Below are 109,913 nucleotides of genomic sequence, written 5' to 3'. Positions count from 1 at the left end.
CAATCTCTTCGGGCTTCGGTCGCTTGTTTGCCATTCGTGGTCCTCCGTTCCCTAAACATAACGGTGGACCAGATCAGTTGGGGAGGCTCAGAACCATGGAACAACGGCACTAGCGCTACGAAAGTCAGGTCTTCTGCCTCTTGCCTGCGAGGAAGATGATGAACGGAGAACCTTGCCCGCCGAGCTCGCTGAACCTCTCATTGAAAAGCTGATCCGGGCCATTCCGGTCGCCAAGATTCCGCATCATATCGGATGTTCCCGCCCTCAGGCCGCCCTATTGCTAAAGAGCGGTATTCTAACATCGGTCATTCAAGATGATGGCGACGCCAGTGGGCGCCACAAGGGCGTCGACGTGAATGACCTTAGTAAACTAATCGCAGCGATGCGCCGGTCTGGTCGCTCAGTCGCTAAACCAAGCGAAGGAATGTCAAACATTGGTGATACAGCAGGCGCTCTGAAAGCACCCACTATGGAAGTCTTGTCTTTGCTACTAGATGGACACCTTCAAAAAGTAGAGCTTCTACCAGAGCAGCTCAAGTTTCAATCAGTACTCGTCAACCTCGAAGAAGTCGCTCTCTTGATTGGGGCAAAGTCCGGGCGGGCGGGGCTTACCGTCTCTCAGGCTGCGCTAAAGCTAGGGGTCATCGCGGATACCGTACGGTTCTTATTGCAATCAAAGGATCCGGATGGCCAGCTCGCCTTGGAAGCCTGTGGACAAGTTCGCCATATGGGGGTCATGCGCGAACTGGTAGACTACAAAAGCCTGCGCAAGTTTGAGAGCCGCTTCCGAAAACTCTCAACAATTGACGGATATTGGAATCGTGAGCCCGAACGCCTACGCAACAAATTGGCCGCCAAGGGTCTTAGACCTGTTTGGGACCCAGAGATTGCTGGTGCCGAGTTCTATCGAATCTCCGACCTCTGACGACAAAACCTACAGATTTTCGACCTAGACCGCTCTTTTGAGCGGTCTTTTTTGTGGCAAGTGACTTATTTCGGTGGGCGGAAATGACCTTGTCGTATGGGTGATTTGGCCGCCGATACTTTTAATACGGCAAGAATTTCCCGTTATTTTCAGAGAAACACCCGTGTGTCCTGGGTTCCAATGGGTTGGCGCTTCAAATCAATCAAAGTCGGCTATCTTCGCGGACTTCGGATCGAAGCGAACTTAGCGCGGTGCGCCAGACGTTCACCAACATTCGACGAAAAGTTTCAATATGAGGCTGTTCTTTAGCAACATTTTCGTGATTGCTACATTTCGGTCTCTTTTCCGCCCATTTTTTCGTTGATACACAAGCACAGTTACTTGTGGGATGAGTAAAAGTGCGGGCGGACAGATGAGAACCGGTTATAACGGTCGGATAGCAATATTTTGGACACAGACGGAAGTTGACGGGCTTGAGGCGGCGCCTTTGGCCCACTTGCGCGTTGGTAGCTCTTGGTCCTGGAGGGGGCGAGGGGTCCAACTCGCCGCAAGTGCTGAACAAGTTGCGCTGCACGCAGACTCCACCGGTCTTGGATCTATATTGGCGGCCAGAGCCAGTTTCACCAACCCCGGCGAGATCAACGAAAGTGCCAAGATCGAGTTGTCAAACGGCGCTCAGACTTTCGTTGCCGAGCTGGTGCGTGAGGTGAACGAAGCGTCTCTGGTGCTTGTGTTTGAGGATGGATACCCTGAGCCTGATCAAGATTTCTGGGTCAGTTCGGCAGCTTCGCATATTGAACCTGTTGAGATTGACAGCGGTTATGACGACAAGGTTGTCGTGTTCCCGGCGGCTCGTGCAAATGCAAGTTCAGTGCCGGTAAATCTATCAAATACTGCCGGTTGGGCCGCTGAATAACGGATACTTCTCAGAAAGATTCCAACTCTAAGCAGAAATCCTACCCTTTGCTTGCTGTGGCGTGTTGACTCTGGCCGAAGCAGGGATATAAGCGCGGCTTCATTGGTGTTGGTGGCCCCCGCGAGGGGATGCCTGTCATGGGGGAAACCTCAAGAGGACAACGCCCTTCATAGTGGCCCATCGGGGCCTCAATCTAAAGAAGGAGATCAGCCGTGACCAAACGCACGTCTGCCAAGTACAAAATCGACCGCCGGATGGGCGAAAACATCTGGGGTCGTCCGAAATCCCCGGTTAATCGTCGTGAATACGGCCCCGGCCAGCATGGCCAGCGCCGCAAGGGTAAACTGTCTGACTTCGGTCTGCAGCTGCGTGCCAAGCAGAAGCTGAAAGGCTACTACGGCGACCTGACCGAGAAGCAGTTCCGCCGCATCTATGCAGAAGCTGAGCGTGTCAAAGGCGACACCGGTGAAAACCTGATCGGTCTGCTGGAGCGTCGTCTGGACGCCGTTGTTTACCGCGCCAAGTTTGTTCCGACCGTGTTCGCCGCACGTCAGTTCGTGAACCACGGCCACGTTAAAGTGAACGGCAAGCGGGTCAACATCCCGTCCTACCGCGTCAAAGAAGGCGACGTTATCGAAGTGCGTGACAAGTCCAAGCAATTGGCCGTTGTCCTGGAAGCTGTCGGCTTGGCCGAACGTGATGTGCCTGACTACATCGACGCCGACCACTCGAAAATGACCGCGACCTTCGTGCGTGCACCGGGCCTGAGCGATGTGCCTTACCCGGTTATGATGGAACCGAACCTGGTCGTTGAATTCTACGCGAAGAACTAATCTTCGCCGACCTGTTGAGTTTAAGGGCCGCGCTTTCAGCGCGGTCTTTTTTGTTTTGATGGGGCTCTGCCCCAGTCGCTGCGCGACTCCCCCGAGATATATTTGGCCAGATGAAGAGGCGGATCAGATAGGAAGCGGGCGACTTTCGGCAATGGCCTCCATTGCGAAATAGGAGGTGACGCTGTCCAGTTCGATCTTATCGATGAGGCGTTGATAGACTTTGTCGTAAGAGGCCATATCTTCTGTAACGACCTTGAGTTGATAGTCATAGTCGCCGCCAATGCGATGGAAATCGACCACTTCAGGAATGGTCAGGACATGACTGCGAAAGGCCTGCAACCATTGGGCAGAGTGGTGGCGCGTGCGTAGCATGACGAAAACCACCAGATTCAGCCCAAGCTTTTCACGCGCGATGCGCGCCGTAGAACCTTGCAGGACACCTGCGTCGTTCAAGGCCTTTATTCTTCGCCAGCAGGCATTTTGGGACAGGCCGACCCTATCTGCCAATTCTCGCTGGGAAAGTGTTGCGTCTTTTTGCAGTTCCTTCAGAAGACGCGTGTCAATTTGATCTAATTTTTTCTCCATATAAACTCATATGACACAAAACTCGGACATATAAAGCATAAAATTGTGAGGTTTCCACAGGATGGATCAATCATATTGGAGTTAGCAATATGGAGCCTGTGTTATGACCTTGTCCAACTTTCGCGCAGAAATTCAATCTGCTGCTCACGGAAATACTCTGCGTGATGGGCTGATCGGTGAGGGGGTACTCATCCCGGGTCTGCATGGGGACGTGCCGCTTGTGTATGCGGACTACGTTGCCTCGGGTCGCGCGTTGCGACAGGTCGAAAATTTCGTGGCTGAGCATGTGTTGCCGTTCTATGCCAACAGCCACACCGAAGCCTCCTATTGCGGTTCCTATATAACCCGTTTGCGCCGCGAGGCGCGGGCCGAGATCGCCCGCATAGTTGGCGCCAAGGAAGAGGACGCGGTGATCTTTACCGGGTCTGGCGCTACAGCGGGTCTCAACCGGCTGGTTAGTCTGCTGGGAGTGCAAGAGGCTAATCAGCCGGTCGTTTTGATCGGTCCGTATGAGCATCATTCGAACATTCTGCCGTGGCGTGAAAGCAAGGCGCGGGTGATCGAGATTCCAGAAGCCGTTGACGGCGGTCCCGATATGCGAGCGCTAAAGGCAGTGCTGATCGAACACGCAGATTCCGATCTTGTGATTGGGTCATTCTCAGCGGCGTCAAACGTCACAGGCATCATCACCGACCCTGATCCTGTGACGCGGTTACTGAAAGAACATGGTGCGCTTGCGGTATGGGACTATGCGGGTGGTGGACCTTATTTGCCAATGGACATGGGGCCGGAAGATGCGCGGAAGGACGCGATTGTTGTCTCTCCGCATAAGTTTCCGGGCGGGCCGGGGGCGTCGGGTGTTCTGGTCGTTAACCAATGCGCTGTGAAGCGGACGTGTCCGAGTTGGCCCGGCGGTGGGACTGTCAGCTTTGTCTCGCCTTGGCGGCACGACTACAGCGCCGATCTCGCGACACGGGAAGAGGCGGGTACACCAAATGTGATCGGAGACATTCGTGCGGCCTTGGCCTTCATCGTGAAAGATGCGGTTGGAGCGGATGAGATCGCGCAGCGTGAAGCGCAGTGTAACCACATGGCGTTGGATGGGTGGTCCGACAACCCACATCTGACATTGCTAGGTGCCGAGAATGCACACCGCCTGCCGATATTCTCGTTCCTCGTGTGTGATCGGAATGGGCAGCCGGTGCATCAGCAGCTGTTTACCCGGATGCTCAGCGATATCTACGGCATCCAGGCACGTGGCGGCTGTGCCTGTGCCGGACCCTATGCGCATCGTCTGCTGGGCATTGATCGGGCAACATCGGAAGAATTGCATGCGGCCCTGTCGGAGGGTGAGGAAATGAAGAAACCGGGTTGGGTGCGGTTGAATTTCTCTTACCTCATGAGCGAAGAGACCGTTCAGTTCATTATCGACAGCGTTAACGAGCTGTCGCGCCGGACCGAGGAGTTCGTCCCATTCTACAATGCCGATCCGGCGACGGCGCGCTTCAAAGCGGCGTAAGATAATTGCCGCTTTTCTCAACCCGTTGAGAAAGGTATGAGGGGCCAAGCTAGTGGAGCCCCTCATGAACCAGATCACACCTCAACCCGGCATAATGGACATCGCGCTGTATCAGGGCGGACAGTCGCATGTTGACGGTGTTGCGGATGTCATCAAGCTGAGTTCCAACGAAAACCCGTTTGGGCCAAGTCCCAAGGCGATCGAAGCGGTGCGCGAAAGTGCCGTTTCGCTGCATCGTTATCCCAGCACCGATCATGCCAGCCTGCGCGCCGCAATTTCTGAACGGCACGGACTGGATGCCAATCGGGTCATCTGCGGTGTCGGCAGTGATGAAGTGTTGCAGTTCGTAGCGCAGGCCTATGCTGGTCCGGGTGATGAGGTGATTTATACCGAGCATGGATTCTCCATGTATCCGATCATCGCGCGAATGGCGGGCGCGACCCCGGTCATGGTGCCCGAGAGGGATCGCCGTGTAGACGTAGATAGCATCCTTGCCGCGGTCACTGGGCAGACACGGATTGTCTTTGTGACCAATCCGGGAAATCCTACTTCAACCATGGTCTCTGACGCCGAATTGCAGAGGTTGGCGGATGCATTGCCAGCCAATTGCCTGATGGTGCTGGATGGTGCGTATGCCGAATTTGTCGATGGTTTCGATGGAGGCGCAGGGCTGGTGGACCGGTTTAGCAATGTCATCATGACCCGGACGTTTTCGAAAGTGTACGGTCTAGGTGGGATGCGCGTTGGCTGGGGCTATGCGGCGAAAGAGATTATTGATGTGCTGAACCGCGTTCGTCAGCCGTTCAACCTATCGCTGACGGCTCTCGCGGCGGCCGAGGCCGCCGTGCGGGATGAGGAATATCTGCGGTTCTGCCTGTCTGAAAATGCACGCCTCCGGATTTGGTTGTCTGATGAACTGGCGAAGGTCGGCGTTTCATCCGATGTGTCATGCACGAATTTCATCCTCGCCCGTTTTGCTGACAGGGCCGAGGCGGAAGCCTGCGATGACTATTTGAAAACGCAGGGTTTGATCGTGCGGCGGGTCGCGGGCTACAACCTGCCAAACGCGCTGCGGATCACCGTAGGCGACGAAATCGCCTGCGGTCGCGTGGTTGCAGCGATTACTGCGTTCAAAGGGGGCGCTGTATGAGCCAGATTTACGACCGTGTTGCGCTGATCGGGTTGGGCCTGATTGCATCGTCCATGTTCTGGGCGATCAAACGGGCTGGGCTTGCGGGGGAAGTGACGGGCTATGCGCGATCCGAGGCAACCCGCGAGACGGCGCGCCAGATCGGCCTTTGTGACCGGGTTTGCGAGACCGCGGAAGAGGCGGTCGAAGGTGCTGATCTAGTGGTTTTGTGTGTCCCCGTTGGTGCAATGGGACCTGTGGCGCAGCAGATTGCGCCGGTTCTGAAATCCGGTGCCACCGTTTCAGACGTGGGGTCGGTAAAGCGTCACGTGATTGACGCCGTCTCACCCCACATACCCGATAGCGTTCATTTCATTCCGGCACACCCTCTGGCCGGGACCGAGCATTCCGGGCCTGAATCGGGATTCGCCGAACTGTTCGACAACCGTTGGTGCCTGTTGGTGCCGGTCGAAGATTCCGACCCGGATGCAATCGCTCGCCTGCGGGCTTTGTGGGAGGGTCTGGGATCGAATGTCGATGAGATGGACGCCGCGCATCATGATTTGGTGCTGGCGGTCACCTCGCACGCACCTCACCTGATTGCCTATACGATGGTGGGAGTTGCGGATGATCTCCGGCGGGTTACAGACACCGAAGTCATCAAGTATTCGGCAGCTGGTTTCCGCGATTTCACTCGCATCGCGGCTTCGGACCCGACGATGTGGCGTGATGTGTTTCTGACCAACAAAGACGCAACGCTGGAGATTCTGGGCCGGTTTACGGAAGAGCTCTTTGCGCTGCAGCGGGCCATCCGAACAGGTGACGGAGAGCAATTGTTCGACTACTTTACGCGCACACGGGCGATCCGCCGCGGCATCATTGATGCGGGCCAGGATACGGATGCGCCAGATTTTGGGCGGGGAAAAACATCGACATGAGAAAGATCGGTTGCAGCCATTTGATTTTCTGCGTTGCTTTGGCGGCAACGACTGCAAATGCGGCGGCGCCTGAAACTTCTATTGTGCCGTTGACGCGCCCGGAAACCACCCAAGCGATGGTGGCAATCGTCACCCCCAACATCCGGCCTGTGCTACGGCCCGCTTCGCCGCAGGTAACGGCCGCTGCAGCCCGTCCCGCTGAATTACCATTGCTCGGGCCCGAGAATTCGATCCGCCCGTTTGTGCGCCCGGAAGAATTGGAACAACGCGTCTTTCTTAAGAAACGCAAGCTGCGTAAGGGTTCAGTCTGTGGCGATATCGATATTCAGGGTAAGCCGGTTGGACGTGTGAAGGGCAAGATCAAAGCCTGCGGGATTAAGGATGCAGTGCAAATCACCTCAGTATCGGGGGTCAGGCTGAGCCGCCCGGCGACGATGGATTGCGGCACTGCACAGGCGCTGAACAATTGGGTCGACAAAACTGTAAAGCCCACGTTCAAACGCCGAGGTCCGGTGGTCGAGCTACAGGTCGCCGCGCATTACGCCTGCAGAACACGTAACAACCGTAAAGGGGCGCGGATTTCTGAGCATGGTAAAGGGCGCGCCATCGACATTTCGGGCTTCAAGATGGCCGATGGTGAGGTGGTGACGGTTCTGAATGGCTGGCGCAAAAATCCGTCCAAGAAGCAACTGACCAAGGTATGGCGCGGCGCGTGTGGGCCATTTGGCACGGTTCTCGGACCAAACTCTGATCGCTACCATCGGGATCATTTCCACCTAGACACCGCGCGCTACCGCAGCGGCACCTATTGCCGTTAACGCAGTACCAGTCTCGGGGCAGGACCAAGGGGCAACGGACCCAAGGCGACGAACCCATCTCTGAAATTCAGCTGTAAATCCAGCGCATTTGGGTTGCCACCCAGTCCAGCCATGAAGCCCAATGCGCGGGTCACAGGATCGACTGCCTGATCCGGCAGCGCACCTGCGGCGTTTGCCATCGCGATCATGTCGCGCCAGTTTTCGGCTTTCATCGCAATTTCACCCGTTGGAATGCCCTGTTCGTCAACTTCCAGTTCGCCGGTGGCGAACAGACGCAGCTCACCCCATTTCATTTCTGCCAAACGCAGATCAATCGCAACGGGTTGGGGGCGACGCTGCTCAAGTGCGGTGCGGTCCCAGGGTTTGTCGAAAGTGACAAACATATCCATTTCCAGCGTTTCGAACGATTGCGGCAGGGTCGATGCTGAACGCATCAGGCGTCTCAGATCATCGCCGGGGGTAAATCCGTCGATCTTCGCAGTAATCCCATAGCTTTCGGGCGCTCCAGATTGCTCCATCACAAGGCTCAGCGACTGGCCTCCGGCTTGCGGATCACCTTCGGTTGTCAGCAGCCAGCGCTTTGAGGTCAGCGCCATTTTCTCGAGCACCAGCGCGACACCGGGTTGGAGCTGCAATTCGGCTTGTAGCGCTTCGGCCTGAACGGTCGTGGTCTGGTCGAAATAGGAAAGGCGCTGCGGCGTACTGGCAAAGCGCAGCATCTGGCGGCCGGGCCAGATTGCTGGGCTTTGGAACTCGACCCAGTCCGCACTCCACGCCGTTCCGTTGACCGGATCGGCCAAAGCGGGATTATTCAGGCGTGTGATGTGCTGAAATGGATATCCTGCCGTCGACACGTCCGAGAATTCGGCCTGCCAGCCCAGTTCTTGCTGCCGGTCAAACCAACCGGTCAGGGCGTTTCGCAGACCATAACCGGCGACAAACCAGTAGGCGCTCCACGCGAGGGCGATAAATACGAAAACGCGTATCAGACGGCGCATGATGAATGGCCCTTTTTCCTGCCTCGGATTTGATGTTTATAGGGCCAAACGGGCAAGGACCAGTGCAATGACGATGTGGGTATTCGGATATGGATCGCTGCTGTGGAACCCGGGCTTTCCGGTGGCACGCAGCGAACGCGCTAAGTTGCACGGATATGCGCGGTCTTTTTGCATGCGCTCTATCCACCATCGCGGCACGGAAGAAGACCCCGGTTTGGTATTGGCGCTGGACGAACAGCCAGACGCGCATTGCACTGGATTGGCGCTTGCTGTCGAGACAGGTCACGAAGAGCGCACTTTGGCTGAATTGCGTGAGCGTGAGCTGATCTCGTCAGCCTATCTAGAGCGGATGCTGGACGTGCATCTGGACTGCGGGCAGATCGTAAATGCAGTGACTTACATCATCGATGCTCACCACGTTCAGTATTGCGGCGGTCTTCCATTGGAAGAGCAGGCTCAGATCATCGCCCACGCGGTTGGCGGACGTGGGCCAAATACCGAATATCTCTACAATACTGCCTCGCACTTGACCGAGATCGGACTGCACGACCCTGATCTTGAGTGGTTGTCGCAACGGGTGCGGACAATCAGCGCATAAACTCTTGGCGTCACGGGGCGAACTTCGATAGGTTCAGCCCAGAGCAGACAATACCAGGAGCCACGCGCATGGCGCAGGCACGACAGGGCGTGAGACCACATTTCTCACAACCGATCCGTCAGATTTTGATGATGCTAATCGCAATAGGGCTGTCAGGACTTGGCGTGTTCATGGCGTTGCCATATGTGCTGCCGGTTATTCAGGCCAATCTGTATCTTAACGGGTTCATTTTGCTGGTTTTTGTCATCGGTGTCGCTGCCTGTTTTCTGCAAGTCACACAGCTTATCGGATCGGTTCGTTGGATCGAAGCCTTTGCCGGAGGGGTCGAACGTGACGATGTGCGCCCGCCGCAACTGCTTGCCCCACTGGCGTCGTTGTTGAGGGAACGCGGGGCGCGGTCTCAGATCAGCTCTAGCTCTACCCGATCGATCCTCGATTCCGTCGCCGAACGGGTCGAAGAAGAGCGCGAGATCACCCGCTACATCACCAACGTGCTGATCTACCTTGGCCTACTGGGGACATTTTTTGGTTTGGCCACCACTGTCCCCGCCATCGTTGATACGATCCGCAGCCTGAATCCGCAGGAAGGTGAAGAAGGTCTGGCCGTCTTCAACCGTCTGATGACAGGATTGGAAGCGCAGCTGCAGGGCATGGGCGTTGCTTTTGGGTCGTCATTGCTGGGTCTGGCCGGTTCATTGATCGTCGGCCTGCTGGAACTGTTCGCGGGCCATGGTCAGAACCGGTTCTATCGCGAATTGGAGGAATGGTTGTCCTCGATCACCCGCGTTGGCTTTGCAGCAGGCGATGAGGGCGGCGCGGAACTGGCCGTGCTGACCCCAGTACTGGACGCCATGTCCGAGCAGATGGATGCGCTGCAGGATATGTTCTCGGCGCAAGAAGCTGATCGGACGGACGTATCAGCCAAGCTGGGGCAATTGGTCGATGTCATCGGGGAAATGAACCAGCGTCAGGCCCAGACCGAAGGTGTTACGGCTGCGCTTGAGCGTGTGGCGCTGGGGCAGGACGCGTTGCTTGATCACATGCGCGAACATGGCGCGGGCGAGGGGATCGATGCGGAAAGCCGCATGCGCCTGCGGTCGATGGATGTGCAGTTGCTGCGTATCCTCGAAGAGATTTCCGCCGGTCGCCAGGACAGCATGAACGAGCTGCGCAAGGATTTTGAGCTACTGGTCAAAGCATTGACCTTGCCACGGGGCGCCGTACGTACGCCGCCAGAAGGAGAGTAACTCATGGCGCTGTCCCGCCGCACAGGTCAACGATTCTCGGGCTCGGTCTGGCCCGGCTTCGTGGATGCGATGACGGGATTGTTGATGGTGCTGACCTTTGTGCTGACCATCTTCATGGTCGTGCAATTTGTGCTGCGCGAAACGATTTCGGGGCAAGAGGATGAACTGACTGCGCTGTCCGACGAAATCGCCGCTCTGGCCGGGGCGCTGGGGCTGGAAGAGCGGGAAAACAGCCGTCTTCAAGCGCGTCTTGGGAACTTGAATGCAACGCTTAATCAGGTCGAAGACGATCTAGCGCAGGCACAAACCCGCATAACCGACTTTGAAGCACAGGTCGCGGCTTTGCTGGCTGATCAGGCGCGTGCGCAGGGGGATATCGCCGCGCTAGAAACGCAACGCGATGAGTTGCTAAATGAACAAGATGCCTTGAATTTGGCACTTGCTCAAAGCAGACAAGAAATCGACGCACAGGCCGAAGCCGCCCGCCTTGCCGCGGCTCGACGCGAAGCACTTGAAGCTCTCGTCGCCGAACTTGAAACCAGCGAAGATGCACAGGCAGCTCAGATATCCGAGCTGGAACAGCAACTGACCGAGGAAGAGGCCGCGCGTCTGGCCGAAGCCGCCGCTGCTGAGGCGTTGCGTGATCGATTGCAGAATGCAGATGCTGAACTGACAGCGATGACCTTGGCGCTGGAAGCGCAGCGAAAGGAAGCCGAGGATACCCTGACTTTGCTAGCTGCGGCACAGGCTGCCAAGGCAGAGCTTGAGCGTCAGTTCGGTGAGATCAATGCCGAAGAAGTGAGGGAACAACTGCAGGCGGCGCTGGATGCCCAAACCCGAGCACAAGCAAATGAAGCTGAACAAAGGTCACTGGCCGAGGAGCGCGCGGCGCTGCTGGCGCTCGCCCGAGAGGCGCTTGCATCGGAACAGGAAATCTCGACCGAAGCGCAACGTCAGACCGCGCTGCTTAATCAGCAGATGGCAGCCCTGCGCAGCCAGTTGGGATCGCTGCAGGCTTTGTTAGACGATTACGAAGAACGTAATACCGCCGCCGAGATCCAGATACAGACGCTGGGCCAGGATCTGAATGCCGCTCTAGCGCGCGCAGCCTCGGAAGAACGCCGTCGCCGACTGCTGGAAGAGGCTGAACGTATTCGGCTGGAAGCCGAGGCCGAGAAACTGGCGGGCCAGAATCAGGAGCTTGCCGCGCAGGCCGAGGATTTGCAGCGCTATCGCTCGGAATTCTTCGGGCGGTTGCGCGATGTGCTGGGTGATCAGGATGGCGTGCGCATTGAAGGTGACCGCTTCGTGTTCTCGTCTGAGGTGTTGTTTGCCACCGGGTCCGCAATCCTGTCTGCGGAAGGTCGTCAGGAGGTTGCCAAAGTTGCCAATATCCTGCGAAGCGTTGCCGCAGAAATACCCGAAGGGTTGAACTGGGTCATCCGTGTCGATGGTCACACCGACAATGTGCCACTTGCAGGAAGCGGACGATATCGCGACAACTGGGAGCTCAGCCAGGGTCGTGCCCTTTCTGTGGTGCGCTACATGGTTGATGCGCTGGGCATTCCACCTGATCGTTTGGCGGCAAACGGGTTCGGAGAATTCCAGCCCGTTAATCCCGCCGACACACCCGAGGCGCGCGCCCAAAACCGTCGGATCGAGTTGAAGCTGACAGAGCGGTAAGGCTGGTTCGAACCGCTGTGGATTACCTGCCAAACAAGAAAAACGCCCACCGAAAAGGCGGGCGTTTTTCGTTATAGAAGCCGTGGGTTAGTCCGCTGTCAAAAGCGGGGGCTTGTCGCCCGGAATGCGGGGTTGATCGGGGCCCAGGATTTCCAGGTTCAGCTCGCCCTTCTTCATCGAGACACGGACCACGCCGCCTTTGGCCAGTTTGCCGAATAGCAGTTCCTCGGCGAGAGGTTTCTTGATGTGCTCCTGAATGACACGGCCTAGAGGACGCGCACCCATCTTGTCATCATAGCCCTTGTCGGCCAGCCATTCGGCGGCACGCGGTGTCAGATCGATGGTCACGCCACGATCCAGCAACTGTGCTTCCAGCTGCAGGACAAACTTCTCAACGACCTGCAAAATGACCTCTTTCGGCAGCGGCGCGAATGAGATCACGGCGTCCAGGCGGTTGCGGAACTCCGGCGTGAACATACGTTCGATCGCTGCGGTATCCTCACCTTCGCGCCGGTCGCGGCCAAAGCCAATGGCAGCCTTAGCCTGTTCCTGTGCACCCGCGTTTGAGGTCATGATCAGGACCACGTTGCGGAAATTCACCGTCCGGCCATTGTGGTCGGTCAATTCGCCGTGATCCATCACCTGCAACAGGATATTGAACACGTCAGGGTGCGCTTTTTCGATCTCATCAAGCAACAAGACGCAATGTGGGTGCTGGTCGACACCGTCGGTCAGCAAACCACCCTGATCAAACCCGACATAACCCGGAGGCGCACCGATCAGACGGCTGACCGCGTGCTTCTCCATGTATTCCGACATGTCGAAGCGCAGCAGTTCAACACCAAGCGTGTCAGCCAACTGTTTCGCCACCTCTGTTTTGCCAACACCGGTGGGGCCAGCGAACAGATAGTTGCCGATGGGTTTTTCGGGCTCACGCAGACCGGCGCGCGCCAGTTTGATCGCACTGGACAGCGCTTCGATCGCTTCATCTTGACCAAACACCACGCGTTTCAGCGAGGTTTCGAGATCTTTGAGAACCTCGGCATCATCCTTGGTGACGTTCTTGGGTGGGATACGCGCAATCTTGGCAACCACCGCCTCGATCTCTTTGACGCCGATGGTCTTGCGACGTTTGCTTTCGGCCAGCAGGTGTTGCGCTGCCCCGGCCTCATCGATCACGTCGATGGCCTTGTCGGGCAGTTTGCGGTCGTTGATATAGCGCGCCGACAATTCGACAGCTGTCTTGATCGCGTCGGCAGTATATTTGATCGAGTGATGCTCTTCGAAATACGGTTTCAGACCGCGCAGTATTTTGACACTGTCCTCGACCGACGGCTCGTTCACGTCGATTTTCTGGAATCGGCGGCTCAGCGCGCGGTCTTTTTCGAAATGCTGACGGAACTCTTTATACGTGGTCGAGCCCATGGTGCGCAGTTTGCCACCCTGAAGCGCTGGCTTCAGCAGGTTCGACGCATCCATTGCACCGCCCGAGGTTGCACCCGCTCCGATCACAGTGTGAATCTCGTCGATGAAGAGAACTGCATCAGGGTGCTCTTCCAATTCGGTCACAACCGCTTTCAGACGCTCTTCGAAATCGCCGCGATAGCGAGTTCCTGCAAGCAGGGCGCCCATATCAAGCGAGTAGATGGTGGTTTCCGACAACACGTCCGGGGCCTCGCCCGCAACGATCTTATGCGCCAGACCTTCGGCGATGGCGGTTTTGCCGACACCGGGGTCACCTACCAGCAACGGGTTGTTCTTGCGTCGGCGACACAGCACCTGAATACAGCGTTCAACCTCGTCCGAGCGTCCGATCAGCGGATCTACATCACCGGCGCGTGATTTGGCGTTCAGATCAACGCAATATTTGCCAAGCGCGCTTTCTTTCTGCTCAGCGTCACCAGAGGTCGTCTGAGCCTCTTCTTCAGCTTCATCAGCACCCGTTACAGGACGATTCTCTCCATAGGCCGGGTCTTTGGCCACACCATGTGCGATGAAGTTTACCGCGTCATAACGGGTCATGTCCTGCTCTTGCAGGAAATAGGCTGCGTTGCTTTCACGTTCGGCGAAGATGGCCACCAATACATTGGCCCCGGTCACCTCTGTGCGGCCAGAGCTTTGAACGTGGATCGCGGCGCGCTGAATGACACGCTGGAAGGCTGCCGTGGGCACGGCTTCGGACCCGTCGATATCAGTGACGAGGTTTGACAGATCTTCGTCGATGAATTCGACCAAGGTGCTGCGTAACTCGTCCAGATCGACGCTGCACGCTTTCATGACGCGCACCGCATCGGGTTCTTCCAACAGCGCCAGCAGCAGATGCTCTAGCGTTGCGAATTCATGTCGCCGTTCATTCGCCGCCGCAAGGGCCGCGTGGATGGCTTGTTCAAGTGTGCTCGAGAATGAAGGCACGCGGGTGCTCCTCTGTATTGGGCCGGAAGGGGGCGGGCTGCAGGCCGGATCCCCATCCCAACCATGTCCTCATACTATTAGAGTTTGGTTGATCCCGCCCCGGCTTCAAGGGTTTTCTTTCACTTGACAGTCACATTTGTTGTGACCGTGGCCGTGATTGGGGCTTGAAACGGGTTAAAAGCTGTCTTTTTGGGCTCGAATTTCGGCGAATACGGACACGGGATCAGAGTTTTCCATGCCCAGATGGGCCTGAATCGCCGGATCAGTGGCCCTTAGAAACGGATTTGTCGCCTTTTCCAGGCCCAAAAGCGAGGGCACAGTGGGTTCTCCGGCAGCGCGGGCGCGATTAATATCGGCCACGCGGTCAAGCAAGGCTGGGTTGTCGGGATCGATGGTCAGGGCGAACTTGGCGTTTGCCTGTGTGTATTCGTGGCCTGAGCACACGATTGTTTCATCGGGCAGGGCCGCCAACTTGCTGAGAGAGGCCCACATTTGCGCAGGCGTGCCCTCGAACAATCGTCCACATCCCAGCGCCATCAGGCTGTCAGCGCTGAATACAACGCCAGTTTGGGGCATGTAGAATGCAATGTGCCCAATTGTATGACCGGACACATCAAGAACCTCGACCGGCTCACCGCCGATATAAAAAGTGTCACCTTCAACCACCGCCTGATCGAGTTTTGGCAACCGATGCTCATCTGCTTTTGCGCCGATCACACGCGCGGGCTGTTTCGCCAGAATGTCGCCCAGCCCGTCCACATGATCCCAATGATGATGGGTCAGCAACACATGGCTTAGCTGCCAGCCGCGCGAATCCAGTTCGGCCAGAATCGGAGCTGCCTCTGGCGCATCGATCAAGGCAGTCTCACCGCTGGCCGGATCATGGGCTAGAAAGGCGTAATTATCGCTGAGGCAAGGAATGGTGACGATCTCAAGAGGCATGGCCTTTTGCCCTTTCATTGCTAGACTGCGCCCAGCTAAGCCGATTGACCGGGTGTCCGCAATGCATCTTGATGTGCAGGATCTGAGGAATTTCTACTATCGCAGCACCCTGGGTCGCGCGGCCCAGGCAGCGATCCGTGGTCGGTTGGTGGATCTTTGGCCCGAAGCCAAAGGGCAAACTGTGGTCGGATTTGGTTTTGCCGTACCTTTATTGCGGCCTTACCTCAAAGATGCGCGCCGTGTGATTGGTCTTATGCCTGGTCCGCAGGGTGTAATGCCATGGCCTGCGGGGATGCCCAATGTTTCCGTTCTGACCGAAGAGACGATGTGGCCAATCGAAACTGGCCATGTGGATAAACTGGTGGTGATGCATGGTTTGGAAACTTCAAACCGACCCAGCCAATTGCTGGAAGAATGCTGGCGCGTTCTGGGGCCCGGAGGGCGTGTGCTATTTGTCGTGCCGAACCGGGCCGGGCTTTGGTCGCGCTCAGACCGGACGCCGTTTGGCTTTGGGCAGCCCTATTCAACAACCCAGTTGGAAAACCAATTGCGCGCGCACCACTTCGTCCCTGAAAACCATTGCTCGGCGCTTTACCTGCCGCCTTCGTTCCGTCGGTTCTGGCTAAAATCAGGTAGCCTGATCGAGAAGACTGGACAACGCATCCCAACCGTCATGGCCGGAGGCGTGCTTATGGTTGAGGCCAGTAAACTCATTCGCCCGCCTAGCGGGAGCGTTACTAAAGACACAGCGAAGCGCCCGATCAAAGCGTTGGATGGTTTGTTAAAGCCTGCGTGACAGTCCGGCGCATTTTGAACGGAAAAAATGCGGGAAAAAGGTCACAGGAATCGCAAAAACCTGCATATTCGTAACATTTTTCAACTGCCCCAATCGGTCCAAAGGGTCGCAGTTGGGTTAAGTGTATGAAAAATAATAATTTGTGGATAAAACTGTTACCGCTATAGCGTATTGCTTGGTTGGAACACCTCTGCTACATCCCCGGTGATTTTGATCCCCGCCCTAAATGGACGGGGTTTCCTCACGCCCCAAGGTAGCGGCCGCTACTCAAAATCGGGGCCTCAAATATCGGAAGGGTGGACGTGTCCGAACCAGCTTCGATTTCCACTGGCATCGCCGAGCGCTATGCCACCGCGATCTTCGAGATCGCTAAAGAGAATAATGACCTTGCAGGTCTGGAAACCGGAATCAACGATCTGGCAGCCGCATTGGGTGATAGCGCAGAATTGCGCGACCTGATCGCATCGCCTTTGGTTTCGCGCGCCGAACAGGAAAGCGCAATCACCGCTGTTGCGGACAAGATGGGCCTGCATGCCATCCTGCGCAATACGCTGGGTCTGATGGCGCAGAAACGTCGTCTGTTCGTTGTACCGCAACTGGTGCAGGTTCTGCGCGACATGCTGGCTGACGAGCGTGGCGAGGTGACCGCCGATGTCGCCTCGGCCAAGGCGCTGACCAAGACCCAAATGGATAAACTGTCCAAGACGCTGTCCGAGCGTGTGGGCAAGACCGTGACAATCAATGCGACCGTTGATGAAAGCCTCATCGGCGGTCTTGTCGTTAAAGTGGGCTCGAAAATGATCGATAGCTCGATCCGTTCGAAGCTGAACTCCCTACAGAATGCAATGAAAGAGGTCGGATAAATGGGAATCCAAGCTGCAGAGATTTCTGCAATCCTGAAGGACCAGATCAAGAATTTTGGTCAGGAAGCCGAAGTGGCCGAGATCGGCCGCGTGCTGAGCGTCGGTGACGGGATTGCCCGTGTATACGGCCTGGACAATGTGCAAGCCGGTGAGATGGTCGAATTCCCCGGCGGCATCATGGGTATGGCGCTGAACCTGGAAAGCGACAACGTCGGTGTTGTTATCTTCGGTTCCGACCGTGACATCAAAGAAGGTGACACTGTTAAGCGCACCAACTCGATCGTGGACGTTCCGATCGGTGACGAGCTGCTGGGCCGCGTTGTTGACGGTCTGGGCAACCCGCTGGACGGCAAAGGCCCGATCAACGCGACCAAGCGTGGCGTTGCAGACGTTAAAGCGCCGGGCATCATTCCGCGTAAATCGGTTCACGAGCCGATGGCAACCGGACTGAAATCGGTTGACGCAATGATCCCAATCGGCCGTGGCCAGCGTGAGCTGATCATTGGTGACCGTCAGACCGGTAAAACCGCCGTTGCTCTGGACGCGATCCTGAACCAGAAAGTTTACAACGACGCAGCAGGCGACGACGAGTCGAAGAAGCTGTACTGCGTGTACGTTGCGATCGGTCAAAAGCGTTCGACCGTTGCTCAGCTGGTGAAGAAACTGGAAGAGTCCGGCGCGATCGACTACTCGATCGTTGTGGCGGCAACCGCGTCCGACCCGGCACCGATGCAGTTCCTTGCACCTTACGCCGCAACCGCGATGGCCGAATACTTCCGTGACAACGGCCGCCACGCGCTGATCATCTATGATGACCTGTCGAAGCAGGCTGTGTCCTATCGTCAGATGTCGCTGCTGCTGCGTCGCCCGCCCGGACGTGAGGCCTATCCTGGCGACGTTTTCTACCTCCACTCCCGTCTGCTGGAACGTTCGGCGAAGCTGAACGAAGATTTCGGTGCAGGGTCGCTGACTGCTCTGCCGGTTATTGAAACTCAGGGTGGTGACGTTTCGGCGTTTATTCCGACCAACGTGATTTCGATCACCGACGGTCAGATCTTCCTGGAAACCGAACTGTTTTACCAAGGTATCCGTCCTGCTGTGAACACCGGTCTGTCGGTTTCGCGTGTGGGCTCGTCGGCTCAGACCGATGCGATGAAATCCGTTGCTGGTCCGGTTAAACTGGAACTGGCTCAGTACCGCGAAATGGCGGCCTTTGCGCAGTTTGGTTCGGACCTCGACGCCGCAACTCAGCAGCTGCTGAACCGTGGTGCGCGCCTGACCGAGCTGATGAAGCAGCCGCAGTACTCGCCGCTGACCAACGCGGAAATCGTCTGTGTGATCTTCGCAGGCACCAACGGTTACCTCGACAAAATCGAAGTTTCTGACGTTGGCCGCTATGAGGCCGGTCTGCTGTCACACCTGCGCGGTAAGCACGCTGACCTGCTGAAGTGGATCACCGACGAAGATCCGAAGATCAAAGGTGAAGCCGCAGACAAACTTAAGGCAGCGATCGACGAATACGCCGCGACCTTCGCTTGATAGGGGGTTCCGATGCCTAGTCTGAAGGACCTTAAAAACAGGATCGAGTCGGTCAAATCGACCCGCAAGATCACCAAGGCCATGCAGATGGTCGCGGCTGCAAAACTGCGCCGCGCCCAGGAATCTGCCGAAGCCTCGCGCCCCTATGCTGAACGGTTCAATGCCGTGATGGCGGGGCTGGCGGCGTCGGTCGGGGGCAGCGACAGCGCCCCCAAGCTGCTCCGTGGTACGGGCAGTGATGATGTCCATCTGCTGGTTGTCATGACAGCTGAACGCGGCCTGTGTGGTGGCTTCAACGCGAACATCGCCAAGCTGGCCCGCGCCAAAGCGGACGAGCTGCGCGGCAAGGGCAAGACGGTCAAGGTTTTGACCGTTGGTAAAAAGGGTCGCGACGCACTCAAGCGCGACTTTGCCGATCTGTTCGTTGGACATATTGACCTGAGCGAGGTCAAGCGTCTGGGCTATTCCAACGCGCAAGACATCGCCAAGGACGTCCTGTCTCGTTTCGACGGGGGTGAGTTCGATGTTGCCACGATCTTCTACTCGAAGTTCGTCAACGTTGTGACCCAGATCCCGACGGCACAGCAGGTCATCCCCGCATCGTTCGAAGACGAAGCGACGGGTGACGATAGCGGTGCGGTATTCGACTACGAGCCCAGCGAAGAGGCCATCCTGGCCGACCTGCTGCCCAAGGGGGTTGCGACTGCGATCTTCTCGGCTCTGCTCGAAAACGGAGCGTCTGAACAGGGCGCACGGATGTCCGCAATGGACAACGCGACACGCAACGCGGGTGAGATGATCGACAAGCTGACGATCCAGTTCAACCGCTCGCGTCAGGCCGTGATCACCAACGAGCTGATTGAAATTATTTCCGGCGCCGAAGCGCTGTAGAGACATACCGGAGACGAAACATGGCGAATGCAAAAGGCAAAGTCACACAGATCATCGGGGCCGTCGTCGACGTGCACTTCGAAGATCAGCTGCCTGAAATTCTGAACGCGCTGGAAACCACCAACAACGGCAAGCGCCTGGTGTTGGAAGTTGCTCAGCACCTGGGTGAAAACACCGTCCGCACCATCGCGATGGACGCGACCGAAGGTCTGGTTCGTGGCGAAGCCGTCACCGACACCGGCGCACCGATCTCGGTTCCGGTTGGCAACGCCACCCTGGGCCGCATCCTGAACGTGGTTGGTGAGCCGATCGACGAAAAAGGCCCGGTTGAAGCAACCGAAGCCCGTGCGATCCACCAGCCCGCGCCTACTTTTGATGAACAGTCGACCGAGTCGGAAGTTCTGGTGACCGGCATCAAGGTTGTTGACCTGCTGGCCCCCTACGCCAAAGGCGGTAAAATTGGTCTCTTCGGCGGTGCCGGCGTTGGTAAAACCGTTCTGATCATGGAACTGATCAACAACATCGCAAAAGTGCACTCGGGCTTCTCGGTGTTCGCGGGTGTTGGTGAACGGACCCGTGAAGGGAACGACCTGTACCACGAGATGATCGAATCGAACGTTATTAAACCGGACAACCTGTCGGAATCGCAGGTGGCCCTGGTTTACGGTCAGATGAACGAACCTCCGGGTGCGCGTGCGCGTGTTGCTCTGACCGGACTGACCCTGGCCGAGCAGTTCCGCGACCAGTCCGGTACTGACGTTCTGTTCTTCGTCGACAACATCTTCCGCTTCACGCAGGCGGGTTCCGAGGTTTCGGCTCTGCTGGGTCGTATTCCTTCGGCGGTGGGCTACCAGCCGACCCTGGCCACCGACATGGGTGCCCTGCAGGAACGCATCACCTCGACCAAGTCGGGCTCGATCACCTCGGTTCAGGCGATCTACGTGCCTGCGGACGACCTTACCGACCCTGCGCCGGCAACCTCGTTTGCTCACTTGGACGCGACCACCGTTCTTAACCGCGCGATCTCGGAAAAGGGTATCTACCCTGCGGTTGACCCGCTCGACTCGACCTCGCGTCTGCTCGACCCGGCCATCGTTGGTGAAGAGCACTACAAGGTTGCGACCGACGTTCAGCAAATCCTTCAGCGCTACAAGTCGCTGCAGGACATCATCGCCATCCTCGGCATGGACGAACTGTCGGAAGAAGACAAACTGACCGTTGCCCGTGCCCGTAAGATCGAGCGCTTCCTGTCGCAGCCGTTCGACGTGGCCGAAGTCTTTACCGGTTCGCCGGGCGTTCAGGTTCCTCTGGATGTGACCATCGCGTCGTTCAAAGCGGTTGTCGCTGGCGAATACGATCACTTGCCCGAAGCGGCCTTCCTGATGGTTGGCGGCATCGAAGAAGTGATCGCCAAAGCCGAGAAGATGGCAGCAGAAGCCGCCTAAGGAGTATCCCTGATGGCAAACACGATGCAATTCGACCTCGTCAGCCCTGAGCGGAGCCTTGCTTCGCTTAGCGCGACGGCGGTCCAGATTCCCGGCGCGGACGGGGACATGACGGCAATGCCCGATCATGCCCCCACTATCACCACGCTGCGCCCGGGCATCCTGAAGGTCGAGGCACCTGCAGGAGCCAGCGAATACCTGGTCACCGGTGGGTTTGCTCAGATCAATGGTGATGGCCTGTCGGTTCTGGCCGAAAAAGCCATCCCAGTTGCCGAAGTAACACGTTCGCATCTGGACGATCTGATCGCCGAGGCCCGCGCTTCGCACGAGGCGGCCAAGGCCGGTGAAGATCAGACGATCGTCGACGATGCTGCCAAGTTGCTGGCTGACATGGAAGCCCTAGGAACGCATATGAGCCTGTAAGGGTTCATGACATTCTGATCACTTGGAACGGCCCCGTATCCGCGGGGCCGTTTTTTTGTCGTGATTTTGCCATTCGCTGAAGTTAAGCTGCAGGAATTGAACAATAAAAGACGATAGATGAAAAAGTTTCAAACCCATCCCATCGGCATTGATCAGGGCGAGGAGGTCTTGTTTTCCGATTTCGCCGATGGTGGCGTGATGTGGACTGGTGAGGGCCCGCGTGAGCGTCGCGTAAGCGTCCGTTTTTCAGAAGTGTTCCGCTCTGTGCCAATCGTCCAGATAGGCGTGGTGCTTTGGGATGTGGATACGTCTTCCGCTTTACGCGCTGAAGTTCAGGCCGAAGATATAACGCCGGAAGGATTCAATGCGGTGTTTCGCACCTGGTCTGATACGCGTATCGCCAGAATTCGGGTGAATTGGACCGCAATTGGAGATGTTTCGCATGAAGACGATTGGGACATCTCGTGAAGCAGGCCTGTTCGTGACATAAGATTGCGCACCTTCGCGCGTCGTCCCATAAAGAAGACTGGCCACCCCAAATAGCGGCTAACGCAACCGGAGGATCTTACAGGTGTTTGCAAGAGATCATATCGAATACGAAGCCTTGGACCTTCCGGATCGTATGGACTTGTCTGATGAAGAAATGCTGGCCGAAGCGCGAGCGTTCTACGACAAGATGAAACGCCGCCATACCGTGCGTGACTATTCGGACCGGCCCGTCGAGCGCACGGTCATCGAAGAGTGCATTCGCGCAGCCGGAACAGCGCCCTCAGGGGCCAATCATCAGCCCTGGCACTTTGTGGCCATCTCGAACCCTGAGATGAAACGCCGTATTCGGGAAGAGGCAGAAGCTGAGGAGCGCAGGTTTTATGAAGGCGGTGCCGGAGATGAATGGCTGAAGGCGCTTGAACCAATCGGGACTAACGATCAGAAGCCGCATCTGGAAGACGCACCGTGGCTGATAGTGATTTTCGCCCAACGTTGGGGTCATTTCGATGATGGAGATCGGTTCAAAAACTACTACGTGCCTGAAAGCACGGGCATTGCCACGGGCTTTTTGTTGACTGCGTTGCACCATGCAGGGCTGGTTTCACTGACCCACACACCCAACCCGATGAAATTCCTGAATAAACTGCTAAACCGCCCTGATCATGAAAAGCCTATTATGATCGTAGCTGTAGGCCACCCGCAAGACGACGCGAAGGTGCCAAAAGTTGCAAAGATGAAAAAACCGTTGGAAGAAATCATGACGGTCGCCGAATAGGCAGGCCGTCATGAATTCAGACATTATCTATGGTAGTCAGCAGTTTTTCGATCAATCCATATGATAAAGTGACTCGTAGATCGGCGTCAGTGTCTTGTCTTCGAACAGCGATGATACGCTGGTGCCATTCCAAATGTTCAGGATCGCCTGCGTAAAGATCGGCGCGGTGGGCACGATGCGGATATTGGCGGCCTTGTTGATCTCAGCCGTAGGCTGGATCGTGTCCGATAGGACCAGAGATTTCATCACCGAATTGGTCACACGTTCAACCGCCGGTCCACTCATGACACCGTGGGTGATGTAAGAGTGCACTTCCTTGGCACCGTTATCCATCAGCACCTGAGCAGCTTTGCACAGAGTGCCAGCGGTATCGCAAATGTCATCGACGATCAGGCAGATTTTGTCTTTCACGTCACCAATGACAGTCATCTCAGCCACTTCGCCTGCCTTTTCGCGGCGCTTGTCGACGATCGAAAGGGGCGCATTGATGCGTTTGGCCAATTCACGGGCACGTGCAACACCGCCGACATCCGGCGAGACCACCATCAGGTCGTCCATCTGATCCTTGAATTGTTTCTTCACATCCAGGGCAAAGATCGGAGAGGCATAAAGGTTGTCCACCGGCATGTCGAAAAAGCCCTGAATCTGGGCTGCGTGCAGATCCATGGTTAGAATCCGTTCGATACCCGCACCAGTCAGCATGTTTGCCACCAGCTTGGCGCTGATTGGTGTGCGCGCCTTGGTGCGGCGGTCCTGACGGGCGTACCCGAAATACGGAATGACAGCGGTGATCCGGGCTGCGGATGAACGGCGCAGGGCATCTGCGATGATCAGCAGCTCCATCAGATTGTCATTGGCGGGGTTCGAAGTCGGCTGGATAATGAACATATCCTCGCCGCGTACGTTCTCGAACACCTCGACGAAAATCTCGCCGTCGTTGAACCGTTCGACCCGCGCATCGACCAATCCCTGGTCAACGCCGCGATGCAGGCTCATGCGGCGTGCAATGGTTTCGGCAAGCGGAAGATTGGCGTTCCCAGCGATAAGCTTGGGTTCGTGAAGTGTCGGCATCGGCTGATTTTCCCCGGGCAGCAGTGGCAATGTGACAGATTCGTGATGTTGACACCGCTTAGCATGGGTCTACCGTCCCGCAAAGATAACGCAGCGGAGAAAGTGAACATGGCCCAGATTGACTACTTTTTTGCGACACTCTCGCCCTATTCCTATCTGGCGGGAATGCGACTTGAAGAGATCGCGGCAAAACACAGTGCGACGATCAATTACAAACCGCTGGATATCATCGCTTTGTTCGGCCGAACCGGTGGAGTGCCGCCAAAAGACCGACACATCTCCCGCATCGAGTACCGCGCGCAGGAACTGGTGCGCCAATCGCGTAATCTGGATATGCCGTTGAACTTGCAGCCTGCGCACTGGCCGACGAACATGGCGCCGTCCTCATATGCTGTGATTGCGGCCATTCAGGATGGATCAGGGGATGTCGGAATGCTGTGCCATTCTTTCCTACGAGCGTGTTGGGCAGAAGAAAAAGATATCGCCGATGATGGCGTTATCCGCGATTGTCTGGAGCAGGCCGGGTTTAATCCAAATCTTGCTGACAGCGGCCTGTTGGTAGGTGCTGAAACCTACGCCGCCAATCTCGAAGAAGCCGTGGATCGAGGTGTTTTTGGTGCGCCGTTCTATATCACCCCGGACGGTCAAAGGTTCTGGGGTCAGGATCGTCTTGACGACCTAGACAAGCATTTGGCCGAGATGAAATAGCCGAGCAGAGGAGCACGGTTAAAGAAGGCTTAGAAACCGATTGATCTGGTCGGTTCCGATGGACCAGTCACAGACAAGGCGGCAGGCCAGCATCTCGTCTTCGTCGTCACCATCCAACGTGTCACCCCACAGATGATACACGGCGCCTGCCTCGTGCAGGCGCTTGTGTTGGCCGCGGGGAAAGCTTGCGAAAATCATATTCGCGTGGGGTTCATGTAAGAATTCTGCCCCGACCGTGCGCAGCCCATCTGCCAGACGCGCGCAATTGTCATTGGCCTTACGTGCCGATTTAAGCCAGAGATCGTCCTGCAGGTAGGCGGCCATCTGGGCCGACAGGTAACGGTGCTTGGAAAACAGGTGCGCACCGCGCTTGCGCCGCAATTCGAATTCCCAGGCTTTGCTTTCATCAAAGAAGATGACGGCTTCGACTCCCATCAGACCGTTTTTAGTGCCGCCAAAGCTGACGGCGTCAATACCGGCTTTCCATGTCATTTCTGCCGGTGAGCAATTCAAAGAGACAAGGGCATTAGTGAAGCGCGCGCCGTCCATATGCACCGGCAACCCATATTTCTTGGCAACGCCACACAAGGCGTGCAGTTCGGCCAGCGAGTAAACCGAGCCGCGCTCGGTCACTTGAGTGATTGAGACAGGCCCACGTTGAGGACCATGCACGCCGCGGGTTTCTTCCCCCTCAATGGACTTGGTCAACGCTTCGGGGGTCATCTTGTCGCCACCGGGAACCAGCGTCAGCTTTGCACCGGTGTAGAATTCGGGCGCGTTGCACTCATCCTCGTGGATATGAGCAACGGGTGAGCAGAACACGGTTTCCCACGGGTTGCTTAGTGTCGCCAACGCCAGTGAATTCGCCGCTGTTCCCGTAGCGACCAGATAAACCGCTGCACCCGGAGCTTCAAAAATGCCGCGGATCTGATCGCGCACTTCGTTCATCAAGGTGTCTGCACCATACGCCATCTGGTAGCTCTGATTTGCCTCGGTCAGCGCGGCCAGAACTTCAGGATGGACAGGTCCGGAATTGTCAGAAGCAAAATGCATCAGTTCGGTTCCTCGATGATGTAATCTTCCCATTCTTCCATGGGTGTTTCGAATTCGGATACGGTGCGCCTCTGCACCGAAACCCCGGCGGCATGCACACTTTCTGGCGTACCAGACAACAACGGGTGCCAGTCGTAAAGCGGTTTGCCTTCCCACAGCAACCGATAGGCGCAGGTCTGCGGCAGCCAATAGGCATGATCGTCGATATTGTCGGGTGTCATGACGATGCATTCGGGCACGAACCGGTGACGGATATCATATTGCATGCACCGGCAAGTTTCGTCGTCCAGCAAGCGGCAGGCAACACATGTCAGGGCGACCTCGCCGGTATCTTCGTCTTCCAGCTTATTCAGGCAGCATTTGCCGCAGCCATCACACAGGGCCTCCCACTCGCGCTGGTTCATCTTGCGCAGCGGCTTTCGTTCCCAGAATCGGAGCGCGAGGCCAGCTCGATCAATTGGATCCGTGGTCATGGGTTGGCCAGAAGCTCTCGGGCGCGCGCGCAGTCGGCATCCATCTGCGAGATCAACCCGTCAAGGCCGTCGAATGTCATTTCGGGCCGCAGATAGTCGACCAGACCAACGGACAGCGTCGCGCCGTAAAGATCGCCTGAGAAATCGAACAGGAATGTTTCGATGTTGGGAACCTCACCTTGGAACATGGGCCGGGTCCCGACCGATGCCGCCCCGTGATAGCTGCCCTGATGCGGGCCATCCAAAACGTCGACCAAAACTGCATAAACGCCGAATCTCGGAGGGTGCAGCCCTTCGATCGACATATTGGCCGTCGGGTATCCCAAGTCTCGTCCGCGTTGCTCGCCTCCGACGACCTCACCCTCAATCCGGTGCCAGTGCCCCAACATTGTTGCCGCATCGCGCGGGCGCCCCTCTGACAGAGCTGTCCGGATCGCAGTCGACGAAACCACATTCTCGGTGCGCTCCAACAGGGGCGCGATGGTCACACCGAACCCCATCTCTTCGCCAAAGCGAACCAGGTCCTGAGGGTTACCGCTGCGCCCTTTGCCAAAACAAAAATCGGCACCCACGACAACATGAGAAAGCCCCAGACCATCGCATATGACATTCCTCGCAAAAGCTTCGGGCGTCATACCCGCGAGCGTTGAATTAAAAGGCAGTTCATAAAGCTTCTGCACGCCGAGTTTTTCCAGCCGGTGCGCGCGTGCATTGCCGCGCATCAGACGAAAGGGCGGTGCCTCTGGGGAAAAATACTCTCGTGGATGCGGCTCAAATGTCATGACCCCCAGCGGCGCGTTCAATTCAGCATTGCGCGCCAACTCGATGACGGATTGATGGCCAAGATGAACACCGTCAAAGTTCCCGATGGCGACACTTGCGCCTCGGTCTTCTGGTTCAACAAACTGGAAGTCCCGGATGATATGCATGCGGCTTGCCTAGCGGGACTGCCCGTCAGGTTCAAGCCGCAGTTCGGTTAAGGTGGATTATCAGTCGAACTTGCGGCTCGGAGCCAGCACCATGGCCTCACCCACCAACACTTTCTCTCCGTCAACTGCGCAGTGGCAATCCAGTTTCACCCGACGTTTGGCAAAATCGATGTCAATCACCTTTACCTCGGCATAGACCATGTCGCCCGGACGTACCGGAGCAAGGAACTTGAGCGATTGTCCCATGTACACGGTTCCATGTCCGGGCAGCTGCTCTCCGATAACCGCAGAGATCAGGCCAGCGGTCAGCATGCCATGGGCAATACGTCCTTCGAAAATCGTATCGCGGGCATAGTCATCATCCAGATGAACCGGATTCCGGTCGGTCGATACTTGAGCGAACATCTCGATATCTTCATCGGTCACCACTTTGCGCAAGTGCCGTGACATGCCCATTTCGATGTCTTCGATGCAAATCGTTCCGCGCGGAAGGTTGTCCAACATGCTGCCCTCATTCGAGATCGAAAGAGCAACAAAAGACCATCATTTGCCGCTCGTCGGCAACTTTATTACTTCGCAGTTGCAGAAAATCAAGTCTTTTTTGCTATCTCAGGCGACCAATCGAATAGGTTGGATTGATCTGTTCCTTCTCGTTATGGGCTTTCAACGCGTCTTCGTCTGGATGATGTGATGTTTTGGTTTCTGCAGCTGCCAAACCGCCGGTGATGAAGAGGGTATCAATGCCTTCCCCCATTCCTCCAGCGATATCTGTTTGCGGCCCGTCCCCAATGGCAAGTATTTCAGAATCCGACACATCAACCCCAATCGCCTGCAATCTGCGCCGGGCCAGATCGTAGATCGGCGGGTGTGGCTTACCGAAATATAGGCTTTCACCACCCATCTCGGTATAAAGTCGGGCCAAAGCACCTGCGCACCATTCGCGCGTTTCGCCTCGGTCCACCACGATGTCTGGATTGGCGCAGAGCAGTTTCATCCCTTTCTGCTTGGCATAAAGAAAGTCGGGCCGGTTCACATCCGGGTCCGCCATCGGGTCGAACGGGCCGCAACACACGATGCCTTCGGCCGCGTCCAGCGGAACGCGTTCAATGTGGATCGGATGATCCAGCAGTTTCAGGGGTTCAAAAAAACCGGCATCCCGCTGCCATTCCCCCATGAAGTAGACTTTTTCGCCAATCGCCCCGCGAAACATCGCTGAACGCGCCGAATCACCGCTGGTTGCAATCGTGTCATAGGCATCCGCTGGCACATTAAACTGCGAAAGCTGCTCTGCAACGCCAGCACGAGGCTTGGGAGAGTTGGTTACAAGAACCACTGTGCCTCCGGCTTTGCGATAAGCTTGCAGTGCCGCGACGGCCTCTGGGTAGGCAGTTATCCCATTATGAACGCAACCCCACAAATCAACAAACAGCGCTTTGTAGCGGTCAGAGATTTCAGCGAGTGAAGAAACGATCTGGGTCATGGCGCGCCTCGTGCAGCAGTGAATGCGAGATGTCAAAGCCTATGGCAGAGCGTGGCGCAATTGGCCAGAGGTGCAGCCCAAGGCGGAGCGGCCGAAATCAACCCCCCTTGTTCATCTGGCCAAAAATATCTCGGAGCGCGAGGCAGAGCCTCGCAAAAAAAAATGCGCCCGGTTTCGGGCGCCTTTGATGATCTAAATTCAAACCTTGAGGTTCGGAATGATCTGCTTTTTCCGGCTCATCACGCCGGGCAACACAACCGCGTCACCGTCCACGGTTGCGCCAAAGCTCTTCTCAGCGACACCTTTGACCAGATCATTTGGAACCAGCAGCGTTGCCTCTTCGTTCAGAATGTCGACCACGAACAGCAACACCTGATCAACGCCGTCTTCCTTGGCCACATCAGCCATCGAGCTTACGATGCTGTCCTTGCGATCCAGCACGACACCGGGGGCTGTGGTTTCCAGAACCGAGACCCGGAACTTGGTGCCGTCTACTTCGTATTCTTTGCTGTCCATGCGGATCAGTTCGGCGTCCGAGAATGACGATACATCCGATTTTGCTGCAAACATGTCGGCGGCGTAGGCCGAGACATCCAGACCAAGTTCAGCCGCCAGTTTCTCAGCCACGGCGCGGTCGTGCTCGGTGGTTGTGGGTGAGCGGAATTCCAGTGTGTCCGACAGGATGCAGGTCAGCGCGGCACCTTTGATCGCGTCGGGCATCTTGGCGGCGTCGTCACCCATCAGGTCGACCATGATGGTTGCCGTGCAGGCCAGCGGGCGCACAGTGATGTCGATGGGGCCTTTGGTTTCAAGCCCGCCAACCAGTTTGTGGTGGTCGATTATGGCGCGGATATCGGCGCTGTTGATGCTGGCGGGCAGCTCGGCCGGATTGTTGGTGTCGACGATGACAACCGGTGCATCCTCGGCCACGTCCTCGATGATATGCGGCTTGGGCAGATCCCAACGCTCAAGCATAAAGGCGGCTTCGGTGTTGGGTTCGCCTAGCAAAACGGGCTGTGCCTGTTCACCTTTTACTTCGTTCAGATACCATGACCACAGGATCGGAGAGCCGGTGGAATCGGTGTCGGGAGATTTGTGGCCAAAAACTAGCGTTGTCATGTCTCGTGTCCTGAAGAATATGGATTTGCGCGCCTTATAGGGTGGTCAAACACGGTTGTCACCCGGAAGCAAACTTGCTGCGACCCTTGGTCTGAAAACCTAGAATTCAGCGCGTTCCAGTGTATATCCGGCTTGCTGTAGCTGGTTCAGTAAGCCGTAGTCGTTGCTAAGATGTCCGGCCCCGACAGCGATCACCGCGGTCTGATCCTTCAGGTCCAGAATCTTTTCCATCCAGTTGGCGTTGCGTTGCACCAGAAGCTGATCCTCGAACCCTTTCCATTCGGCGTTAAACTCTTCTGGTGTCATCCCTGAAGCTTCAAGTCCCTGAATTTTCGCAAGCTCAATGATCGCGGCGTGCTGCTCTTCGATATAGGCGTTCGCCATCGTGATCATTTGGTCGTCCCCGGCCTGCAGCGCCCCGGCCAGCCTGGTCAGTGACGCCACTTGTTCCTCCAGAGGATGGCTGTCGAACATGGCGATCAGATCCTCGATCCGCTCCAGCGAATACTGGGGTATCCCGTGTTGTTCGGCCAGTTCCGTCAGGCGCGTGTCCATGCCGCGATCAAAGTCTGGGGTATTCATCAGGCAAGGCGGAATGCCCAACATCATGCTTAGAAACCAAGGGCGCATCTTGGCGGCCATCCAGGCGGGAATACCACGCTCGGCCAGAGTCGCGGACAGCGCTGTCCAATCTTCTTCCGACATCAGGTCAATCAAAGTGGGGCCGGACGTAATCAGGACCGGGCTGAAATCATCGGCCAGATCTTTTTCGAACGCGTCCATTTCGTCCTGTGTGACCTCGAAGAAAAACGCGTCGGCCTGACTCAGAACTGGCTCCAAGCGCTCGACCACGGGTGCCATGCGGGGGTCGCTGGTGTGGAGGGTGCCGATCAGGTGCAAGACGGTCCCGTCTTTTGTCGCGATCCAATGGTTGCCCTCCGGAAACGGAATGTCACTGATTGTCTTCTCGAGATCAGCTTGACTTTCGGCCGACAGGTCAAGCCTAAGATCTCTCCCTTCGCAGGCCGCATGGGCGGTAATCGGAAGCAAAAGGCCGAGACAAAAGCTGAGCAAGCGCATATGGAACCTTCCGGAAATGGCGAATATGACCAAGACGTACTCCTGCCTTCTTGTAAGTTGCAATGCAGTTTGTCTTCAAACCGTGGCTGGCAATCCGCGCGAAACTACATAGCATAGCGTTATGAAGCTCGAGCAGGATCTCTATCCACCCATCAAAGCCTTGTTGGAACGTCAGGGATATACCGTGAAAGGTGAGGTTGGCGCCGCCGATATTGTTGCTCTGCGGGATGGGCAGGAGCCGGTGATCGTGGAACTCAAGCTGCGCTTCAGTCTCGCGCTGTTTCATCAGGCCATCACACGACTGAAAATAACCGATCAGGTCTATATTGGGGTCTGTAGACCAAAAGGCCGGGCAGCGAGACGGGCGTTGAAGGATAATCTGGCGCTGTGCCGCCGCCTGGGATTGGGCCTGATCACCGTGCGCTCTGATGGAGCGGTCGAGGTTCAATGCGATCCCGGCCCCTATGCGCCGCGCAAGGATAAGGTCAGGGCTAAGCGATTGCTGCGCGAGTTTGAAAGGTTGCAGGGCGATCCCAATGCGGGCGGTGCCACGCGTCATGGGATAGTAACGGCTTACCGACAGGATGCGCTAAAATGCGCGGCCCATCTGGCAGAGAACGGAGCGGGCAAGGGGGCCGATGTCGCAAAGGCCACTGGCGTAAGTGCGGCGACACGTTTGATGTACGACAATCATTACGGCTGGTTCGAAAAAGTGGAAAAGGGCGTCTACGCGCTGTCTGAGGCAGGGCAAGAAGGTCTGAAACACTGGGCGTACAGCTGGGATCAGCCAGACTAGGTGCCTTGTTCTTGCCTGCTTATCGCGCCAGGCAAAAAAATCTTTCACATATTGTTGACTCGCTTCCTGCAACTCCCTAGCTATGCGTCGTTATCACTCATGAGACCCGAGTGCTAACGCCTCGTCAGTCGGCGAGGGGAGGATAACAAACTTTGAGCCCAAGGAGCTGCAAAGATGGCATTGAAACCGCTTCATGACCGTGTGCTGGTTCGTCGCGTAGAAAGCGAAGAGAAAACCGCAGGCGGACTGATCATTCCCGACAGCGCAAAAGAAAAGCCCAGCGAAGGCGAAGTCGTTGCAACCGGCGAAGGCGCGCGCAAGGACAGCGGCGAACTGATCGCGATGGCTGTAAAAGCTGGCGACAAGATCCTGTTCGGCAAATGGTCGGGCACCGAGGTTCAGGTCAACGGCGAAGAGCTGCTGATGATGAAAGAAAGCGACATCATGGGGATCATCGAGTAAGCGCACCCGCTTTCTCTGATCTTCATTTCAACAGATATTCTCAAGGAGAGACAACATGTCTGCAAAGGACGTCAAGTTTGACACCGATGCCCGTAACCGCATGCTGGCCGGTGTAAATGTTCTGGCCGATGCTGTTAAAGTGACCCTGGGCCCGAAAGGCCGCAACGTGGTTCTGGACAAATCCTTTGGCGCGCCGCGCATCACCAAAGACGGTGTTTCGGTTGCCAAGGAAATCGAACTGGAAGACAAGTTCGAAAACATGGGCGCGCAGATGGTGAAAGAAGTCGCCAGCCGCACCAATGACGAAGCCGGCGACGGCACCACCACCGCAACCGTTCTAGCCCAAGCCATCGTTCGCGAAGGTCTGAAGCAGGTTGCTGCTGGCCTGAACCCGATGGACCTGAAGCGCGGCATCGACCTGGCAACTGCCAAGGTTGTCGAAGGCATCAAAGACGCTTCGCGTGAAGTCAAAGACTCGGCAGAAGTTGCTCAGGTTGGCACCATCTCGGCCAACGGCGAAGCCGAAATCGGCCAGCAGATCGCAGACGCGATGCAGAAAGTTGGCAACGAAGGCGTTATCACCGTCGAAGAAAACAAAGGTCTGGAAACCGAGACCGATGTTGTCGAAGGTATGCAGTTCGACCGTGGCTACCTGTCGCCTTACTTCGTCACCAACGCAGACAAGATGATCGCAGAACTCGACGACTGCATGATCCTGCTGCACGAAAAGAAACTGTCCTCGCTGCAGCCGATGGTTCCGCTGCTCGAGCAGGTGATCCAGTCGCAAAAGCCGCTGCTGATCATTGCTGAGGATGTTGAAGGCGAAGCGCTGGCAACTCTGGTGGTCAACAAACTGCGCGGCGGCCTGAAAATTGCTGCTGTCAAAGCACCGGGCTTCGGCGATCGCCGCAAGGCCATGCTGCAGGACATCGCGATCCTGACCGGTGGTCAGGTCATCAGCGAAGATCTTGGCATGAAGCTCGAGTCCGTCACCATGGACATGCTGGGCACCGCCAAGAAAATCGAAATCACCAAAGACGAAACCACCATCGTCGACGGTGCTGGCGAGAAAGCCGAGATCGAGGCACGTGTTGCTCAGATCCGCACTCAGATCGAAGAAACTTCGTCGGACTACGACCGTGAGAAGCTGCAAGAGCGCGTTGCCAAACTGGCAGGCGGTGTTGCCGTTATCCGCGTCGGCGGCATGACCGAAGTTGAAGTGAAAGAGCGTAAGGACCGTGTCGACGATGCTCTGAACGCGACCCGCGCTGCCGTTCAGGAAGGCGTTGTTGTCGGCGGTGGTGTTGCTCTGGTTCAGGCCGGTAAAGCACTGGAAACTCTGGAAGGTGCAAACGCTGACCAGAACGCAGGTATCAACATCGTTCGTAAGGCAATCGAAGCGCCTTTGCGCCAGATCGCCGAGAACGCTGGTGTCGACGGTGCGGTTGTTGCTGGCAAAGTTCGCGAAAGCGACGACGCAGCATTCGGCTTCAACGCTCAGACCGAAGAATATGGCGACATGTTCTCGTTCGGCGTCATCGACCCGGCCAAAGTTGTCCGTACCGCTCTGGAAGATGCGGCATCGGTTGCTGGCCTGCTGGTCACCACCGAAGCAATGGTTGCCGACAAGCCCGCCAAAGAAGGCGCGGCACCTGCCGGCGGCATGCCCGACATGGGCGGCATGGGCGGCATGATGTAAGCTGCTTAAGCCTTAGTGCTTAATAGCGGGGTCGCCTTTGGGCGGCCCCGGTTTTGTTTGGAATGTCTGTTGTGCATTCGTATCATTGGCGCTGGTAGGCTCTGGTCCGAGGAGGGTCGGGATTGGCTCGGCAATCGGGAATGTGAGTGTGCAAATCCCTTTGAAACGGCTATGCGGTTGATATGCGACTGTTTCTTCTGACCGCTTTAACCATGTGCGCTTTCGCCGCGAATTCGATCTTGAACCGCCTTGCTATCGACAGTGGCGCAAGTGATCCGGCGGGATTTGCCATCATCCGGGTTTTGGCTGGTGCCTTGGTTTTGACGGTATTGGTGGCGCTTCGGGGCGGCTCGATCCCTGTTTTTGATCGTCGACGTGTTGTTGGGGCCGGATCACTGTCGCTTTATATGATCGGGTTTTCAGTAGCGTATCTGACGCTTGATGCCGGGCTTGGTGCGCTGATCCTGTTCGGGGTTGTGCAAATTACCATGTTTGCGATTGGTGCAATGACCGGTTCTGCACCCACTTTGAGACAGATATTGGGTGCCGGTATTGCGCTTGGTGGACTGGCTTTTGTTCTTTGGCCTGCTGGGACGGTTCAGGTCGACCCGACAGGGGCCGGCTTAATGACGGCTGCCGGGGTCGGGTGGGCCATATATTCCATCGCGGGCCGGTCCGAACCAGATGCATTGTCGGGAACTGCAGCAAATTTCATCATGGCGTTGCCCGTCACGGGATTTGCCCTGTTCCTGCTGGTAAGCAATTGGCAAATGTCTCCGCTTGGCTATGGGCTGGCTGCGCTTTCCGGAGGCGTCACGTCCGGTCTCGGCTATGCGCTATGGTACCGTGTCGTGCCACAGCTTTCACCGGCGGTGGCCGCGATCGTGCAACTCAGCGTTCCAGTTATCGCAATTGCTGCCGGGGTCATCCTGTTAGCCGAGATGGCAAGTCTAAGGCTTCTACTCGGCGCCGGATTTGTACTCGGCGGCATCGCACTGGCGGTGCTGCGCCGGAACCGTGGCTAGGGGTTCCCTCGGCCTGGGTTAGGCCTTATCTGGCGTGTATGAAATTTCTTGCTGTTCTCCTCTTGTGCCTTATGCCTGCGGTGGCCAATGCGAAATGCGTGGTTCTTCTGCATGGCCTCGCGCGCACAGAGGCCTCGTTTACCGTCATGGAACAGCTTTTTCATGCGCATGGTTACACTGTGGTTCGTCCAGGTTACCCTTCGACAGACCTACCAATACCAGACCTCGCCAACCAGACTTTACCAGCTGCGTTCGCCGCCTGCGGGGAGGATACGGTTAACGTTGTAGCGCATTCGATGGGGGGCATTCTGCTGCGCTATTGGTTGCAGGACAACGACCCCGAGAATCTGGGACGCGTTGTCATGCTCGGACCTCCTAATCAGGGCAGCCAACTGGTAGACGAGCTTGGCGCCTGGGAGGTTTTCGGCTTTCTGAATGGCCCTGCAGGGCTTGCGTTGGGAACCGGACCAGAGGGTATTCCACGCCGCCTGCCGCCCGTGGACTTCGATTTGGGGGTGATTGCAGGCGAGAACTCATTGAACCCATTGTTCTCGTCTCTGATCGATGGTCCAGATGACGGCAAGGTATCGATAGAGACCACAAAGGTTGAGGGTATGGCTGATCACATCGTCTTGCCGGTGACGCATACGTTCATGATGAACAACCCGCGGGTCATGGCGCAGACCCTGCATTTCATCGAATTCGGACAGTTCGATCCACAAATCACCTGGCTTGACGGGGTGATGGATATCATCGACCAGATCTGTCTTGGGGAAGATTGCTCGGAACCGGACTCGGAGCCCACTCAATGAACTCATTGGAACTGACATTGACCGGCGCGAATGTTCTGTTGCCCGGCGAAGGGGTGTCGCGTGCTGAACTGACGATCGCCGAAGGTACCATTCAATCCGATAGGGCAGGGCGGCAGATTGATTTGTCAGGATACCTCATCCTGCCTGGCATCATTGATTTGCATGGCGACGGTTTTGAACGTCACATCGCGCCCCGGCGCGGTGCCATGAAGCAGATGGCAGAGGGCATTTTATCGGTCGAGGCGGAACTGGCCGCGAATGGAATAACCACAGCTGTTCTGGCGCAGTTCCACAGTTGGGAAGGCGGCGTGCGCGGGCCCGAGTTTGCTGGTCAGGTTTTTGACGCCATCGCTGCGGTTCGGGATGATGTTGTAACCCAACTGATCCCTCAACTGCGCTTCGAAACCCATATGCTGGACGACTATGACGGGCTGCCCGAACGTATCGCGGATTGGCAGGTGCCTTATGTGGTTCTGAATGATCATCTACCTCATGACCGGCTGGCTGAGGGGCGAAAACCACCCCGCTTGACGGGGCAGGCACTGAAGGCGGGACGGAATCCCGAAGTGCATTTTGAGATGCTGAAGGCAATGCACAACCGCAGCGCCGAGGTGCCAGCAGCACTGGACAGCCTTTGCACTGTCCTTGCGAACCGAGGAATTCGGCTCGGCAGCCATGATGATACAACGCCGCAGGATCGTGCTGAGTGGCGCGAGCGCGGGGTGATGATCTCGGAATTTCCGGAAACGCTGGAAGCCGCCGAATGTGCCCGGGCGGGCGGAGATCACATCATCCTCGGCTCACCCAATGTTGTGCGGGGCGGCTCACATAAGGGAAATGCCAGCGCGGTGGATCTGATCTCGATGGGTTTGTGTGATGCATTGGCATCGGATTACCACTACCCCAGCCCGCGCCGCGCTGCGCTGATGGTGGTAAAATCTGGCCTGCTGGATATTGCGAGCGCCTGGGCGCTTGTCTCGTCCGGTCCCGCGCGGGTTTTAGGCCTGAAGGATCGCGGAACGTTACAGCCCGGATATCGTGCTGATCTGGTGATACTTGATGCGACAACCCACAAAGTCGCCGCCACACTATCAGGCGGGTGTGTCAGCTATATGTCCGGTAGTATCGCAACACGTTTCTTGAGCTGATCCCGGCTTCATCTGGCTAAAAATACCTCCGCCGGAGGCATCGCGCTTAAGCGCGATTACCTCATCGCGAAATCCGGTTGAAATGCCCCATCTTGCGGCCGGCCTTGACCTCGGCCTTGCCATAGAGATGCAGTGCTACGTCCCGTTCGCGTGAAAGCTCGGGTACGCGGTCCATGTCATGCCCGATCAAATTCTCCATCACGACGTCCGAGTGGCGCTGACCGTCGCCCAAAGGCCAACCGGCCACGGCGCGAATATGTTGTTCAAACTGATCCACGGCGCAGCCGTTCTGGGTCCAGTGACCCGAGTTATGAACGCGCGGCGCGATTTCATTCACGATCAATCCTTGTGGCGTCACAAACAATTCGACACCCATGACGCCGACATAATCCAGCGCGTTGAGAATGTTGGCGGCCAGCAATACCGCATCTGTCCGCTGCGCCGGAGACAGGCGTGCCGGTATTGTGGTCGTGTGCAGGATGCCATCGCGATGGACATTCTCTCCAGGATCGAAACAGGCAACTTGCCCGTCCAGACCGCGTGCTGCGATGACCGAAACCTCGTGGCTGAAGTCCACAAACCCTTCCAGTATGGACGGCGCGCCCGCCATATCGGCCAGTGCCGCCCCGGCATCTTCGGGTGCGCGCAGCCGGGCCTGACCTTTACCGTCATAGCCGAAGCGGCGGGTTTTCAGGATGGCGGGGGTGCCAATGTCATCAATTGCGGCGCGCAAGCTGTCCAAATCGGAGATGTCTGCAAAGGGCGCGGTTTGCAGGCCTAAGCCTTGTAGAAATGTCTTTTCGGTCAAGCGGTCCTGACTGACCCGCAACGCCTCTCGACCCGGGTGAATGGGGCGGTGTGCCTCAAGCAGATCCAGCGCCTGGGTGGGGATGTTTTCAAACTCGTAGGTGATCACGTCCACCGACTCCGCAAAGGCCTTCAATGCGTCGGCGTCATCATAGGCGGCGGTCGTGACCTGATTTGCAACTTGACCGGCCGGAGGATTTGCGCCCGGCTCGAATATGTGGGACTTGAACCCCAACCGTGCAGCCGCGATCGAGAGCATCCTGCCCAGCTGACCGCCCCCCAATATCCCGATTGTCGCACCGGGCGTAAGCATATCTGACATCGTCATGTCTCCAATCTCTTGCCAATCGCACTCAGTGCAGCACGCAAGGCATCATGCGCGCCCTCGGATTGCAAAATATCCGTCATCTGAAGGCTCAGTGTGCCCTCGGTCGCAAGCGCGTCACGCTCGGCTGCCAGTTGGCCCGCATGCTCTTTTTGCATTGATGTCAGAAACCCTGACACAAGCTGCGTAGTGTAGAATTCGGCCCGGTCTTTGTCGCCGGTCTGATCAGCCAACCATTCGGTGCCTGTTGCCATAAGGTCCAGGATACCTGGCACCATGGCGCAGATGGCGAAGTGGGCGTTCAACGCGGCCTCATTGGCAACCTTGACCACAGGATTTTCGGGCTCGAACAAATCTGCCAAGAGGCGATCGTTGCCGTAAGCGGCCAACGGGCAACCTCCTGTCTGAAGGAAACCCAGCGGAATCGTTTGCACAAAATCCGATGCCGGCGCGCACAGGCAGGATAGCTGCTCCTCAGAGACGGCGGCCATCACTGAAACGATTTGCTGATCTGCGCGAAAGCTTAGTGGGGTTAGAACGACTTCGGCCACATGGGGTCGCAGGCAGAGAAACACGATCTCGGACGCATCAATTACGTCTTGGGGAGTGCCAACACTAGCCCCAAGCTCGGCCTGCAGAGCCGAGGAGACTTGGGCATTGCGCTCGGTGACATAAAGATCATGACCTTTTGCAGCCATCAGCCGCGCGATTGGCGCAGCGATGTGGCCTGTGCCGATGAAACCGATACGGCTCATTGCTGAGGCTCTTCCGGGATCGAAGCAGAGAGGGCCTCGCGCCACGCATCCAGCCGTTCCGCAAGCGCGGCATCCTGCAGCGCCAGAATGCCCGCGGCCATCAGGCCCGCATTGGCCCCGCCGGCGGAACCGATAGCCATGGTTGCAACCGGAAAACCTTTGGGCATCTGCACGATGGAATAGAGCGAATCCACACCCGACAACGCGCGGGTCTGCACCGGAACGCCAACTACCGGCACGCGGGTTTTCGAAGCCATCATGCCCGGCAAATGCGCCGCGCCACCCGCGCCCGCGATAATGACCTGCAAGCCGCGCGACACGGCGGTTTTACCATAATCCCAGAGGCGATCCGGCGTGCGGTGGGCCGAGACGATCCGCGCCTCATAAGCGATGCCCAGCTCATCCAGAATATCGGCGGCCTCTTTCATCGTAGGCCAGTCCGATTGGCTGCCCATGATGATCCCTACTTTCACATCGCTCATCCGCTTACGCCCCTGCCATCGGAAAGAGCGCGCACTATAGCCAAATCCGCATATGTGGCAATGCGGTACGCGCGTCTCAGGCGATGATATCGGGGGTCAATCTGTCTTCGATCAGACGGATGATGTCTTTCAGGCGCAGTTTCTGCTTTTTTAGCCGCTTGATCGTCAATTGGTCCGAGGTCCCCTTGGCCTGCAAGGCCTCGATCGCTTCGTCCAAATCACGGTGCTGGCGTCGAAAGACCTCTAATTCCACCCGCAGGACTTCATCGGTTTTCATCGAAAGATCGGTGGGTGCGTTCATGGACGACTCAGTGTTTCAAGTGGTGCTTCTAACACAAGATAGTGTGTCAGGGTTTATCCGGCCAGACCTTGTGGACATCCCTGTATCTTCCCATATTCTATATCACGCGGTTGCCGACATCGGGACCGCAGAATACGTCGCTTTGACAATGAAGGACGAAAATACGTGTCGAAACTTACCTTAGGCTCATACCCGCATCTTTTGGGGTTCGAGCAGTTGGAACGCCTTCTGGAACGGTCTGCAAAGGCCGGAAATGAAGGATACCCGCCCTATAATATCGAGCAGACCTCGGATTTTTCCTATCGCATCACCTTGGCGGTGGCCGGGTTCGCGGAAGAGGACCTGTCGATTACCATCGAGGATCGCCAGTTGGTGATCCGGGGCCGTCAGCGCGACGACAGCGAGGGGCGCATATTCCTGCACCGTGGCATCGCGGCGCGTCAATTCCAGCGCATGTTTGTGCTGGCTGACGGGGTCGAGGTGGGCGAGGCGATCATGGAAAACGGTCTGCTGCATGTGGACCTGACCCGCGCCGTGCCTGAAACCGTGGTTCAGACAATCAACATCAAGAAGGGGTAAGAGCAATGAATACACCGATTGAGATCAACGCCGAAGGCAATCGGATTGTCTATGTAAAGGCCGTTGATGTGGCAGACCTTCCGCAGGATCTGCGAGAGCAGGCAGGCGATCTGGATCAGCTGTATGCTGTCCACGATTCCGATGGGCAGCAATTGGCACTGGTTGCCGACCGCAAGCTGGCCTTTGTACTGGCACGCGAACATGACCTGTCCCCGGTGGCCGTTCACTAGGCCACCAAACATTCCGCCGAATTGACGTGACATTTTCTGCCTCAGCGGTGATCGTGCCGCTGATTGAAACGCAGGAGTGCGCGATGAGCTGGTATGATTTCGATTGGGTGGATGCGTTCAGCGATCAGGCCTTTGGTGGCAACGGCTGCGCAGTTGTGCATGAGGGTGCAGGGCTGTCGGACGCGGTTTGCATGGCATATGTGCGCGAGACTTCTCTGGTTGAATGCACTTTTACCGGGCCATCCGATATCGCTGATATCCGGGTCCGGTACTTCCTGGCCAGCCGGGAAATCCCATTTGCCGGGCACCCGACCATAGCAACCGTTGCAGCGATGCGATCACGGGGGTTGGTTCAGGGTGATGCTCTGACGCTTGAGACCGGAGCAGGGATTGTATCGATCAAACTGAATGGTGATGACATCGAAATGACGCAGGTCGCCCCGCAATTCGGCGATCATGTGCCCGCAGATCTGGTTGCCGCCGCCATCAGCCTGCCGGAAGAGGTGGTAATTTCTCCACCGCAGTTCGTTTCAACCGGTCTGCCCTTTTGCATTACGGTCCTGCGCGATCACGAGGCGCTGCGCGCTGCCAAGCTGGATGTTGCTTTGCTCAGTCATATTACCGAAAAGGCCGGTTTCTCGGGGTCGGACATGGCTGAACCGTTTCTTGTAACACTGAAAGGCGCAACGACTACGGGCGACACATTCTCGCGCCTGATGATGGCGCCCCCCAGCCCGCCCGAGGACCCGTTCACCGGATCGGCCACCGGTGCGATGGCGGCCTATCTCTGGAAACACGGACTGATGGACAAAGAGACATTCATCGCCGAACAGGGCCATGACATGGGCCGCCCCGGTCAGGCGACCGTGACACGCGTTGGACCTTCGGATGCGATGACGGGGATCAAAGTTGCCGGGCGCGGCCATGTCCTGATGCGCGGGCAGGTGAATTTGCCCGACTGAACCAGACCCGCACCTGCGAAAAAGGCCCTCAGAAATCTGAGGGCCTTTGATGTATTTTTTCGTCTTAAGTGATCAGGATGCTGCAATCAGCCCCATGCTTTCCAGCTTAAGCAGAACCTGATGTGCGCAGTTGTCAACCTCGACATTCTCGGTCTCGACGCGCAGCTCTGGGTCTTCAGGGGCGTCGTAAGGGTCGGAAATCCCCGTGAACTCTTTGATCTTGCCCTCACGTGCCAGTTTGTACAGACCCTTGCGGTCTCGGCGCTCGCATTCTTCAATGCTGGTCGCGACATGCACCTCGCAAAATGCACCGAATTGTTCGATCTCTTCACGCACAGCACGACGGGTAGTTGCGTAAGGCGCGATAGGAGCACAGATGGCAATACCGCCGTTCTTGGTTATCTCAGACGCGACATAACCGATGCGGCGGATGTTCAGATCGCGATGTTCCTTCGAAAAGCCCAGTTCCGAAGACAGGTTCTTACGCACGATATCCCCGTCCAGCAGGGTAACCGGACGATCCCCGGTCTCCATCAGCTTGACCATCAAGGCGTTGGCAATGGTGGATTTGCCCGAGCCTGAAAAACCGGTGAAAAACACGGTGAATCCCTGTTGCGAGCGCGGCGGGAAGCGGTTGCGCAGTTCCTGAACAACTTCGGGGAACGAAAACCATTCCGGAATCTCCAGCCCTTCGCGCAGACGGCGGCGCAGTTCAGTGCCCGAGATGTTGAGGATCGTGACGTTGTCCTTGTCCAGAATCTCGTCATTCGGCTCGTATTGCGCGCGTTCCTGCACGTAGACCATATGTTTGAAATCGACCATCTCGACGCCGATCTCGTCCTGATATTTTCGGAACAAGTCTTGCGCATCATAGGGGCCGTAGAAATCCTCACCGGCAGAGTTTTTGCCTGGACCTGCGTGGTCACGACCGACGATGAAATGGGTGCAGCCGTGGTTTGCGCGGATCAAACCGTGCCAGACTGCCTCGCGCGGGCCAGCCATGCGCATCGCAAGGTTCAGCAGCGACATCGACGTAGTCGAGGCCGGATATTTATCCAACACGGCTTCGTAGCAACGCACGCGGGTGAAATGATCCACATCGCCCGGTTTGGTCATGCCAACCACGGGATGGATCAGCAAGTTGGCCTGTGCTTCTTTTGCGGCACGGAAGGTCAATTCCTGATGCGCACGGTGCAAAGGGTTACGGGTCTGGAACGCAACGATCCGGCGCCAGCCCACTTTGCGGAAATAGGCGCGCAGCTCGTTCGGCGTGTCGCGGCGGGCTTTGAAATCGTAATGCACGGGCTGCTGGATGCCAGTGACCGGGCCGCCCAGATAAACTTTGCCCGCTACATTGTGCAGGTAATTCACAGCCGGGTGCGCATCATCATCAGCGCCAAAGACCTTTTCCGCCTCACGCGCCTTGTCTGGTGTCCAGCGGTCGGTCACGGTCATGGTGCCGAGGATCACGCCTTCCTGATCGCGCAGGGCAATATCCTGGCCCAGCTCGATCGATGCGGCAAAATCTTCGTCAACATCCAGGGTGATCGGCATTGGCCACAGCGTCCCGTCGGCGAGGCGCATGTTTTCGACCACGTTGTCATAGTCCGCTTCGCTCAGGAAACCCTTGAGCGGATTGAACCCGCCGTTCATAAGCAGTTCCAGATCGCAAATCTGCCGGGGCTTAAGATCCCAGCTGGTCAGATCAGCGGCTTCTATCTTCAATTTCTGTGCAGACTCGTAGGAAACATACAGTTCAGAGATAGGGGCCAGATTGCTTAACATCGTCATCGGAAAACTCTTATCGCAGTTCTGTTGGCATTTGTTTCAAGGGTGTTTGCAGGGCATGTGCCTCGGCCTGAGGGTGAAGTCCATAGACTTGCAAAAACTAAGGATGAAATGCGTGGTTTTTTCTCGAATTGGAACGGTTTTCTGTTTTTTGTTTCATGTTATTGAAAAAATCCCGCCGCTCAGGCTCAATAGGCGCATTCTCAGGCAATCTGTTCCAGCGGTGAGGTTCGCGACTCAAGGTCGGCTGCGTGCCTTACGGGCAGGGCGGGGACGGGTTCAGAGACACCGCGCAGGCTGAATTCCCGCAGATCGCGGGGATCACATTGTAACCCAGCCGCGTCCAAAACCTTGTCCGATACAAGGAGTTCGACCCCCAACGCTTTGGTTTCAGCCTCCAAACGGCTTGCAACATTTACAGCGTCTCCGATGATGGTGCGTGGCGCGTGTTTCGCCGCTCCGATTTCGCCCAACACAAGATCACCAAGATGTAGACCCATACCAATGCGCACGAGTTGGCTGCCTTCTGCTTGAAGCTGCTGGTTGAAACGCTCCAATGCGTGTCCGATCCCGGCCGCCGCCCTCAGACCGGCACTTGCCGAACTTGCGGCGTTGGCTGTTTCAAACATCGCCAGCAACCCATCGCCCATGTATTTGTCGACAACCCCGCCTTGCGCCGTGATTGCTGGGACAATTGCGTCGAAGAAACGATTCAACAGAAACACGATATCATACGGCAATTGCCCGGTTGTGCGGGCGGTGAACCCGCGCATGTCCAGAAACAGAACCGCCAGTTGCCGTTCTTGCCCTTGGCTCGCATGCGCACGATCACGCGCGCCGTCGGGGCGGAAAACACGAAACACCGTGAGCGGATCGGACGGCCGCATCTGGCAGGCCAGGCGGGTTCCTTCTGGCGCGCTGATCGCTTTCAGACTGCGGGCCTCAACTTCGGTTGGCGGGTGCAACTGATCGGCACCATCTTCAACCACTACGCGACAGGTCGTGCAGCGCCCCTTGCCACCACACAGCGCGGTATGTGGGATGCCATTTGCGCGTGACATCTCCAAAAGGGTCATGCCTTTCTCCGACACAACTTCTGGACCGTTGACATAGCGCACCCGCACCGAATGCCGCCGCCGCCAAAGCTTGCGCCCGAGATAGACCAAGCCTGTTAGTGCAAGCGCGGCCCAGAAAACCCACTGCGTATAGTCTGTGACGGAAAACAAGGACTGAAACTCTTCTTGCGAAGGCCAGTTATAGTAATCGACATACTGTTCTCGCAGATCGGGGTCGGCAAAATCGGCCCAGATTCGCCGCCCCTCGGTCAGAAGGCCTGCGAAGGCGAAGCCCGGTACAAAGACGGCGAGACCGATCAGATATGGAACCATCGCGCGCCACCATGTGGTCAACCGTAACCACATATGTAGCCCTATACATCCGTGGACCCACACCAACAGAAGCAATAGACTTTGAAACCAGATCGCGGTGCTGGGCCACATCAGAATGATGATGTAACCCATTTCATCATTCACCCCGAAAATCTCATGCGCGTATCGGGTCTGAACCAGATGTGAGATAAGCTGCAGCGGGATCAACAATCCAAGAATAACCTGAAGCGCGACGCTGAAAGGCATTCTGAGCGTGCGGCGCTGCGCGAGTGAGACAAGCGCCAGTCCCATGTGCAGCAGCAATGCGCCATATATCACGACGCTGCCGATCTCATTACGGCTGACGGCTTTACGTCCGCCCTGCATCCCGTGCAGCAAATCAGTGTGAAACAGACCAAGGCCGATATTGATGAAATGAAAGAACGCAAAGACAAACAGCACGAGGCCGCTTGCGATTCTGAGCCGGCTCATCCATCCGCCGCGCCAAAGAACGTTTTCCAAAAGCTCACCTGTTCTTCGCGTTACTATGGTTGATCCTGATACGGTGCCGGGTGCCGGTCAAGATAGGCGCGGTCACCTTTCGTGGAACCAGTCGCAGGGGGCGCTTGCGGTTTGTATCATCTGGTGTTCTGCGTTGAACAACACTAGATGGCTCAGTTCAGGACGCGAGCGCGAACTGTATAGCAGCCCATCCGCGCCGTATGTGCGGGCCTTGTCCGAAAATCGCCATGTTGGAGAGGGTATGCCGGTTGCCCGCATGTCTTGCCAGACGATCGAGGCAGAAGGTTGCCCCCGCAAATCCAATACTTGCGCCTTGGATATTTTCAAGCGATGGATCGTCCGTGGAGGGTCGCACTGCGAGACATAGCGCCGAATGGCGATCCCGGCACCTTCAGCGCTAAGCGACGCATAAAGCGCGAATTGGCCAGAATGATGAAACCGTCCTTCGGGGGCACGGGCCGATGAGAGCGGGTCACCCGATTGGGTGCGAAACAGAATTCTCCAGACGAGGCCGGAGAATTCTGTGATCATCTCAGTCGTTCTCCGCCAAGAATCGTTCTGCATCCAGCGCGGCCATGCAGCCCATACCGGCGCTTGTCACAGCCTGACGGTATACGTGGTCGGTCAGGTCTCCGGCAGCAAAAACTCCCGGAACCGAAGTTTGCGTCGTGCCCGGCTTGGTCACGACGTAGCCACCCATGTGGGTTTCCAGCGTATCTTTGACCAGCTCATTTGCCGGGGCGTGGCCGATAGCGACAAATACGCCTTTGCACGGAATCTCTGTGATTTCGCCGGTCTTTACATTCTTGACCTTGACGCCTTCCACACCCAGTGGGGCATCGGTTCCGATCACCTCATCCAGTTCGTGAAACCAAAGCGGCTCGATCTTTTCGTTCTTGAACAGCCGATCCTGAAGGATCTTTTCAGCTCGCAACTCATCGCGGCGGTGGATCAGAGTGACTTTGCTTGCGAAGTTGGTCAGGAACAGCGCTTCTTCTACGGCAGTATTTCCGCCGCCGATCACAACGATTTCCTGACCGCGATAGAAGAAGCCGTCACAGGTGGCACAGGCTGATACGCCAAACCCTTTAAATTTCTCTTCCGAGGGAATGCCTAACCACTTGGCTCGTGCGCCCGTTGCCAGAATCACCGCGTCGGCGGTGTAGACGGTGCCACTGTCGCCTTTGGCTGTGAAGGGACGCTGGCTTAGATCGAGATCGCTGATGATATCGCCGATCACTTCGCATCCCATTGCCTTGGCGTGATCCTGCATCCGAACCATCAGGTCTGGCCCCTGAACCTCGGTGTCACCCGGCCAGTTTTCCACCTCGGTTGTGGTGGTCAGTTGTCCACCGGGTTCGATACCCTGCACCAGGATCGGTTCCAACATGGCCCGGCTTGCATAAACGCCCGCGGTGTATCCTGCAGGTCCCGACCCGATGATCAGAACCTTGGTGTGTCGTGTTTCGGCCATGGTATCCTCACTCAAACTGCCTCGGCGGACATGTTGTCCGGTGCGGATCGATATAGCGACCGCAGGGCAGGGCTTAAAGCCCCTTCATATTGCAGGTCCGTGATGTGCCTAATGATTGGCATTGCGGCCAATTATGTATCTGAAATAACGAAAATTGCGTGGCTGTGAAATATTATTGCGCCTCCCGGGGCTGCTGATATAACAACTGAAAAACTCAGGAGCATTCGATGGTCACGACCCGGTTGGATGAAATCGACCGCAAAATCCTTGCGGAGCTGCAGGCCGATGGCCGTATGACCAATGTTGAGCTTGCCAAGCGCGTGGGAATATCCGCTCCGCCCTGCCTGCGGCGGGTGCGGACGCTGGAAGATTCGGGGTACATCCACGGCTATCATGCCGACGTGAACGCCCGCGAACTGGGGTTCGAAGTGCAGGTCTTTGCCATGGTCGGACTTGAAAGCCAGGCCGAATCCGAACTCAGCGCCTTTGAAGACCGGTGCCGGGAATGGCCACTGGTCCGCGAATGCCACATGCTGAACGGCGAGGTTGATTTCATCCTGAAATGCGTTGCACCGGATCTCAGCAGTTTTCAGCAATTTCTGACAGGCGAGTTGCTGACCACGCCAAACGTGGCCAGCGTCAAAACTTCGCTTGTTATCCGAGGCGCAAAAGACGAGCCAGGCGTACCATTTGACGTGCTGGAAGACCGGATGAACCGGACGGCCTGAACCTACCTTTTGTTTGATCCACAGGACAGGGTGGCAGCATCGCCGCCAGTGCCAGGGTTAAAACCCAACTCAGTAAAATCTGCATAATGCCCCACGCTTGCAGTACAGTAATAGTTAACCAGTTCACGCTGTCATAGCGTCAATTTCACCATCTCCGGCTCTTGGCAAGAGCAACGGACCGAAATCATTCAACGATTCGATATGTGAGAATAGATTCAAATAGATCGAACGCAAAGAGTGACTGATCATTCGGACCGCATTGATGCCCGGATGATAGGTTTCGAACTGCAAGCCATCGACCCGAATCACCGAATGCCGCGCGACGCAGATATGAAACAGCTCAACCGGAGTCGGTGGCAGCGTTTCAATGACGCCCATTCCATCCTGAAACTCACTGACGGGTGTCAGCATGGGCTGCCCGCCGTTCAGATGACGCATATGCGTGGGCGTACCCAGCAGACGTGCGGCGGGGCCTGTGATGACGCCCGACATCGGTTTTTGCATTCCGAACGTGTCGGCCATGATCCGCGTCAGCGGCCGGGTTCGTCCGCGCGTATCCTCGCGTCCGGGAATCAGCGTGACGGACCCTTTCCAAAGCACGGTTTCCGATGATCCGTCCTGAGTGAGTACATCATCACCCGGCAGCAGATCTTCGATGGCCATCTGGCCTTGCGGTGTCTCAACCAACGATCCGCGTGTGAACGCACAGAACGCATCTTCAAACATCGGCAAGGCTGGTGCGATATGGCGCGTCTGTGAAATATCCCCGTTTTTCAACAGACTGCACACTTCATAACGTCGAAGCTGTGCCTTTTGCTTCGTTCCCGGACGAGGCGCTTCGCGCAACAGCGCTGACGTCTCGACCGCGTTTCTGGCAGCGCGGGCCAGAGAATTTGGAATAGTCATGGTATTCCGTCCCCTCTAAATTCCGTCCGACGGCTTGAACCCCCGTGCAACATCGCCGGACGACCTTGTTCTTTGTCTGTAATCAGATGGGTAAACACAGGCTGGTCGCCGCGAATGCACAGCGCCGTAGCAGAATACACCAGTGTTTTGGTCAAGTTCTTGACCCCCCAGACAAACTCGTAAACCGCAGGCTGCAATTGCCTGCACACACACGCTCCGAAACCTGGCCGCAATCTTGACTGCGACCCCACATACCGAACCGGAGCATCATCCGGTATGCGTTTGCCCGTTGAGACCGGCAGCTGGTCCCATGGGGTTGCTGTGTCAGCGTCGTGCCGCCAGACGGCGCGCAACTCTGACAGAGTGACTTGAAACCCGCTTCCAGGGCATTTCCGGTTCTTGATCCCTGACAGCCGCAAAAACGGCGCTGAGAAAGCGTGATTTCGATTTCATATCCATTGTCCTGCTTCGATAGGGCGGATCGCCCCGTTCCCGTTTATGAAGCCAATGTGACGCTGATTTGCGGCGCCTATAAGGCTGATCCGGGATGAATTGAGGACAAATTAAAGGTTTCAGGTACCTCTTTGTTAATTCCGCCCATGCAATGAGGTCCCGAGCCGGGATAACCGTCTGTGCATTGGCGAAAATTTGAGACGATTCTGACTCTGATAAACACAAGAAATGTGGCAGAAACTGGGCAAAGCTGCCTTATTTCGGGCCAGATTTACAGCCGGATCGCGGAAATCAACCTGCCGTAGTCGGCCTCATTGGCATGGGTCGAGCGCCGGTAGGAATAAAACCTGTCAGGGTCGGAATAGGTGCAGTGGCGGACCCACTCGGCCTGGCCGATACCCGCTTCGCGCAGGCGGTGCAGGCCAAAGGCGGGCAGGTCGAATTGCATTCGATCACCTTTGCCATTTGCAAAGAAACGCGCGTTCTCGGGCGTGTCGGCAAGGAAGTCGTCCAGAAACTCGGCGCCGACCTCGTAAGCGCTTTGTGAAATCGTCGGGCCGATTACGGCAACTGTGTTGTCCCGGCTGGCCCCCAGCGCTTCCATTGCGTCCAAAGTTGCCTCCAGCACACCGTCCAACGCCCCGCGCCAGCCGGCATGTGCGGCCCCGATCACATTTGCGTCAGGATCGGAAAACAGCACCGGCTGGCAATCGGCGGTTAAGATCGTAAGCGCCAGACCCGGCGTTGATGTGACCACTGCGTCAGCTTTGGGTTTGTCGCCCGTCATCGGCCCATCGACTGTAATCACGGTCGGAGAATGCACCTGATGCACGCCGATCATCGCCTCGGGGGCTACTTCCATCGCTTCGGCGACGCGCCGACGGTTCAAAGCTACGGCCTCGGTCAAATCTGTCGACCCGGTTCCGCAGTTGAGCCCCTGGAAGATGCCCGAGGATGCGCCACCGCGGCGGCTGAAAAACCCGTGTCGCACAGGGGACAGCATGTCTGAGGTAATGATTTCCAATGTCATGGTTCAAGTCCCGGTGGCGGCGCGGCAGTTGGCGGATAAAGGCCCAGTACTTTGAACAGGTTTCCCATTTCGTCGGGGTGCGTCAACCGTCGATGTGCGGTGACCATCGCCTCAAGCTGTGACCCGCTGAGTGGGGCGGCAAGCGATTGCGCGCGCGCCGTGATCCCGAGCCGTTCAAGAAACACGCCTTGCGGGGTCAGTTTTGTATAGGCGCAACCGGCGGCACGAGCCGTCATCGCCAGGGCCTCAAAATCGACATGCGCGGTTAGATCTGCCTGACCGGGCTGATCCAGGGGATCGACACGTTCATGCGCTTGCAACGCCTGCAATGTGTCGCCAAGCGAGCGCCAGTCACCATAATCGATGATCAGCGCGGCTCCGCCGTTGCGAGCGATCTGCCCGGCAACAGAGTACATAATGGAACTGGCAGCAGCGCACAGTTCTACCAGATTTCCGTCCTGCGTATCCTCGACACGTTCGCTGAGCGCAGCTTGTGCCGATTGCGCACCAAGACCGAACGCAAGCGATGCACCATTTTTGCCAACTAACCTCTCGCGCCAACCTTCGCCTTCGCGCAGGAACTGGCGGATGGGCAGGGCATCAAAGAACTCGTTTGCCACCAGAAACAGAGGAAGATCTTCAAAATCAGAAATTGCCTCGATCCACTGAGGTTCATACCCTTGCAGTGCCTTGGCTTGTACGTCGCGCAAAACAGGTGAAGCTTCGAGCAACACGATCTCGGCCGCTTTGTGAAAGCCAGGCACCCTCTGAGTGGCGCGCAGGATGTCTGCCATCAGGGTGCCACGACCAGGGCCAAGCTCGGCCAGAACAATCCGTTCAGGTTTGCCTTGCTCCAGCCAGGATTGCGCCAAACACAACCCGATAAGCTCCCCGAACATCTGACTGATTTCAGGCGCTGTAATGAAATCGCCTTGAGCGCCCAGCGGATCGCGGGTTGTGTAGTATCCATGTTCCGGATGCATCAGACACTCGGTCATGTAGTCAGCGATGGTCATAGGGCCATCATTCTGGATGCGCAGGAGCAGACGATCCTTCAGGTTCATGATCTGCGTTTTGCCCGAATTGCGAACCAAAGGCCAAGTGCAATCATTGGTAGCGACAAGAGTTGCCCCATCGTCAATCCATAACCGCCAACATGCCACGCCAGCCCTAGCGGATTACCGGGCGATACAAATTGCGCATCGGGTTGACGGAAGAATTCGACAAAAAACCGCGATGCGCCGTAGCCAGCCAGAAATACGCCCATAACCAGACCTGGTTTTCGAAACGCGCCGCGCCGGTAGGCCAGCCATATCAGAATCGCCCCGAGGACCAGACCCTCGAGTGCTGCCTCATACAGTTGCGAAGGGTGGCGAGCGCACATCCCGGCAACAACGCCGGGACAATCTTGGGCCGTGGTTCCGGGAAAGATCACCGCCCATGGCAATTCGCTGGGTCGACCCCAAAGCTCGGCATTGGTGAAATTCGCCAATCGTCCCAGCAACAACCCGGGCGGCACTGTGTAGGCAACCAGATCACCCAGCGAAAGAATCGGTATAGCGTGGCGCCTGCCGAACAGATACGTGGCGATCACCACGCCCAACAGGCCGCCATGGAATGCCATGCCACCCTGCCAAACCATCAGAATTTCCAGTGGATACGCAAAATAATATGCGGGTTGATAGAAAAGGACGAACCCCAATCGACCACCAAGAATTACACCCAGTATGATCCAGGTGACCAAATCCTCAAGCTGATCGGGTTGCATCGGTGGTGTGTCATCAGCCCAAAGCACAGGCCGCCTAAGCGCCATCAGTGCCATGCGCCAAGCACTCAGGATGCCGACGATATAGGCCAGCGCGTACCACCTGAGCGCAAACTCCATCCCGAACAGAGAGATCGAGAAAATTTCGGGTGACAGATCGGGGAAATTCAAAACAGCCTGCATGTGCGTCTCATTGCCCGGGGTTTGCGTGGCAAGTCAACCTTGAGCCCGGGCCAATCTTTACCCATATAGAGAGCAATCGCGAAATCGGAGAAAGCCCATGCAAACCCGTAACAAGATTCTGGACGATATGTCTCAACTGATGACCAATGCCATGGGTGTGGCGCAGGGGGCACGAGAAGAGGCCGAGAATGCGATGAAATCCATGATGGACCGCTGGCTGGCCGACCGGGATTTCGTAACCCGTGAAGAATTTGATGCTGTGCGTGCCATGGCGCAGAAAGCGCGCGAAGAGAACGGTGCACTTGAACAGCGAATTGCCGCGCTCGAGGCGAAGCTGGACAAGTAACGTCCGCAGGAATTTAAGATTTTGGGTAAAAGCATCCGCCGCGCAATCCGAACTTGGATTGTGCGGTGTTGTGCATTTTGCCGCTCTGCAGAAATTTATCAAGACAAAGCTGCATCCAACGCCAATATTTTGATCGGCGTTGCCAACTGTCCACAACTTATTGCTGTTATCCCCAATAAATAGGGTTGCCAGAGCTGTGCTCACATCGCACCATATTTAGTACAGGCAGACTGGGGAAGCCCGGCTTGTAGAGCAGGCAACTAGCGCTGGGGCGCTGCCAGCCCCAAAATGCTAGAGATTAGTGAGGTGGCATTATGGCCCTTTCCGAGCAGTATCTCGAAGAAGACCTTCATCCGATCGACATTGTTGAACATCTTGCAGAACATCACGACTGGGATTTTGACCGGATCGGGGATGATCAGATTGCCATGGCTGTCGAAGGACAGTGGCGCACATATTCGATAACTTTGGCCTGGTCGAATTACGATGAAACGCTCCGCATGGTGTGTTCCTTTGAGATGGAGCCTCCGGCCGAGCGCGAAACCGAGCTTTATGAGCTACTGAACAAGATGAATGATCAGTGTTGGGCCGGGGCGTTTACCTACTGGGCCAACCAGAAATTGATGGTCTATCGCTATGGCTTGGTGCTGGCCGGTGGTCAGACGGCCAGCCCAGAACAGATCGATACCATGATCACCGCAGCGGTACTGAGCGCCGAGCGCTATTACCCCGCGATCCAACTGGTGACCTGGGGAAACCGAGACCCCGAAGAGGCGATGCAAGTCGCCATTGCAGAGGCCTACGGCCGCGCGTAAAGCTTTGCCCCGAACCATAGGGGAGGGGCAATCATGGATATCTCGCGCGTCGTCGAACAGGGGTTGGTGCTTCTGGGATGCGGCAAGATGGGTTCAGCAATGCTTGCGGGTTGGTTGGAACATGGCCTGCCCGCAGCATCTGTTTGGGTGATTGATCCTTACCCCTCGGATTGGCTGAAGGCGCAGGGCGTCAACATCAACACTCCTCTCCCCGAGGCACCCGCAGCTGTACTCGTAGCGGTCAAACCACAGATGATGGGCGAAGCCCTGCCAGCCATTCAAGCGCTGGGCAATGGTGACAGTCTTTTCATATCGGTCGCAGCGGGTACATCGCTGGCCACTTTCGAGAACGTCATTGGGGCAGATACGCCGATCATCCGTGCGATGCCAAATACGCCTGCGGCGGTTCGGCAGGGGATCACGGCGCTGATTGGGAATGCCAACACCTCGGACGCGGATATCCTACTGGCTGAAGACCTGCTTTCGGCCATTGGTGAGACGGTTCGATTGGATGATGAGACACAGATGGATGCCGTCACCGGGGTCAGCGGTTCGGGCCCGGCCTATGTATTCCACCTGATCGAAACACTGGCGCAAGCTGGCGAAGCGCATGGTCTGCCACCGGAACTGGCGATGAAGTTGGCCAAATCAACCGTCGCCGGGGCAGGGGTGCTGGCGATGGCCGCTGACGAACACCCCTCGCAATTGCGAGTTAACGTCACCTCTCCCAACGGCACCACTCAGGCCGCACTGGAGGTGTTGATGCATGAAGAAGAGGGTTTCCCAGGCCTGCTACATCGTGCCGTCAAAGCTGCAACCGACCGATCCAAGGAGCTGTCTCGTGAGTGAGATTTCATTCGACGAATTTCTCAAAGTCGACATTCGTGTAGGTGAGGTGATACGCGCCGAGCCGTACCCGGAGGCCCGCAAGCCCGCGATCAAGCTGTGGGTCGATTTTGGCGATGAGATCGGTGAGCGCAAAACTTCAGCCCAGATCACCGCGCACTACGATCCGGCGACGCTGGTGGGCAAGCAGGTGATGGCCGTGGTCAACTTTCCCCCGCGCCAAATCGGTAAATTCATGTCCGAGGTTTTGGTGTTGGGTCTTCCTGACGAAAACGGTGAGATCGTGTTGATAGGCCCCGATGGCGCTGTGCCCATCGGTGGAAGGATGCATTGATGAAACTGCTGATTGCCCGACCGATGACTTCGGCTGTCCAAGTGCGCGCCCGTGCCGAATTCGATGTGGAATTCCGCAGTGAAACCACGCCTATGACGCATGAAGAAATGTTGCGGGCGCTGACTGAGTTTGACGTTGTGGTCCCAACGTTGGGCGATCAGTTTTCGGCAGAGATCTTTGCTAAGGTGCCAGAGCCTCGCTGTAAACTGCTGGCAAATTTCGGCGTTGGTTACAATCATATCGACGTGGACGCCGCACATGCTGCCGGAGTCGCGGTTACCAACACGCCGGGTGCCGTCACCGATGCCACCGCCGATATTGCCATGACACTTTTGCTCACTACGGCCCGCCGTTCAGGTGAGGGGGAAAGGTTGGTCAGGTCAGGCCAGTGGCAGGGGTGGCATCCTACACAGATGCTGGGCCACCACGTGACCGGCAAAAAGGTGGGCATCGTTGGAATGGGCCGCATAGGACAGGCTATTGCTCGGAGGTGTCATTTCGGATTTGAAATGGCCGTCGCCTATCAATCACGCGGTCCAAAACAGCTGGACTTCCAAGCAGAGTACATCCCTGAACTCAATGCATTGGCTGCGGCAGTGGATTTTCTTGTCATAGCCGTCCCCGGAGGAGTTAAAACACGACACTTGGTCAACGCGCAGATTTTGGCTTCGATGAAGCCCTCGGGCATTGTGATAAACATTGCGCGCGGTGAAGTTGTGGACGAAGCCGCCTTAATCCAAGCGCTTCATGCGGGTCAGATTGCTGGCGCTGGGCTGGATGTCTACGAGTTCGAGCCCAAGGTGCCGCAGGCCTTGTGTGACATGGAAAATGTGACTCTGCTGCCCCACCTCGGCACCGCGACCGAAGAGGTACGCACCGATATGGGTCACATGGCGTTGGACAATGTCGCGGCGTTCGTGGCCGGGCGAACGTTACCCAACCCGGTTTAGGAACCCACCGCGTCGCGCCAGTGTTTGCGGCAGAGCGAGACATAAGTCTCGTTCCCGCCAATCTGGACCTGCGCCCCTTCGGTGATGGTGTTTCCGTTTTCATCCTGACGAATCACCATCGTCGCCTTGCGCCCGCATTCGCAGATGGTGCGTACTTCGCGCATCTCATCGGCCAGAGCCAACAATGCTGCCGACCCGGGGAATAGTTTACCCTGAAAATCCACCCGCAACCCGTAGGTCAACACTGGGACCTTCAGATCATCTACGGCGCGCGCAAGTTGCCAGACCTGCTCTTCCGAAAGAAACTGGGCTTCATCAATGAATACGCAGGCGATGCCCCCTTGTGTCAGGCGGTTTTCGATCATGGCAAACACATTGTCGTCGGGACGAAACCTGTCCGCTCGTTCCGAGATTCCGATTCTTGATGCGATCCGCCCCTCACCGGCGCGTCCGTCAATGGCGGCTGTCATCAGGTAGGTATCCATGCCGCGTTCGCGATAGTTATGCGAGGCCTGCAGCAACACGGTCGATTTGCCCGCGTTCATAGTCGAATAGTTGAAATAGAGCTTTGCCATGCCGTGGGTCTAATTCGCATGTGCTGCCTGGGCAAGCCGTCTCATGGGGGTAAATCGACGCCACCATCGCTACAGCTGAGGTTGAGCAAATGCTCTTGGGGATGGATTACCTCGCCTTCGCGACAGTGGCGTCGTCGGCCTACAAGTGGCCTATACAATGCAAGGCTAAAATCCTGCCCCGCATACACTCTTTACCGGCTCGAACGGCCGCCACTCACTCACAAAATCCCTGCATATCTGAGGGATAGTCAATTATTGCCATTTCAATTATGAATCGAATATGGGAAATTTCCCTACCCTTTCCCCCAGCATGGACAGGCAGAGGGGGCAGGGCGCAGGTAACAAGGGTAGCAAAATGGCAGATATCGGGGCCTATCTGAAAAAGCATACCGAAGCATTGGTTAAGGATGTCGGAATCGAAGCAGCGTGCGAGATCACCGGGAAATCCAAAGCCACGCTTGGCAGGTACTATTCAGACAACGCAGAACATTCTGACCGGTTCATGCCGGTGGATGCTGTTGCCCGGTTGGAAAACGCGGCTGCCTATCCGCACGTGACTGCGGCATTGGCGGATTTGAAGAATATCACGCTTTCTTACGATGGACGAAACTCGGATAGCCCACGTACGGGCGGGGTAAATTCCGATGTCATTGCGCTGAGCCAGCGGTTTGCCATGCTGATGACGGAATATCAGTCGGCGATAGAAGATGGCATCATCACGGTGAACGAGGCGAAGCGACTGTTGAAAGAAACCAGTATGCTGCAGCAGGTGCTGATTGAGATGAAGCTACACCTGGAAGAAGAAAGCGTTAGCTGAATGTCCCGCACAGGGCAAATAGGTGAGCGCTATCTCGGTACGTCGTCCCCATTCGTGACCAATAATGGGACCTGAGCCACTCACGCGGCACAGATCCTTTCATTTCTGTCTTGCTTTCGGGTTACTTTTTACCCTTTCCCCCACCTTTGCCGGGCTTGTCACCTCCCTTGCCACCGCCTTTTCCGGGCTTGTCACCCCCGTGGTGACCACCTTTGCCACCGCCTTTACCGGGTTTGTCACCTCCGCCGTGACCGCCTTTGCCGCCCCCTTTACCGGGTTTGTCGCCGCCGCCGTGGCCACCTTTGCCTCCACCGTCGCCTGGACTGTTTCCGCCATCACCCGGATCACTACTGTCGCCAGAGTTTCCTCCGCTGTTGCCTGGGCTACCTCCACTGTTGTCCGAACTTCCGCTTCCGTTTGCGTCACCCGAGTTGGAGGATGGATCGCTGCTGCGATCTTCCCCGGCATTCGTGTCAGAGATCGACGCTGTGGGCAGATCGCTCAACAACTGAGTCAGACCGAGGCATTGCGCCGAAGTGTTCTGCAGGATCGAATCAAAATCAGATCGTGTTTGCAGATGTGATACAAATCCTCGCGTTACCTGCGAACAGCCGCAGAGCGTGTCAAAATCGCCTTCATTGGCGGCAACACGCGCGGTGTTGACCGTGCAGGTTTGCGGTTCTGCGATTGCCGCGCCGGTCGCCATGACCCCAATGAAAGGTGCGGCGACCAAGGCGGCCAGTCCAACGCGAGTATTATTTCCCATAACAGCGGGCTCCCATAACTACATCACTCGGATGCACAGGGCATCCGGATCTTGATGTGTCGGTCAGAGATGAAGGAGCGGTTGAGCCCGTCTGAATAATTCTTGAGAAAGCGGTTTGGTCTTGCAGCGATTCCAGCAGCGCAGTTAAGGCGCGCGCTTATTGATGCCGTTTGACGATCACAGAACCCACCGAATACCCGGCTCCGAACGAGCAAATCAGGCCCACATCGCCCGCATCCAGATCATCGGAATGCTTTGAAAAGGCGATAATCGACCCGGCGGATGAGGTATTGGCGTAGTCTTGCAGAATGTTGGGTTGCTCACCCGGTTCTGGCTCACGCCCCAGAACCTTCTTACCGATGAAGTCGTTCATCGTCTTGTTGGCCTGATGCAGCCAGAGGCGTTTTAGATCATCACTACTGATGCCCTCTGCCTCCATATGGTCACTGATATGTTTACTGACCATGGGCAGGACCTCTTTGAACACCTTGCGACCATTCTGCATGAACTGCATGTCGCGGCGATCCACCAGACCATCGGGGCGCGATCGGCGGAGGAAGCCGTTATTGTTGCGGATATTGTTGGAAAACGCAGTTGCGCACCGGGTCGAGACAATCTCGAAATGTGGGCCTTGGGCGTCTTCGATCCGCTCGATCAGCGTCGCGGTCGCGACATCGCCAAATATGAAATGGCAATCCCGGTCGCGCCACTCGAGATGACCCGAGCAGATCTCGGGGTTGACGACCAGCGCCGCCCGGACCGAGCCCGAGCGCACCATATCCGCCGCCGCCTGAATGCCGAATGTGGCCGAGGAACAGGCCACGTTCATGTCAAACCCGAATCCGCTGATCCCCAATGCCTGCTGAATCTCGATCGCAATTGCAGGATAAGCACGTTCATGGTTCGAAGCGGCGCAGATCACCAAATCGACATCCTCGGCGCTGCGCCCCGCTTGTGCTAGCGCCTTAAGGCACGCATCCACCGCCATCTCGGTCATGATCCCAGGCTCGTCGTCGCTACGCTGGCGCAGCGCGGGATGCATGATCTCGGGGTTCAAAACACCGGTCTTGTCCATCACATACCGGTTCTCGATCCCTGAGGCCTTCAGGATGAACTCTTCCGAGGAATGCTGCATCGGTTCCATGTCGCCCGCTGCAATCGCATCCGCGTTTTCGACGTTCATCCGGTCGGCATAGGCATTGAACGCTTCCACCAGTTCAGCGTTGGTGATTATGTTTTCTGGTGTATAGACACCGGTCCCGGTGATGGCAGGAGTGTACATGGCTGGCCCTGAGTTCATGATCTGCACAAAATGCAGTCCCTATTCGTATTGATCAAGACGTGTTGACCTAAGGGAATGCACCGCCTCTCGCTTCATAACTTGAATAGTTCAAAATTCGAAGTATATTTCGCCGCGACTCGCACGGAAAAGATTCATGTCAGACGATATCAGCATGCGGTTAGGACGCCTCAGCCCTGAGATTCAGGCGATGATGGGGGTCTACGCGCTTTATTGGAAACTGGAAGAGAGCTTTGACAGCATCGAAACAGACCTGAGCCATCAGGAATGCCACATGCTAATCAAGCTCGATGTGCCCAAACGTATGGGAGTGCTGGCCGCAGATATGTTGACAGTGCCGTCAACGATTACGGCGACCGCCGATGCACTTGAACTGGCGGGGCACCTGACCCGACAGCGTGATCCCGAAGACCGTCGCGCCTGGCTTTTGGTGCTGACCGAACAGGGCGAAGAGGCCCGCAATATGCTGGTGGCCGTGGCGGGTGAGCTTTTCCACAGCGCATCGGGTCTGAACACCGAAGAAACCGCCGAGTTCGCACGGCTGGCTCACAAAATCCGTGACAACATTCTGAAAACCGGAATTCCCGAGGGATTGACGAAATGAAACTCCTGACCTCTGTTTGCCTCGCACTGTCCTTGTTGACTGCGCCTGCCATAGCGCAAGAGCCTGCCAAGCCTGTGAAACTGATGCAGGTAAGCGAAACCTCTCCCGGCTTTTCGCGCCAATTCTTTGGTCGGATCGCCGCTCGTCAGACCGTTGATCTGGCGTTTCAGGTCGCAGGGCAGATCGTTGAGATGCCTGTGACCGAAGGCTTTGTAATCCCAAAGGGTGAGTTGATTGCCCGCCTCGATCAGGAACCGTTCGAACTGCAGCGCGACCGGACGCGCTTGCAAAAAGATCAGGCGGATCGAACACTTGCCCGCCTGTCGCGTCTGCGTGGAACCGCAGCCAGCCAGGTTGCCGTCGATGATGCCGAAACAGCTGCGCAACTGGCTGCGATTGCGGTTCGAGATGCAGAATATGAGTTGGAACATGCGACGCTGACCGCTCCGTTCGACGCGCTGGTTTCAAGCCGTGCAGTTGAGGCGTTTACAACTGTTTCTGCGGGTACTCCGATCGTGCGGATTCACGATATGTCTGAACTGCGTATCGAGGTGGATGTGCCCGAAATCCTATTTCAGCGGTCCGGACAGCAGGACGACATCACGATTACTGCCAAGTTCCCTGTCAGCGACGAGATCTTTCCGCTGGAAATAAGGGAATTCGATGCTGAATCTTCAAGCGTGGGCCAGACCTTTCGCATCCAGTTCGGTTTGACACCGCCCGAGGGATTGCAGATTCTTCCCGGTTCATCCGTGACCGTCACCGTGCAGGTGCAGGATGAACGCACCGGGATCATCATCCCGCCAACGGCTGTAGTTGCTGATGCCAGCGGCGCGCTGGGCGTTCTGGTCTTCTCGCCGGCTGGCGCCAACGAAGGCACCGTCCGCCGGGTTCCCGTGACTGTAGAACCTACGCAGAGCGGCGATGTCCGCGTGCTGACCGGCCTGACCGATGGCGAAGAAATCGTCGTCGCGGGTGGGGGTGCATTGACCGATGGTCAAACCGTCCGCCGCTTTGTCGGCTTTTCAAACTGAGGGCAGTTTCATGAGCATCGCACGCGCTTCGATCGACCGGCCTCTCTATACGTGGCTGTTCATCCTGATTGCCCTGTTCGGCGGCATTTGGGGTTTCACGTCGCTAGGTCGCCTTGAAGACCCGGCCTTCACCATCAAACAGGCGGTGATCGCCACGCAATACCCCGGTGCGACTGCCGAACAGGTGGCGCTGGAGGTGTCAGAACCGTTGGAATCTGCCATTCAGCAGATGGGCGAGGTGGATGTCATCACCTCGGTCAACCAGCCGGGACAGTCGCTAATCGAGGTTGAGATTAAATCCACCTATGACGGCAGTGAGTTGCCCGACATCTGGACCCGTCTGCGCGCCAAGGTGCGCGATGCAGCACGCGGTCTGCCTTCGGGCGTGGGTACGCCTTATGTAAATGACGGGTTCGGGGATGTGTTTGGCCTGTTCTATGCCGTTACGGCAGAAGGGTTTTCTGACGCCGAGAAGCACGAACTGGCGACCTTCCTTCGCCGCGAATTGCTGACGGTAAGCGGTGTTGCTGATGTCGAGGTTCAGGGCTTGCCGGATGAGGCGATCTTTATTGAGCCGGACCTGTCGATCTCGGTCAATCAGAACGTTCCGCTGCAGGCGATCAACGAAGCTATCGCAAACGCGGACTCGGTCAACGCTTCGGGTTCGCTGCGATCCAATAGTGACCGCACCACGATCTTGACGGCCGAGGGCTCGGACAGCGTGTCGGCGATCGCCGGCCTGTCGGTTGGATCGCAGGGGCAGGTGATCAATCTGTTTGATATGTCAGATGTCTATCGCGGGCGGCAGAATGATCCCGATATCATGATCCGATTCAACGGCGCTGAAGCTTTCACGCTGGGTATCGCTGGGCAGGCCACTGAAAACATCGTCGAAGTCGGGCAGCGTGCAGATGCCAAACTGGCCGAACTGGATTCCGAAATCCCCTTTGGTGTCGAAATCCTTCCCATCTATCAGCAGCATGTTGTTGTCGATGAGGCCTCGAACGCCTTCCTGCTGAACCTCGCCATGTCAGTCAGCATCGTGGTCGCGGTTCTGGGCATTTTCATGGGCTGGCGCGCCGCAATTGTCGTTGGGTCCACCTTGTTGCTGACCGTTGTGGGTACTTTGCTCTTCATGTCGATGTTCTCGATCGAGATGGAACGGATCTCGCTGGGCGCTCTGATCATCGCCATGGGGATGCTGGTCGACAACGCCATCGTGGTGGCCGAAGGAATGCAGATTTCGATGTTGCGGGGAAAACCCTCGCGCGATGCTGCGGAAGAGGTTGCGTCAAAAACGCAGATCCCACTTCTGGGCGCGACGGTGATCGGGATCATGGCTTTTGCCGGGATCGGGCTCAGCCCTGACGCGACCGGGGAGTTCCTGTTCTCGTTATTTGCCGTGATCGGCATTTCACTACTGCTGAGCTGGGTTCTGGCCATCACGGTGACACCTTTGCTTGGGCACTATTTCTTCAAGCAGGGCAAAGAGGGTGAGGTGGATGCCTATGGCGGCACCCTGTTCCGCGTCTACGGTGCAATCCTGAACTGGGCGCTTCGGTTCCGATGGCTGGTAGTGGCCGGGTTGATCGGGGTCACAGTCGTCTGTTTTGCGGGCTTTGGACTGATGAAACAGCAATTCTTCCCAAACTCGAACACGCCGTTGTTCTTCGTGCACTACAAGCTGCCACAAGGCACGCCGATCGCTCGCACGGCGGAAGATATGGCCGTATTCGAGGACTGGCTGGCCGAACGTGATGACGTCGTCTCGGTTGCCACATTCGTCGGGCAGGGTGCCACGCGGTTCATGTTGACCTACGCTGCCGAGAAGCCAAACCCAAGCTATGGACATATGATCATCCGCACCGAGGCTTTGGACGACATTCCTGCCTTGCAAGCCGATCTTGAGGAGTTCGGTTCAGCCCAGTTCCCCGAAGGCGAGTTCCGCACCAAACGCCTGATTTTTGGTCCCGGTGGCGGCGATCCAATCCAGGCTCGGTTCTCGGGTAGTGATCCGGTTGTTCTGCGTCAACTGGCCGAAGAAGCGGTACAGCGCATGTCAGCCGCATCTCCGAATGCGCTACATGTGCATCACGACTGGCGTGAGCAGGAATTGGCCGTGCAGCCGATCTATGCCACGGAGCGCGCCCAAACAGCAGGCGTATCGCGCGAAGACATTGCAGCTACGTTGCAGTTTTCGACCGATGGCATCACGGGCGGCGTTTTGCGCGAGCGCGACCGCCAGATCCCGATCATCTTGCGCCGCCCGGCGGATGGAGACTATTCGATCGTCGATCAGGTAGTTTACTCCGATCAGTCGGAACGTTTCGTTCCAATCGAGCAGATGGTGGACGGCTTCGACTACAAGGCGCTCAATACGCTGGTTCATCGCCGTGACCGGGTTTTGACCATCACCGTTGGCGCGGACATCCCCCCTGACATGACCGCCGCGCAGGTCCACTCCGAAGTACGCAGTGCCATTGAAGCGATGGAACTGCCGATCGGCTATCGTATGGAATGGGGGGGGGAGTTCGAGGATTCAGGCGACGCGCAGGCCAGCCTTGGGCGGCAGTTGCCGCTGAGCTTGCTGATTATGGTGTTGATTTCCGTATTGCTGTTCAATGCAATCCGGCAACCGGTCATTATCTGGCTACTGGTCCCGATGTCCGTAAATGGCGTAGTTATCGGTCTGCTTGGAACAGGCCTGCCCTTCACCTTCACAGCGCTATTGGGGCTGTTAAGTCTGTCAGGGATGCTGATCAAGAACGGCATCGTACTGGTCGAAGAAATCGATCTGGTCCGCGCTACTGGTAAAGCCCTGCGTCCTGCGATTGTTGAAGCCTCTGTCTCGCGTCTGCGCCCGGTAATGTTGGCGGCGATCACGACGATTCTGGGGATGGCACCGCTTCTGACGGATGCGTTCTTTGTGTCCATGGCAGTCACAATCATGGGCGGTCTGGCCTTTGCCACGATCCTGACCATGGTTGCCGCACCTGTCTTCTACATGTTGTTTTTCAACCGTGAAGAAAAGCGACGTCTGGCTGCTGGTTGATCATCCGCCCGAATCCTCCTTTGGATCATAATGGTAGTAAAAACAGGATAGCTTGTTGCCATCGGGGTCGCGCAGATAGGCCACATAGAATCCGGGCTCGTAATGGGGGCGGACACCAGGTTTGCCTTCATCTGCACCGCCGTTTTTCAAACCCGTGGCATGGAAACGCCGGACCTGATCGGCACTTCTGGCGGGAAAGGCGATCATCGTGCCATTGCCGGTACTGGCGGGGGCTCCATCAAAAGGTTTGCAGATCCAAAACCCGGTGCCGCTGTCGGGGTCGGAACCCCATCCGGCCCAGCCATCAATCCAACCGGGCAGGCGCGGCTGGCCAAGAACCGCGAAGATCGCATCATAAAAGCGGATGGCCCTAGGCAGGTCGTTGCTTCCGTATGTGGTGTAGAGGTCCATGAGCACTCCTTCCCCGCCCATCATGTGGGCGATGGGCAAGGAGGGGAAGAAAAAAACCCCGGCCGAGGCCGGGGTCCATTCATTCATACCGTTGCCGGGGCTTAGCCCTGCAGCGATTTCACCTCAACATCGCCTTCGGCCTGCGCCTTGATCGCCAGCGCGGCGGCATAGCTTGCTGCGGCTGTGGTGTAATAGGGGATCTTGTCATACAGCGCGATCGACCGGATTGATCGGCTGTCTTCCACCGCCTGTGCGCCTTCGGTCGAGTTCATGACCAGCTGCACGCCGCCGTCCTTCATCAGGTCGGTCACATCCGGGCGGCCTTCGTACACTTTGTTGACCACGCCGCACGGCACACTTTCTTCAGTCAGCCAGGATTGTGTGCCGCGGGTCGCAACAAGCTCAAAGCCTTGCTCAACCAGAACACGCGCTGCTTCGAGCATATCCGGCCCTTTGTCCGCATCCTTGATCGAGATAAACGCACGACCTGCGCTGGGCAGCACCATACCGGCCCCCATTTGTGCTTTCAGGAAAGCGCGCGGGAAGTCGCGATCCCAGCCCATGACCTCTCCGGTCGAACGCATTTCAGGGCCCAGGATGGTGTCAACGCCGGGGAAGCGGGCGAAAGGCAAAACGGCTTCTTTTACCGAGAACCACGGCATGTCGGGGTCGGCCAGCGTCATCTGGTCGGCGATTTTGGTGTCATCGACCGTTTTGTAAGGGGGGCGTTTCGGGAAGTTCGCCAGTTTCTCACCGGCCATTACACGCGCAGCGATAGAGGCAATGGCGCTGTCAGTGGCTTTAGCCACAAAAGGCACGGTGCGGCTGGCACGAGGGTTGACCTCAATCAGGTAAATCTCGTCATCCTTGATGGCGAACTGCACGTTCATCAGGCCGACGACATTCAGCGCCTTGGCCAGCTTGAACGCCTGATCCTTAATCTGTTCGATGATCTCTTTCGACAGCGAATAAGGCGGCAGCGAACAGGCCGAGTCGCCCGAGTGCACGCCGGCCTCTTCGATGTGCTGCATGATGCCTGCAACATGCACGTCGTTACCGTCGCACAGCGCGTCCACGTCCAGTTCGACCGCACCGGCCAGATAGCTGTCCAGAAGAACCGGGCTGTCGCCGGATACCACTACGGCCTCATTGATGTAGCGGCGTAGCTGATCCATATCGCGCACGATTTCCATCGCGCGGCCGCCCAGAACATAGGAGGGGCGGATGACCAGCGGGAAGCCGATATCTTCGGCAATCTCCAGCGCCTTTTCGTCGGTCGAGGCGATGCCGTTCTTGGGCTGCTTCAGGCCCAGTTCATTGACCAGCGCCTGGAAACGCTCACGATCTTCGGCGAGGTCGATCGCGTCGGGCGTGGTACCGAGGATCGGGATACCTTCAGCCTCCAACGCATTGGCCAGTTTCAGCGGAGTCTGCCCGCCAAACTGAACGATCACTCCATGCAGCGTGCCGGCTTCCTGTTCCTTCGTAAGGATTTCCATGACGTGTTCGAAGGTCAGCGGCTCGAAATACAAACGGTCCGAGGTGTCATAGTCGGTCGAGACCGTCTCGGGGTTGCAGTTGACCATGATCGTTTCATAGCCCGCCTCGGTCAGCGCGAAACAGGCGTGACAGCAGCAGTAGTCGAATTCGATGCCTTGACCGATCCGGTTCGGGCCACCGCCCAGGATGACGACCTTTTTGCGGTCGCTTGGACGCGCCTCGCATTCGACCTCACCCATCATCGGGGCTTCGTAGGTCGAGTACATATAGGGGGTCTGCGCCTCGAACTCAGCCGCACAGGTGTCGATGCGTTTGAAGACGGCGTTCACACCCAGATTGCGGCGGGCGCGACGGACGTTGTCTTCGTCACGGCCGGTCAGATTGCCCAGACGCGCGTCGGTGAATCCAAGCATTTTCAGTTTGCGGATACCGTCCTCGGTAACCGGCAGACCATCTTTGCGCACCTGACGCTCGGCCTCGATGATCTCGCGAATGCGGGCCAGGAACCACGGGTCGAACTTGGTGACGCCGAAAATCTCATCGTCGGTCAGGCCGTGACGCATGGCCTGCGCGATTGTGCGCAGACGATCGGGGGTCTGCTGGCTGATCGCCTTGATCACGGCGGCCTTGTCGTCGGCTTCTTCCCAGACTCCGACGTTCAGACCGGGGATTTCGATCTCATCAAAGCCTGTCAGGCCCGACTCCATCGAGGCCAGAGCCTTTTGCATCGATTCGTGAATGGTGCGGCCGATGGACATGGCCTCACCCACCGACTTCATCGCGGTGGTCAGGTAGGGTTCCGAGCCGGGGAATTTCTCAAAGGCAAATTTCGGGATCTTGGTGACAACATAGTCGATGGTCGGCTCGAACGAGGCCGGGGTGACCTTGGTGATGTCATTGTCTAGCTCGTCCAGCGTGTACCCAACGGCCAGTTTTGCGGCGATCTTGGCAATCGGGAAACCGGTCGCCTTCGAAGCCAGCGCAGAAGAGCGGGACACACGCGGGTTCATCTCGATCACGACCATGCGGCCATCAACCGGGTTGATCGCCCACTGCACATTTGACCCGCCGGTTTCGACGCCGATTTCGCGCAACACGGCAATCGAGTGATTGCGCATGATCTGGTATTCTTTGTCGGTCAGCGTCAGGGCAGGGGCCACGGTGATCGAGTCACCGGTATGCACGCCCATCGGGTCGACGTTTTCGATGGAACACACGATGATGGCGTTGTCAGCGGTGTCGCGCACCACCTCCATCTCGTATTCTTTCCACCCCAGAAGACTTTCATCGATCAGGATCTGACCGACGGGGGACGCATCCATACCCGAGCGGCAAATATGGATATAATCCTCGCGGTTATATGCGACACCGCCGCCGGTGCCGCCCAGCGTAAAGGCGGGGCGGATGATGGCGGGCAAACCAACTGTTTCGAGGGTTTCAAGCGCCAGTGCCACACCGGCGTCGAGATCTTTCTTGCCGTTCTCATCCTTGGGGGCCGTCACGATCTCGGCCTTGGGGTTTTCGATGCCCAACCTATCCATCGCCTCGCGGAACAGGGCGCGGTCTTCGGCCATTTCGATCGCGTCTCGCTTGGCGCCGATCATCTCGACGTTGAACTTATCCAGCACGCCCATCTCTTCCAGCGCCAGCGAGGTGTTCAGGCCGGTCTGTCCGCCCATAGTGGGCAGTAGGGCATCGGGGCGTTCTTTTTCGATGATCTTGGCGACAACTTCGGGCGTGATCGGCTCGATATAGGTCGCATCGGCTAGCCCCGGGTCGGTCATGATCGTTGCAGGGTTCGAGTTCACCAGAATGACCCGATAGCCCTCCTCGCGCAGCGCCTTACATGCCTGAGCGCCGGAATAGTCGAACTCGCAGGCCTGACCGATAACAATGGGGCCTGCCCCGATGATCATGATCGACTGGATGTCGGTTCTTCTCGGCATGGCTTGGCCCCTTCAATTGTCCGCGAGTCAGGGCACCGCCCCAGCGCCCAAATTGTCCTGCGTTATAGGGACCGCGCGAAAAGGTGCAAGAGGTATCGGAATCGGGTTTGAAATTGCCGCTTTCCCCTCTTTCCCTTGGCGCGCTATTCTCTATACCGCGCAGCACGGCAAATGAGGATGCAATTGCGTATTCGTTTCGATCAAGGACCAGCTGGGCGCGGAACCCGGTTTGAGCGTCCGTCCCGGATTATTCGCGCGGATAACGCGGCGGAGGTGCCCCAGGCTCTGGCGGCGCTGGATCAGGCGCGCGCGGATGGGGCCTGGCTGGCAGGGTACGCAAGTTATGAGCTGGGCTACGTGCTAGAACCACGTCTGGCAGACCGGCTGCCAGAAGGACGACGCCTGCCACTACTGTGTTTCGGTGTGTTTGACGCACCGGATCGCGTTGGACTGCCAAAGGCGTCGGGCAGTGTCACTGCGTTTCAGCCCCGCTGGGACGAGGCGCGATATACGCAGGCCTTTCGTACAGTGCATGAGGCGATTGGTGCGGGTGACATTTATCAGGCAAATCTGACCTTCCCAATTGATCTCGATGTAACCGGAGACAGCGTCGCGCTTTATGCGGCGCTTGCGGCTGGTCAACCCGTCGGCCACGGCGCCTTGGTTGAGCAGGAGGGGCTGCCTGATCTGCTGAGCCGTTCGCCGGAACTTTTTTTCCGAACCGACGCCGAGGGCCGGATCGAAACGCGCCCGATGAAGGGAACTCAACCGCGCAGTGAGGACCCGGTCGAAGACGAGCGTCGACGCGCTTTTCTGTCTTCGGATGAAAAGAACCGGGCCGAAAATCTGATGATCGTCGATCTGCTGCGCAACGATATTAGCCGGGTCGCGCTGGCCGGATCGGTGAAAGTACCCGAGCTGTTCAAGGTTGAGACCTATGCGACTGTCCATCAGATGGTCTCGCTTGTGCAGGCGCAGTTACACCTTGGCGTAGGCCTTTCTGATATTCTGGCCGCCCTGTTCCCGTGCGGATCAATCACCGGAGCGCCAAAGATTCGCGCGATGGAGATCCTGTTCGAACTGGAACCTTGGCCTCGCGAAGTTTATTGCGGAACCATCGGTTGGGCGGCCCCGGACGGTCGGTCGGAATTCAACGTGGCCATCCGGACCCTCATGGTTGAAGGTGGCAAGGCGACCCTTAACGTAGGCGGCGGGCTGGTCTGGGACAGCACCGCGCCATCGGAATATGAGGAGGCGCTATGGAAAGCCCGCTTCGCCCACCAACTGAGCCTGATTTCCGTCTGATCGAAACTTTGGCCTACAGGCCGGGGCAGGGGTTCGTCAGGCTTGATCGTCATTTGGCCCGCATGGCGCACACAGCACAGAAGTTCGGCATTGATTTTGACCGAACCGCCGCTTGGACGATTTTGGATGCGAGTTTGGGTGAGATTGCATTGCGCTGCCGTTTGACCTTGGACGCGGATGGCAAATTTGAACTGACGTCCGGAGAATTGACTGCCAATCCGCCCGTCTGGCGTGTGGATTTGGCCAAACAGAGACTATCATCATCGGATATCTGGCTGGGTTACAAAACGACCCGACGGGCCGTCTATGACATGGCGCGGGCAGGCTTGCCGCTAAGAGTTGATGAGCTTTTGTTTTTGAACGAACGGGATGAGCTTTGCGAGGGCACTATCACGAACCTGTTCCTGACCATGCCCGACGGCAGACGACTTACGCCCTCACTGCGATGCGGATTGCTTCCCGGGGTTTTGCGCGAGGAATTGTTGGATAATAAAGAAGTTACCGAATCCGTTCTGACCTTGACCGATCTAAAAAACGCGCAATCTATCCACTGTGGAAATTCCCTTCGGGGGCTGATCCGTGCGGAGCTTGTGGCACCTTGAGCAAAAATACCGAATGGGTGGAGACCCCTGTTACCAACTCACGCCTCAGGATTGAGTTTGTGCTCTTCTTTGTGGCGTTTCCCATAGCCATCGCGACATTGTTCCCGCCAAACTGGATGTTCCCCTCGCTTTTTGCGTTTACCGGACTGGGCATACTGCTGCTGCAGGATACGCCCGGTTTTTCCTGGGCGGAGCTTCGGTATGGCTGGCGAAACTGGTCGTGGACCGAAGTCTTTGCATTTACCCTGTTCATGGCTGCCTTCTGTTCCGCCCTGGTGCTGTGGGCGCGACCGGATGCAGCCTTTGTTTTGCTGCTGCATCGGCCAGAGATGTTGATATTCATCTGTATCGGCTACCCGTTGTTGTCCGCTCTGCCACAAGAGCTGCTTTTCCGCTCTCTCTTTTTCCGACGCTATCACGCGATCCTACCTGAAGGGCGGGCCGCATACCTTTTGAACGCTGGCCTGTTTTCGCTTGCGCACCTCATGTACTGGAGCTGGGTCGTAGCCATCATGACTTTCTTCGGAGGCCTCCTGTTCACCTGGGCCTACCGCAAGCGCGGATCATTCTTTTATGCAGTTCTTCTGCACGCAATTGCTGGTAATATTATCTTTGCGGCAGGGCTGGGCGTCTATTTCTACTCGGGCAACGTGCAAAGGCCGTTTTGACGGCGCGACCCGCCTTGACTTTCCATGCCTGACGGGGTGTATCGGCGCGACGAATTCTGCGCCCGAAGGGATATGATCCATGCACGCCTATCGCAGCCACACCTGCGCCGCTCTGACCGCCGCCAATGTCGGTGAAACCGTCCGCCTGTCCGGTTGGGTGCATCGTGTCCGAGATCACGGCGGCGTACTGTTCATCGACCTGCGCGACCATTTCGGTGTGACCCAGGTTTTGTGCGACGGCGATAGTGCGGCATTTGCTGAACTGGAAAAGGTACGGTCCGAGTGGTGCATCCGCATCGACGGCACTGTAAAAGCCCGCGACGCTGATCTCATTAACCCGAAACTGCCGACAGGCGAGATCGAGGTTTATGTGCGTGAGCTGGAGGTTCTTGGTGCTGCCGACGAATTGCCGTTGATGGTGTTCGGCGATCAGGAATACCCCGAGGAAACACGTCTGCGCTATCGCTACCTCGACCTAAGACGCGAGGCGATGCAGCAAAACATGACCCTTCGCTCGGACGTTGTCGCATCTATGCGCCGCCGGATGTGGGATCAGGGATTCCGTGAATATCAGACACCGATCATTACCGCATCGTCGCCCGAAGGCGCACGCGACTTTCTGGTCCCCTCGCGACTACATCCGGGCAAGTTCTACGCCCTACCGCAGGCCCCGCAGCAATTCAAACAGCTGATCATGGTGTCGGGCTTCGACAAGTATTTCCAGATTGCACCCTGCTTCCGCGATGAAGACCCGCGTGCAGACCGATCGCCCACCGATTTCTATCAACTCGATCTAGAGATGTCGTTTGTCGAGCAGCAGGATGTGTTCGACACCATCCAGCCCGTGCTGACCGGTGTGTTCGAAGAGTTCGGGGGCGGGCGCAAGGTCGATCAGGAGTGGCCGCAGATTTCCTACAAGGACTCAGCCCTGTGGTACGGCACCGACAAGCCTGACCTGCGGAACCCCATTAAGATGCAAGTGGTCTCTGACCACTTCCGCGGTTCTGGCTTCGCGATTTTCGCGAAACTGTTGGAGCAGGAAGGCACCGAAATCCGCGCCATCCCAGCACCGACCGGCGGTAGCCGCAAATTCTGTGACCGTATGAACGCCTTTGCCCAGAAAGAAGGCCTACCCGGCATGGGCTACATCTTCTGGCGCGATCAGGGCGAAGGCATGGAGGCGGCTGGACCGTTGGCGAAGAACATCGGCCCCGAGCGCACGGAGGCGATCCGTCAGCAACTGGGTATGGGTGTCGGGGATGCCGCGTTCTTCCTGGGTGGTAAGCCAAAAGCCTTCGAAAAGGTCGCTGGTAAAGCGCGTGATGTGATCGGCGAAGAACTTGGCCTCACCGAGAAAGACCGCTTTGCCTTTGCCTGGATCGTCGATTTCCCGATCTACGAGCAGGACGAAGAAACCGGTGCGATTGATTTCGAACACAACCCCTTCTCGATGCCGCAGGGGGGAATGGAGGCGCTGCAGGGCAATCCTCTGGACGTACGTGGGTATCAGTATGACCTGGCCTGCAACGGCTACGAGCTGGTGTCAGGTGCGATCCGGAATCATAAGCCTGAGATTATGTTGAAGGCCTTTGAACTGGCAGGGTACGGCGAAGACGAAGTCAAATCCCGCTTTGGCGCACTGTTCAATGCCTTCCACTACGGCGCCCCGCCGCACGGCGGCTGTGCCGCAGGTATCGACCGGATCGTGATGCTGCTGGCGGATGAGGCCAACATCCGCGAGGTCATGATGTTCCCGATGAACCAGCGCGCCGAAGACCTGATGATGGATGCGCCATCCGATCCGACCTCGGATCAGTTGATGGAACTGGGTCTCAGGATCATCCCGCAAGACTAAATCTAGCCGCCCGCCCTGAGCGGGCGGTTTACGTTTGGGGCAGTGCAATACAATCGGTGTATTTGCCGCGCCACGCAAATCTGAGTTGCGTGGTGGTCTCAAAACAAGCTCAACTCAATCCAGTGGATTTGCGGCATCCCGACGATTGCGGATGCTCTTGGCCGTCTGTCGTGTCAGGCGGTAGACCCAGATGCAAAGGATCGATGCGGTAATAAAGTAAGCGGTCAGCATCTCAGATCGCCTCTTGCCGTTCGAGCCGATCCTGAACCAGACCCGCAATCCGTGCGGCCTGGGCGGTGACCGGTGTCCCCCGCGCACGAGATTGGGCAAGGTCCCGGGCTGCTTCGGCAAGCACAGTATCTTCGGCGTCTCGCGCAACGCTTTGCAGGAATTGTACCGCATAATCCAATGTGCGCTGATCAGTGGGGCCGGTAAGCACGTCGGCGATATGGGCCATGTCGTCCCGATAGGCCAGCGGATCGGGCTGAACGATGTTATCCCTGACGGAATCCAGACCTCCTGGGCGGCGATCTTCGGGCAGAAGTTCAAGTATCGAGGTCTGGAAACAAGCGACCGAGGTCAGGGGTTTGGCCAGAAACCCATCTGCACCTGCGCGTCTGGCGATAACCTGCATGCTGTCATCGCCAGACAGCCCGAGAATGACACCGATGCGGGGTACAGCGTGGGTCATTTCGGCTATCAGGTCAGCGCCGGACCCGTCTGGAAGACCCATATCGACGATCAGGACCGAGGGACGATAGATTTGCAGATGGCGCCGCGCTGATTTCAGACAATCCGCACGACGGATACGCGCACCGCTATGCAAGCACATCAATCGTATTGCATCGCATGCATAGCGGCTGTCTTCGACCACAAGGATTGTTTGGCCCAGCAGCGGTCGCATCTTGGTGGCCAGCGCTGGAGAGGCGAAAGGTCCCGAATCGTCCATGGCAGAACTCCTGTTTAGCAGATGCCTCACGCTAGGAACTTCTGGCTAATACAGGGTTAACGACGATTTGGCGCACTTGTCCTTTGGGTATACTGCCCCCATAACCGCTGCAACGCAGAAGGAAGGAGAGTCCCATGATTGGTCGCCTGAACCACGTAGCCATTGCTGTTCCCGACCTGGAGGCCGCATCGGCCCAGTATCGCAATGCGCTTGGCGCCAAAGTCGGCGCTCCACAGGATGAGCCGGATCATGGGGTCACCGTGGTCTTTATTGAACTACCCAACACCAAGATCGAATTGCTGTATCCGCTGGGTGAGAACAGCCCCATCAACGGGTTTCTGGAAAAGAACCCATCAGGCGGCATCCACCATGTCTGCTATGAGGTCGAGGATATCATCGCGGCCCGCGATCATCTGAAAGAGACCGGTGCGCGCGTTCTGGGATCGGGTGAACCCAAGATCGGAGCGCATGGCAAACCGGTGTTGTTCCTGCACCCGAAGGATTTCAACGGATGCCTCGTTGAGCTGGAGCAGGTCTGAAGTCGATGACCATTACCGCCGCTCTGGTTCTTTTCGCTGTAATTTGGTTTCTGACCTTGCTGATTGTACTGCCTGTGCGCATCAAAACGCAGGGGGATCTGGGGGATATTGTTCCGGGCACTCATGCGGGTGCGCCGGAAGTCCATCACATGAAGAAGAAGCTGTGGATTACCACCGGGATATCGGTGGTGCTGTGGGCGATCATTGCAGGTATCATTATCTCTGGCGTAATCAGCGTGCGCGATTTCGATTGGCTAAACCAACTGGAGCCGCGCGAGTAGCTCAGGTTCGGCTACCCGACAGACCGTGATAAATGTGTGTGAAGGTCGCCGCTCCTAGGATCGGGATCAACAGGTTGACCAATGGCACAGAGAGCGGGACCGCCATAAGAATACCGGCGACCCAAATGGTTGTCGCGTGCTTTGCGCGCAGCTTTCGCGCCCCCTCGCGCCCCAGTCGGCGCATCGCAGCCAGGGTGAAATATTCTCTCCCCAGAAGAAACCCGTTCATACCCCAAAAGATAAACAACGCGAATGGCGTGAAGAGTGCATAGAGGATCAATGCCAACAGGTTGGCAACGATCAGTACTCCCAGAAAACTGAGCGTATCCCGTAGCGCATCGCCAAAGGGGATGTGCTGAGCCGGCGGCAGACCAGGGTAATGCTTATCCTCAACCGCCTGTGCGACCTCATCCAGAAACATCGAGGTGATGGCTGACGCAACGGGGACCATCAGAAACACCGACAGCACCATCATCAGCAGGAATGATGACACGCTGAGCAGGTCGTTCAGCCATGTCACCTCACCCAGTATTGGCAAGGTGGCCTGATCGCCGACCAGCGCGTTGATCAGCCACAAAAAGCCGGCATAGGCAGCCACCAACAACGCGAATGTCAGGCCAACACCCAACAGAAGTACCTTGCGGAATCTTGGGTCGCCGATCTGTCCCAGCGCCTGTAGAAACGACTGGATGATGATCATTCGGAAACCCATTGGGTTAGTGCCGCCACATTGGGGCGCGGTCGTTCGGGCGGGGTCGTACCTTCGGTTGCGATATGGATAAAGCCTGCAATCTTCTCGTTTTCGGCCAAGCCAAGCCCCTGTTCGCAAAACTCGCGATCATGCGATTGCCAGCCGGACAACCAATTGGCCCCCCAACCTGCGGCCAGCGCTGCGTTCAGCAGAGCCAGACATACCGCACCCGCTGAATAGGTCTGTTCAATTGCCGGTATCTTGTCAGAAGGTTTCTGCACCTCAATAACAGCAACCGCCAAATGGCCCATTTCGAATTGGCTGCGCGCCTTGGCGATATCTTCGGGCGATTTTCCCAAGGCGAGACCACAAGTTTCTGTAAGATCTGCAAGGCGTTGCATGGCCCCATGCTCGACAACAACAAAACGCCAGGGTTCCAGCTTTCCATGGTCCGGGCTGCGCGCTGCAGCAGTCAGCAGCGGCCTCAGCTCTTCCCGGGTCGGGGCCGGGGATACTAGCGTTTTGGCCGGACGAGACCGGCGCGCGTGCAGAAAATCCAGCGCAGCTTGGTTCTTCAGGGTCATATGTTAACTTCCTTCACATGGCAGTCTGTATGTCGGAGGCATACTGTTCTCTTTCAAGGGCAAACTGCTCATCAAAAGGCGACAAATTCAATCTGAATTGCTGCTTGTGATCAGACGCAAGATCCAAAAGGAACCACTAGTCTTTGGTGCTCTCGGACTCACGTATCTGATAAACGCCCTCGGGCAAATCCAGCGCAGCGGCCAGATCGCGTACCTGCTCTGGTGACAGGGTAATCTTCTGAATCTGATCGGTCCGCGGGTCCAACTGCTCGAGCGTGACGCATTCAGCGAAGTTGTTGATGACGACATCCTCTTGCAAAGGCTTTGCGCCTTCGTCCACCAGCGTAATCACCGTCGAGTCGAATTCGTGTTCAATTGAAAACATATGTGCAGAGTGCAGGGCATAAGATCGCAATGCAACCCGTTGCAAGCTGTAATCGGCTGTGGCCCGGCCTTAAATGCCGCGCTATGCTTGTCTGCCGACAGAGTGACCGAAAGGAATGTGAATGCGCCGTCTTGCCCTGTTGCTGGTGATGCTGTTGGCGGCTTGCGATATGTCGCCTGTTATCGCGATCCCGGCCGATCAATGGCAGCCATCGTCATCAGAACAAAAGGACAGGGCGCGCGTATTCGAGCAGGTCAGCCGGGCTGTAGGAACGACCGCAAGCCGGGAATGCCGCCGCCAATCGAGGACTGCCAATTGTGATTTTGTGATTTTGGTTGATCTCTCGTCAAAGGCCCCAGCGAATGCGTTTCAGACCTTGGACAAGGATGGGCGGCCGCTAGTCGTTTTTACACAGCCGATGATCGATGCAACGCAGAACGCGGACGAGATGGCCTTTGTCATGAGCCATGAGGCCGCCCACCATATTTTGGGTCACATCGCCCGGCAGGCGCAGAACGCCAAAGAGAGCGCGCGGATATTCGGTGAACTCGCGCGCAATCAGGGCGCGGACGATGCAGGGATTGAGCGCGCACAGGCGCTGGGTGCTGAGGTCGGGGTGCAGAACTACACGCGTGAGTTCGAATTGGAAGCGGATCGTCTGGGGACACAGATCACTTACGCGGCGGGGTATAACCCGCTGGCCGGGATGGCTTTCTTCCAACGCATTCCTGATCCGGGTGATCGTTTCCTTGCCACGCACCCTCCCAATGCCCAGCGGGTCGAAGTTGTGTTGCAAACGGCGCGGGAACTGGGATTACGGTAATGGTCAACTTAACCCGATTGGGTGTCGTTCTCAGTGATCGCGGGTCGAAATATGCTGTGACCGGCGCGGGGGTCACCAGTCGTGCTGATGTCGATGCGGTACTGGCGGAACTGAAATCCGACAAAGCATATGCGAAGGCAACTCACAACACGTGGGCAGCCATCTTGCCAAACGGTGCGCTCAAGGCCGATGACGGAGAGTCTGGCGCGGCAATGGTCATTTTGCGGATGATGGAGCGGGCCGAGCTGACGGATCACGTAATCATCGTGACACGCTGGTACGGTGGCAAGAAGCTGGGCGGGGACCGCTTTCGCCGCGTGCAGGACGCCACGCGGGCCTATCTGGACCAGCTGGCAACCGGGCATTGACCTGAGTCAAGGGCACTGTGCGGGGCATGCGTTACCCTTTCCATAGAGTGAATGGAAAAGGAAACCGCATGTCTGATCGTGAAACGCTGCGACGTCACGCCGACCTTGTAGATCGGATGGCCACGACGCTGGGCGTAGATTTGCAAGAAGTTGCCATCGAAGGGGCCTTACAGTTCGACGAAATCTCGGACGCGGTATTGCGGTGTACGGAATGCCCGAATCCGGGCCATTGCAAGGCGTTTCTGGCCAAGAACCTGACAGCGCCCGACACACCTGAATACTGCCGCAATCACGAGCTGCTGAACAGGCTCAAGCCGTAACGCCAAAGGGGGGTACCGTGCCACGACTTGGACGGATCATGACCCATTTTCGCCTTGTATTGCGAATGGCACAGGCGACGGGAGCCGACCTTGCCACCGCACATCGCGACGGGCACCTGAGCCAACAGGAATGGGCAGATATGGTTCAGCTCTGCCGCGGGTGCGAATGGGCGCGGGCATGCCCAGACTGGTTGAACGAGAACGAAACGGCGGAAAGCGCGCCCTGCACCTGCCCAAACCGGCACAGGTTCGCCACCTTGAGGGTCAGCAAACAAAGGTGATCAAATGGACCGAACATCACTGGGCGAGATCGAAAAACACTTTTGGCTGACACGCTCGGTCGCGCGATCCTTAGGGATTTCTCTGACCGAAGCAATGGCCGAAGGGAAACTGACACCTGCCGACTACGCTCAGATGGTGACCCGATGCCGGGGCGCAATATGCGACGAACGTTGTCAGATATGGCTTGCCACACAACAAGGAATGGCTGAGAAAGCACCTGATTTTTGTGCCAATGCTCAGGTTTTGAACGACTTGACCTGACTTTCAGAGCTTATTGTGCGTTCCGTCGCACAACGGCGGATTGGCGCAGTGCTTGCAGCCACAGAAGAAGACCTTCTTGCTGGCATCAGCAGTATATTTTACGGGTTCAAACGACGTATCTTTGTGCGAACCATCGCAAAACGGTTGCCGCTTGGATTTGCCACAGGCGCACCAGAAATAGGTTTTTCCTTCGGTCACTTCGACCGGATAGGGCGATTTCTGGGCGATGATCGGGGCGTCTGACATGTGGCTACTCCGTCTTTGGCTGATGTCGAAGTCAAAGTTTAGGGCTCTTTGTCAAAAAAGGTAGACTGCGAATGAAAACTCGCTTTCCAGCGTGGTTTCGCCTTTATTCACGAATGCGTTATCGATTCGGTTGCCATATGAAATTCTTGGTCCTATTCTGATACCGGCCCCGAAAAACTGGGCAATATCAGAAAAGTAATAGAGGATTGATGGACATGAAACTGAAATTTGCTGCTATCTGCGCCACGGCCGTTGTATTGACTGCGTGCTCGCAGCAAGAGGAACCGACCCCGGTTTACATCCAGCCCGACTATGACAAGTTTGGTACACCCAGTTGCTCGGCAGGCTATGAACTGGCCACAACCGAAGCAGGCCAGACCGTGTGTAACCCGGTCACCCAATAAGTATTAAGCAGGCGGTTCTGATCGCAGGGCCGCCTGCACACCTCTAAAAAGAACACCGCCCTCGAGGCGGTTTTTTCTTGCCTTTCTGCCGTGGGTCGCGGACGTCTTCTTGCAGGACGACTGATCGGAAACCCAATGCGCAAGTTCTTTGACCACCTAAAGGATCGTACCCGCTGGAGCTGGCAGGGCCTGGCTGCAACCTGGCGGCAAGAGTATTCGTTTCGTGGGTGGGTTTGGGCCAACCTGATTTCTGCTTTATTGGCGCTTGCACTCCCCCTAGGTACGGCGGAACGGGCGCTTATCCTTGCTCTGGGCATTCTGGTCTTGGTGGCCGAGCTATTTAATACGGCCATCGAGCGTGCCGTCGATCACACCTCGACCGAGCACCACGCGTTGGCGGGGCAAGCCAAGGATGCAGCAAGTGCAGCGGTGGCGTTGTCTGCAATCGCTGCCGGAGTGGCGTGGATCGTGATTTTGATCGGCCTGCTCTAGGGACAGACGCCTTTTGTCACGCCAAGGGGTGCAAACGCCCCCACAAGTCGTATTCTCCGGCGTCATCCACCTCGACCGTGACGATATCCCCGGGTTTCAGGCCTTCGAAGCCTTCGTCGATAAACAAGTTGCCATCGATTTCTGGAGCATCGGCCTTAGTGCGGCAGGTCGCGGCCTCTTCATCCACCTCGTCTACGATGACATCGAGTTTTTGGCCAACCTTTGCTGCCAGCTTGGCCTCAGAAATGGCCTGAGCTTTCTCCATGAAACGCTCCCATCGCTCTTGCTTGACCTCGGCCGGGACGTGATCCGGCAGGTCGTTCGAGCGGGCGCCATCGACATTTTCGTACTGGAAACAGCCGACACGATCCAACTGCGCTTCGTCCATCCAGTCCAGAAGCGTCTGGAACTCTGACTCGGTTTCTCCGGGGTAGCCGACGATGAACGTGGACCGCAAAGTGATATCCGGACAAATAGCGCGCCAGTTGGCAATCTCGTCCAGAGTTTTTGCCCCGGCGGCAGGGCGGGCCATACGTTTCAGAACATCGGGATGCGCATGTTGGAATGGAATGTCGAGATACGGCAGCACATTGCTACCCGCATCTGCCATCAGCGGGATCAAATCGCGCACATGGGGGTAGGGATAGACATAATGCAGCCTGACCCACGCATCGATCTGGCCCAGTTCACGCGCCAGATCGGTGATATGGCTGCGCACTTCCCGATCTTTCCATGGGTTCACGTCATACTTACGATCCAGCCCATAGGCCGAGGTATCCTGTGAGATCACAAGCAGTTCGCGCACACCGCTGTCGACAAGTTTCTCAGCCTCGCGCAGCACTGCATGGGCCGGGCGGCTTGCGAGTTTACCGCGCATGTCGGGGATGATGCAAAACTTGCACTTATGATTACAGCCCTCGGAAATCTTGAGATAGCTATAGTGGCGCGGGGTAAGTTTGACGCCCGAAGCGGGCAGCAGATCGACATAAGGGTTTGGGTCGGGCGGCACGGCTGCATGTACTGCGTCCAGCACCTGTTCGTACTGATGCGGTCCTGTAACCGCCAGAATCCGCGGATGGTGTTCCCGGATATAGTCAGGCTCAGCCCCTAAACAGCCAGTCACAATGACCTTGCCGTTTTCAACCAATGCCTCGCCAATTGCGTCCAGAGACTCGGCCTTGGCGCTGTCCAGAAACCCGCAGGTATTCACAATAACGGCATCAGCACCCGTGTAGTCCGGCGAAATACCGTACCCCTCGGCCCGCAACCGGGTCAGGATACGTTCGCTGTCAACCAGCGCTTTTGGACAACCCAGCGACACCATTCCAAGGGTCGGTTGGCCACGGCGGGGCGTCTCGGCGATCCGGGCCTCTGGGGCCAGATCAGGGCGAAGGTTCGGTGGGTTCGTGCTCATGGCCGGGCATATAGAGGGGAAAGCTTCCCCTTGCAAATCCCGCCCGCTCGGGGCTGACTTGAAACAGAGCAGAAAGGCCGGAAAGGCAGACCCATGAAGTGGCTCATTCGTTTTCTATTTCTCATAGTTGCAGCCTTCGGGCTGGTCATTGGTGCCTTGCTGCTGATGCCAGGCGAAAAACTGGCGACAATACTTGCAGAACAAGTCAAGGCGCAAACAGGCCGCGATCTCGCGTTGACCGGTGACGTCAAACTGTCATTTTGGCCGGTATTGGGGATGGAAACCGGCCCTGTGACATTTGGCAATGCGCCTTGGGCCGGGCCGGAACCGATGCTTAGCGCCCAAAGCCTCGCGGTTGGGGTCGATGCCTCGGCGTTGTTGTCTGGGAATATCCGGATCAAACGGGTGTTGGCCGATAGCCCGGTTCTACGCCTTGAACGCGCCGATGGGCGCGGCAACTGGGAGCTGCATCAGCCAGGTAACTCCTCGCAAACGGGCGCTACGGCGCAAGCCGTTGAAAGCCGACCCATCACGCTCGAGCGGTTGGAACTTACCAATGCGCGCCTAATCTATCTTGAGAATGGCGCGGTTAGTATGGATTTTGCCGATGTCGATCTTTCGGCCCGCTGGCCTGACGTAACGGCCCCAATGGAAATGCAAGCCAGTATGTCCGTCCCCGGAGGCAGCGTCGCAGTGGACCTTACCATCCCCGACTTGCCCGCATTTTCCAGCGGCGCTGTCACGCCGTTGCAGCTGAGCCTAACCGCGCCTGGCGGAGATATTCAGTTCTCGGGCCGGGTGAATCTGGCCGGCGAAATGGATGGCAAGACGACGGTCACGGCCAAGGACACCCAAAGGATGCTGGCCGCGTTTGGTCACGGAGGAGTCACCGTTCCGGAGGGACTAGGACAGGTCGCGAGCGTATCCGGGCAGATGACCTATACCCGGGACGGGCGGATTTCATTGCGCAACATGATCGCGGTTCTGGATCAAAACCGGCTTGAGGGCGAAGCTGATATCCAGATTTCAAATCCGCCCCAGATGACTGCGCGTCTGAACGCAGGTGATCTCGACTTATCGAAGGTAAGCGGAGGCAACTCTTCTGACGGCACCTCAGATACGGAAGGGTGGTCAAAAGCCCCAATTGATGCGTCGTTTCTGGCGCTGGCAAATGGCAAGATCCGCTTGCAAGCCACCTCGATTGCGGTTCCGGGTATGACCTTTGGGAAAAGTGATCTGACACTCAGCCTTGATCGGTCGCGGGCTGTATTGCAGATGCACCCGGCCTCGCTGTTCTCGGGGCAATTGAACGGCCAGGTGGTCGCCAATAATCGCAACGGTCTGTCGGTTGGTGGAAATCTGAAAGCCGCCAATATCGATATCAACGAAGCGCTCGAAACGCTTGGGGATATCAAACGGCTTTCGGGCACCGGTTCAGGCAATCTTGAATTTCTGGGCGTCGGACAGAGCGAAGATCAGATCATGCGATCGCTCAGCGGCAAAGGAGATATCGAGGTCGGGCGGGGCGTTATCTCGGGGCTGGATCTTGACCGCCTTATGGGGCGGGGAAAGGGATCGGGTGGTACGACCGTATTCAACAGCCTTACGGCCAGCTTTACGATGAAGAATGGCGACTTGACCAACAAGGACCTGTTGATGCAGCTGGATAATTTCCGGGCGGACGGTACGGGCCGCATTGGCTTAGGAGCTCGCGATATCGATTATCTGTTCACACCAGTCGCCCTGCGCGCCAACTCAGGGCAGGGGATATCGGTACCCGTCCGAATTAAAGGTCCGTGGAGCGACCCGTCGATCAAGCCGGACCTTACCAAAGTCATTGAGGCGGCAGCCGAAGGCAAAGTTAAAGAACTGGAAGACGACGCAAAGAAGAAGGTTTTGGAAAAGGTTGGTAAAGAACTGGATACCACGGTGACGGATTCCGGTCACATCGAAGACGCGCTGAAGAACAAGCTTGAGGATGAGGCCAAGAAAGGCCTGCTCAAGCTGTTTGGCGGGGATTGATCTGAGCGCGATAACAAAGGGCGCCGAAATGGGCGCCCTTCATAGTGTCATTTAGATTGTCTGATCGTATTCGCCCACGCCGGGTTCAGTTCGAATGACGGCGTCGATATCTGCGAAGATCGCGCGCATTTCATCCTCGCTTTCGCTGCTTTCGCAGACGACGACCAGATTGGGTGTATTGGATGATGCGCGAACGAGGCCCCAACTGCCATTGTCCAGAATGACCCGGGCTCCATTGACGGTCACGACCTCTTTGATAGCCCGCCCTGCGAAGTGTTCGCCGGCGTCGGCCTTGGCAACCAATTTGCTGACCAGGCGCTGCAGAATATCGTATTTTTCTGTATCCGCTGCGTACGGAGACATGGTGGGTGTCGACCATGTCCTTGGTAGTGCTTTCCGAAGGTCTGACATGCTTTTGTCCGGGTTGCGGTCCATCAGTTTGCAGATTTCCACCGCCACGCGCATTCCGCAGTCGTATCCGCGCCCGACCGGTTCCGCCAAGAAATAGTGTCCCGATTTCTCAAACCCAGCCAGCGCACCGATTTCCTTGACCCGGCGCTTCATATGGCTATGGCCAGTTTTCCAGTAGTCGGCTTTGACCCCAAGCGCTTGCAACTCGGGATCGCTGGCGAACAGCCCAGTGGATTTCACATCGGCTACAAAGGTCGAACCTGGATGCAGCTTGGCCAGATCACGGGCCATGATGACGCCGACCTTATCGGCAAATATCTCTTCGCCTTCGTCATCCACAACACCGCAACGATCGCCATCACCATCAAACCCTAGCGCCAGGTCCGCGCCGCTGGATTTGACTGTGTCGGACATGTCATGCAGCATTTCCATGGCTTCCGGGTTCGGGTTGTAATTGGGGAATGTGTAATCCAGCCGTGTGTGGCTGGGCACAACCTCAACCCCGATCCTTTCGAAAATCTCGGGCGCGAAGGCGGCGGCGGTGCCGTTTCCGGTGGCGCAGACCACTTTCAGCGGACGTGACATTCTGAAGTCACCGACCAGATCGTCGATGTAGGCTTCTTTCACACCGTCGACGAATTCATATGACCCGCCCGGGCGCGCGACGCCTTCCCCATTCAAGACGATGTCGCGCAGTTCCGACATTTCGTCAGGGCCGTGGGTCAATGGGCGGTCAAAGCCCATTTTGACGCCGGTCCAACCGTTCGGGTTATGGCTTGCCGTGACAATCGCAACCGCCGGTACGTCCAGATGGAATTGCGCGAAATACGCCATCGGGCTGAGCGCTGGGCCGATATCTTTCACCTGAATACCCGCCTGCATAAGTCCAACGATCAGAGCGTTTTTGATCGACAGGGAATAATCGCGATAGTCATTTCCCACTGCAATCACGGGTTCGATCCCGCGTTTGAGCATCTGTGTGCCCAGACCCAAACCCAAGGCCGTCATGCCTGGCAGATTGATCTCATTGGGGTATTTCCACCGCGCGTCATATTCGCGAAAGCCCGTGGGCTTGATCATCGGATCGCGCAGAAAGCTCCAGGTGTTTGGGGTCACCTCAGGCAAAGGCTTGGTCATCACAAATCTCAATCGTTAAATCTGAATTGGGTTTTCTTTGGCCAGCGCATCAAATCGCATCAATGTGTCAACCAGATGGCCCATTTGATCCAGAGGGATCATGTTCGGCCCATCTGAGGGGGCGGTGTCGGGATCCTGATGGGTTTCTATGAATACGGCTCCGACGCCCAGAGATACAGCGGCGCGCGCCATCACCGGCGCAAACTCACGCTGTCCACCCGAGGAACCACCTTGGCCGCCGGGCTGTTGCACCGAGTGGGTCGCGTCCATGACGACCGGATATCCGGTTTGCGCCATCTGCGGCAGCGATCGCATGTCCGCGACCAGCGTATTGTAGCCAAACGAAGTTCCACGCTCGGTCAGCAGGATGTTCTGATTGCCAGTGCTTTCGATCTTTGTGACGATATTCGGCATTTCCCACGGGGCAAGAAACTGCCCTTTTTTTACGTTGACCGCTTTGCCGGTATTGCCCGCCGCCAGCAGCATGTCCGTCTGACGACACAGAAACGCAGGGATTTGCAGAATATCGACGGCCCCAGCCGCAATCGCGCATTGCGCTTCGGTATGGACATCGGTCAGTACCGGTATGCCCATGGTCTTGCGGATATCTTCCAGCACCTGCAGCCCGGAATCAATGCCCATGCCGCGCTTGCCGGACAGCGAGGTCCGGTTAGCTTTGTCATACGAGGCCTTGAACACATATTGCGCACCTGCGGCGTCGCATGCCTCTTTCATGGTGCCGGCGATCATTTGGGCGTGATCGGCGGTTTCAAGCTGGCAAGGGCCGGCAATGATGGTCAGCGGAAGGTCGTTGCCAACCGTCAGGTCGGCTATTTTTACATGTTTCATGAGTCTTACGAGGATACCTGTTCACGAAGGACCGACGCGGTAAGCGAGATCATCAGGTAGATACCAGCAAATAACAGGAATGCCAAAATCGTATTTTCGAACTTGCGCGGATAGCTGGGCTCCTGGCTGGCGACCGGGTTCACCGAGACGGTCAGATACCGCACTTTTCGATTGGCCTCGGTCCGCGTAGCTTCCATTTGCTGCATTGCCGTTTGCAGCATCATGTCACGCGCCGCCAGATCGGCCTGAGCCATCTGGATTCGCACGCTCAAACGCGCCAGCGAATTTTCGCCCGCCGACACATCCAGCATCTCGGCATTCAACTCATCAAGGACCGCTTGCAGCCGCGCGATATCCGCCCGTGTACCATCCACCTTGGCCTGGTTGGGGCGCGTATTATCGAGAAGCGCGGCCAATTGTAGTTCTTTGTCCTGCAGCTCGAATTCGAACTGATCGATCCTTCCTCGCAGGCTGGCGATCACACTTTGCGGGTCCAGTATCGCACCTTGTAGCTGCAGTTCGATCAGGTCTTCCTGAGCCTGTCTGCGTGCCTCTTGCGCAGCCTCAAAACTCGCCAAGGCATCGCGCATCTGGTCTTCGCGTTTCAATTCAGTCAGACCATTGATGGTCTCTTCCGCGTAAGAGATAAGCCGCCTGGACAAATCGACCGCTATCTCGGGGCTCGGCGCTGCGACCTCCATTCGGATGACGCCGTCACTAGGATCATATCCGATTGTGATCATACGTTTATAAAGCTTGTAGGTTTCTTCAAGCGTCGCATCAGCCGGCAATCGTTGGATCGGGTCTATCCAATCCTGCCGAAAAAACTCAGTAAATCCGACATCACGTTCAAGCCGTTCCAATGCATCCTTGGATTCCAGAAATTCCTGAGTGGACACGGAATCCTGCGCCGTCGCAAACTGCGTGCCCGCCAGAAATCCACCGAACGAGGCACCGCCGCCATCCGCTTGCAGGATCGAAAACACCGAGTCGCTGGCATACATTGGAGTCGCCACGCGATAGAAATAGTAGCCCACGATAAACGTTGGAATGAATACGAACACCGTCAATCGTGCGAATAGCCCGGCAAGCTTGCGGCGGCGGCGGCGGGCGATGTCTTTCTGGATCTGCCCGATTTCATATTCACGACGTTCGGCCGGGCTGAGCTCGGGTCCCGGCAGGTTCCTCTGCGAGTCTCTGGTCGTTTGCGGCAGGTGAATCTTTATATTGTCTTGCGCGGCGTCATCACCAGTTGGCTTGCCTTTGTCAGGAGCTGCCAGATCAAGCAGGTTTGTGCGCTGAAACGGATCAATTCCTTTCTTTCGTAACAGCCGGACCGCATCGTAGTCAGACGTCGCCGCAAGCCCGTTCTTGTGCGCCAAACGCCGCGCGACGCGCAATTGCCGCCCTGTCAGACCTTCGCGTTTGATCGCATCCAACTCGTTGCCCGGTTGCTGAGTGTCGTCAGCCGAGTTCGTGCCTTGGGTTGCATTGCGGATGCGCGAAATGGCGTCCGAGCGTGCCTCGGCAGTGCCAGAACCGCGTGCCGTGCGGTCGGGATTGTATTTCCTAGCCTTGGGTTTGGTAGTCATAGAGCTGCTTTGCCTCTTCCAAGGTTTCAAACATGTAAAGCTGGCCGTCTACCAATACCGCAGCCTGCCGCGCGAATTTTTCAAGAAGCGAAGGGTTGTGCGATACGATCACCAAGGTTGTCGTGCGCAGCTTCTCTTTCAGAATGTCGCCCGCCTTCTTGTTGAACTCGACATCGGTTGTCGAGGGCATCCCCTCGTCAATCAGATACATATCGAAATCTAGGGCCAGCATCAGTGCAAATGTAAACCGGGCCCGCATTCCGGACGAATAGGTTCCGAGCGGCTGGTCGAAATACTCACCCAAGTTGCACAGCCATTTGCAGTAGGCTTCGACATAGTCGGGATCCATGCCGTAGATCTTCGCGATATAGCGTGCGTTCTCCAGCGCGGACAGGCGCTTGGCCACACCTCCTGCAAAGCCCATGGGGAAGGATACGCGGCAGTCGCGCCGAATCACGCCTTCGTCGGGCTTTTCCAGCCCTGCCATCATGTTGATCAACGTGGTCTTGCCGGTTCCGTTCGGGGCCAGCACGCCAAGAGATGTTCCAAGCTCGACCCGGAACGAGACCCGATCCAGAATCACCTTGCGTTGGGTTCCGGTCCAGAAAGACTTGCTGACATTTTCGAATTCCAGCATGTGCGGCCTGCAGATCGCTCGGGGTTTTGACGGTTTGAGGATCGGTGTGCTACCGATCCATGTTGGCCACATTATGTCGAAATATGAAACAAATGATCAATGCGCATCCGCGTTCATGACATTGATGTGTTGCAAGGACGGTTTCATTGGCTCGAGGGTAGATGATGCCTATCTTCATCGATGAACATTGCAAAAGCCTGTTGAGCCGATGAATTCGCTGATTGAGGACATCCAAGCCTGCCGTTTGTGCGCGGATAGGTTCGCGCAGACCACGACTGCGCACCAGCCGCGCCCGGTGGTCTGGTTTCGCCCCGGTGCGCGCATTTTGATCGCAGGTCAAGCACCGGGCGCGCGCGTCCATGCTTCAGGGAAGCCTTTCACCGACCCTTCGGGTGACCGGCTGCGGGATTGGCTGGGACTGGATGAGAACGCATTTTATGACCGTTCGCGCGTATCCATCGTGCCGATGGCGTTTTGCTTCCCCGGATACAATGAGCGCAAGGCCGACCTGCCTCCGCCGCCGATATGCGGGCGCACCTGGCATGACAAGGTGATGGCTGCGTTGGGAGAAGTACCGTTGACGATCCTCGTCGGGGGTCATGCCCATAAATATCATCTTGGCGTGAACACACCGGTCACCGAGACTGTTAGTCTTTGGCGAGACCATGCGCCGCGCCTCTTTGCCTTGCCTCACCCGTCCTGGCGCAATACGGCTTGGCTGAAGAAAAACCCCTGGTTCGAGGCCGAGCTGTTGCCGGTGCTACAGAAACGGGTGCACGAGGTTCTGAATGACTGAAGCCACAGCTTTGGATACTGCACATGACGCCATGCAGGCGGCCCCGGAAGACGACAACGCTCGACTACGCTTTTTCGAAAGACTGGCCGATAGCGAGCTGTTCCTGATGCTGACCGAGGAAGCGAAGGATGAAAACATCTCGCCCGAGCTGTTCGATGTGGCGGATGGTCGTTTTGTTCTGGTGTTTGATCTTGAGGAACGACTGGCGGCATTTGCGGGTCGGCCGGTCCCCTATGTCGCTCTGTCGGGTCGTGTTCTTTCAGGGATGTTGTCGGGGCAGGGGGTCGGGCTGGGTCTGAACCTTGATGTTGCACCGTCGTCGATGTTGATCCCCGCTGAAGCGCTCGGTTGGTTGTCTGACACGCTGCAGCATGGTCCTAAGGAGGTGCAGCAGCGACTTGCCGAATTCCATCCGCCCTCCGGTTTGCCAGATGTTCTGTTGACCGCGCTTGATGCAAAGCTGGCGACGGCTGCAGGTCTGGCTGCGGCGGCGTTTCTGGTTGGGACAAAGACTGAAGATGGGGGGCAGGGCCATTTATTGGGTTTTGTTTCAGCGGTCGAAGGCGCGCAGCCAGCGCTTGCACGCGCCGTATCCGAGGCATTGACCTTTTCGGGGATCGAGGCCGGAGCGCTGGATGTTGGCTTTTTTGAAGTGCAGGATCCGGCTACCTCTGCCCTGGCAAAGGTTGGGCTGCGGTTCGATTTGCCCCAGCCTCAAGCGCCCCAAATGGAAAGGGCCGCGCCGGGCAGTGATCCCGAGCGGCCCCCGATATTGAAGTAGCGCAGGACGTTAATCCGCCGCTTCCAGTTTATCCTGCGTGCGCGTCTCAAAATCGCTGGCGTCATGACGTTCGTGCAACTGCGTATGCGGCTCTCCAAACGCACGATTGACCATCCGGCCGCGCTGAACGGCGGGGCGAGCATCGATGGCTTTGGCCCACCGCATCACGTTTTCGTAGCTTTCGACATCCAGGAATTCTGCCGCATCGTATAGACGGCCCAGAACAAGCTGCCCGTACCACGGCCAGATCGCCATATCGGCGATCGTATAGTCCTGACCTGCAATATAAGGCTTATCGGCAAGTTCCAGTTCCAGCACATGCAACTGGCGTTTGGCCTCCATCGCGAAACGGTCGATCGGATATTGCCATTTCTCAGGCGCATAAGCGTAGAAGTGGCCAAAGCCACCGCCCAGATATGGCGCGCTGCCCATTTGCCAGAACAACCAGTTCATCACTTCTGTCCGTTCGGCACCGCTGGCGGGCAGAAACTCACCGAATTTCTCAGCGAGATGCAGCAAGATGGAGGCGCTCTCGAAAACGCGCACAGGTGTTTCACCTGAATGATCCCACAGCGCCGGTATCTTCGAGTTAGGATTGGCCCCGACAAAGCCCGAGCTGAACTGATCACCTTCACCGATGTTGATCAGCCACGCATTGTATTCGGCCCCGGAATGGCCCAATGCCAAAAGCTCCTCCAGCATGACCGTAACCTTGACGCCGTTCGGGGTGGCGAGCGAATACAGTTGAAGCGGGTGCTTCCCGACCGGAAGATCCTTTTCGTGGGTCGCACCAGCTATGGGCCGGTTTATATTGGCAAAGCGTCCTCCGCTTTCGCTGTCCCAAGTCCAGACCTTTGGGGGTGTGTAAGTGGATTGTTCGCTCATCTTTTGCCTTTCTGCATCATTTGGCCAAAACGCCGCCGCCTTCACAGCTAATATTGCAAAACTCAAAGTCCAACCCCGGATGTGGCGAGATATTTGTAACATTGCGCCTCGTTCACCTCACAAAACCCCTCTGGTTTTCACAGCGGCGCGAGGGGGTCTTCGCGCCGGGCCAAAATTACCTATTGTTTGACCAGACCCGCAGTTCGGGTGACCAGAAACCGTAAGGACATGAGGACCAATCACATGAAACGCTTTGCGCTGACCCTTGCCGCGACGATGGCTTTTGCCGTGCCCGCGTTCGCCGGAGAACAATATGTTGATGGCACCGGATTTGCCGTATCGGGATACGACGTTGTTGCTTACCGCAGCCTGGATCAGGTTCCTGTAGGCCAGTCGCAAACCGAGGCTGTTCGCGGTCGGGCCGACATCACCGCAGACTATAATGGTGTTACCTGGGCGTTTGCGACCGAAGAGAACCGTGACAAGTTTCTGGAAAACCCGGCCTTTTACGCACCGCAATATGATGGCCATTGTGCATACGGCGTGTCGAAAGGCGGCAAGGTTCCGGGCAACCCAAATCTGTGGCGTATTGTCGATGACAAGCTCTATCTGAACATCACTGATGTTGTTGTTGGTTTCTGGGAAGAGGATGTTCCGGCCAACATCGACCTGGCGGAAGGCAACTGGCCCGGAATCGAAGGGGATGCCGCTTCGACCAGCGTGATCCCGAAATTCACATCAGAAGGCCCGATTTCCAACTGATTCCGATTAATGAAAGAAAGCCCGGCCACTAAGGCCGGGCTTTTTTCGCTGGCGGGTTCTCTCACCCCGCCAACTCGAACATATCCCGCATGTGTTGATCCGCTTCGAACCGTATTGTTACACTCTTGGCACCGGGAAATTTCCTCTCGCGTATCGGGTCAGGAATGACAATCTCACCGGAGCCCGAGCCTTTGGACCGAAAGGTCAGAATCTCTGTTTCTGACTTGCGGTAGCCGGAAAGGACCGAGGTTGGCAATGCAACGCGGTTAGACCCTTCGCAGACTGACGATGCAACGAAGTAGGTAAGATCGCGCCCGAAGCATCCGATTGCATCAGGAACATGGTCCGAAGAGTCGCGGGCACTTTTGGCGGCGTCCGTTTCACCTAGTTCCGATAAATCCTTCAGCGCGTGTTCGGGTTTTAACAGATCGTGACAAGCTTTGATTTCATCTGCGGCCAGTTCGATTACGCGTTTCTTCAGACGAGGACGACGCGGTGTAGAAGAATCTAAACCGTTTTTGCGTGTCATCCCTTCTTTACGCAAAAAATCATAGGCTGATTTGGCATCCGAAAACCCGGAATAATCACCATCGGTATGATCAGGATGATCGTGGAACGCGATTTTGCGCCAGGCTTCACGAATCTCGTTTGCGTTTGCATTTGGGGGCAGACCAAGAACCTGCAACGCTTCGGCCCGAGCCTGTACCTTGCTCACTGGCTTCATACTCAAAACACTCATTAAAACTACAACGGGGTCAGATTGCCATTGATCACATTTTTGTCAAATTTTTTCAGGAATTAGACTGAGGTAGGGCAACAGTTGACGGGTGCATATCGAGATTGTCGCCTGCGCAGCGGTTGTCGCAAATGAGCATGGCAGACGACTGCCGTGCCCGGCGATACAGGGCAAGCGCAAAAACAGTGGGATCAGGCGACGTTCTGCAATTCGGTCTGGGGGGTAATGCCCAGGGCAAAGCAAACATCCCGAGTAAGCTCAGGTCGGTTGAGCGTGTAGAAATGCAGTTTGTCCACGCCGCCTTCTATCAGGTCCGAGCAGAGTTCGGTGCATAGCGCCGTCGCAAGAAGATCTTCGCGATCATCCCGGATTGCTTTGTCAAATGCGTTCTCGATCCAGTCGGGAATGTGGGCGCCACAGCGTTTTGCAAAGTTACGCGCACCCTTCCAGTTCTCGATGGGAAGAATGCCCGGTACGATAGGCTTGTCGATCCCCGCTTTTTCGCAGGCATCGCGAAACCGGAAGAAGGTTTCAGCCTCGAAGAAGAATTGGGTCAACGCCTCGTCCGCGCCCGCATCCAGCTTGGCCTTTAGCCAATCCACATCAGCGCGGGCATTGCTTGCTTCTGGATGTTTATCCGGATAAGCGCCGACACGGATGCTGAACATCTCGGTCTCGGCTAGTGCAGAAATCAGTTCTACCGAGTTGGCGAAGCCATCCGGGTGGGGGGCGAACCGGTCTTGACCTTTGGGGGGGTCGCCACGCAGGGCAACGATATCCTGAACGCCTGCGCGCGCGAATGTGTCTGCAATCTCAAGCGTCTCCTGACGCGAGGCATCGACACAGGTCAGATGCGCAGCAACAGGCAGCCCCGAGGATTTGTGTAAGGTTGCAACTGCTTCACGCGTCAACTCACGTGTTGTACCACCAGCACCATAAGTCACCGATACAAACCGCGGGTTCAGCGGCGCCAAGGTCTGGACCGTATCCCAAAGGCGAAACGAGGCCTCCAGAGTCTGCGGCGGAAAGAACTCGAATGAAATTTCAGGCTTGGTCATAGTGGCCTCGTAGCTGTCATTTATACCCTTGTGCCATTATGTGTAGTGTGAGACAAACTCATATTGTTCAACAACAACATGAGTCACGTGAGTAATGCATATCGAATTTCGCCACTTACGGACGATCAAAGCCATCCACGAATGCGGTGGGCTTGCGCGTGCAGCTGATCAGCTAAACATCACGCAATCCGCACTAAGTCACCAGATCAAGGGGTTGGAAGATCAGGCCGGGGTCGAGCTGTTTTTACGTCGATCCAAGCCGATGAAGTTGTCGGCAGCTGGTTTGCGGCTGCTGCGGCTCGCTGAACAAATTCTGCCTCAGGTCGAGGCGATGCAGGATGAGTTTTCATCGCTGCGCGACGGTCGAACCGGTCGGATGCACATTGCGATCGAATGTCACGCTTGTTTCGAGTGGCTGTTTCCGGTGCTTGAAGCTTTCCGCAAATCCTGGTCAGACGTTGATGTGGATATCCGCCCGGGCCTTGCATTCGACGCGTTGCCCGCCTTGCAGAAAGAAGAGGTTGATCTGGTGGTGTCCTCTGACCCCGAAGATCTGCCGGGTGTCGAATTTGTCGAACTCTTTGACTACCAGGCCGTATTTGTCGCGGCGTCTTCGCATCCATTGGCTGAAAAGCCCTATATCGAAGCTGAAGATTTCCGAGGTCAGACACTGATTACCTACCCGGTCGAACGAACCCGGTTGGATGTTTTCAGTCAGTTGCTGATCCCGGCCCGGGTCGAGCCTGCCACCATCCGACAGGTTGAACTAACCGCTGTGATCTTGTTGTTGGTGGCTTCGAATAGGGGCATATCCGTTCTTCCGGACTGGGTGGTGCGCGAGGTAAAGTATAGCTCGGACTACGTCACGCGCCCGCTTACCAAAGACGGGATTACCCGCAGGTTATATGCTGCGGTCCGCAGCGAAGACCTTGAAAAACCCTTTGTGCAAGAGTTGGTGAAACTGGCGCGGACCGAGGCGCGTAAGCTTCAGACTCAATAACACCGGACGCAGATCAGCCATGCGCATCATTCCTCTTGGCAAGGGCGCGTTGCCCCAGTATACGCGCGGCTTGACCGGACAGGAGCCTATGGAAAATGGTTGGCAGTGCAAATCTCAACATCATGATCAAGGCCGCGCGTAAGGCGGGGCGTTCTCTGGTCAAGGATTTTCGTGAAGTCGAGAACCTGCAGGTGTCGATGAAAGGTGCGGGCGACTTTGTGTCGAAGGCCGATATCGCGGCCGAAGCCATCCTGAAAGAGGAATTGCTGGGTGCCCGTCCGACCTATGGTTGGCTGGCCGAAGAGGGCGGCGCGATTGACGGCGAAGACCCGACTCGTCGCTGGATCGTCGACCCGCTGGATGGGACAACCAACTTCCTGCACGGGCTGCCGCACTGGGCCGTTTCAATCGCGTTGGAACATAAGGGCAAGATCGTTTCGGGTGTGATCTATGACCCTGCCAAGGATGAGATGTTCTTTGCCGAAAAAGGCGAAGGTGCGTGGATGAACGACATGCGCATCCGCGTGTCGGGCCGCCATCGCATGATCGAGTCGATCTTCGCGACGGGTCTGCCATTCGGTGGCCGTTCGGACCTGCCTGCGACCTTGCAGGACCTGGCCCGTCTGATGCCTACCTGTGCAGGTGTTCGTCGCTGGGGTGCTGCCGCGCTGGACATGGCCTATGTGGCCGCCGGTCGTTACGAAGGCTTTTGGGAGCGTCGCCTGAACGCCTGGGATCTGGCCGCAGGCATCATCATCGTGAAAGAGGCGGGCGGCTTTGTTCAGGCGCTGAACCCCGAAGGCAGCGTGCTTGAGGATGGCGAAGTGATCTGCGCCAATGAACCGATCTTTGACAATTTCGCAAAGGTAATCCGGGGCTGATATTCAACCCCGGTCATTTGATCATGGTACGCGCGTCCGTTCCGGGCGCGCGTTTTGGTTTAGAAGTCGACCTCGATCGCAATCCCTTGCTGGACTGCCAAATCGACCACTGCGCTTGCCACAGCTAGATCTTGCAGCCCCACGCCAGTACCGTCGAACACGGTCACCTCAGCCTCGGACACACGCCCGGAATGGGTACCGTTAATGACCTCTCCGATCTGCCGGATATCGCCTTCGGCTTTCATTCCGGCAGCCACGGCATGCTGGCTTTCACCCAATCTCACGGCCTGCGCGACCTCGTCGGTAAAGACGCTTGCGCGCGCGATCAGGTCTGTGGCGATCTCTTGCTTACCGACGGTATCGGTGCCCATACATGCGATGTGAGAGCCGTCCGAGACATGTTCAGACATCAGGCTAGGTGCGAAGGAGGAGGTGATGGTGATAATCACATCCGCCTGCACCATGCCGGGCAGATCCACAGCCTCAAAAGGCAGCCCCGCTTCAGCCGCGACCTTTTTGAGATTTGGCAGCATTTCTGGATGCAAGTTCCAGCCTATGACTTTCTCAAAATCCCGCTGTTCCAATGCCGCGCGCAATTGGAATGTCGCCTGATGCCCGGCGCCGACCATTCCGATCACCTTGGCATCCTTGCGTGCCAAATGGTTGATCGAAACCGACGAGGCTGCAGCCGTGCGCAGTGCGGTCAGCAGGTTGCCCCCAACGATGGCCCGAACGCGACCCGTATCTGGATCAAACAAAAACACGGTGGATTGGTGATTGATCAGCCCGTGCGTTTCCAGATTGTTTGGCCAATACCCGCCGGCTTTCAGGCCAAGGTTCATGCCCGCGCGATCAAACCCGCCTTTGAACCCATAGAGCGCATCCGCATGACCTATGGCCTCGCGCACGACCGGGAAGTTGTAGGCATCCCCAGCCGCCATCGCGGCAAACACTTGCTCAACCGCAGTATAGCTTTCCTGTCGGCCTAACAGAGCGCCGATTTCCTTTTCAGGAACGATGATCATCGCGTTTGTCTTTCTTTTTGATGGCATTAGAAAGGGCGGTGCTAAACGTCCGCCCCTGCATTCATCTGTTGATCAATAGGCCTTGCCACGGGCAGAGACCGGCCAAAGGGCTTCAACCTTGCCGCCGCGCACACCGACGTACCAGTCATGAACGTTGCAGGTCGGGTCACAGTGGCCGGGCACCAGCCGCAGCTTGTCGTTGACCTTCAGCACCCCATCCGGATCGCCAATCACCCCATGTTCGTCCGAGCACTTCAAGTATTCCACATCGTCCCGCCCAAAGATGAAGGGCAGGCCGCTATCGACGGATTGCGCCTTCAGACCCGCATCGCAGATTGCCTTGTCCGCTTTGGCGTGGCTCATCACGCTGGTCAGAATGAACAAGGCGTTTTCCCATTCACCCTGATCGATCCGTTGACCGTCCTTGTCCAGAATCCGACCGTAATCAGCATCCATGAAGGCATAAGAGCCACACTGCAGCTCGTTATAAACGCCCGAGTTGCTTTCGAAGTAATAAGACCCCGTACCGCCGCCCGAAACCAGCTCGCAATCGATCCCTTCAGCCTTCAATCCGTCGACGGCATCCTTGACCATGGCGATTGCGGTATCCAGTTTTTCTTTGCGTGCCTCATACGTATCCAGATGCTGCATCGCGCCTTGATAGGCCTGAATGCCGGTAAATTTCAGGTTAGGGGCGGCCTCAACCGCCTTGGCGATTTCGATCACGGCGGGGGTCGTGGTGACACCACAGCGGCCCGCGCCGCAGTCGATCTCGACAAAAACTTCCAATTCAGTGCCATGCTTAGCGGCAGCAGCTGAAAGGTCAGCGACGTTGTCCACATCGTCGACGCAAACGATTGTGCGTGCACCAAGCTTCGGCAGGCGCGCCAGACGGTCAATCTTGGCCGGGTCCCGCACTTGATTCGAGACCAGAATGTCTTTGATGCCTCCGCGCGCAAACACCTCGGCCTCGGAAACCTTTTGGCAGCAGACGCCGACTGCGCCGCCCAATTGTTCCTGCAGCTTCGCGACGTCTACGGATTTGTGCATCTTGCCATGCACCCGGTGCCGCATCCCATGTGCCTCGGCATAGTCGCCCATCTTCTTGATGTTACGCTCGAGCGCGTCCAGATCAAGGATCAGGCAAGGCGTCTGGATTTCGGATTCATCCATGCCGATCGCGGCAGGAATGTCATAGCCAACTTCGAATTGATCACTGTTCATCGGTTTGTTCATCCTGTTTCTCCTTACCCTTTCAGCCAGGGCAGCTTGTCCAGATCCACGTTGCCGCCGGTGACGATGACGCCGACTCGTTTGCCCCGGAATGTGTCGGGATTCTTGAGAATGGTGGCCAGAGGAACCGCCGAAGACGGCTCCATCACCACGCGCAAGTATTTCCAGGTGAGTTTCATTGCGTCGATGATCTCTTGCTCGGACGCGGTGAAGATGTCGGTCACATTGTTCGACACAAAGTGCCATGTGTTTTCCTTGAGCGGGACCAACAGCCCGTCCGCCACCGTTTTGGGGGCATCGTCCGCAATGATATGACCCGCTTTGAAGGAACGGTACGCATCGTCCGCCTGCTCAGGCTCAGCCGCATAGATCGCGGTTCCTGGTGACAGGTTCGAAACCGTCAGACAGGTGCCTGAGACCATCCCGCCACCGCCGATTGGCGCGATCACTGCATCCAGGCCATCGGTCTGCTCAAGCAATTCAGCCGAACATGTGGCCTGACCCGTGATAACACGAGGGTCGTTGTACGGGTGCACGAACTCTCCGCCTGTTCGGGCCTGCACCTCGGCAAACGTTGCCTCGCGGGAAGAGGTGGATGGCTCACATTCAGTGATCGTACCACCAAAGCGTCGTACCGCGTGTTTCTTGGCCTGCGGCGCGGTGCGCGGCATCACCACATTGCATGGAATGCCCCGGCGACCCGCCGCATATGACAACGACAGGGCGTGGTTCCCGCTTGAGTGGGTGCAAACACCCTTGGTCGCCATTTCATCGCTTAGGCCGAAGACCGCATTACTGGCACCGCGCACTTTGAATGCACCTGCTTCCTGAAAGTTCTCGCTTTTGAAGAACAGCTGTGCGCCGGTCAATTCGTTCAGATAGTCCGAGGTCATTACCGGTGTGCGCCGGATGTGCGGCTTGATCCTTTCATGCGCAGCCTGTACGTCGTCATACGTCAGGTCGGCGACGGGGATTTGATCCAACATGACTGTCCTCCCTAAGCTGCGGCTTTTGCGTGGCTAGTTGAGCTGGCGCGATAGAATTCCTGCGCCGCAGCAACCCCGCTGCCAAGCTTCACTGGGTAGTTCAGATCGGCCATGGCCATCTCGACCGTGGCCAGCCCCGACAGGACCATAACATCGGTCAGGCTGCCCAAGTGGCCAATACGGAACGCTTTGCCATTCAACTCACCCAGACCAATGCCGAAGGATACCCCATAGGTGTTGAAGGTATGGTCAGTCAGTTCGTTGCTGTCGAAACCTTCGGGCACAAAAATGGCGCTGACGGTATCCGAGTAGAGGTCAGGAGATTGTGCGACCAACTTCAGGCCCCAGGCCGCAGTCGCGCGGCGCACACCTTCGGCCAGACGGGTGTGGCGGGCATAGACATTGTCCAACCCCTCCTCGAACAACATCTTAAGGCTTTCGCGCATACCGTAGATCAGCTGCAAAGGCGGAGTATAGGGAAAGCCGCCTGACGCATTTGCCGACATCATATCACGGAAATCAAAGAAGGTGCGGGGCAGTTGGGCGGTATCCATTGCTGCCAGAGCCTTGGGGCTGACGCACAGGATCGCCATGCCGGTGGCCAGCATGAACCCCTTTTGCGACCCCGAGACCGCAATATCCACGCCCCACCGGTCAAACTCGAACGGCATTGAGGCCAAAGAGCTCACGCAATCCACATACATCATGGCCGGGTGATGCGCCGCATCGATCGCACCGCGTACAGCGCTGATATCGGAACGCACACCTGTCGCGGTTTCGTTATGCGTCACCAATACGGCCTTGATTTCATGCGCTTTATCCGCGGACAGGATCGCCTCGAACCTGTCTGCAGGCGCGCCTGTTCCCCATGGACATTCAACAATCTGAACGTCCAACCCGTGTCTTTCGCACAGATCGATCCAGCGATGGCTGAAGACGCCGTAGCGGGCGACAAGAACCTTGTCACCGGGGCTGAGCGTATTTGTAATAGCTGCCTCCCAACCGCCCGTTCCGCTGGCTGGAAAAGTGACGATCTGGCCTTCGGTGGTGCCAAAGACCTGTTTTGTATCCTCCAGTACCGGGGCGAAGGTTTCAACGAAGTCCGGGGCGCGGTGGTCTTGCGTCTGAACCTGCATGGCAAGGCGCAAACGATCAGGAATGTTGGTTGGGCCTGGGATAAAGACCGGGTTTTGATGCGACATAACTCAATCCTCTGCTTTGGACCCAAGTGTCGCTTGAACGGTTGTGTGTTGCAATTTTCTTGAAAAATATTTTCATTTTACCCGTTAAATTGATAAGGTGCTGAAACGGATAGGAATTCAGTTTATCAAAATGATCTCGGAGAATTCCGGGCCAGAAAAATTGGTTCGGGTTTTCGGGGGAAAGTCCGAAAGCCAGGTGAGAAATGGAAACGCAAAAGCGACCGCGCGGCAGACCCAAATCGCTGTTCAAAGAAAGTTCGGCCGGGACCATGCAATCATTGGATCGGGCGCTGAGCGTACTTACCACCGTTGCCCGGCTAGAGCGCGTCGCGCTAAGCGATCTTGCCCGCGAGGTCGATGTACCGACGGCCACCACGCATCGCATTCTTGTGACACTGCAAAAACACGGATTCGTATCCTTTGATGAGGAACGGCAGGAATGGCTGGTCGGAATCGAAGCCTATCGGACCGGTGCGTCTTTTCTGCGGCGCAACAGCGTTCTGGAAATCGGCAGGCCGATCCTGCGGCGTCTGATGCAATACAGCGGTGAGACCGCAAATCTGGCCGTACCCGATGGAGCAGAGGTGGTCTTTGTCGGGCAGGTCGAAACTCAGAACCCCATCCGGGCCTTCTTTCCACCCGGTGCGCGGACGCCCATGTATGCGTCCGGTACAGGAAAGGCTATTCTCGCTGCGTTGAGCGAAGAGAGTTTAGGCAAAGTTCTGGGCCGGATTGATCCGGTTGCTTTCACTGAAAATACGCAGTTGCCCGCTTCGGGCCTGTATGCAGATCTGGCTGAAACTCGTACCCGAGGTTGGTCTTACGATCACGAAGAACGGTATGAAGGTATGTCTTGCATTGGTGCGGCCATCTTCAATGACAGGGCTGAGCCTTGCGCCGGTATCTCGGTATCCGGACCCACCGTAAGGTTCAGCCGCGAACGCGCGCCCGAGTTGGGCGATCTGGTCATGCGCGCGGCGCAAGAGATCACCCAACTGAGCGGCGGTAGGCTACCCAAGAGCTGACGCTTGATTATTTGCGCGGCACTCTGGGGATGCGTGATTGCGAGAGTTTGTACTTGTGTTCCGGATGCGGTGGACGGCCGTGGGTGCGGTTCCAGAACCCAGTCCCTCCGCGCCTGAGCCATAGGGGGATGCACAGGATCAGACCAACAAAGAACCCTCCGGTATGCGCCCAGTAGGCAACGCCTCCTTCATCGGGATTGCTGGAGAGGCTGCCAAGGAATTGCAGGCCCAGCCAGACACCCAGCATGATAAAGGCCGGGATGGTAAAAATCCGGATATAGACGATCAGAATCAACAAGATATCCACGCGCGCTTTTGGGAAAAGCAGAAGATAGCCGCCCATGACACCAGCGATCGCTCCAGACGCGCCAATTGTTGGCACCACCGAATCCGGTGCCGAAATGACGTGAATCAGCCCCGCTCCGATTCCCGCCAGCAGATAGAACACGAGAAACAGCACATGCCCCATTTCGTCTTCGAGGTTATCGCCGAATATCCACAGAAACAGCATGTTTCCCGCCAGATGCATCCAGCCCCCATGCAGGAACATTGACGTCACGAGTGTCTCGAACCCATAGCCGTCAGTTATCCGGGCAGGAATGACCGCGTAGTCAATATAAAGCTGATTGATCAGCCGCGCATTCTCCATGACACCCACATAGCTGAGGAAGATCAGTATGTTCGCAGCCATAAGGGCATAAACAACAAACGGAGTACGCCCCGAAGGGTTATGGTCTCGGATCGGAAACATGGCGCGACGCTGGGCTTTTCGCCGCCCAGCGTCAAGGTCCGGTTATGCCGCACCTCCCAGAAGGGCGGCGTTGCCTCCGGCGGCGGTGGTGTCGACACAGACATGGCGTTCCCCCAGCACCCGCGCACGGTCGGGCTGCCCGGGGATCAGCGGGATGATCGGGCCATCGCGCCGGGCCAAATGCTGCTCGATCTGGCGGGCAGTGTCGTCGTCGCCCCACCACAGAACACCCGAGAAACCGGTCAGGTTTTCAAGCCGGTGCAGATCCAGCATGCCCGTCATACGGATCGCTGTGCCGCCCAACGCTTTGACCGCATCCGCCTGTGCTTCGGCTGCCTCAGGCCCCGGACCCATGCACAAAAGCGGGGGGCGGGCATATTCGGTCAGGCGGTTCGATTCACCGGTGGGGCCAGGCAGCGATTGGGTGCTGGGCGTTGCAGGTTGCCCTTCGGGCGCACCTGGTTCAGCCGAACTGTCCCAGCGTCCCGAAGCATTCTGCCGATCAGGCGCGCAGAATCGCGCCATATAGTTCGGGCCGCCGGCCTTGGGGCCGGTACCGGACAGACCTTCGCCACCGAAGGGTTGCGAGCCGACGATCGCGCCGATCTGGTTGCGGTTGACGTAGATATTACCGGCATGGATCGCCTCGGTCACATGCTGCACCCGGTCGTCGATCCGCGTGTGCAGGCCGAAAGTCAGGCCGTATCCCGTGGCATTGATATCCGCAATGACCTTGTCGATATCTTGCGCCTTGAACCGGACGACATGCAGAACCGGACCGAACACCTCGCGCTCTAGCGCCGAGATACCGGGTATCTCGATCAGAGTCGGTGCGATAAATGTACCCTCAGGAGGCGTTGTCATCTCCTTCAGTACCCGTCCTTCTGAGCGGGCCTGGGCCACGTGGTCCGCGATGATTTGCCGGGCTTGCGCGTCAATGACCGGGCCGCAATCAGTTGATATCAGCCAAGGATCGCCCACATGCAATGCGTCCATCGCCCCTTGCAACATGGTCAGAACGTCCTCGGCAATGTCCTCTTGCAGATAAAGACAACGCAGGGCCGAGCACCGCTGGCCTGCCGATTGGAACGCGCTTTCGATAATCGATTGGACCGCTTGTTCCGGCAAAGCGGTGCTGTCTACGATCATGGCGTTCAGACCGCCGGTCTCGGCGATCAATGACGTACCTGGCCGCATGTGCTGCGCCATTGCTGATCGGATTTTCAGCGCGGTCGCGGTAGAACCGGTAAAGGCCACACCAGAGACGCGTTCGTCCGACGTTAGCGCCGCACCCACCTTCGGCCCGCCCGGAAGAAGTTGCAGCGCATCGCGCGGAACGCCTGCTTCATGCATCAGTTGAATGGCACGATGGGCGATCAATGGCGTTTGCGGGGCAGGGGCTGCCAGCACAGCGTTGCCGGTGGCCAACGCAGCCGATATCTGCCCAGTGAAGATCGCCAATGGGAAGTTCCACGGGCTGATGCAGGTAAATATTCCGGCGGGTTTGGCGGCAGGAATATTGGCGGCGTAGTAGCGCAGGAAATCAACCGCTTCGCGCAGCTCGGCAACTGCATCGGGCACGGATTTTCCGGCTTCGCGGGCGAGCAGGGCAAACAGCTCTCCAAAATGCGCTTCGTAGAGATCGGCTGCTTTATTTAGAATGTCAGCGCGCTTCTCGGCTGAGGCCTGCCATGGGCAAGCGCTGGCCAACGCCAGTTCCACGTCTTCGGGGCTGGCCGCAGCAACCGAACCGGGGCGATCCTGTGGTTGCGCAGGATTGATCACGGGAGTGTCTGCCAAAGGCTGTGCATCATCCGACAATAAGGGGCGGGCGTACCAATGATGGGCGCGGAAGGCGTCGCGTGCGATGTCAATCTGGTCCAGCGTCGGCGTATGGTGCAGATCAAAGCCTTTCGAGTTTGGGCGTTCCGGTGCGAACAACTCAGGCCCGGTTGGCAGCGGTTTGCCAGGTGTTTGAACGGCCACGAACGGATCTGCGGCAACGGTTTCTGGGGCGACTTCCTCATCAACGATCTGATTGACGAACGAGGAATTTGCCCCGTTTTCCAGAAGGCGACGTACCAGATAGGCCAACAGATCCCGATGCGCGCCGACCGGAGCATAGATACGGCAGCGCGAGGTCCGCTTGTTGCGCACGATCTGATGCAGGGTCTCACCCATCCCGTGCAGGCGCTGGAATTCGAATGGCTGGCCGTCCGCCATATGTAGGATGGCGCTGACCGTATGGGCGTTATGCGTGGCAAATTGCGGATAGATACGGTCGGTCATTCCCAGCAGTTTGCGGGCGTTGGCGATATAGGACACATCCGTTGCCGCCTTATCGGTGAAGACCGGAAAATCATCGACGCCCTCGACTTGCGCGCGCTTGATCTCGGTATCCCAATAAGCGCCCTTGACCAGCCGCACCATCAGCTTGCGGTCGTGCCGCTGGGCCATCTCGTAGAGCGTATCCAGCACCAACCCGGCGCGTGGGCCGTAGGCTTGCACGACGATGCCGAACCCGTCCCAACCGGCCAGTGCAGGCTCTGCCATAACTTCTTCGATCACCTGTAGCGAGAGCGACAGGCGATCGGCCTCTTCCGCGTCAACGTTCAGCCCCATGCCCGCCGCCTTGGCCAGCAAAGCCAGCGCGCGCAGCCGGGGCACCAGTTCGTCCATCACCCGTTGTTCTTGTGCCAGCTCATAACGGGGGTGCAGGGCCGACAGCTTGACCGAGATGCCCGGATTTTCGCGAATATCTTTATGGGTGCAGGCCTCGGCAATAGCGGCGATCGCGCGCGAGTAAGACAGGTGATAGCGGGCAGCATCGGCCTCGGTCCGTGCCGCCTCGCCCAGCATGTCGTACGAGTAGGTATAGCCCTTATCTTCCATTCCTTTGGCGCGCTTCATGGCGGATTGAATGGTTTCGCCCAAAACGAACTGACGCCCCATTTCTTTCATCGCACGACCAACGGCGGTGCGGATCACTGGTTCACCCAGCCGCTTGATGGCCCCGCGCAGCGCGCCGACGGGCGAGGATTTGTCTTCGTCCAGGACCCGGCCTGTTAGCATCAACGCCCATGTCGACGCGTTCACCAGTGACGAGGATGATTGTCCCAGATGTTTTCCCCAGTCTGACGGGGCGATCTTGTCTTCGATCAGTGCGTCAATGGTATCCGCATCTGGCACACGCAACAGCGCTTCGGCCAAACACATAAGCGCAACGCCTTCATCAGTGGATAGGCCGTATTCAGCCAGAAACACTTCCATCATGCCAGGCGACGTGCTTGAGCGGATGTCGCGCACCAGCTGTGCTGCAGCCTCACAAATGGCCGTTCGGTCGGCCTCTGACAGCTTGGCCTGAGAGATCAGCGCGTCCAGTACAGTGGACTGGTCGGCATAAGTTTGAGTGTCGATTTTGGTGCGTAGGCTGTGTGACATGTGTACTCCGGGGCTTTTGCCTAATATAACCGCCTATAGTCAGGAGAATGGACCGAATTTTCTCGAATTCTGGTCGAATTGGCTGAAATATAGGAGCTTAATCATGCAAAACGACTTGTCCAGCCTTGATCGCTTTGACCGCGCGATCCTTACGGCATTAGCTGAAGATGGCCGCATCTCAGTGACGGACCTTGCGCGCAGGATCGGCTTGTCAAAATCGCCGACACAGGCGCGGCTCAAGCGGCTTGAGGCTGACGGGATCATCACAGGCTATCGCGCCATGTTGGACCCGATCCGTCTGGGCCTTGACCATGTGGCCTTTGTCGAGGTGCGTCTCACAGATACTCGTGAAAAGGCACTGGCCGAGTTCAATGCAGCGGTGCGCAGAGTTGCTGAGATTGAACAGGCTCATATGATCGCGTCCAACTTTGATTATCTGCTTAAAATCCGCACCCGATCGATGACGGAATACCGCACGGTGCTAGCCGAGAAAATCTCATCCCTGCCGCATGTTGCCAACACCTCCACCTTCGTTGCGATGGAGGCGGTGAAAGAAACCGGGTTGCTGGCTCCGCTATAAAGCAGTTGACCTAAACGACTGATGGATCAGGTTAGAGAGGATGAAAAACGTACTTATCGTTGCCATACTCGCTGGTTCTGCCGCTCAGGCTTCTGCAGATTGCCCGGTTGCGCCGGATCATATCTCTGGCGTCGACGCCCTGATTACGCAAGCCCAAACCGCGTCGTCAGAGCGCGAGGCGCGGGGCATTTCGGGACGGATGTGGCAACTCTGGACCGATGCGCCGGACGCCCGATCTCAAACCCTGTTGGATCGCGGGATGTCTCTGCGCGAGTCTTGGGATTTGACCGGTGCGCTGGCCGAGTTTGACGCTCTGGTCGCTTATTGCCCGGATTATGCCGAGGGGTACAATCAACGGGCGTTCGTCAACTATTTGCAGCAGGATTACGGTGCGGCCCTGATCGATCTGGATCGGGCCATTGAGCTGTCCCCGAACCATGTAGCGGCGCTTAGCGGGCGGGCATTATCGCTGTTGGGTCTCAAGCGGCTGGACGAAGCGCGAACGGCGCTGAACCATGCACTCGAACTGAACCCGTGGCTTTCAGAGCGTGCCTTGCTTGCGCCGGGCGGGCTGCTTGATCCACCGGGTGAGGATATTTGAATTGAGACGAAAAAGCGCCCCGGAACCGAAGTTCAGGAGCGCTTTTGATGCAAGGGCTTGATTAGCCGACCAGCCCGTTGTCGGTGCGTTTGATCGCAATCACCGACGAACGCGGCGTACCGCCATCGGGCCAATTGCTGCCCGGATGCTGGATGCCAACAAACATGGTGCGCAGGTCGGTCGACCAGGCCAGACCGGTGACTTCACAGCCATTCGGGCTGGTCATGAAGCGCACAATCTCCCCGGTCACGGGATCGCCAACTAGCATCTGGTTATTGCCGTTTCCTGAGAATTCTTCCTCGTTGTCATCATTCCCGTCTGTCTGAATCCAGACCAGACCAGTCGAATCGATGGCCATGCCGTCGGGTGAGTTGAACAGGTTGCCTTCGTTCACATTTGCCGATCCGCCACGGTTATCCGAATGAACAGTTGGGTTTCCGGCCATGACATAGAGATCCCAATCAAAGCCAGTGGCCGCGTGATCTTCATCCGCTGGACGCCAGCGCACGATCTGGCCGTATTTGTTGGCCTCGCGCGGGTTAGGGCCGTTGACTGCAGTGTCATCACCCCCAGCATTTGGCTTAACTCCACGGTTCTTGTTGTTGGTCAGGCAGCAATATGCCTCGACCGCAACAGGGCTTGAGGCCACCCATTCCGGGCGGTCCATTGTGGTGCCGCCCGCAGCCGATGCGGCCATACGGGTAAAGATCAGAATTTCGGCCGCGTCCATGCCGGTTGTTTCCGGCGTCAGCGGCAGCCATTCGCCGCTCATGTCGTCATTGAACTTGGCGACATATAGCGTGCCGTCATTCAACAAGCCCTGAGTGTCGACACCGGGCGCATAGGCCGCGTTCGAGACGAACCTGTAAAGATACTCGCCACGTTCATCGTCGCCCATATAGACCACGACACGACCGTCCGCAGCCAGCGCGACCTCAGCATTTTCATGCTTGAAGCGACCAAGGCCGGTGTGCTTGACCGGAGTGCTGTCGGGTTTGGTCGGGTCGATTTCAACGATCCAGCCTGCGCGGTGCGGCTCATTGGGGTTTTTCGAGGTGTCGAAGCGGGGATCAAACAGCTCGTAACCGTTCCAGCTTTCAGCCTTGATGCCATAGCGTTTCATACCGTCCGCGACCTTCTGATCGTAGCTGGCGTTTTTGTCGGACGAACCAAAGTAGCCGTTGAAATTTTCTTCGCAGGTCAGGTAGGTGCCCCACGGTGTCTTGCCGGAACCACAGTTGTTCATGGTGCCCAGCGACGCGGTGCCTGTCGGATCGGCCTCGGTCTTCAGTAGGTCATGACCGGCGGCGGGGCCGACGATCTTCATTGGAGTGTTGTGGTGGATTCGGCGGTTGAAGGGGCTGTCCTTCACCACAGACCAGCCCTCCGGGCTTTCTTTGATCTCCATCACGGTCACACCCTGAATGTTCTGCAATTTCAGAACGTCATCGGCACGGGTTGGAACACCTTCCTGCGCGGCAGGCAGGTTGATCTTGCGGTTCGGGTACTCGTGGTTGATCGCAATCAGCTCGTGACCCCGGAACGAGAATGTCTCCATCCCATCCGTATTCTCGCCAAAAACCTTGTCCGAGTTTTCAACCTTACCGCCATCGGTCAAATCGTATCCATCGGCCTCGGAAAACAGCGGATCGCCCCAGCGCATTAGCATCTTCCACTCATAACCTTCCGGAACGTGGACTGTCCCATCGGTCTGGGCGGGAATCGGCGTGAAGGCAAAGCGTTGCGCATCGACCGCCTGTGCTGAAGTTGAGCCCAACAAACCAGCGCCCATCGCCGCAGCGCCCGACCCAAAAGCCACAACTCCTGACAGGAAACCCCGTCGCGAGATAGCGCTTTCAACCACGCGGTCGAAGTCGTGTTCATCCGGGCGGGGGAAGTGCAACTCATCCCAATCGTCGGCGGAAAGGGTGGTAAGATCGACGTCTGTCATGGATAGCTCCTGGCTGTCTGAACTAAGAATCGCACCGTGGGTTTAGAGCGATCACATGACAGGAAATTGACAGTCTGAGCAAAGCTTCTTTTGATCTGCGCCGCGTGCAGATTGACGCCGATCTACCTGCGGCGCTGATCAATGTTTAGGCGAATCTATCGCCAAACGACCAGAAGCCTAAGCCGCCTTTGCCTTGCTGCGGCAATAACATGAGGCATGGATAGGCACCGTGGCCCGTGCAGCAGCATTGTCCAGTTGCAGCTTGATATGACGGGCCTCGGTCGTTTCACCGCGACGGATCAGGCATTCATGCAGGCCATGAAGGCTCCAGATATTGCCGGGATGCTGGCAGGCACGGGCGAGCGTGTCGTCCAGACCCAGATCGGCCCGATAGACGGCCTCGGCCTCATCGAATTGACCGTCTTCCATCAACAAGGCACCCAGAGCGTGCCTTGTTGGCTGCATCCATCCCCATGGCTCGTCATAAACCAGATTGTCATCCAACTCGACCGAGCGGCGCAGATGATCAAGTCCGCCTTCACGGTCACCGGATTTGAACGCGATCTCTCCATCCATCATCGCCTCGCCGATCATCAAAACATCCTCGGCGGTGTTGTTGAATACCAGTCGACTTTCCGGGACGGCTTTTCTGGCCTGAACGGCCACTTTGCGTGCATGCGCTGCATCGTCCATACGACCCAAATTGGCCAGAGCCACAGAGCGCGCCTGATGAATTGCGGCGGTGGTATAGCTGTATAACTCCGCGTCGCCGGGCATGGGTTCATCCAGAATTTCCTGCCACATGCCGAAGCGAACCATGACATGGACCTTCTTGCCATAGAAGGATTCGAACAAATCCGGGAAGTAACGGATCACATTGTCCGGCAATAATCGCATCAATTCCTCGGACGCAGCCATCGCCAATTCGGGTTGCCCAAGGAACATGGCCCCATAGGCTTCAAAATGTACGTTGTGGACGCGATAGACGGTATAGAAGTTCTCACCCCCGGCCATGGCTTCATATTTCTTGTCGACCGCTGCGGCTCGGTGATTGCGCCAGACCACATTCTGATAGTCGCCGCACAACACGTCGATATGCGTCGCCATGTGAACTAGATGCCCGCTGTCGGGCACCAGATCGACCAGCCGATCCCCGTGTCGCAGCGCCTTTTCCGGAGTGGGCGACATCTCCATCAAGTGGATATACATATGCAGCAGGCCGGGATGATCCCATGCACCAGGCAAAGATTCAAAGGCCCTTTCCAGCACGGTTTGCGCCTCGGTGGTGGATGCGCCCTCGGCGGGTACGCCATTCTTAAGGTCCCAAAGCTGCCAGGGCGTTCGGTTCATCAAGGCTTCGGCAAACACGGACGAGACGTCCAGATCTTCCGGATGATCGGAATAAACCGCGCGCATCGAATCGGCGAAGGCGTCATTCCACGGTGCATAGTCCTCTATTTCGGGGTCCGACGGGAAATGGTGTGAGATCGCTTCGATCAAGGCCGCCTCAATCGGGGTCGAAGATGTGCGCAGAGCCATCGCCGTTTCGACTGCCTGACGCGCCCGGTCAAGGGTGGCAACCTTTTCATCGGGCTCAAAGAACTCCCATGGTTTGTTGTAATTTGGACCAATCGCATAGGCGACGCCCCAATGGGCCATACTGCAATTCGGGTCATGAGATATTGCCTCTTCGAAACAGGCGGCAGCGGCCTCATGATTATACCCGAACAACCAGATGAGCCCTTGATCGAACAGCTTCTGAGCTTCGCTTGATGAAGTAGTAACAGCACGGCGATACGTGCCGAGGTCAAAATCGGTCATCCTTCAATCCCCCGCTTACTCTCCGCCGAACACCGGCAATCAGCGCCGAACAGCGGATCATCGAATTATAGCACAATTTCGTGAAAGGCATCGCGGAGCGCGGAAAAGGCTTTTCGAGCTATCCAGCCCTCCTTGTCGGACAAGATTACTCATCGGAAAGCAGCCAGCTGTCGCGGTTGTTCGCAAGTGTCGGTGCCGGCAAAATGGACGTATCAATTCTCACCGCGAGGTGCATTTGATTGAAACATCCTCTTGACGACAAATTTTGTATGAAATAGGTGGTGACCTCGCTGAGCGGGCGTTGTGTAGTGGTAAGACCTTAGCCTTCCAAGCTAATGACGCGGGTTCGATTCCCGCCGCCCGCTCCAGCTGATCCCCCACACAGGTTGCGTCATTTAGCCCTTATCGGGCTGCAAAACTTTGTCTTCAGCTTGACCCCAAACATCTCTGACGCCAAGAAGCTGAGATTGATGCCTGATCAGGGCGACCGACCAAAATACAAGGGCCAGACATGGCAAGAACCAACGCCGCCAGTCCAGCGAACAATTCGGCTCCGCGAGCGCAGGAGGAGCGTGCACGGTCTAAGAAAATCGGCGTGCTGCGGTCATTGTGGCCGTTCATGAGGCCCTATCGACTGCTGATGATCGGTGCGACACTGGCGTTGATCCTCACGGCTAGCATGACGTTGACATTGCCCTTGGCTGTGCGGCGTGTGGTCGACAATTTCCGCATCGAAGATGGTGATTTGCTTGAATGGTACTTTCTGGCCGCCCTCGGTATTGCCGGGATTCTCGCCGTGGGTACGGGTATTCGCTATGCTTTGGTGACCCGGTTGGGTGAACGTGTGGTGGCCGATATCCGAAAGGCGGTTTTTGACCGCGTGATCGGGATGAGCCCCGAGTTTTACGAGCGCATCATGACCGGCGAAGTTCTGAGCCGGATCACCACCGACACAACGCTGATCCAATCGGTGCTGGGATCGTCTGTGTCCATCGCGCTCCGCAATCTTTTGATGTTCGTCGGCGGACTGGTGCTGATGCTGCTGACGTCGGCCAAGCTGACTGGGATGGTGTTGCTGCTGATTCCGCTGGTGGTTGTGCCAATATTGGTACTGGGCCGCAGGTTACGGGTGATCAGCCGGGAAAATCAGGACTGGATTGCGGCGTCCTCTGGAAATGCCGGCGAGGCGTTGGGTGCGGTGCAAACCGTGCAGGCTTTTACTCATGAGGACGCCAGCAGGACGCAGTTCGGAGAGATGACAGAAACTTCGTACGAAGTTTCTCTGCGTCGGATCCAGACCCGTGCGATTCTGACCGTCATTGTGATCTTTCTCGTCTTCTCGGGCATCGTTGGCGTGCTGTGGATGGGTGCGAATGATGTGCGTAACGGGGTTATGACCGAGGGTGTGCTGATCCAGTTTGTGATCTATTCGATCATCATGGCGGGTTCAGTCGCGGCGTTGTCCGAAATCTGGAGCGAGTTGCAGCGCGCTGCAGGTGCGACCGAGCGTTTGGTCGAGCTTCTGAACGCTGAAGATACAGTCAACGATCCGTCGCAGGCCAAGGCATTGCCTGTGCCCGTACGCGGAGAGATACGTTTCGACGATGTGACATTCCACTATCCCGCGCGCCCGGACGTTGTCGCGCTGGATCAATTGTCACTGCAGATTAAACCTGGGGAGACAGTGGCCTTTGTTGGCCCGTCTGGTGCGGGCAAGACAACAGTCATCCAGATGATTCAGCGGTTCTATGATCCCGATGCGGGACAGGTCAGTCTTGATGGGCTCGACCTGCGCGAGTTGAACCGTGACGACTTCCGTCAGCACATCGCGCTGGTCCCGCAAGACCCCGTGATCTTTGCCGCTTCGGCGCGCGAGAATATCCGCTTTGGCCGTCTGGACGCCTCAGATACCGAAGTCGAGTCCGCCGCCCGAGCCGCCGCCGCGCATGAGTTCATCTCGGCTTTGCCCGAAGGGTATGACAGCTTTGTGGGCGAACGGGGCGTAATGCTGTCGGGTGGTCAGAAGCAACGTATCGCCATCGCACGTGCCATCCTGCGCGACGCACCGGTGCTGCTGCTGGACGAGGCGACCTCGGCTTTGGACGCAGAAAGCGAACGTGCGGTGCAGGGTGCGGTTGATAACATGAGGGCAGGGCGCACCACTCTGATCGTGGCGCACCGTCTGGCGACCGTTAAGAAGGCAGACCGGATTGTCGTGCTGGAAGCCGGGCGCATTGTGGCGCAGGGTACCCATAACGATCTGGTGGCGCAGGACGGTTTGTATGCCCGCCTCGCACGCTTGCAGTTCACCGACGGGGTGGCTGCAGAATAAAGTGACGCTCCGGCACATCTCGTTTCGCCGTAGCGTCATTCTACATATTCCCGGACCTGATCGCTAAGCCCTTGCTTGCGCATGGTGTGTTTTGCTTCCATCTTGGAGGTGACAAACAAGCCTGTGCGCGACACGGGAGACAGATCAGGGGAGGAGCCACATGGCCTTTGTGGGATTGGAAGACAAGGCGCGCATCGAGCAGGAGATGGCGTGGGAAGATCGGGACGTACCCGTCACCTTCCATCAACTGTTGTCGCGGACGGCGGGCAAGTTCCCGAACCATAAAGCGATCAGCTTTCAGTTGTTGTCCGGCCCGAGCGACAAGGCCGAGACGCTGACATGGTCCGAACTGCTGGGCAAAGTCAATCAGGCCGCCA

At 57.0% G+C, this 109,913-nt stretch carries 112 protein-coding genes and 1 tRNA gene (1 of these 113 running past the window's edge); 63 read left to right on the top strand and 50 right to left on the bottom strand.

The features are described from left to right. Positions 1 to 172 precede the first annotated feature (172 nt). The 3 genes from ACR0AH_RS11555 to rpsD all read left to right on the top strand — a co-directional run bounded on the left by ACR0AH_RS11555 (position 173) and on the right by rpsD (position 2,674). Positions 173 to 925: a hypothetical protein gene (locus tag ACR0AH_RS11555; protein ID WP_480592036.1), complete on the top strand. Its 753-nt coding sequence runs from the start codon at positions 173 to 175 to the stop codon at positions 923 to 925. A gap of 601 nt (positions 926 to 1,526) precedes the next feature. After that, complete coding sequence (locus ACR0AH_RS11550) at positions 1,527 to 1,841, top strand: hypothetical protein (protein ID WP_480439136.1); 315 nt, start codon at positions 1,527 to 1,529, stop codon at positions 1,839 to 1,841. 212 nt (positions 1,842 to 2,053) lie between these two features. Continuing rightward, a complete protein-coding gene (rpsD, locus tag ACR0AH_RS11545) occupies positions 2,054 to 2,674 on the top strand; it encodes a 30S ribosomal protein S4 (RefSeq protein WP_170392466.1) in 621 nt (206 codons plus the stop codon). Between the two features lie 123 nt (positions 2,675 to 2,797). Here rpsD and ACR0AH_RS11540 read toward each other — a convergent pair whose 3' ends face one another. After that, positions 2,798 to 3,259 (bottom strand): Lrp/AsnC family transcriptional regulator, encoded by a 462-nt coding sequence (locus ACR0AH_RS11540; RefSeq protein WP_170392465.1) that lies wholly within the window; start codon positions 3,257 to 3,259, stop codon positions 2,798 to 2,800. Between the two features lie 103 nt (positions 3,260 to 3,362). Between ACR0AH_RS11540 and ACR0AH_RS11535 the strand changes: the two genes are divergently transcribed. The 4 genes from ACR0AH_RS11535 (at position 3,363) to ACR0AH_RS11520 (ending at position 7,663) form a co-directional block, all read left to right on the top strand. Then, a complete protein-coding gene (locus ACR0AH_RS11535; RefSeq protein ID WP_480592035.1) occupies positions 3,363 to 4,778 on the top strand; it encodes an aminotransferase class V-fold PLP-dependent enzyme in 1,416 nt (471 codons plus the stop codon). A 64-nt stretch (positions 4,779 to 4,842) separates the two neighbouring features. Next, positions 4,843 to 5,928, top strand: coding sequence for a histidinol-phosphate transaminase (hisC, locus tag ACR0AH_RS11530; RefSeq protein ID WP_170392463.1), 1,086 nt, complete (start codon positions 4,843 to 4,845; stop codon positions 5,926 to 5,928). Further along, positions 5,925 to 6,845 (top strand): prephenate/arogenate dehydrogenase family protein, encoded by a 921-nt coding sequence (locus tag ACR0AH_RS11525; protein ID WP_170392462.1) that lies wholly within the window; start codon positions 5,925 to 5,927, stop codon positions 6,843 to 6,845. The genes hisC and ACR0AH_RS11525 overlap by 4 nt, the downstream gene beginning before the upstream one ends. After that, positions 6,842 to 7,663: an extensin family protein gene (locus ACR0AH_RS11520; RefSeq protein ID WP_170733006.1), complete on the top strand. Its 822-nt coding sequence runs from the start codon at positions 6,842 to 6,844 to the stop codon at positions 7,661 to 7,663. The genes ACR0AH_RS11525 and ACR0AH_RS11520 overlap by 4 nt, the downstream gene beginning before the upstream one ends. Here the strand turns inward: ACR0AH_RS11520 and ACR0AH_RS11515 are convergent. After that, complete coding sequence (locus ACR0AH_RS11515; RefSeq protein ID WP_170392459.1) at positions 7,660 to 8,661, bottom strand: DUF2125 domain-containing protein; 1,002 nt, start codon at positions 8,659 to 8,661, stop codon at positions 7,660 to 7,662. The genes ACR0AH_RS11520 and ACR0AH_RS11515 overlap by 4 nt on opposite strands. A gap of 67 nt (positions 8,662 to 8,728) precedes the next feature. Here ACR0AH_RS11515 and ACR0AH_RS11510 point away from each other — a divergent pair, with 67 nt between their 5' ends. The 3 genes from ACR0AH_RS11510 to ACR0AH_RS11500 all read left to right on the top strand — a co-directional run bounded on the left by ACR0AH_RS11510 (position 8,729) and on the right by ACR0AH_RS11500 (position 12,189). Beyond that, positions 8,729 to 9,259, top strand: coding sequence for a gamma-glutamylcyclotransferase (locus ACR0AH_RS11510; RefSeq protein WP_480592034.1), 531 nt, complete (start codon positions 8,729 to 8,731; stop codon positions 9,257 to 9,259). Between the two features lie 68 nt (positions 9,260 to 9,327). After that, the gene (locus ACR0AH_RS11505) at positions 9,328 to 10,506 is read left to right on the top strand and encodes a biopolymer transporter ExbB (protein ID WP_480592032.1); all 1,179 of its coding nucleotides are present in this window, start codon (positions 9,328 to 9,330) and stop codon (positions 10,504 to 10,506) included. 3 nt (positions 10,507 to 10,509) lie between these two features. Then, a complete protein-coding gene (locus tag ACR0AH_RS11500) occupies positions 10,510 to 12,189 on the top strand; it encodes a peptidoglycan -binding protein (RefSeq protein WP_480592030.1) in 1,680 nt (559 codons plus the stop codon). Positions 12,190 to 12,276: 87 nt separating this feature from the next. On the opposite strand, the gene clpA is transcribed toward ACR0AH_RS11500, so the two are convergent. Then, on the bottom strand, positions 12,277 to 14,601 hold the full coding sequence (clpA, locus tag ACR0AH_RS11495) for an ATP-dependent Clp protease ATP-binding subunit ClpA (RefSeq protein WP_170401887.1): 2,325 nt from the start codon (positions 14,599 to 14,601) through the stop codon (positions 12,277 to 12,279). Positions 14,602 to 14,775: 174 nt separating this feature from the next. Next, positions 14,776 to 15,543, bottom strand: a complete 768-nt coding sequence (gene gloB / locus ACR0AH_RS11490) for a hydroxyacylglutathione hydrolase (protein WP_480592028.1) — start codon at positions 15,541 to 15,543, stop codon at positions 14,776 to 14,778. Positions 15,544 to 15,604: 61 nt separating this feature from the next. Between gloB and ACR0AH_RS11485 the strand changes: the two genes are divergently transcribed. The 8 genes from ACR0AH_RS11485 to ACR0AH_RS11450 all read left to right on the top strand — a co-directional run bounded on the left by ACR0AH_RS11485 (position 15,605) and on the right by ACR0AH_RS11450 (position 22,764). Then, positions 15,605 to 16,339, top strand: coding sequence for a methyltransferase domain-containing protein (locus tag ACR0AH_RS11485; RefSeq protein WP_170401881.1), 735 nt, complete (start codon positions 15,605 to 15,607; stop codon positions 16,337 to 16,339). 302 nt (positions 16,340 to 16,641) lie between these two features. Beyond that, entirely contained in the window at positions 16,642 to 17,202 is a 561-nt protein-coding gene (locus ACR0AH_RS11480; protein ID WP_170392445.1) for a F0F1 ATP synthase subunit delta, read from the top strand. Next, positions 17,203 to 18,741, top strand: a complete 1,539-nt coding sequence (atpA, locus tag ACR0AH_RS11475; protein WP_480592026.1) for a F0F1 ATP synthase subunit alpha — start codon at positions 17,203 to 17,205, stop codon at positions 18,739 to 18,741. 12 nt (positions 18,742 to 18,753) lie between these two features. After that, a complete protein-coding gene (locus ACR0AH_RS11470) occupies positions 18,754 to 19,632 on the top strand; it encodes a F0F1 ATP synthase subunit gamma (protein WP_039537694.1) in 879 nt (292 codons plus the stop codon). Positions 19,633 to 19,652: 20 nt separating this feature from the next. Beyond that, positions 19,653 to 21,077: a F0F1 ATP synthase subunit beta gene (gene atpD / locus ACR0AH_RS11465; RefSeq protein ID WP_039537698.1), complete on the top strand. Its 1,425-nt coding sequence runs from the start codon at positions 19,653 to 19,655 to the stop codon at positions 21,075 to 21,077. 12 nt (positions 21,078 to 21,089) lie between these two features. Beyond that, entirely contained in the window at positions 21,090 to 21,500 is a 411-nt protein-coding gene (locus ACR0AH_RS11460; RefSeq protein ID WP_480592024.1) for a F0F1 ATP synthase subunit epsilon, read from the top strand. Between the two features lie 117 nt (positions 21,501 to 21,617). Then, positions 21,618 to 21,968, top strand: coding sequence for an H-type lectin domain-containing protein (locus tag ACR0AH_RS11455; protein ID WP_170401869.1), 351 nt, complete (start codon positions 21,618 to 21,620; stop codon positions 21,966 to 21,968). Positions 21,969 to 22,071: 103 nt separating this feature from the next. Next, positions 22,072 to 22,764 carry a nitroreductase family protein gene (locus tag ACR0AH_RS11450; protein WP_170401865.1) on the top strand — a complete coding sequence of 231 codons (693 nt, stop codon included), beginning with the start codon at positions 22,072 to 22,074 and terminating at the stop codon, positions 22,762 to 22,764. Between the two features lie 51 nt (positions 22,765 to 22,815). Here ACR0AH_RS11450 and ACR0AH_RS11445 read toward each other — a convergent pair whose 3' ends face one another. Continuing rightward, complete coding sequence (locus tag ACR0AH_RS11445) at positions 22,816 to 23,835, bottom strand: ribose-phosphate pyrophosphokinase (protein ID WP_170512558.1); 1,020 nt, start codon at positions 23,833 to 23,835, stop codon at positions 22,816 to 22,818. Between the two features lie 108 nt (positions 23,836 to 23,943). On the opposite strand from ACR0AH_RS11445, the gene ACR0AH_RS11440 reads away from it, so the two are divergent. Next, positions 23,944 to 24,543 (top strand): 2-hydroxychromene-2-carboxylate isomerase, encoded by a 600-nt coding sequence (locus ACR0AH_RS11440; RefSeq protein WP_170512556.1) that lies wholly within the window; start codon positions 23,944 to 23,946, stop codon positions 24,541 to 24,543. Between the two features lie 18 nt (positions 24,544 to 24,561). On the opposite strand, the gene ACR0AH_RS11435 is transcribed toward ACR0AH_RS11440, so the two are convergent. The 7 genes from ACR0AH_RS11435 to ACR0AH_RS11405 form a co-directional block, all read right to left on the bottom strand. Further along, positions 24,562 to 25,596: a beta-eliminating lyase-related protein gene (locus ACR0AH_RS11435; RefSeq protein ID WP_170512555.1), complete on the bottom strand. Its 1,035-nt coding sequence runs from the start codon at positions 25,594 to 25,596 to the stop codon at positions 24,562 to 24,564. After that, positions 25,596 to 26,069, bottom strand: a complete 474-nt coding sequence (locus tag ACR0AH_RS11430) for a YcgN family cysteine cluster protein (protein WP_170733005.1) — start codon at positions 26,067 to 26,069, stop codon at positions 25,596 to 25,598. The genes ACR0AH_RS11435 and ACR0AH_RS11430 overlap by 1 nt, the downstream gene beginning before the upstream one ends. After that, positions 26,066 to 26,998: a bifunctional riboflavin kinase/FAD synthetase gene (locus tag ACR0AH_RS11425; protein ID WP_170733004.1), complete on the bottom strand. Its 933-nt coding sequence runs from the start codon at positions 26,996 to 26,998 to the stop codon at positions 26,066 to 26,068. Before ACR0AH_RS11425 ends, ACR0AH_RS11430 begins: the two co-directional genes overlap by 4 nt. Positions 26,999 to 27,058: 60 nt before the next feature. Further along, positions 27,059 to 27,502 (bottom strand): MaoC family dehydratase, encoded by a 444-nt coding sequence (locus ACR0AH_RS11420; protein WP_480592021.1) that lies wholly within the window; start codon positions 27,500 to 27,502, stop codon positions 27,059 to 27,061. A 100-nt stretch (positions 27,503 to 27,602) separates the two neighbouring features. Beyond that, a complete protein-coding gene (locus tag ACR0AH_RS11415) occupies positions 27,603 to 28,478 on the bottom strand; it encodes a TIGR01459 family HAD-type hydrolase (protein ID WP_480592019.1) in 876 nt (291 codons plus the stop codon). A gap of 198 nt (positions 28,479 to 28,676) precedes the next feature. Then, on the bottom strand, positions 28,677 to 29,597 hold the full coding sequence (locus tag ACR0AH_RS11410) for a manganese-dependent inorganic pyrophosphatase (protein ID WP_480592017.1): 921 nt from the start codon (positions 29,595 to 29,597) through the stop codon (positions 28,677 to 28,679). Positions 29,598 to 29,696: 99 nt separating this feature from the next. Beyond that, entirely contained in the window at positions 29,697 to 30,647 is a 951-nt protein-coding gene (locus tag ACR0AH_RS11405; protein ID WP_480592015.1) for a TraB/GumN family protein, read from the bottom strand. A gap of 151 nt (positions 30,648 to 30,798) precedes the next feature. Between ACR0AH_RS11405 and ACR0AH_RS11400 the strand changes: the two genes are divergently transcribed. The 6 genes from ACR0AH_RS11400 to ACR0AH_RS11375 all read left to right on the top strand — a co-directional run bounded on the left by ACR0AH_RS11400 (position 30,799) and on the right by ACR0AH_RS11375 (position 36,619). Next, a complete protein-coding gene (locus tag ACR0AH_RS11400) occupies positions 30,799 to 31,473 on the top strand; it encodes a DUF2161 domain-containing phosphodiesterase (RefSeq protein WP_480592013.1) in 675 nt (224 codons plus the stop codon). A gap of 174 nt (positions 31,474 to 31,647) precedes the next feature. After that, a complete protein-coding gene (gene groES, locus ACR0AH_RS11395) occupies positions 31,648 to 31,935 on the top strand; it encodes a co-chaperone GroES (protein WP_010441779.1) in 288 nt (95 codons plus the stop codon). Positions 31,936 to 31,990: 55 nt separating this feature from the next. Continuing rightward, entirely contained in the window at positions 31,991 to 33,634 is a 1,644-nt protein-coding gene (groL, locus tag ACR0AH_RS11390) for a chaperonin GroEL (protein ID WP_170392413.1), read from the top strand. Between the two features lie 182 nt (positions 33,635 to 33,816). Then, complete coding sequence (locus tag ACR0AH_RS11385; RefSeq protein WP_480592011.1) at positions 33,817 to 34,659, top strand: DMT family transporter; 843 nt, start codon at positions 33,817 to 33,819, stop codon at positions 34,657 to 34,659. A 38-nt stretch (positions 34,660 to 34,697) separates the two neighbouring features. Then, positions 34,698 to 35,471: an alpha/beta fold hydrolase gene (locus ACR0AH_RS11380; protein WP_170392407.1), complete on the top strand. Its 774-nt coding sequence runs from the start codon at positions 34,698 to 34,700 to the stop codon at positions 35,469 to 35,471. Next, a complete protein-coding gene (locus tag ACR0AH_RS11375; protein ID WP_480592009.1) occupies positions 35,468 to 36,619 on the top strand; it encodes an alpha-D-ribose 1-methylphosphonate 5-triphosphate diphosphatase in 1,152 nt (383 codons plus the stop codon). Before ACR0AH_RS11380 ends, ACR0AH_RS11375 begins: the two co-directional genes overlap by 4 nt. A gap of 61 nt (positions 36,620 to 36,680) precedes the next feature. On the opposite strand, the gene ACR0AH_RS11370 is transcribed toward ACR0AH_RS11375, so the two are convergent. From ACR0AH_RS11370 to ACR0AH_RS11355, 4 genes are all read right to left on the bottom strand, one after another. After that, a complete protein-coding gene (locus tag ACR0AH_RS11370; RefSeq protein ID WP_170392403.1) occupies positions 36,681 to 37,748 on the bottom strand; it encodes a 5-(carboxyamino)imidazole ribonucleotide synthase in 1,068 nt (355 codons plus the stop codon). A gap of 2 nt (positions 37,749 to 37,750) precedes the next feature. Continuing rightward, a complete protein-coding gene (locus ACR0AH_RS11365) occupies positions 37,751 to 38,506 on the bottom strand; it encodes an NAD(P)-binding domain-containing protein (protein ID WP_170733000.1) in 756 nt (251 codons plus the stop codon). Further along, complete coding sequence (purE, locus tag ACR0AH_RS11360; protein WP_170420576.1) at positions 38,503 to 38,988, bottom strand: 5-(carboxyamino)imidazole ribonucleotide mutase; 486 nt, start codon at positions 38,986 to 38,988, stop codon at positions 38,503 to 38,505. The genes ACR0AH_RS11365 and purE overlap by 4 nt, the downstream gene beginning before the upstream one ends. 76 nt (positions 38,989 to 39,064) lie before the next feature. Further along, complete coding sequence (locus ACR0AH_RS11355; protein WP_010441787.1) at positions 39,065 to 39,289, bottom strand: YdcH family protein; 225 nt, start codon at positions 39,287 to 39,289, stop codon at positions 39,065 to 39,067. A 165-nt stretch (positions 39,290 to 39,454) separates the two neighbouring features. Here ACR0AH_RS11355 and ACR0AH_RS11350 point away from each other — a divergent pair, with 165 nt between their 5' ends. From ACR0AH_RS11350 to ACR0AH_RS11340, 3 genes are all read left to right on the top strand, one after another. Beyond that, the gene (locus tag ACR0AH_RS11350) at positions 39,455 to 39,868 is read left to right on the top strand and encodes an Hsp20 family protein (protein ID WP_010441788.1); all 414 of its coding nucleotides are present in this window, start codon (positions 39,455 to 39,457) and stop codon (positions 39,866 to 39,868) included. Between the two features lie 5 nt (positions 39,869 to 39,873). Continuing rightward, positions 39,874 to 40,098: a DUF1150 family protein gene (locus tag ACR0AH_RS11345; RefSeq protein ID WP_170392397.1), complete on the top strand. Its 225-nt coding sequence runs from the start codon at positions 39,874 to 39,876 to the stop codon at positions 40,096 to 40,098. A gap of 83 nt (positions 40,099 to 40,181) precedes the next feature. After that, positions 40,182 to 41,060: a PhzF family phenazine biosynthesis protein gene (locus tag ACR0AH_RS11340; protein ID WP_480592007.1), complete on the top strand. Its 879-nt coding sequence runs from the start codon at positions 40,182 to 40,184 to the stop codon at positions 41,058 to 41,060. A 72-nt stretch (positions 41,061 to 41,132) separates the two neighbouring features. Here the strand turns inward: ACR0AH_RS11340 and ACR0AH_RS11335 are convergent, their stop codons facing one another. The 4 genes from ACR0AH_RS11335 to trxB all read right to left on the bottom strand — a co-directional run bounded on the left by ACR0AH_RS11335 (position 41,133) and on the right by trxB (position 46,211). After that, a complete protein-coding gene (locus tag ACR0AH_RS11335; RefSeq protein ID WP_170392393.1) occupies positions 41,133 to 42,851 on the bottom strand; it encodes a bifunctional sulfate adenylyltransferase/adenylylsulfate kinase in 1,719 nt (572 codons plus the stop codon). A 200-nt stretch (positions 42,852 to 43,051) separates the two neighbouring features. Then, positions 43,052 to 44,707 (bottom strand): adenylate/guanylate cyclase domain-containing protein, encoded by a 1,656-nt coding sequence (locus ACR0AH_RS11330; protein WP_480592005.1) that lies wholly within the window; start codon positions 44,705 to 44,707, stop codon positions 43,052 to 43,054. Between the two features lie 102 nt (positions 44,708 to 44,809). Beyond that, positions 44,810 to 45,268, bottom strand: coding sequence for an RES family NAD+ phosphorylase (locus ACR0AH_RS11325; RefSeq protein ID WP_170512493.1), 459 nt, complete (start codon positions 45,266 to 45,268; stop codon positions 44,810 to 44,812). A 1-nt stretch (position 45,269) separates the two neighbouring features. Then, positions 45,270 to 46,211 (bottom strand): thioredoxin-disulfide reductase, encoded by a 942-nt coding sequence (gene trxB / locus ACR0AH_RS11320; protein WP_170512491.1) that lies wholly within the window; start codon positions 46,209 to 46,211, stop codon positions 45,270 to 45,272. A gap of 227 nt (positions 46,212 to 46,438) precedes the next feature. Between trxB and ACR0AH_RS11315 the strand changes: the two genes are divergently transcribed. Continuing rightward, positions 46,439 to 46,939: an Lrp/AsnC family transcriptional regulator gene (locus ACR0AH_RS11315; RefSeq protein ID WP_170588683.1), complete on the top strand. Its 501-nt coding sequence runs from the start codon at positions 46,439 to 46,441 to the stop codon at positions 46,937 to 46,939. Positions 46,940 to 47,062: 123 nt separating this feature from the next. Here ACR0AH_RS11315 and ACR0AH_RS11310 read toward each other — a convergent pair whose 3' ends face one another. The 4 genes from ACR0AH_RS11310 to lgt form a co-directional block, all read right to left on the bottom strand. Then, a complete protein-coding gene (locus ACR0AH_RS11310; protein WP_480592003.1) occupies positions 47,063 to 47,845 on the bottom strand; it encodes a Hint domain-containing protein in 783 nt (260 codons plus the stop codon). A gap of 724 nt (positions 47,846 to 48,569) precedes the next feature. Then, positions 48,570 to 49,328 (bottom strand): peptidoglycan editing factor PgeF, encoded by a 759-nt coding sequence (gene pgeF / locus ACR0AH_RS11305; RefSeq protein WP_480592001.1) that lies wholly within the window; start codon positions 49,326 to 49,328, stop codon positions 48,570 to 48,572. After that, positions 49,325 to 50,392, bottom strand: a complete 1,068-nt coding sequence (locus ACR0AH_RS11300; RefSeq protein WP_480591999.1) for a class I SAM-dependent methyltransferase — start codon at positions 50,390 to 50,392, stop codon at positions 49,325 to 49,327. Before ACR0AH_RS11300 ends, pgeF begins: the two co-directional genes overlap by 4 nt. Beyond that, complete coding sequence (gene lgt, locus ACR0AH_RS11295; RefSeq protein WP_480591998.1) at positions 50,389 to 51,276, bottom strand: prolipoprotein diacylglyceryl transferase; 888 nt, start codon at positions 51,274 to 51,276, stop codon at positions 50,389 to 50,391. The genes ACR0AH_RS11300 and lgt overlap by 4 nt, the downstream gene beginning before the upstream one ends. A 97-nt stretch (positions 51,277 to 51,373) precedes the next feature. Here lgt and ACR0AH_RS11290 point away from each other — a divergent pair, with 97 nt between their 5' ends. From ACR0AH_RS11290 to ACR0AH_RS11270, 5 genes are all read left to right on the top strand, one after another. Beyond that, positions 51,374 to 51,622 (top strand): accessory factor UbiK family protein, encoded by a 249-nt coding sequence (locus tag ACR0AH_RS11290; protein WP_170512483.1) that lies wholly within the window; start codon positions 51,374 to 51,376, stop codon positions 51,620 to 51,622. A gap of 314 nt (positions 51,623 to 51,936) precedes the next feature. Then, entirely contained in the window at positions 51,937 to 52,437 is a 501-nt protein-coding gene (locus tag ACR0AH_RS11285) for a type III secretion system chaperone family protein (protein ID WP_010441802.1), read from the top strand. Between the two features lie 33 nt (positions 52,438 to 52,470). Continuing rightward, positions 52,471 to 53,286, top strand: a complete 816-nt coding sequence (gene proC / locus ACR0AH_RS11280) for a pyrroline-5-carboxylate reductase (RefSeq protein WP_480591996.1) — start codon at positions 52,471 to 52,473, stop codon at positions 53,284 to 53,286. Continuing rightward, positions 53,279 to 53,617, top strand: coding sequence for a tRNA-binding protein (locus ACR0AH_RS11275; RefSeq protein ID WP_170392371.1), 339 nt, complete (start codon positions 53,279 to 53,281; stop codon positions 53,615 to 53,617). Before proC ends, ACR0AH_RS11275 begins: the two co-directional genes overlap by 8 nt. Then, positions 53,617 to 54,567 (top strand): 2-hydroxyacid dehydrogenase, encoded by a 951-nt coding sequence (locus ACR0AH_RS11270; RefSeq protein ID WP_170594589.1) that lies wholly within the window; start codon positions 53,617 to 53,619, stop codon positions 54,565 to 54,567. Before ACR0AH_RS11275 ends, ACR0AH_RS11270 begins: the two co-directional genes overlap by 1 nt. On the opposite strand, the gene ACR0AH_RS11265 is transcribed toward ACR0AH_RS11270, so the two are convergent. Continuing rightward, positions 54,564 to 55,142 carry a thymidine kinase gene (locus ACR0AH_RS11265; RefSeq protein WP_170594591.1) on the bottom strand — a complete coding sequence of 193 codons (579 nt, stop codon included), beginning with the start codon at positions 55,140 to 55,142 and terminating at the stop codon, positions 54,564 to 54,566. The two genes, ACR0AH_RS11270 and ACR0AH_RS11265, sit on opposite strands and share 4 nt — an antisense overlap. Positions 55,143 to 55,497: 355 nt before the next feature. On the opposite strand from ACR0AH_RS11265, the gene ACR0AH_RS11260 reads away from it, so the two are divergent. Then, entirely contained in the window at positions 55,498 to 55,959 is a 462-nt protein-coding gene (locus ACR0AH_RS11260) for a hypothetical protein (RefSeq protein WP_170392365.1), read from the top strand. Between the two features lie 121 nt (positions 55,960 to 56,080). Here the strand turns inward: ACR0AH_RS11260 and ACR0AH_RS11255 are convergent, their stop codons facing one another. Continuing rightward, entirely contained in the window at positions 56,081 to 56,725 is a 645-nt protein-coding gene (locus ACR0AH_RS11255) for a hypothetical protein (protein ID WP_480591994.1), read from the bottom strand. Between the two features lie 157 nt (positions 56,726 to 56,882). After that, positions 56,883 to 58,007 (bottom strand): beta-ketoacyl-ACP synthase III, encoded by a 1,125-nt coding sequence (locus ACR0AH_RS11250; protein ID WP_170776250.1) that lies wholly within the window; start codon positions 58,005 to 58,007, stop codon positions 56,883 to 56,885. Between the two features lie 154 nt (positions 58,008 to 58,161). Between ACR0AH_RS11250 and ACR0AH_RS11245 the strand changes: the two genes are divergently transcribed. From ACR0AH_RS11245 to ACR0AH_RS11235, 3 genes are read left to right on the top strand one after another with little or no spacing between them, the layout of a single operon-like run. Further along, positions 58,162 to 58,629, top strand: a complete 468-nt coding sequence (locus ACR0AH_RS11245; protein WP_170420601.1) for a MarR family winged helix-turn-helix transcriptional regulator — start codon at positions 58,162 to 58,164, stop codon at positions 58,627 to 58,629. Further along, positions 58,626 to 59,663, top strand: coding sequence for an efflux RND transporter periplasmic adaptor subunit (locus tag ACR0AH_RS11240; protein WP_480591992.1), 1,038 nt, complete (start codon positions 58,626 to 58,628; stop codon positions 59,661 to 59,663). The genes ACR0AH_RS11245 and ACR0AH_RS11240 overlap by 4 nt, the downstream gene beginning before the upstream one ends. A gap of 10 nt (positions 59,664 to 59,673) precedes the next feature. Beyond that, the gene (locus ACR0AH_RS11235) at positions 59,674 to 62,715 is read left to right on the top strand and encodes an efflux RND transporter permease subunit (RefSeq protein WP_480591990.1); all 3,042 of its coding nucleotides are present in this window, start codon (positions 59,674 to 59,676) and stop codon (positions 62,713 to 62,715) included. Here ACR0AH_RS11235 and ACR0AH_RS11230 read toward each other — a convergent pair whose 3' ends face one another. Both ACR0AH_RS11230 and carB read right to left on the bottom strand, forming a co-directional pair. Beyond that, positions 62,716 to 63,126: a VOC family protein gene (locus ACR0AH_RS11230; RefSeq protein ID WP_170401773.1), complete on the bottom strand. Its 411-nt coding sequence runs from the start codon at positions 63,124 to 63,126 to the stop codon at positions 62,716 to 62,718. A 101-nt stretch (positions 63,127 to 63,227) separates the two neighbouring features. Continuing rightward, positions 63,228 to 66,572, bottom strand: a complete 3,345-nt coding sequence (gene carB / locus ACR0AH_RS11225; protein WP_480591988.1) for a carbamoyl-phosphate synthase large subunit — start codon at positions 66,570 to 66,572, stop codon at positions 63,228 to 63,230. 177 nt (positions 66,573 to 66,749) lie between these two features. Between carB and ACR0AH_RS11220 the strand changes: the two genes are divergently transcribed. The 4 genes from ACR0AH_RS11220 (at position 66,750) to aspS (ending at position 71,002) form a co-directional block, all read left to right on the top strand. After that, the gene (locus ACR0AH_RS11220) at positions 66,750 to 67,877 is read left to right on the top strand and encodes an aminodeoxychorismate synthase component I (protein ID WP_480592041.1); all 1,128 of its coding nucleotides are present in this window, start codon (positions 66,750 to 66,752) and stop codon (positions 67,875 to 67,877) included. Further along, entirely contained in the window at positions 67,832 to 68,479 is a 648-nt protein-coding gene (locus ACR0AH_RS11215) for an aminotransferase class IV family protein (RefSeq protein ID WP_170564077.1), read from the top strand. Before ACR0AH_RS11220 ends, ACR0AH_RS11215 begins: the two co-directional genes overlap by 46 nt. Beyond that, positions 68,476 to 69,147 (top strand): CPBP family intramembrane glutamic endopeptidase, encoded by a 672-nt coding sequence (locus ACR0AH_RS11210; protein WP_480591986.1) that lies wholly within the window; start codon positions 68,476 to 68,478, stop codon positions 69,145 to 69,147. The genes ACR0AH_RS11215 and ACR0AH_RS11210 overlap by 4 nt, the downstream gene beginning before the upstream one ends. A 79-nt stretch (positions 69,148 to 69,226) precedes the next feature. Further along, positions 69,227 to 71,002 carry an aspartate--tRNA ligase gene (gene aspS / locus ACR0AH_RS11205; protein WP_480591985.1) on the top strand — a complete coding sequence of 592 codons (1,776 nt, stop codon included), beginning with the start codon at positions 69,227 to 69,229 and terminating at the stop codon, positions 71,000 to 71,002. Positions 71,003 to 71,234: 232 nt separating this feature from the next. Here the strand turns inward: aspS and ACR0AH_RS11200 are convergent, their stop codons facing one another. Next, positions 71,235 to 71,951, bottom strand: a complete 717-nt coding sequence (locus ACR0AH_RS11200; RefSeq protein ID WP_480591983.1) for a response regulator — start codon at positions 71,949 to 71,951, stop codon at positions 71,235 to 71,237. Positions 71,952 to 72,085: 134 nt separating this feature from the next. Here ACR0AH_RS11200 and mce point away from each other — a divergent pair, with 134 nt between their 5' ends. Together mce and ACR0AH_RS11190 are read left to right on the top strand one after the other, a co-directional pair. Continuing rightward, on the top strand, positions 72,086 to 72,490 hold the full coding sequence (gene mce / locus ACR0AH_RS11195) for a methylmalonyl-CoA epimerase (protein ID WP_010441821.1): 405 nt from the start codon (positions 72,086 to 72,088) through the stop codon (positions 72,488 to 72,490). A 5-nt stretch (positions 72,491 to 72,495) separates the two neighbouring features. Continuing rightward, positions 72,496 to 72,771 (top strand): DUF1467 family protein, encoded by a 276-nt coding sequence (locus tag ACR0AH_RS11190; RefSeq protein ID WP_170392343.1) that lies wholly within the window; start codon positions 72,496 to 72,498, stop codon positions 72,769 to 72,771. A gap of 1 nt (position 72,772) precedes the next feature. On the opposite strand, the gene ACR0AH_RS11185 is transcribed toward ACR0AH_RS11190, so the two are convergent. The 3 genes from ACR0AH_RS11185 to ACR0AH_RS11175 all read right to left on the bottom strand — a co-directional run bounded on the left by ACR0AH_RS11185 (position 72,773) and on the right by ACR0AH_RS11175 (position 74,431). Continuing rightward, a complete protein-coding gene (locus ACR0AH_RS11185; RefSeq protein ID WP_480591981.1) occupies positions 72,773 to 73,471 on the bottom strand; it encodes an EI24 domain-containing protein in 699 nt (232 codons plus the stop codon). Beyond that, positions 73,468 to 74,046 carry a nitroreductase family protein gene (locus ACR0AH_RS11180; protein ID WP_170512462.1) on the bottom strand — a complete coding sequence of 193 codons (579 nt, stop codon included), beginning with the start codon at positions 74,044 to 74,046 and terminating at the stop codon, positions 73,468 to 73,470. Before ACR0AH_RS11180 ends, ACR0AH_RS11185 begins: the two co-directional genes overlap by 4 nt. Before the next feature lie 136 nt (positions 74,047 to 74,182). Further along, the gene (locus ACR0AH_RS11175) at positions 74,183 to 74,431 is read right to left on the bottom strand and encodes a hypothetical protein (protein WP_170392337.1); all 249 of its coding nucleotides are present in this window, start codon (positions 74,429 to 74,431) and stop codon (positions 74,183 to 74,185) included. Positions 74,432 to 74,552: 121 nt separating this feature from the next. Between ACR0AH_RS11175 and ACR0AH_RS11170 the strand changes: the two genes are divergently transcribed. From ACR0AH_RS11170 to ACR0AH_RS11150, 5 genes are all read left to right on the top strand, one after another. Beyond that, on the top strand, positions 74,553 to 75,254 hold the full coding sequence (locus ACR0AH_RS11170; protein WP_170420619.1) for a M48 family metallopeptidase: 702 nt from the start codon (positions 74,553 to 74,555) through the stop codon (positions 75,252 to 75,254). Continuing rightward, the gene (locus ACR0AH_RS11165) at positions 75,254 to 75,622 is read left to right on the top strand and encodes a YigZ family protein (protein ID WP_170392333.1); all 369 of its coding nucleotides are present in this window, start codon (positions 75,254 to 75,256) and stop codon (positions 75,620 to 75,622) included. Before ACR0AH_RS11170 ends, ACR0AH_RS11165 begins: the two co-directional genes overlap by 1 nt. 68 nt (positions 75,623 to 75,690) lie before the next feature. Further along, the gene (locus tag ACR0AH_RS11160; RefSeq protein WP_170420623.1) at positions 75,691 to 75,942 is read left to right on the top strand and encodes a DUF6455 family protein; all 252 of its coding nucleotides are present in this window, start codon (positions 75,691 to 75,693) and stop codon (positions 75,940 to 75,942) included. Between the two features lie 17 nt (positions 75,943 to 75,959). Further along, positions 75,960 to 76,223, top strand: coding sequence for a DUF6455 family protein (locus ACR0AH_RS11155; protein ID WP_480586821.1), 264 nt, complete (start codon positions 75,960 to 75,962; stop codon positions 76,221 to 76,223). Positions 76,224 to 76,227: 4 nt separating this feature from the next. After that, positions 76,228 to 76,485, top strand: a complete 258-nt coding sequence (locus tag ACR0AH_RS11150; RefSeq protein WP_480591978.1) for a DUF6455 family protein — start codon at positions 76,228 to 76,230, stop codon at positions 76,483 to 76,485. 3 nt (positions 76,486 to 76,488) lie between these two features. Here ACR0AH_RS11150 and ACR0AH_RS11145 read toward each other — a convergent pair whose 3' ends face one another. Next, positions 76,489 to 76,731, bottom strand: coding sequence for a CDGSH iron-sulfur domain-containing protein (locus tag ACR0AH_RS11145; protein ID WP_170401738.1), 243 nt, complete (start codon positions 76,729 to 76,731; stop codon positions 76,489 to 76,491). A 215-nt stretch (positions 76,732 to 76,946) separates the two neighbouring features. Between ACR0AH_RS11145 and ACR0AH_RS11140 the strand changes: the two genes are divergently transcribed. Further along, positions 76,947 to 77,135 (top strand): hypothetical protein, encoded by a 189-nt coding sequence (locus ACR0AH_RS11140; protein ID WP_255611743.1) that lies wholly within the window; start codon positions 76,947 to 76,949, stop codon positions 77,133 to 77,135. A gap of 135 nt (positions 77,136 to 77,270) precedes the next feature. Beyond that, positions 77,271 to 77,627, top strand: coding sequence for a diacylglycerol kinase (locus ACR0AH_RS11135; protein WP_170392323.1), 357 nt, complete (start codon positions 77,271 to 77,273; stop codon positions 77,625 to 77,627). A 16-nt stretch (positions 77,628 to 77,643) separates the two neighbouring features. Here ACR0AH_RS11135 and rimO read toward each other — a convergent pair whose 3' ends face one another. Continuing rightward, positions 77,644 to 79,041: a 30S ribosomal protein S12 methylthiotransferase RimO gene (gene rimO, locus ACR0AH_RS11130; protein WP_480591976.1), complete on the bottom strand. Its 1,398-nt coding sequence runs from the start codon at positions 79,039 to 79,041 to the stop codon at positions 77,644 to 77,646. A 93-nt stretch (positions 79,042 to 79,134) separates the two neighbouring features. Between rimO and ACR0AH_RS11125 the strand changes: the two genes are divergently transcribed. Beyond that, positions 79,135 to 81,063, top strand: a complete 1,929-nt coding sequence (locus ACR0AH_RS11125; RefSeq protein WP_480591974.1) for an AsmA family protein — start codon at positions 79,135 to 79,137, stop codon at positions 81,061 to 81,063. A 51-nt stretch (positions 81,064 to 81,114) separates the two neighbouring features. Here the strand turns inward: ACR0AH_RS11125 and ACR0AH_RS11120 are convergent, their stop codons facing one another. Genes ACR0AH_RS11120 through ACR0AH_RS11105 form a run of 4 tightly spaced genes read right to left on the bottom strand, consistent with a single transcriptional unit; the run spans position 81,115 to position 85,689 of the window. After that, complete coding sequence (locus ACR0AH_RS11120; RefSeq protein WP_480591972.1) at positions 81,115 to 82,611, bottom strand: phosphomannomutase/phosphoglucomutase; 1,497 nt, start codon at positions 82,609 to 82,611, stop codon at positions 81,115 to 81,117. A 15-nt stretch (positions 82,612 to 82,626) separates the two neighbouring features. Next, a complete protein-coding gene (gene kdsA / locus ACR0AH_RS11115) occupies positions 82,627 to 83,460 on the bottom strand; it encodes a 3-deoxy-8-phosphooctulonate synthase (RefSeq protein ID WP_170732985.1) in 834 nt (277 codons plus the stop codon). Positions 83,461 to 83,465: 5 nt separating this feature from the next. Then, entirely contained in the window at positions 83,466 to 85,052 is a 1,587-nt protein-coding gene (locus tag ACR0AH_RS11110; RefSeq protein WP_170564051.1) for a capsule biosynthesis protein, read from the bottom strand. Then, the gene (locus tag ACR0AH_RS11105; RefSeq protein ID WP_480591970.1) at positions 85,030 to 85,689 is read right to left on the bottom strand and encodes an ABC transporter ATP-binding protein; all 660 of its coding nucleotides are present in this window, start codon (positions 85,687 to 85,689) and stop codon (positions 85,030 to 85,032) included. The genes ACR0AH_RS11110 and ACR0AH_RS11105 overlap by 23 nt, the downstream gene beginning before the upstream one ends. A 208-nt stretch (positions 85,690 to 85,897) precedes the next feature. On the opposite strand from ACR0AH_RS11105, the gene ACR0AH_RS11100 reads away from it, so the two are divergent. Further along, on the top strand, positions 85,898 to 86,485 hold the full coding sequence (locus ACR0AH_RS11100) for a uracil-DNA glycosylase family protein (protein WP_480591968.1): 588 nt from the start codon (positions 85,898 to 85,900) through the stop codon (positions 86,483 to 86,485). Beyond that, positions 86,478 to 87,266, top strand: coding sequence for an SseB family protein (locus ACR0AH_RS11095; protein WP_480591966.1), 789 nt, complete (start codon positions 86,478 to 86,480; stop codon positions 87,264 to 87,266). The genes ACR0AH_RS11100 and ACR0AH_RS11095 overlap by 8 nt, the downstream gene beginning before the upstream one ends. A gap of 9 nt (positions 87,267 to 87,275) precedes the next feature. Here the strand turns inward: ACR0AH_RS11095 and yghU are convergent, their stop codons facing one another. Beyond that, positions 87,276 to 88,151: a glutathione-dependent disulfide-bond oxidoreductase gene (gene yghU, locus ACR0AH_RS11090; RefSeq protein WP_170625217.1), complete on the bottom strand. Its 876-nt coding sequence runs from the start codon at positions 88,149 to 88,151 to the stop codon at positions 87,276 to 87,278. 243 nt (positions 88,152 to 88,394) lie between these two features. Between yghU and ACR0AH_RS11085 the strand changes: the two genes are divergently transcribed. After that, positions 88,395 to 88,913, top strand: coding sequence for a YHS domain-containing (seleno)protein (locus ACR0AH_RS11085; RefSeq protein WP_480591964.1), 519 nt, complete (start codon positions 88,395 to 88,397; stop codon positions 88,911 to 88,913). Positions 88,914 to 88,974: 61 nt separating this feature from the next. Here the strand turns inward: ACR0AH_RS11085 and ACR0AH_RS11080 are convergent, their stop codons facing one another. Both ACR0AH_RS11080 and metF read right to left on the bottom strand, forming a co-directional pair. Further along, on the bottom strand, positions 88,975 to 89,637 hold the full coding sequence (locus ACR0AH_RS11080; protein WP_170648152.1) for a J domain-containing protein: 663 nt from the start codon (positions 89,635 to 89,637) through the stop codon (positions 88,975 to 88,977). Positions 89,638 to 89,840: 203 nt separating this feature from the next. Then, positions 89,841 to 90,707: a methylenetetrahydrofolate reductase [NAD(P)H] gene (metF, locus tag ACR0AH_RS11075; RefSeq protein WP_480591962.1), complete on the bottom strand. Its 867-nt coding sequence runs from the start codon at positions 90,705 to 90,707 to the stop codon at positions 89,841 to 89,843. Between the two features lie 94 nt (positions 90,708 to 90,801). On the opposite strand from metF, the gene ACR0AH_RS11070 reads away from it, so the two are divergent. Beyond that, positions 90,802 to 91,707 (top strand): LysR family transcriptional regulator, encoded by a 906-nt coding sequence (locus ACR0AH_RS11070; protein ID WP_170564044.1) that lies wholly within the window; start codon positions 90,802 to 90,804, stop codon positions 91,705 to 91,707. 95 nt (positions 91,708 to 91,802) lie between these two features. Beyond that, on the top strand, positions 91,803 to 92,588 hold the full coding sequence (locus ACR0AH_RS11065; RefSeq protein WP_170732981.1) for an inositol monophosphatase family protein: 786 nt from the start codon (positions 91,803 to 91,805) through the stop codon (positions 92,586 to 92,588). A 59-nt stretch (positions 92,589 to 92,647) separates the two neighbouring features. Here the strand turns inward: ACR0AH_RS11065 and bhcD are convergent, their stop codons facing one another. The 4 genes from bhcD to bhcA all read right to left on the bottom strand — a co-directional run bounded on the left by bhcD (position 92,648) and on the right by bhcA (position 97,034). Further along, positions 92,648 to 93,613, bottom strand: a complete 966-nt coding sequence (gene bhcD, locus ACR0AH_RS11060; RefSeq protein ID WP_170732980.1) for an iminosuccinate reductase BhcD — start codon at positions 93,611 to 93,613, stop codon at positions 92,648 to 92,650. Positions 93,614 to 93,685: 72 nt separating this feature from the next. Then, entirely contained in the window at positions 93,686 to 94,849 is a 1,164-nt protein-coding gene (gene bhcC / locus ACR0AH_RS11055; protein WP_170732979.1) for a 3-hydroxy-D-aspartate aldolase BhcC, read from the bottom strand. A gap of 11 nt (positions 94,850 to 94,860) precedes the next feature. Further along, positions 94,861 to 95,832, bottom strand: a complete 972-nt coding sequence (gene bhcB / locus ACR0AH_RS11050) for a beta-hydroxyaspartate dehydratase BhcB (protein ID WP_480591959.1) — start codon at positions 95,830 to 95,832, stop codon at positions 94,861 to 94,863. An 11-nt stretch (positions 95,833 to 95,843) separates the two neighbouring features. Next, on the bottom strand, positions 95,844 to 97,034 hold the full coding sequence (gene bhcA / locus ACR0AH_RS11045) for an L-aspartate--glyoxylate aminotransferase BhcA (RefSeq protein ID WP_170732977.1): 1,191 nt from the start codon (positions 97,032 to 97,034) through the stop codon (positions 95,844 to 95,846). A 203-nt stretch (positions 97,035 to 97,237) separates the two neighbouring features. Between bhcA and ACR0AH_RS11040 the strand changes: the two genes are divergently transcribed. After that, positions 97,238 to 98,059: an IclR family transcriptional regulator gene (locus ACR0AH_RS11040; RefSeq protein ID WP_480591958.1), complete on the top strand. Its 822-nt coding sequence runs from the start codon at positions 97,238 to 97,240 to the stop codon at positions 98,057 to 98,059. Between the two features lie 7 nt (positions 98,060 to 98,066). On the opposite strand, the gene ACR0AH_RS11035 is transcribed toward ACR0AH_RS11040, so the two are convergent. Both ACR0AH_RS11035 and putA read right to left on the bottom strand, forming a co-directional pair. Further along, positions 98,067 to 98,810 (bottom strand): rhomboid family intramembrane serine protease, encoded by a 744-nt coding sequence (locus tag ACR0AH_RS11035; protein ID WP_480591956.1) that lies wholly within the window; start codon positions 98,808 to 98,810, stop codon positions 98,067 to 98,069. A 42-nt stretch (positions 98,811 to 98,852) separates the two neighbouring features. Then, entirely contained in the window at positions 98,853 to 102,251 is a 3,399-nt protein-coding gene (gene putA, locus ACR0AH_RS11030) for a bifunctional proline dehydrogenase/L-glutamate gamma-semialdehyde dehydrogenase PutA (protein ID WP_480591954.1), read from the bottom strand. A 103-nt stretch (positions 102,252 to 102,354) separates the two neighbouring features. On the opposite strand from putA, the gene ACR0AH_RS11025 reads away from it, so the two are divergent. Both ACR0AH_RS11025 and ACR0AH_RS11020 read left to right on the top strand, forming a co-directional pair. Beyond that, the gene (locus tag ACR0AH_RS11025) at positions 102,355 to 102,831 is read left to right on the top strand and encodes a winged helix-turn-helix transcriptional regulator (RefSeq protein ID WP_170401672.1); all 477 of its coding nucleotides are present in this window, start codon (positions 102,355 to 102,357) and stop codon (positions 102,829 to 102,831) included. Between the two features lie 40 nt (positions 102,832 to 102,871). Then, entirely contained in the window at positions 102,872 to 103,432 is a 561-nt protein-coding gene (locus ACR0AH_RS11020; RefSeq protein ID WP_170392277.1) for a tetratricopeptide repeat protein, read from the top strand. A gap of 61 nt (positions 103,433 to 103,493) precedes the next feature. Here ACR0AH_RS11020 and ACR0AH_RS11015 read toward each other — a convergent pair whose 3' ends face one another. Together ACR0AH_RS11015 and ACR0AH_RS11010 are read right to left on the bottom strand one after the other, a co-directional pair. Continuing rightward, positions 103,494 to 105,383 carry a PhoX family protein gene (locus ACR0AH_RS11015; RefSeq protein WP_480591951.1) on the bottom strand — a complete coding sequence of 630 codons (1,890 nt, stop codon included), beginning with the start codon at positions 105,381 to 105,383 and terminating at the stop codon, positions 103,494 to 103,496. 177 nt (positions 105,384 to 105,560) lie between these two features. After that, positions 105,561 to 107,204: a hypothetical protein gene (locus ACR0AH_RS11010; protein WP_480591949.1), complete on the bottom strand. Its 1,644-nt coding sequence runs from the start codon at positions 107,202 to 107,204 to the stop codon at positions 105,561 to 105,563. A 294-nt stretch (positions 107,205 to 107,498) separates the two neighbouring features. On the opposite strand from ACR0AH_RS11010, the gene ACR0AH_RS11005 reads away from it, so the two are divergent. From ACR0AH_RS11005 to ACR0AH_RS10995, 3 genes are all read left to right on the top strand, one after another. Continuing rightward, positions 107,499 to 107,572 (top strand) — tRNA-Gly (locus tag ACR0AH_RS11005). 143 nt (positions 107,573 to 107,715) lie between these two features. Next, positions 107,716 to 109,536 carry an ABC transporter transmembrane domain-containing protein gene (locus ACR0AH_RS11000; RefSeq protein ID WP_480591947.1) on the top strand — a complete coding sequence of 607 codons (1,821 nt, stop codon included), beginning with the start codon at positions 107,716 to 107,718 and terminating at the stop codon, positions 109,534 to 109,536. A gap of 160 nt (positions 109,537 to 109,696) precedes the next feature. Then, positions 109,697 to 109,913, top strand: the start of a protein-coding gene (locus ACR0AH_RS10995; RefSeq protein WP_480562409.1) for an acyl-CoA synthetase. The gene runs 1,673 nt beyond the window's last position; only the first 217 of its 1,890 coding nucleotides appear in the window; it begins with the start codon at positions 109,697 to 109,699; its stop codon lies beyond the right edge, outside the window.

Source organism: Ruegeria sp. AM5 (assembly GCF_056540645.1).
The sequence above is the reverse complement of the archived record's forward strand: the minus strand, read 5'-3'. Positions and strand labels throughout refer to the sequence as shown.

What these genes read in the sequence shown, in the direction of transcription:
- bhcA (WP_170732977.1), bottom strand. Translation starts at nt 97,034, where the DNA reads ATGTCGCATCAAAACCCGGTCTTTATCCCAGGCCCAACCAACATTCCT.
- proC (WP_480591996.1), top strand. Translation starts at nt 52,471, where the DNA reads ATGGATATCTCGCGCGTCGTCGAACAGGGGTTGGTGCTTCTGGGATGC.
- ACR0AH_RS11105 (WP_480591970.1), bottom strand. Translation starts at nt 85,689, where the DNA reads ATGCTGGAATTCGAAAATGTCAGCAAGTCTTTCTGGACCGGAACCCAA.
- ACR0AH_RS11100 (WP_480591968.1), top strand. Translation starts at nt 85,898, where the DNA reads ATGAATTCGCTGATTGAGGACATCCAAGCCTGCCGTTTGTGCGCGGAT.
- rimO (WP_480591976.1), bottom strand. Translation starts at nt 79,041, where the DNA reads ATGAGCACGAACCCACCGAACCTTCGCCCTGATCTGGCCCCAGAGGCC.
- ACR0AH_RS11440 (WP_170512556.1), top strand. Translation starts at nt 23,944, where the DNA reads ATGGCCCAGATTGACTACTTTTTTGCGACACTCTCGCCCTATTCCTAT.
- ACR0AH_RS11270 (WP_170594589.1), top strand. Translation starts at nt 53,617, where the DNA reads ATGAAACTGCTGATTGCCCGACCGATGACTTCGGCTGTCCAAGTGCGC.
- ACR0AH_RS11230 (WP_170401773.1), bottom strand. Translation starts at nt 63,126, where the DNA reads ATGGACCTCTACACCACATACGGAAGCAACGACCTGCCTAGGGCCATC.
- mce (WP_010441821.1), top strand. Translation starts at nt 72,086, where the DNA reads ATGATTGGTCGCCTGAACCACGTAGCCATTGCTGTTCCCGACCTGGAG.
- groES (WP_010441779.1), top strand. Translation starts at nt 31,648, where the DNA reads ATGGCATTGAAACCGCTTCATGACCGTGTGCTGGTTCGTCGCGTAGAA.
- bhcC (WP_170732979.1), bottom strand. Translation starts at nt 94,849, where the DNA reads ATGAACAAACCGATGAACAGTGATCAATTCGAAGTTGGCTATGACATT.
- ACR0AH_RS11200 (WP_480591983.1), bottom strand. Translation starts at nt 71,951, where the DNA reads ATGGACGATTCGGGACCTTTCGCCTCTCCAGCGCTGGCCACCAAGATG.
- ACR0AH_RS11140 (WP_255611743.1), top strand. Translation starts at nt 76,947, where the DNA reads ATGAAACTGAAATTTGCTGCTATCTGCGCCACGGCCGTTGTATTGACT.
- atpA (WP_480592026.1), top strand. Translation starts at nt 17,203, where the DNA reads ATGGGAATCCAAGCTGCAGAGATTTCTGCAATCCTGAAGGACCAGATC.
- purE (WP_170420576.1), bottom strand. Translation starts at nt 38,988, where the DNA reads ATGAGCGATGTGAAAGTAGGGATCATCATGGGCAGCCAATCGGACTGG.
- ACR0AH_RS11000 (WP_480591947.1), top strand. Translation starts at nt 107,716, where the DNA reads ATGGCAAGAACCAACGCCGCCAGTCCAGCGAACAATTCGGCTCCGCGA.
- ACR0AH_RS11095 (WP_480591966.1), top strand. Translation starts at nt 86,478, where the DNA reads ATGACTGAAGCCACAGCTTTGGATACTGCACATGACGCCATGCAGGCG.
- ACR0AH_RS11460 (WP_480592024.1), top strand. Translation starts at nt 21,090, where the DNA reads ATGGCAAACACGATGCAATTCGACCTCGTCAGCCCTGAGCGGAGCCTT.
- groL (WP_170392413.1), top strand. Translation starts at nt 31,991, where the DNA reads ATGTCTGCAAAGGACGTCAAGTTTGACACCGATGCCCGTAACCGCATG.
- ACR0AH_RS11255 (WP_480591994.1), bottom strand. Translation starts at nt 56,725, where the DNA reads ATGGGAAATAATACTCGCGTTGGACTGGCCGCCTTGGTCGCCGCACCT.
- ACR0AH_RS11190 (WP_170392343.1), top strand. Translation starts at nt 72,496, where the DNA reads ATGACCATTACCGCCGCTCTGGTTCTTTTCGCTGTAATTTGGTTTCTG.
- ACR0AH_RS11245 (WP_170420601.1), top strand. Translation starts at nt 58,162, where the DNA reads ATGTCAGACGATATCAGCATGCGGTTAGGACGCCTCAGCCCTGAGATT.
- ACR0AH_RS11035 (WP_480591956.1), bottom strand. Translation starts at nt 98,810, where the DNA reads ATGTTTCCGATCCGAGACCATAACCCTTCGGGGCGTACTCCGTTTGTT.
- carB (WP_480591988.1), bottom strand. Translation starts at nt 66,572, where the DNA reads ATGCCGAGAAGAACCGACATCCAGTCGATCATGATCATCGGGGCAGGC.
- ACR0AH_RS11540 (WP_170392465.1), bottom strand. Translation starts at nt 3,259, where the DNA reads ATGGAGAAAAAATTAGATCAAATTGACACGCGTCTTCTGAAGGAACTG.
- ACR0AH_RS11515 (WP_170392459.1), bottom strand. Translation starts at nt 8,661, where the DNA reads ATGCGCCGTCTGATACGCGTTTTCGTATTTATCGCCCTCGCGTGGAGC.
- ACR0AH_RS11175 (WP_170392337.1), bottom strand. Translation starts at nt 74,431, where the DNA reads ATGTTTTCAATTGAACACGAATTCGACTCGACGGTGATTACGCTGGTG.
- ACR0AH_RS11020 (WP_170392277.1), top strand. Translation starts at nt 102,872, where the DNA reads ATGAAAAACGTACTTATCGTTGCCATACTCGCTGGTTCTGCCGCTCAG.
- ACR0AH_RS11510 (WP_480592034.1), top strand. Translation starts at nt 8,729, where the DNA reads ATGACGATGTGGGTATTCGGATATGGATCGCTGCTGTGGAACCCGGGC.
- ACR0AH_RS11185 (WP_480591981.1), bottom strand. Translation starts at nt 73,471, where the DNA reads ATGATCATCATCCAGTCGTTTCTACAGGCGCTGGGACAGATCGGCGAC.
- lgt (WP_480591998.1), bottom strand. Translation starts at nt 51,276, where the DNA reads ATGCAGGCTGTTTTGAATTTCCCCGATCTGTCACCCGAAATTTTCTCG.
- ACR0AH_RS11400 (WP_480592013.1), top strand. Translation starts at nt 30,799, where the DNA reads ATGAAGCTCGAGCAGGATCTCTATCCACCCATCAAAGCCTTGTTGGAA.
- ACR0AH_RS11290 (WP_170512483.1), top strand. Translation starts at nt 51,374, where the DNA reads ATGCAAACCCGTAACAAGATTCTGGACGATATGTCTCAACTGATGACC.
- ACR0AH_RS11145 (WP_170401738.1), bottom strand. Translation starts at nt 76,731, where the DNA reads ATGTCAGACGCCCCGATCATCGCCCAGAAATCGCCCTATCCGGTCGAA.
- ACR0AH_RS11420 (WP_480592021.1), bottom strand. Translation starts at nt 27,502, where the DNA reads ATGTTGGACAACCTTCCGCGCGGAACGATTTGCATCGAAGACATCGAA.
- ACR0AH_RS11240 (WP_480591992.1), top strand. Translation starts at nt 58,626, where the DNA reads ATGAAACTCCTGACCTCTGTTTGCCTCGCACTGTCCTTGTTGACTGCG.
- ACR0AH_RS11110 (WP_170564051.1), bottom strand. Translation starts at nt 85,052, where the DNA reads ATGACTACCAAACCCAAGGCTAGGAAATACAATCCCGACCGCACGGCA.
- ACR0AH_RS11165 (WP_170392333.1), top strand. Translation starts at nt 75,254, where the DNA reads ATGGTCAACTTAACCCGATTGGGTGTCGTTCTCAGTGATCGCGGGTCG.
- ACR0AH_RS11330 (WP_480592005.1), bottom strand. Translation starts at nt 44,707, where the DNA reads ATGAGCCGGCTCAGAATCGCAAGCGGCCTCGTGCTGTTTGTCTTTGCG.
- ACR0AH_RS11425 (WP_170733004.1), bottom strand. Translation starts at nt 26,998, where the DNA reads ATGCATATCATCCGGGACTTCCAGTTTGTTGAACCAGAAGACCGAGGC.
- aspS (WP_480591985.1), top strand. Translation starts at nt 69,227, where the DNA reads ATGCACGCCTATCGCAGCCACACCTGCGCCGCTCTGACCGCCGCCAAT.
- ACR0AH_RS11355 (WP_010441787.1), bottom strand. Translation starts at nt 39,289, where the DNA reads ATGAACGCACCCACCGATCTTTCGATGAAAACCGATGAAGTCCTGCGG.
- ACR0AH_RS11410 (WP_480592017.1), bottom strand. Translation starts at nt 29,597, where the DNA reads ATGACAACGCTAGTTTTTGGCCACAAATCTCCCGACACCGATTCCACC.
- trxB (WP_170512491.1), bottom strand. Translation starts at nt 46,211, where the DNA reads ATGGCCGAAACACGACACACCAAGGTTCTGATCATCGGGTCGGGACCT.
- ACR0AH_RS11505 (WP_480592032.1), top strand. Translation starts at nt 9,328, where the DNA reads ATGGCGCAGGCACGACAGGGCGTGAGACCACATTTCTCACAACCGATC.
- ACR0AH_RS11010 (WP_480591949.1), bottom strand. Translation starts at nt 107,204, where the DNA reads ATGACCGATTTTGACCTCGGCACGTATCGCCGTGCTGTTACTACTTCA.
- atpD (WP_039537698.1), top strand. Translation starts at nt 19,653, where the DNA reads ATGGCGAATGCAAAAGGCAAAGTCACACAGATCATCGGGGCCGTCGTC.
- ACR0AH_RS11215 (WP_170564077.1), top strand. Translation starts at nt 67,832, where the DNA reads ATGGAAAGCCCGCTTCGCCCACCAACTGAGCCTGATTTCCGTCTGATC.
- ACR0AH_RS11120 (WP_480591972.1), bottom strand. Translation starts at nt 82,611, where the DNA reads ATGACCAAGCCTTTGCCTGAGGTGACCCCAAACACCTGGAGCTTTCTG.
- ACR0AH_RS11170 (WP_170420619.1), top strand. Translation starts at nt 74,553, where the DNA reads ATGCGCCGTCTTGCCCTGTTGCTGGTGATGCTGTTGGCGGCTTGCGAT.
- ACR0AH_RS11415 (WP_480592019.1), bottom strand. Translation starts at nt 28,478, where the DNA reads ATGACCCAGATCGTTTCTTCACTCGCTGAAATCTCTGACCGCTACAAA.
- ACR0AH_RS11250 (WP_170776250.1), bottom strand. Translation starts at nt 58,007, where the DNA reads ATGTACACTCCTGCCATCACCGGGACCGGTGTCTATACACCAGAAAAC.
- ACR0AH_RS11315 (WP_170588683.1), top strand. Translation starts at nt 46,439, where the DNA reads ATGGTCACGACCCGGTTGGATGAAATCGACCGCAAAATCCTTGCGGAG.
- ACR0AH_RS11380 (WP_170392407.1), top strand. Translation starts at nt 34,698, where the DNA reads ATGAAATTTCTTGCTGTTCTCCTCTTGTGCCTTATGCCTGCGGTGGCC.
- ACR0AH_RS11445 (WP_170512558.1), bottom strand. Translation starts at nt 23,835, where the DNA reads ATGCCGACACTTCACGAACCCAAGCTTATCGCTGGGAACGCCAATCTT.
- ACR0AH_RS11485 (WP_170401881.1), top strand. Translation starts at nt 15,605, where the DNA reads ATGCATCTTGATGTGCAGGATCTGAGGAATTTCTACTATCGCAGCACC.
- ACR0AH_RS11135 (WP_170392323.1), top strand. Translation starts at nt 77,271, where the DNA reads ATGCGCAAGTTCTTTGACCACCTAAAGGATCGTACCCGCTGGAGCTGG.
- ACR0AH_RS11385 (WP_480592011.1), top strand. Translation starts at nt 33,817, where the DNA reads ATGCGACTGTTTCTTCTGACCGCTTTAACCATGTGCGCTTTCGCCGCG.
- bhcD (WP_170732980.1), bottom strand. Translation starts at nt 93,613, where the DNA reads ATGATCATCGTTCCTGAAAAGGAAATCGGCGCTCTGTTAGGCCGACAG.
- ACR0AH_RS11065 (WP_170732981.1), top strand. Translation starts at nt 91,803, where the DNA reads ATGGTTGGCAGTGCAAATCTCAACATCATGATCAAGGCCGCGCGTAAG.
- metF (WP_480591962.1), bottom strand. Translation starts at nt 90,707, where the DNA reads ATGACCAAGCCTGAAATTTCATTCGAGTTCTTTCCGCCGCAGACTCTG.
- ACR0AH_RS11025 (WP_170401672.1), top strand. Translation starts at nt 102,355, where the DNA reads ATGCAAAACGACTTGTCCAGCCTTGATCGCTTTGACCGCGCGATCCTT.
- ACR0AH_RS11430 (WP_170733005.1), bottom strand. Translation starts at nt 26,069, where the DNA reads ATGACCACGGATCCAATTGATCGAGCTGGCCTCGCGCTCCGATTCTGG.
- ACR0AH_RS11085 (WP_480591964.1), top strand. Translation starts at nt 88,395, where the DNA reads ATGAAACGCTTTGCGCTGACCCTTGCCGCGACGATGGCTTTTGCCGTG.
- ACR0AH_RS11455 (WP_170401869.1), top strand. Translation starts at nt 21,618, where the DNA reads ATGAAAAAGTTTCAAACCCATCCCATCGGCATTGATCAGGGCGAGGAG.
- ACR0AH_RS11335 (WP_170392393.1), bottom strand. Translation starts at nt 42,851, where the DNA reads ATGACGATGTTAAGCAATCTGGCCCCTATCTCTGAACTGTATGTTTCC.
- ACR0AH_RS11160 (WP_170420623.1), top strand. Translation starts at nt 75,691, where the DNA reads ATGTCTGATCGTGAAACGCTGCGACGTCACGCCGACCTTGTAGATCGG.
- putA (WP_480591954.1), bottom strand. Translation starts at nt 102,251, where the DNA reads ATGTCACACAGCCTACGCACCAAAATCGACACTCAAACTTATGCCGAC.
- ACR0AH_RS11470 (WP_039537694.1), top strand. Translation starts at nt 18,754, where the DNA reads ATGCCTAGTCTGAAGGACCTTAAAAACAGGATCGAGTCGGTCAAATCG.
- ACR0AH_RS11375 (WP_480592009.1), top strand. Translation starts at nt 35,468, where the DNA reads ATGAACTCATTGGAACTGACATTGACCGGCGCGAATGTTCTGTTGCCC.
- ACR0AH_RS11520 (WP_170733006.1), top strand. Translation starts at nt 6,842, where the DNA reads ATGAGAAAGATCGGTTGCAGCCATTTGATTTTCTGCGTTGCTTTGGCG.
- ACR0AH_RS11040 (WP_480591958.1), top strand. Translation starts at nt 97,238, where the DNA reads ATGGAAACGCAAAAGCGACCGCGCGGCAGACCCAAATCGCTGTTCAAA.
- gloB (WP_480592028.1), bottom strand. Translation starts at nt 15,543, where the DNA reads ATGCCTCTTGAGATCGTCACCATTCCTTGCCTCAGCGATAATTACGCC.
- ACR0AH_RS11070 (WP_170564044.1), top strand. Translation starts at nt 90,802, where the DNA reads ATGCATATCGAATTTCGCCACTTACGGACGATCAAAGCCATCCACGAA.
- ACR0AH_RS11310 (WP_480592003.1), bottom strand. Translation starts at nt 47,845, where the DNA reads ATGACTATTCCAAATTCTCTGGCCCGCGCTGCCAGAAACGCGGTCGAG.
- ACR0AH_RS11435 (WP_170512555.1), bottom strand. Translation starts at nt 25,596, where the DNA reads ATGCATTTTGCTTCTGACAATTCCGGACCTGTCCATCCTGAAGTTCTG.
- ACR0AH_RS11535 (WP_480592035.1), top strand. Translation starts at nt 3,363, where the DNA reads ATGACCTTGTCCAACTTTCGCGCAGAAATTCAATCTGCTGCTCACGGA.
- ACR0AH_RS11365 (WP_170733000.1), bottom strand. Translation starts at nt 38,506, where the DNA reads ATGAGCCGTATCGGTTTCATCGGCACAGGCCACATCGCTGCGCCAATC.
- ACR0AH_RS11285 (WP_010441802.1), top strand. Translation starts at nt 51,937, where the DNA reads ATGGCCCTTTCCGAGCAGTATCTCGAAGAAGACCTTCATCCGATCGAC.
- ACR0AH_RS11180 (WP_170512462.1), bottom strand. Translation starts at nt 74,046, where the DNA reads ATGACCCTGAAGAACCAAGCTGCGCTGGATTTTCTGCACGCGCGCCGG.
- ACR0AH_RS11325 (WP_170512493.1), bottom strand. Translation starts at nt 45,268, where the DNA reads ATGATCACAGAATTCTCCGGCCTCGTCTGGAGAATTCTGTTTCGCACC.
- ACR0AH_RS11370 (WP_170392403.1), bottom strand. Translation starts at nt 37,748, where the DNA reads ATGTCAGATATGCTTACGCCCGGTGCGACAATCGGGATATTGGGGGGC.
- ACR0AH_RS11265 (WP_170594591.1), bottom strand. Translation starts at nt 55,142, where the DNA reads ATGGCAAAGCTCTATTTCAACTATTCGACTATGAACGCGGGCAAATCG.
- kdsA (WP_170732985.1), bottom strand. Translation starts at nt 83,460, where the DNA reads ATGAAACATGTAAAAATAGCCGACCTGACGGTTGGCAACGACCTTCCG.
- ACR0AH_RS11235 (WP_480591990.1), top strand. Translation starts at nt 59,674, where the DNA reads ATGAGCATCGCACGCGCTTCGATCGACCGGCCTCTCTATACGTGGCTG.
- ACR0AH_RS11525 (WP_170392462.1), top strand. Translation starts at nt 5,925, where the DNA reads ATGAGCCAGATTTACGACCGTGTTGCGCTGATCGGGTTGGGCCTGATT.
- bhcB (WP_480591959.1), bottom strand. Translation starts at nt 95,832, where the DNA reads ATGTTGGATCAAATCCCCGTCGCCGACCTGACGTATGACGACGTACAG.
- ACR0AH_RS11260 (WP_170392365.1), top strand. Translation starts at nt 55,498, where the DNA reads ATGGCAGATATCGGGGCCTATCTGAAAAAGCATACCGAAGCATTGGTT.
- ACR0AH_RS11300 (WP_480591999.1), bottom strand. Translation starts at nt 50,392, where the DNA reads ATGAACCTGAAGGATCGTCTGCTCCTGCGCATCCAGAATGATGGCCCT.
- hisC (WP_170392463.1), top strand. Translation starts at nt 4,843, where the DNA reads ATGAACCAGATCACACCTCAACCCGGCATAATGGACATCGCGCTGTAT.
- ACR0AH_RS11125 (WP_480591974.1), top strand. Translation starts at nt 79,135, where the DNA reads ATGAAGTGGCTCATTCGTTTTCTATTTCTCATAGTTGCAGCCTTCGGG.
- pgeF (WP_480592001.1), bottom strand. Translation starts at nt 49,328, where the DNA reads ATGACATTGGAAATCATTACCTCAGACATGCTGTCCCCTGTGCGACAC.
- ACR0AH_RS11150 (WP_480591978.1), top strand. Translation starts at nt 76,228, where the DNA reads ATGGACCGAACATCACTGGGCGAGATCGAAAAACACTTTTGGCTGACA.
- ACR0AH_RS11080 (WP_170648152.1), bottom strand. Translation starts at nt 89,637, where the DNA reads ATGAAGCCAGTGAGCAAGGTACAGGCTCGGGCCGAAGCGTTGCAGGTT.
- ACR0AH_RS11345 (WP_170392397.1), top strand. Translation starts at nt 39,874, where the DNA reads ATGAATACACCGATTGAGATCAACGCCGAAGGCAATCGGATTGTCTAT.
- ACR0AH_RS11220 (WP_480592041.1), top strand. Translation starts at nt 66,750, where the DNA reads ATGCAATTGCGTATTCGTTTCGATCAAGGACCAGCTGGGCGCGGAACC.
- ACR0AH_RS11500 (WP_480592030.1), top strand. Translation starts at nt 10,510, where the DNA reads ATGGCGCTGTCCCGCCGCACAGGTCAACGATTCTCGGGCTCGGTCTGG.
- ACR0AH_RS11015 (WP_480591951.1), bottom strand. Translation starts at nt 105,383, where the DNA reads ATGACAGACGTCGATCTTACCACCCTTTCCGCCGACGATTGGGATGAG.
- ACR0AH_RS11340 (WP_480592007.1), top strand. Translation starts at nt 40,182, where the DNA reads ATGAGCTGGTATGATTTCGATTGGGTGGATGCGTTCAGCGATCAGGCC.
- yghU (WP_170625217.1), bottom strand. Translation starts at nt 88,151, where the DNA reads ATGAGCGAACAATCCACTTACACACCCCCAAAGGTCTGGACTTGGGAC.